The sequence below is a fragment of the Nocardioides sp. Kera G14 genome (genome assembly GCF_020715565.1).
Lineage (GTDB): Bacteria > Actinomycetota > Actinomycetes > Propionibacteriales > Nocardioidaceae > Nocardioides.
Genome location: NZ_CP085839.1, coordinates 3,118,559 through 3,230,299, shown reverse-complemented (window position 1 = coordinate 3,230,299; position 111,741 = coordinate 3,118,559). Strand labels below are relative to the sequence as shown.

General features: G+C 69.7%; 109 protein-coding genes (2 of these 109 only partly in view). 56 read left to right on the top strand and 53 right to left on the bottom strand.

All coding sequences use genetic code 11. The features are described from left to right. Positions 1 to 2,128 carry the 3' portion of a 3-hydroxyacyl-CoA dehydrogenase NAD-binding domain-containing protein gene (locus tag LH076_RS15785; RefSeq protein WP_227781712.1) on the top strand. 50 nt of this gene lie to the left of the window's left edge, so 2,128 of the gene's 2,178 nt are visible here — the last part of the coding sequence; the start codon falls outside the window, past its left edge; it ends in the stop codon at positions 2,126 to 2,128. Positions 2,129 to 2,141: 13 nt separating this feature from the next. Here LH076_RS15785 and dinB read toward each other — a convergent pair whose 3' ends face one another. The 4 genes from dinB to LH076_RS15765 all read right to left on the bottom strand — a co-directional run bounded on the left by dinB (position 2,142) and on the right by LH076_RS15765 (position 7,088). Then, complete coding sequence (gene dinB / locus LH076_RS15780; protein WP_227781711.1) at positions 2,142 to 3,353, bottom strand: DNA polymerase IV; 1,212 nt, start codon at positions 3,351 to 3,353, stop codon at positions 2,142 to 2,144. Positions 3,354 to 3,363: 10 nt separating this feature from the next. Beyond that, the gene (locus LH076_RS15775) at positions 3,364 to 4,809 is read right to left on the bottom strand and encodes an HNH endonuclease signature motif containing protein (protein WP_227781710.1); all 1,446 of its coding nucleotides are present in this window, start codon (positions 4,807 to 4,809) and stop codon (positions 3,364 to 3,366) included. Positions 4,810 to 4,939: 130 nt separating this feature from the next. After that, entirely contained in the window at positions 4,940 to 5,557 is a 618-nt protein-coding gene (locus LH076_RS15770; protein ID WP_227781709.1) for an NADPH-dependent F420 reductase, read from the bottom strand. Between the two features lie 43 nt (positions 5,558 to 5,600). Then, positions 5,601 to 7,088 carry an MFS transporter gene (locus tag LH076_RS15765; RefSeq protein ID WP_227781708.1) on the bottom strand — a complete coding sequence of 496 codons (1,488 nt, stop codon included), beginning with the start codon at positions 7,086 to 7,088 and terminating at the stop codon, positions 5,601 to 5,603. Between the two features lie 129 nt (positions 7,089 to 7,217). Here LH076_RS15765 and LH076_RS15760 point away from each other — a divergent pair, with 129 nt between their 5' ends. Beyond that, entirely contained in the window at positions 7,218 to 7,880 is a 663-nt protein-coding gene (locus LH076_RS15760; protein ID WP_227781707.1) for a TetR/AcrR family transcriptional regulator, read from the top strand. Between the two features lie 20 nt (positions 7,881 to 7,900). Here LH076_RS15760 and LH076_RS15755 read toward each other — a convergent pair whose 3' ends face one another. From LH076_RS15755 to LH076_RS15720, 8 genes are read right to left on the bottom strand one after another with little or no spacing between them, the layout of a single operon-like run. Next, positions 7,901 to 8,644 carry an enoyl-CoA hydratase-related protein gene (locus LH076_RS15755; protein ID WP_227781706.1) on the bottom strand — a complete coding sequence of 248 codons (744 nt, stop codon included), beginning with the start codon at positions 8,642 to 8,644 and terminating at the stop codon, positions 7,901 to 7,903. Then, positions 8,644 to 9,810, bottom strand: coding sequence for an acyl-CoA dehydrogenase family protein (locus LH076_RS15750; protein WP_227781705.1), 1,167 nt, complete (start codon positions 9,808 to 9,810; stop codon positions 8,644 to 8,646). Before LH076_RS15750 ends, LH076_RS15755 begins: the two co-directional genes overlap by 1 nt. Beyond that, positions 9,807 to 11,804: a biotin carboxylase N-terminal domain-containing protein gene (locus LH076_RS15745; RefSeq protein ID WP_227781704.1), complete on the bottom strand. Its 1,998-nt coding sequence runs from the start codon at positions 11,802 to 11,804 to the stop codon at positions 9,807 to 9,809. The genes LH076_RS15750 and LH076_RS15745 overlap by 4 nt, the downstream gene beginning before the upstream one ends. 23 nt (positions 11,805 to 11,827) lie before the next feature. Further along, positions 11,828 to 13,420 (bottom strand): acyl-CoA carboxylase subunit beta, encoded by a 1,593-nt coding sequence (locus LH076_RS15740; protein ID WP_227781703.1) that lies wholly within the window; start codon positions 13,418 to 13,420, stop codon positions 11,828 to 11,830. After that, positions 13,417 to 14,562, bottom strand: a complete 1,146-nt coding sequence (locus LH076_RS15735) for an acyl-CoA dehydrogenase family protein (protein ID WP_227781702.1) — start codon at positions 14,560 to 14,562, stop codon at positions 13,417 to 13,419. Before LH076_RS15735 ends, LH076_RS15740 begins: the two co-directional genes overlap by 4 nt. Further along, the gene (locus LH076_RS15730; protein ID WP_227781701.1) at positions 14,559 to 16,337 is read right to left on the bottom strand and encodes an acyclic terpene utilization AtuA family protein; all 1,779 of its coding nucleotides are present in this window, start codon (positions 16,335 to 16,337) and stop codon (positions 14,559 to 14,561) included. Before LH076_RS15730 ends, LH076_RS15735 begins: the two co-directional genes overlap by 4 nt. Next, on the bottom strand, positions 16,334 to 17,137 hold the full coding sequence (locus LH076_RS15725) for a TIGR03084 family metal-binding protein (RefSeq protein WP_227781700.1): 804 nt from the start codon (positions 17,135 to 17,137) through the stop codon (positions 16,334 to 16,336). Before LH076_RS15725 ends, LH076_RS15730 begins: the two co-directional genes overlap by 4 nt. Continuing rightward, positions 17,134 to 17,781, bottom strand: a complete 648-nt coding sequence (locus tag LH076_RS15720; protein WP_227781699.1) for a TetR/AcrR family transcriptional regulator — start codon at positions 17,779 to 17,781, stop codon at positions 17,134 to 17,136. The genes LH076_RS15725 and LH076_RS15720 overlap by 4 nt, the downstream gene beginning before the upstream one ends. Before the next feature lie 149 nt (positions 17,782 to 17,930). On the opposite strand from LH076_RS15720, the gene LH076_RS15715 reads away from it, so the two are divergent. Together LH076_RS15715 and LH076_RS15710 are read left to right on the top strand one after the other, a co-directional pair. Next, complete coding sequence (locus tag LH076_RS15715) at positions 17,931 to 18,656, top strand: ABC transporter ATP-binding protein (protein WP_227781698.1); 726 nt, start codon at positions 17,931 to 17,933, stop codon at positions 18,654 to 18,656. Next, positions 18,631 to 20,151 carry a hypothetical protein gene (locus tag LH076_RS15710; RefSeq protein WP_227781697.1) on the top strand — a complete coding sequence of 507 codons (1,521 nt, stop codon included), beginning with the start codon at positions 18,631 to 18,633 and terminating at the stop codon, positions 20,149 to 20,151. The genes LH076_RS15715 and LH076_RS15710 overlap by 26 nt, the downstream gene beginning before the upstream one ends. Here LH076_RS15710 and LH076_RS15705 read toward each other — a convergent pair. From LH076_RS15705 to LH076_RS15695, 3 genes are read right to left on the bottom strand one after another with little or no spacing between them, the layout of a single operon-like run. Next, positions 20,132 to 20,668 carry an RDD family protein gene (locus LH076_RS15705; RefSeq protein ID WP_227781696.1) on the bottom strand — a complete coding sequence of 179 codons (537 nt, stop codon included), beginning with the start codon at positions 20,666 to 20,668 and terminating at the stop codon, positions 20,132 to 20,134. The two genes, LH076_RS15710 and LH076_RS15705, sit on opposite strands and share 20 nt — an antisense overlap. Before the next feature lie 11 nt (positions 20,669 to 20,679). Further along, positions 20,680 to 21,717: an FUSC family protein gene (locus tag LH076_RS15700; protein ID WP_227781695.1), complete on the bottom strand. Its 1,038-nt coding sequence runs from the start codon at positions 21,715 to 21,717 to the stop codon at positions 20,680 to 20,682. Further along, positions 21,714 to 22,520: a carbon-nitrogen hydrolase family protein gene (locus LH076_RS15695; protein ID WP_227781694.1), complete on the bottom strand. Its 807-nt coding sequence runs from the start codon at positions 22,518 to 22,520 to the stop codon at positions 21,714 to 21,716. The genes LH076_RS15700 and LH076_RS15695 overlap by 4 nt, the downstream gene beginning before the upstream one ends. A 209-nt stretch (positions 22,521 to 22,729) precedes the next feature. Between LH076_RS15695 and LH076_RS15690 the strand changes: the two genes are divergently transcribed. From LH076_RS15690 to LH076_RS15645, 10 genes are all read left to right on the top strand, one after another. Next, entirely contained in the window at positions 22,730 to 23,548 is an 819-nt protein-coding gene (locus LH076_RS15690) for an ABC transporter ATP-binding protein (protein ID WP_227781693.1), read from the top strand. A gap of 2 nt (positions 23,549 to 23,550) precedes the next feature. After that, positions 23,551 to 24,417, top strand: coding sequence for an ABC transporter permease (locus LH076_RS15685; protein ID WP_227781692.1), 867 nt, complete (start codon positions 23,551 to 23,553; stop codon positions 24,415 to 24,417). A 48-nt stretch (positions 24,418 to 24,465) separates the two neighbouring features. Then, on the top strand, positions 24,466 to 25,581 hold the full coding sequence (locus LH076_RS15680) for an ABC transporter substrate-binding protein (protein WP_227781691.1): 1,116 nt from the start codon (positions 24,466 to 24,468) through the stop codon (positions 25,579 to 25,581). A gap of 4 nt (positions 25,582 to 25,585) precedes the next feature. After that, positions 25,586 to 26,323, top strand: a complete 738-nt coding sequence (locus LH076_RS15675) for a GntR family transcriptional regulator (protein ID WP_227781690.1) — start codon at positions 25,586 to 25,588, stop codon at positions 26,321 to 26,323. A gap of 106 nt (positions 26,324 to 26,429) precedes the next feature. Beyond that, the gene (locus tag LH076_RS15670) at positions 26,430 to 27,347 is read left to right on the top strand and encodes a hypothetical protein (protein WP_227781689.1); all 918 of its coding nucleotides are present in this window, start codon (positions 26,430 to 26,432) and stop codon (positions 27,345 to 27,347) included. A gap of 3 nt (positions 27,348 to 27,350) precedes the next feature. Continuing rightward, a complete protein-coding gene (locus LH076_RS15665; RefSeq protein WP_227781688.1) occupies positions 27,351 to 28,343 on the top strand; it encodes a phosphotriesterase in 993 nt (330 codons plus the stop codon). 10 nt (positions 28,344 to 28,353) lie between these two features. Then, the gene (locus tag LH076_RS15660; RefSeq protein ID WP_227781687.1) at positions 28,354 to 29,496 is read left to right on the top strand and encodes an FAD-dependent oxidoreductase; all 1,143 of its coding nucleotides are present in this window, start codon (positions 28,354 to 28,356) and stop codon (positions 29,494 to 29,496) included. A 5-nt stretch (positions 29,497 to 29,501) separates the two neighbouring features. Further along, positions 29,502 to 30,416: an alpha/beta hydrolase gene (locus LH076_RS15655; protein WP_227781686.1), complete on the top strand. Its 915-nt coding sequence runs from the start codon at positions 29,502 to 29,504 to the stop codon at positions 30,414 to 30,416. After that, positions 30,413 to 31,339, top strand: coding sequence for an MBL fold metallo-hydrolase (locus LH076_RS15650; RefSeq protein WP_227781685.1), 927 nt, complete (start codon positions 30,413 to 30,415; stop codon positions 31,337 to 31,339). Before LH076_RS15655 ends, LH076_RS15650 begins: the two co-directional genes overlap by 4 nt. A 1-nt stretch (position 31,340) precedes the next feature. Beyond that, positions 31,341 to 33,071 (top strand): CocE/NonD family hydrolase, encoded by a 1,731-nt coding sequence (locus LH076_RS15645; RefSeq protein ID WP_227781684.1) that lies wholly within the window; start codon positions 31,341 to 31,343, stop codon positions 33,069 to 33,071. 106 nt (positions 33,072 to 33,177) lie between these two features. On the opposite strand, the gene LH076_RS15640 is transcribed toward LH076_RS15645, so the two are convergent. Genes LH076_RS15640 through LH076_RS15625 form a run of 4 tightly spaced genes read right to left on the bottom strand, consistent with a single transcriptional unit; the run spans position 33,178 to position 37,441 of the window. Next, the gene (locus LH076_RS15640) at positions 33,178 to 34,884 is read right to left on the bottom strand and encodes an MFS transporter (RefSeq protein WP_227781683.1); all 1,707 of its coding nucleotides are present in this window, start codon (positions 34,882 to 34,884) and stop codon (positions 33,178 to 33,180) included. A 33-nt stretch (positions 34,885 to 34,917) separates the two neighbouring features. Further along, complete coding sequence (locus LH076_RS15635) at positions 34,918 to 36,024, bottom strand: NAD(P)/FAD-dependent oxidoreductase (RefSeq protein WP_227781682.1); 1,107 nt, start codon at positions 36,022 to 36,024, stop codon at positions 34,918 to 34,920. Positions 36,025 to 36,026: 2 nt separating this feature from the next. Next, positions 36,027 to 36,233 (bottom strand): ferredoxin, encoded by a 207-nt coding sequence (locus LH076_RS15630; protein ID WP_227781681.1) that lies wholly within the window; start codon positions 36,231 to 36,233, stop codon positions 36,027 to 36,029. Next, a complete protein-coding gene (locus LH076_RS15625) occupies positions 36,230 to 37,441 on the bottom strand; it encodes a cytochrome P450 (RefSeq protein ID WP_227781680.1) in 1,212 nt (403 codons plus the stop codon). Before LH076_RS15625 ends, LH076_RS15630 begins: the two co-directional genes overlap by 4 nt. A 120-nt stretch (positions 37,442 to 37,561) precedes the next feature. On the opposite strand from LH076_RS15625, the gene LH076_RS15620 reads away from it, so the two are divergent. After that, on the top strand, positions 37,562 to 38,173 hold the full coding sequence (locus LH076_RS15620) for a TetR/AcrR family transcriptional regulator (RefSeq protein ID WP_227781679.1): 612 nt from the start codon (positions 37,562 to 37,564) through the stop codon (positions 38,171 to 38,173). A gap of 3 nt (positions 38,174 to 38,176) precedes the next feature. On the opposite strand, the gene LH076_RS15615 is transcribed toward LH076_RS15620, so the two are convergent. Continuing rightward, positions 38,177 to 39,097, bottom strand: coding sequence for a LacI family DNA-binding transcriptional regulator (locus LH076_RS15615; RefSeq protein ID WP_227781678.1), 921 nt, complete (start codon positions 39,095 to 39,097; stop codon positions 38,177 to 38,179). A 141-nt stretch (positions 39,098 to 39,238) separates the two neighbouring features. Here LH076_RS15615 and LH076_RS15610 point away from each other — a divergent pair, with 141 nt between their 5' ends. From LH076_RS15610 to LH076_RS15590, 5 genes are read left to right on the top strand one after another with little or no spacing between them, the layout of a single operon-like run. Next, a complete protein-coding gene (locus LH076_RS15610) occupies positions 39,239 to 40,579 on the top strand; it encodes a hypothetical protein (RefSeq protein ID WP_227781677.1) in 1,341 nt (446 codons plus the stop codon). A gap of 4 nt (positions 40,580 to 40,583) precedes the next feature. Then, positions 40,584 to 41,453: a methylenetetrahydrofolate reductase gene (locus LH076_RS15605; RefSeq protein ID WP_227781676.1), complete on the top strand. Its 870-nt coding sequence runs from the start codon at positions 40,584 to 40,586 to the stop codon at positions 41,451 to 41,453. After that, the gene (purU, locus tag LH076_RS15600) at positions 41,450 to 42,304 is read left to right on the top strand and encodes a formyltetrahydrofolate deformylase (RefSeq protein WP_227781675.1); all 855 of its coding nucleotides are present in this window, start codon (positions 41,450 to 41,452) and stop codon (positions 42,302 to 42,304) included. Before LH076_RS15605 ends, purU begins: the two co-directional genes overlap by 4 nt. Positions 42,305 to 42,314: 10 nt before the next feature. After that, positions 42,315 to 43,169, top strand: a complete 855-nt coding sequence (locus tag LH076_RS15595; RefSeq protein ID WP_227781674.1) for a bifunctional 5,10-methylenetetrahydrofolate dehydrogenase/5,10-methenyltetrahydrofolate cyclohydrolase — start codon at positions 42,315 to 42,317, stop codon at positions 43,167 to 43,169. A gap of 57 nt (positions 43,170 to 43,226) precedes the next feature. Next, on the top strand, positions 43,227 to 44,060 hold the full coding sequence (locus LH076_RS15590) for an alpha/beta hydrolase family protein (protein WP_227781673.1): 834 nt from the start codon (positions 43,227 to 43,229) through the stop codon (positions 44,058 to 44,060). Here the strand turns inward: LH076_RS15590 and LH076_RS15585 are convergent. The 10 genes from LH076_RS15585 to LH076_RS15540 form a co-directional block, all read right to left on the bottom strand. Beyond that, the gene (locus LH076_RS15585; protein ID WP_227781672.1) at positions 43,979 to 44,431 is read right to left on the bottom strand and encodes a MarR family winged helix-turn-helix transcriptional regulator; all 453 of its coding nucleotides are present in this window, start codon (positions 44,429 to 44,431) and stop codon (positions 43,979 to 43,981) included. The genes LH076_RS15590 and LH076_RS15585 overlap by 82 nt on opposite strands. 38 nt (positions 44,432 to 44,469) lie before the next feature. Continuing rightward, positions 44,470 to 45,600, bottom strand: coding sequence for an FAD-dependent oxidoreductase (locus tag LH076_RS15580; RefSeq protein ID WP_227781671.1), 1,131 nt, complete (start codon positions 45,598 to 45,600; stop codon positions 44,470 to 44,472). A gap of 107 nt (positions 45,601 to 45,707) precedes the next feature. Next, on the bottom strand, positions 45,708 to 46,472 hold the full coding sequence (locus LH076_RS15575; protein WP_227781670.1) for an IclR family transcriptional regulator: 765 nt from the start codon (positions 46,470 to 46,472) through the stop codon (positions 45,708 to 45,710). Positions 46,473 to 46,475: 3 nt separating this feature from the next. Continuing rightward, positions 46,476 to 48,236, bottom strand: coding sequence for an FAD-dependent monooxygenase (locus tag LH076_RS15570; protein ID WP_227781669.1), 1,761 nt, complete (start codon positions 48,234 to 48,236; stop codon positions 46,476 to 46,478). Positions 48,237 to 48,240: 4 nt separating this feature from the next. After that, positions 48,241 to 49,047: a siderophore-interacting protein gene (locus LH076_RS15565; RefSeq protein WP_227781668.1), complete on the bottom strand. Its 807-nt coding sequence runs from the start codon at positions 49,045 to 49,047 to the stop codon at positions 48,241 to 48,243. Between the two features lie 11 nt (positions 49,048 to 49,058). After that, the gene (locus LH076_RS15560) at positions 49,059 to 50,792 is read right to left on the bottom strand and encodes an FAD-dependent oxidoreductase (RefSeq protein ID WP_227781667.1); all 1,734 of its coding nucleotides are present in this window, start codon (positions 50,790 to 50,792) and stop codon (positions 49,059 to 49,061) included. Between the two features lie 15 nt (positions 50,793 to 50,807). Continuing rightward, positions 50,808 to 51,617, bottom strand: a complete 810-nt coding sequence (locus LH076_RS15555; RefSeq protein WP_227781666.1) for an HpcH/HpaI aldolase family protein — start codon at positions 51,615 to 51,617, stop codon at positions 50,808 to 50,810. Further along, complete coding sequence (hpaH, locus tag LH076_RS15550) at positions 51,602 to 52,387, bottom strand: 2-oxo-hept-4-ene-1,7-dioate hydratase (protein WP_227781665.1); 786 nt, start codon at positions 52,385 to 52,387, stop codon at positions 51,602 to 51,604. The genes LH076_RS15555 and hpaH overlap by 16 nt, the downstream gene beginning before the upstream one ends. Next, positions 52,374 to 53,090 (bottom strand): GntR family transcriptional regulator, encoded by a 717-nt coding sequence (locus tag LH076_RS15545; protein ID WP_227781664.1) that lies wholly within the window; start codon positions 53,088 to 53,090, stop codon positions 52,374 to 52,376. The genes hpaH and LH076_RS15545 overlap by 14 nt, the downstream gene beginning before the upstream one ends. Then, entirely contained in the window at positions 53,087 to 53,779 is a 693-nt protein-coding gene (locus tag LH076_RS15540; protein WP_227781663.1) for a ribonuclease activity regulator RraA, read from the bottom strand. The genes LH076_RS15545 and LH076_RS15540 overlap by 4 nt, the downstream gene beginning before the upstream one ends. Positions 53,780 to 53,898: 119 nt before the next feature. Here LH076_RS15540 and LH076_RS15535 point away from each other — a divergent pair, with 119 nt between their 5' ends. Further along, the gene (locus LH076_RS15535) at positions 53,899 to 54,561 is read left to right on the top strand and encodes a GntR family transcriptional regulator (protein WP_227781662.1); all 663 of its coding nucleotides are present in this window, start codon (positions 53,899 to 53,901) and stop codon (positions 54,559 to 54,561) included. On the opposite strand, the gene LH076_RS15530 is transcribed toward LH076_RS15535, so the two are convergent. Genes LH076_RS15530 through LH076_RS15510 form a run of 5 tightly spaced genes read right to left on the bottom strand, consistent with a single transcriptional unit; the run spans position 54,552 to position 60,814 of the window. Continuing rightward, on the bottom strand, positions 54,552 to 55,841 hold the full coding sequence (locus tag LH076_RS15530; RefSeq protein ID WP_227781661.1) for a DUF3500 domain-containing protein: 1,290 nt from the start codon (positions 55,839 to 55,841) through the stop codon (positions 54,552 to 54,554). The genes LH076_RS15535 and LH076_RS15530 overlap by 10 nt on opposite strands. Next, on the bottom strand, positions 55,841 to 56,887 hold the full coding sequence (locus LH076_RS15525) for an amidohydrolase family protein (RefSeq protein WP_227781660.1): 1,047 nt from the start codon (positions 56,885 to 56,887) through the stop codon (positions 55,841 to 55,843). Before LH076_RS15525 ends, LH076_RS15530 begins: the two co-directional genes overlap by 1 nt. 45 nt (positions 56,888 to 56,932) lie before the next feature. After that, entirely contained in the window at positions 56,933 to 58,543 is a 1,611-nt protein-coding gene (locus LH076_RS15520; protein ID WP_227781659.1) for a sugar ABC transporter ATP-binding protein, read from the bottom strand. After that, positions 58,540 to 59,727 carry a sugar ABC transporter substrate-binding protein gene (locus LH076_RS15515; protein ID WP_227781658.1) on the bottom strand — a complete coding sequence of 396 codons (1,188 nt, stop codon included), beginning with the start codon at positions 59,725 to 59,727 and terminating at the stop codon, positions 58,540 to 58,542. Before LH076_RS15515 ends, LH076_RS15520 begins: the two co-directional genes overlap by 4 nt. 52 nt (positions 59,728 to 59,779) lie before the next feature. Beyond that, the gene (locus LH076_RS15510; RefSeq protein WP_227781657.1) at positions 59,780 to 60,814 is read right to left on the bottom strand and encodes an ABC transporter permease; all 1,035 of its coding nucleotides are present in this window, start codon (positions 60,812 to 60,814) and stop codon (positions 59,780 to 59,782) included. A 150-nt stretch (positions 60,815 to 60,964) separates the two neighbouring features. Here LH076_RS15510 and LH076_RS15505 point away from each other — a divergent pair, with 150 nt between their 5' ends. From LH076_RS15505 to LH076_RS15450, 12 genes are all read left to right on the top strand, one after another. Next, positions 60,965 to 61,705, top strand: a complete 741-nt coding sequence (locus LH076_RS15505; RefSeq protein WP_227781656.1) for a dienelactone hydrolase family protein — start codon at positions 60,965 to 60,967, stop codon at positions 61,703 to 61,705. 6 nt (positions 61,706 to 61,711) lie between these two features. Beyond that, on the top strand, positions 61,712 to 63,007 hold the full coding sequence (locus LH076_RS15500; protein WP_227781655.1) for an FAD-dependent monooxygenase: 1,296 nt from the start codon (positions 61,712 to 61,714) through the stop codon (positions 63,005 to 63,007). Continuing rightward, positions 63,004 to 63,468: a nuclear transport factor 2 family protein gene (locus tag LH076_RS15495; RefSeq protein ID WP_227781654.1), complete on the top strand. Its 465-nt coding sequence runs from the start codon at positions 63,004 to 63,006 to the stop codon at positions 63,466 to 63,468. Before LH076_RS15500 ends, LH076_RS15495 begins: the two co-directional genes overlap by 4 nt. Next, a complete protein-coding gene (locus tag LH076_RS15490; RefSeq protein ID WP_227781653.1) occupies positions 63,465 to 64,325 on the top strand; it encodes a fumarylacetoacetate hydrolase family protein in 861 nt (286 codons plus the stop codon). The genes LH076_RS15495 and LH076_RS15490 overlap by 4 nt, the downstream gene beginning before the upstream one ends. Before the next feature lie 3 nt (positions 64,326 to 64,328). After that, positions 64,329 to 64,715 (top strand): RidA family protein, encoded by a 387-nt coding sequence (locus LH076_RS15485; protein ID WP_227781652.1) that lies wholly within the window; start codon positions 64,329 to 64,331, stop codon positions 64,713 to 64,715. Between the two features lie 10 nt (positions 64,716 to 64,725). Beyond that, complete coding sequence (locus LH076_RS15480; protein ID WP_227781651.1) at positions 64,726 to 66,201, top strand: NAD-dependent succinate-semialdehyde dehydrogenase; 1,476 nt, start codon at positions 64,726 to 64,728, stop codon at positions 66,199 to 66,201. Positions 66,202 to 66,203: 2 nt separating this feature from the next. Then, positions 66,204 to 67,370: a DUF3500 domain-containing protein gene (locus LH076_RS15475; RefSeq protein ID WP_227781650.1), complete on the top strand. Its 1,167-nt coding sequence runs from the start codon at positions 66,204 to 66,206 to the stop codon at positions 67,368 to 67,370. A 7-nt stretch (positions 67,371 to 67,377) separates the two neighbouring features. Further along, positions 67,378 to 69,270, top strand: a complete 1,893-nt coding sequence (locus tag LH076_RS15470) for an FAD-dependent monooxygenase (protein ID WP_227781649.1) — start codon at positions 67,378 to 67,380, stop codon at positions 69,268 to 69,270. Beyond that, positions 69,267 to 70,481: a Bcr/CflA family efflux MFS transporter gene (locus LH076_RS15465; protein WP_227781648.1), complete on the top strand. Its 1,215-nt coding sequence runs from the start codon at positions 69,267 to 69,269 to the stop codon at positions 70,479 to 70,481. The genes LH076_RS15470 and LH076_RS15465 overlap by 4 nt, the downstream gene beginning before the upstream one ends. 114 nt (positions 70,482 to 70,595) lie before the next feature. Next, positions 70,596 to 70,769 carry a hypothetical protein gene (locus tag LH076_RS15460; protein WP_227781647.1) on the top strand — a complete coding sequence of 58 codons (174 nt, stop codon included), beginning with the start codon at positions 70,596 to 70,598 and terminating at the stop codon, positions 70,767 to 70,769. 186 nt (positions 70,770 to 70,955) lie between these two features. Next, positions 70,956 to 72,218: an HNH endonuclease signature motif containing protein gene (locus LH076_RS15455; protein WP_227781646.1), complete on the top strand. Its 1,263-nt coding sequence runs from the start codon at positions 70,956 to 70,958 to the stop codon at positions 72,216 to 72,218. Between the two features lie 86 nt (positions 72,219 to 72,304). After that, the gene (locus LH076_RS15450) at positions 72,305 to 73,084 is read left to right on the top strand and encodes an alpha/beta hydrolase family protein (RefSeq protein WP_227781645.1); all 780 of its coding nucleotides are present in this window, start codon (positions 72,305 to 72,307) and stop codon (positions 73,082 to 73,084) included. On the opposite strand, the gene LH076_RS15445 is transcribed toward LH076_RS15450, so the two are convergent. The 4 genes from LH076_RS15445 to LH076_RS15430 all read right to left on the bottom strand — a co-directional run bounded on the left by LH076_RS15445 (position 73,074) and on the right by LH076_RS15430 (position 76,777). Next, entirely contained in the window at positions 73,074 to 73,838 is a 765-nt protein-coding gene (locus LH076_RS15445; RefSeq protein ID WP_227781644.1) for an FAD:protein FMN transferase, read from the bottom strand. The genes LH076_RS15450 and LH076_RS15445 overlap by 11 nt on opposite strands. Next, positions 73,835 to 74,371 (bottom strand): FMN-binding protein, encoded by a 537-nt coding sequence (locus LH076_RS15440; RefSeq protein WP_227781643.1) that lies wholly within the window; start codon positions 74,369 to 74,371, stop codon positions 73,835 to 73,837. Before LH076_RS15440 ends, LH076_RS15445 begins: the two co-directional genes overlap by 4 nt. A 7-nt stretch (positions 74,372 to 74,378) precedes the next feature. Next, positions 74,379 to 75,773 (bottom strand): ferric reductase-like transmembrane domain-containing protein, encoded by a 1,395-nt coding sequence (locus LH076_RS15435; protein ID WP_227781642.1) that lies wholly within the window; start codon positions 75,771 to 75,773, stop codon positions 74,379 to 74,381. A gap of 65 nt (positions 75,774 to 75,838) precedes the next feature. Next, a complete protein-coding gene (locus tag LH076_RS15430; protein ID WP_227781641.1) occupies positions 75,839 to 76,777 on the bottom strand; it encodes a LysR family transcriptional regulator in 939 nt (312 codons plus the stop codon). Positions 76,778 to 76,872: 95 nt separating this feature from the next. Here LH076_RS15430 and mdlC point away from each other — a divergent pair, with 95 nt between their 5' ends. Genes mdlC through LH076_RS15415 form a run of 3 tightly spaced genes read left to right on the top strand, consistent with a single transcriptional unit; the run spans position 76,873 to position 81,221 of the window. Further along, the gene (mdlC, locus tag LH076_RS15425; RefSeq protein WP_227781640.1) at positions 76,873 to 78,462 is read left to right on the top strand and encodes a benzoylformate decarboxylase; all 1,590 of its coding nucleotides are present in this window, start codon (positions 76,873 to 76,875) and stop codon (positions 78,460 to 78,462) included. A gap of 33 nt (positions 78,463 to 78,495) precedes the next feature. Continuing rightward, entirely contained in the window at positions 78,496 to 79,950 is a 1,455-nt protein-coding gene (locus tag LH076_RS15420; RefSeq protein ID WP_227781639.1) for a benzaldehyde dehydrogenase, read from the top strand. A gap of 35 nt (positions 79,951 to 79,985) precedes the next feature. After that, positions 79,986 to 81,221, top strand: coding sequence for an MFS transporter (locus LH076_RS15415; RefSeq protein WP_227781638.1), 1,236 nt, complete (start codon positions 79,986 to 79,988; stop codon positions 81,219 to 81,221). 16 nt (positions 81,222 to 81,237) lie between these two features. On the opposite strand, the gene pcaC is transcribed toward LH076_RS15415, so the two are convergent. The 5 genes from pcaC to LH076_RS15390 form a co-directional block, all read right to left on the bottom strand. Continuing rightward, positions 81,238 to 81,597 carry a 4-carboxymuconolactone decarboxylase gene (gene pcaC, locus LH076_RS17030; RefSeq protein WP_415753359.1) on the bottom strand — a complete coding sequence of 120 codons (360 nt, stop codon included), beginning with the start codon at positions 81,595 to 81,597 and terminating at the stop codon, positions 81,238 to 81,240. Between the two features lie 842 nt (positions 81,598 to 82,439). Further along, entirely contained in the window at positions 82,440 to 83,744 is a 1,305-nt protein-coding gene (locus tag LH076_RS15405) for a lyase family protein (protein WP_227781636.1), read from the bottom strand. Positions 83,745 to 83,770: 26 nt separating this feature from the next. Continuing rightward, entirely contained in the window at positions 83,771 to 84,346 is a 576-nt protein-coding gene (pcaG, locus tag LH076_RS15400; RefSeq protein WP_227781635.1) for a protocatechuate 3,4-dioxygenase subunit alpha, read from the bottom strand. Further along, positions 84,346 to 85,137: a protocatechuate 3,4-dioxygenase subunit beta gene (gene pcaH / locus LH076_RS15395; protein ID WP_227781634.1), complete on the bottom strand. Its 792-nt coding sequence runs from the start codon at positions 85,135 to 85,137 to the stop codon at positions 84,346 to 84,348. The genes pcaG and pcaH overlap by 1 nt, the downstream gene beginning before the upstream one ends. Positions 85,138 to 85,161: 24 nt before the next feature. Further along, on the bottom strand, positions 85,162 to 86,352 hold the full coding sequence (locus LH076_RS15390; protein ID WP_227781633.1) for a 4-hydroxybenzoate 3-monooxygenase: 1,191 nt from the start codon (positions 86,350 to 86,352) through the stop codon (positions 85,162 to 85,164). A gap of 114 nt (positions 86,353 to 86,466) precedes the next feature. On the opposite strand from LH076_RS15390, the gene LH076_RS15385 reads away from it, so the two are divergent. From LH076_RS15385 to LH076_RS15370, 4 genes are all read left to right on the top strand, one after another. Further along, entirely contained in the window at positions 86,467 to 87,177 is a 711-nt protein-coding gene (locus LH076_RS15385) for an IclR family transcriptional regulator (protein WP_227781632.1), read from the top strand. Positions 87,178 to 87,270: 93 nt separating this feature from the next. Next, a complete protein-coding gene (locus LH076_RS15380; RefSeq protein WP_227781631.1) occupies positions 87,271 to 87,957 on the top strand; it encodes a hypothetical protein in 687 nt (228 codons plus the stop codon). Between the two features lie 36 nt (positions 87,958 to 87,993). Further along, complete coding sequence (locus tag LH076_RS15375) at positions 87,994 to 88,395, top strand: phage holin family protein (RefSeq protein ID WP_227781630.1); 402 nt, start codon at positions 87,994 to 87,996, stop codon at positions 88,393 to 88,395. Further along, positions 88,371 to 88,979 carry a DUF3618 domain-containing protein gene (locus tag LH076_RS15370; protein ID WP_227781629.1) on the top strand — a complete coding sequence of 203 codons (609 nt, stop codon included), beginning with the start codon at positions 88,371 to 88,373 and terminating at the stop codon, positions 88,977 to 88,979. The genes LH076_RS15375 and LH076_RS15370 overlap by 25 nt, the downstream gene beginning before the upstream one ends. A 30-nt stretch (positions 88,980 to 89,009) precedes the next feature. Here LH076_RS15370 and LH076_RS15365 read toward each other — a convergent pair whose 3' ends face one another. Continuing rightward, on the bottom strand, positions 89,010 to 89,918 hold the full coding sequence (locus LH076_RS15365; protein ID WP_227781628.1) for an HpcH/HpaI aldolase/citrate lyase family protein: 909 nt from the start codon (positions 89,916 to 89,918) through the stop codon (positions 89,010 to 89,012). Between the two features lie 100 nt (positions 89,919 to 90,018). Then, the gene (locus LH076_RS15360; protein ID WP_227781627.1) at positions 90,019 to 90,900 is read right to left on the bottom strand and encodes a LysR substrate-binding domain-containing protein; all 882 of its coding nucleotides are present in this window, start codon (positions 90,898 to 90,900) and stop codon (positions 90,019 to 90,021) included. Positions 90,901 to 90,971: 71 nt separating this feature from the next. Here LH076_RS15360 and LH076_RS15355 point away from each other — a divergent pair, with 71 nt between their 5' ends. Genes LH076_RS15355 through LH076_RS15345 form a run of 3 tightly spaced genes read left to right on the top strand, consistent with a single transcriptional unit; the run spans position 90,972 to position 93,504 of the window. Beyond that, positions 90,972 to 92,156 (top strand): thiolase family protein, encoded by a 1,185-nt coding sequence (locus tag LH076_RS15355; protein ID WP_227781626.1) that lies wholly within the window; start codon positions 90,972 to 90,974, stop codon positions 92,154 to 92,156. Beyond that, entirely contained in the window at positions 92,156 to 92,851 is a 696-nt protein-coding gene (locus LH076_RS15350; protein WP_227781625.1) for a 3-oxoacid CoA-transferase subunit A, read from the top strand. Before LH076_RS15355 ends, LH076_RS15350 begins: the two co-directional genes overlap by 1 nt. Beyond that, positions 92,848 to 93,504 carry a CoA-transferase gene (locus LH076_RS15345; protein WP_227781624.1) on the top strand — a complete coding sequence of 219 codons (657 nt, stop codon included), beginning with the start codon at positions 92,848 to 92,850 and terminating at the stop codon, positions 93,502 to 93,504. Before LH076_RS15350 ends, LH076_RS15345 begins: the two co-directional genes overlap by 4 nt. Positions 93,505 to 93,623: 119 nt before the next feature. Here the strand turns inward: LH076_RS15345 and LH076_RS15340 are convergent, their stop codons facing one another. Beyond that, positions 93,624 to 94,412, bottom strand: a complete 789-nt coding sequence (locus LH076_RS15340; protein WP_227781623.1) for an IclR family transcriptional regulator — start codon at positions 94,410 to 94,412, stop codon at positions 93,624 to 93,626. Positions 94,413 to 94,561: 149 nt separating this feature from the next. On the opposite strand from LH076_RS15340, the gene LH076_RS15335 reads away from it, so the two are divergent. From LH076_RS15335 to LH076_RS15300, 8 genes are all read left to right on the top strand, one after another. Beyond that, positions 94,562 to 95,815 carry a DUF3500 domain-containing protein gene (locus tag LH076_RS15335; protein WP_227781622.1) on the top strand — a complete coding sequence of 418 codons (1,254 nt, stop codon included), beginning with the start codon at positions 94,562 to 94,564 and terminating at the stop codon, positions 95,813 to 95,815. Between the two features lie 82 nt (positions 95,816 to 95,897). Beyond that, a complete protein-coding gene (locus LH076_RS15330; RefSeq protein ID WP_227781621.1) occupies positions 95,898 to 96,146 on the top strand; it encodes a tautomerase family protein in 249 nt (82 codons plus the stop codon). After that, complete coding sequence (locus LH076_RS15325) at positions 96,143 to 96,946, top strand: 2-keto-4-pentenoate hydratase (protein ID WP_227781620.1); 804 nt, start codon at positions 96,143 to 96,145, stop codon at positions 96,944 to 96,946. The genes LH076_RS15330 and LH076_RS15325 overlap by 4 nt, the downstream gene beginning before the upstream one ends. A gap of 137 nt (positions 96,947 to 97,083) precedes the next feature. Continuing rightward, positions 97,084 to 98,370, top strand: a complete 1,287-nt coding sequence (locus tag LH076_RS15320) for an ABC transporter substrate-binding protein (protein WP_227781619.1) — start codon at positions 97,084 to 97,086, stop codon at positions 98,368 to 98,370. 31 nt (positions 98,371 to 98,401) lie between these two features. Beyond that, complete coding sequence (locus LH076_RS15315; protein ID WP_227781618.1) at positions 98,402 to 99,142, top strand: ABC transporter ATP-binding protein; 741 nt, start codon at positions 98,402 to 98,404, stop codon at positions 99,140 to 99,142. Next, complete coding sequence (locus LH076_RS15310; protein ID WP_227781617.1) at positions 99,139 to 99,855, top strand: ABC transporter ATP-binding protein; 717 nt, start codon at positions 99,139 to 99,141, stop codon at positions 99,853 to 99,855. Before LH076_RS15315 ends, LH076_RS15310 begins: the two co-directional genes overlap by 4 nt. After that, the gene (locus LH076_RS15305) at positions 99,855 to 100,724 is read left to right on the top strand and encodes a branched-chain amino acid ABC transporter permease (RefSeq protein WP_227781616.1); all 870 of its coding nucleotides are present in this window, start codon (positions 99,855 to 99,857) and stop codon (positions 100,722 to 100,724) included. Before LH076_RS15310 ends, LH076_RS15305 begins: the two co-directional genes overlap by 1 nt. Further along, positions 100,724 to 101,749, top strand: coding sequence for a branched-chain amino acid ABC transporter permease (locus LH076_RS15300; protein ID WP_227781615.1), 1,026 nt, complete (start codon positions 100,724 to 100,726; stop codon positions 101,747 to 101,749). Before LH076_RS15305 ends, LH076_RS15300 begins: the two co-directional genes overlap by 1 nt. A gap of 58 nt (positions 101,750 to 101,807) precedes the next feature. On the opposite strand, the gene LH076_RS15295 is transcribed toward LH076_RS15300, so the two are convergent. Together LH076_RS15295 and LH076_RS15290 are read right to left on the bottom strand one after the other, a co-directional pair. Next, a complete protein-coding gene (locus LH076_RS15295) occupies positions 101,808 to 102,182 on the bottom strand; it encodes a nuclear transport factor 2 family protein (RefSeq protein WP_227781614.1) in 375 nt (124 codons plus the stop codon). Beyond that, positions 102,179 to 103,804, bottom strand: coding sequence for a bifunctional 3-(3-hydroxy-phenyl)propionate/3-hydroxycinnamic acid hydroxylase (locus tag LH076_RS15290; RefSeq protein ID WP_227781613.1), 1,626 nt, complete (start codon positions 103,802 to 103,804; stop codon positions 102,179 to 102,181). The genes LH076_RS15295 and LH076_RS15290 overlap by 4 nt, the downstream gene beginning before the upstream one ends. 132 nt (positions 103,805 to 103,936) lie before the next feature. Between LH076_RS15290 and LH076_RS15285 the strand changes: the two genes are divergently transcribed. The 5 genes from LH076_RS15285 (at position 103,937) to LH076_RS15265 (ending at position 109,501) form a co-directional block, all read left to right on the top strand. Beyond that, entirely contained in the window at positions 103,937 to 104,572 is a 636-nt protein-coding gene (locus tag LH076_RS15285) for a TetR/AcrR family transcriptional regulator (RefSeq protein ID WP_227783653.1), read from the top strand. Next, positions 104,569 to 105,507 carry a helix-turn-helix domain-containing protein gene (locus LH076_RS15280; protein ID WP_227781612.1) on the top strand — a complete coding sequence of 313 codons (939 nt, stop codon included), beginning with the start codon at positions 104,569 to 104,571 and terminating at the stop codon, positions 105,505 to 105,507. Before LH076_RS15285 ends, LH076_RS15280 begins: the two co-directional genes overlap by 4 nt. Positions 105,508 to 105,624: 117 nt before the next feature. Next, complete coding sequence (locus tag LH076_RS15275) at positions 105,625 to 107,415, top strand: FAD-dependent oxidoreductase (RefSeq protein WP_227781611.1); 1,791 nt, start codon at positions 105,625 to 105,627, stop codon at positions 107,413 to 107,415. Between the two features lie 11 nt (positions 107,416 to 107,426). After that, a complete protein-coding gene (locus LH076_RS15270; protein ID WP_227781610.1) occupies positions 107,427 to 108,515 on the top strand; it encodes a maleylacetate reductase in 1,089 nt (362 codons plus the stop codon). After that, positions 108,512 to 109,501, top strand: a complete 990-nt coding sequence (locus LH076_RS15265) for a dioxygenase (protein ID WP_227781609.1) — start codon at positions 108,512 to 108,514, stop codon at positions 109,499 to 109,501. Before LH076_RS15270 ends, LH076_RS15265 begins: the two co-directional genes overlap by 4 nt. Before the next feature lie 14 nt (positions 109,502 to 109,515). Here the strand turns inward: LH076_RS15265 and LH076_RS15260 are convergent, their stop codons facing one another. The 4 genes in view from LH076_RS15260 to LH076_RS15245 are tightly spaced (each overlapping or abutting the next) and all read right to left on the bottom strand, a layout consistent with a single transcriptional unit that may run on beyond the window. Next, complete coding sequence (locus LH076_RS15260) at positions 109,516 to 110,505, bottom strand: hypothetical protein (RefSeq protein ID WP_227781608.1); 990 nt, start codon at positions 110,503 to 110,505, stop codon at positions 109,516 to 109,518. Next, a complete protein-coding gene (locus tag LH076_RS15255; RefSeq protein WP_227781607.1) occupies positions 110,502 to 111,380 on the bottom strand; it encodes an alpha/beta fold hydrolase in 879 nt (292 codons plus the stop codon). Before LH076_RS15255 ends, LH076_RS15260 begins: the two co-directional genes overlap by 4 nt. Then, a complete protein-coding gene (locus LH076_RS15250) occupies positions 111,377 to 111,631 on the bottom strand; it encodes a hypothetical protein (RefSeq protein ID WP_227781606.1) in 255 nt (84 codons plus the stop codon). Before LH076_RS15250 ends, LH076_RS15255 begins: the two co-directional genes overlap by 4 nt. Further along, a protein-coding gene (locus tag LH076_RS15245; RefSeq protein ID WP_227781605.1) for a hypothetical protein crosses the window boundary here: on the bottom strand, positions 111,628 to 111,741 show its final stretch. 714 nt of this gene lie beyond the right edge of the window; 114 of the gene's 828 nt are visible here — the last part of the coding sequence; the start codon falls outside the window, past its right edge — the gene reads right to left on this strand; it ends in the stop codon at positions 111,628 to 111,630. The genes LH076_RS15250 and LH076_RS15245 overlap by 4 nt, the downstream gene beginning before the upstream one ends.

Genomic DNA, 111,741 nt, shown 5'->3' with positions numbered 1-111,741 from the left:
GACCCTCGACGACCCGACCCAGTCGGCCAACACGATGAACGAGGCCTACAAGGCCGGTTTCGCCGCGGCCGTCGAGAAGCTGTACGCCGACCAGGACTCCATCAAGGGTGTCATCGTGACGTCCGCGAAGAAGACCTTCTTCGCCGGCGGTGACCTCAAGCGGATGCTCCCGCTGCGTCGTGAGCACGCCTCGCAGATCTTCGCCGAGGTCGAGGACGTCAAGGCGTCCCTGCGGAAGCTCGAGCTCTTCCCGAAGCCGGTCGTCGCCGCGATCAACGGCGCCGCACTCGGTGGCGGCCTCGAGATCGCGCTCGCCTGCAACCACCGCATCGCGGCTGAGGGTCGCTTCGACATCGGCCTGCCCGAGGTCTCCCTCGGCCTGCTCCCCGGCGGCGGTGGCGTCACCCGCACCGTCCGCATGTTCGGCATCGTCACCGCGCTGACCGAGATCCTGGGCACCGGCGCGCGCTTCAAGCCCGAGGCCGCGCAGGGCAAGGGCCTGGTCGACGAGCTCGTCCCCGCCGACCAGCTCATCGCGCGGGCCACTGCGTGGATCAATGAGAACGCCGACGTCGAGGACTCCGGCCTGCAGCCGTGGGACAAGCCGGGCTTCAAGATCCCCGGTGGCACCCCGTCGTCCCCGTCGCTCGCCGCGTTCCTCCCGGCGCTCGGCCCGATCCTGCGCAAGCAGCTCAAGCAGGCCGACATGCGCGCCCCCAAGGCGATCCTCTCGGCCGCCGTCGAGGGCGCCCAGGTCGACTTCGACACCGCCTCGCGGATCGAGTCGCGCTACTTCGTCCAGCTGGTCACCAGCCAGCAGGCGAAGAACATGATCCAGGCGTTCTTCTTCGACCTCGGCTCGATCAACTCCGGCACCCTGCGTCCGGACGGCGTGCCGACGTACAGGCCGACGAAGGCGGTCGTGCTCGGCGCCGGGATGATGGGCGCGGGCATCGCGTACGTCCTCGCCCGCGCCGGTGTCGAGGTCGTGCTCAAGGACGTCACGATCGAGGCGGCCGAGAAGGGCAAGGCCTACACGGCCGGGCTCAACGAGAAGGGCGTCTCCCGCGGCAAGCTGACGCAGGAGAAGTCCGACGAGATCCTCGGTCGCATCACGCCGACGATCGACCCGGCCGACGCTGCCGGCGCCGACCTCGTCGTCGAGGCCGTCTTCGAGAACGTCGAGCTCAAGCAGAAGGTCTTCAACGAGGTCATCCCGCACCTGGCTCCGGGTGCGCTGCTCGCGTCGAACACCTCCACGCTGCCGATCTCGGAGCTCGCCAAGGGCGTCGAGGGCACGGACGCCGCGTCGCGCTTCATCGGCCTGCACTTCTTCTCGCCGGTCGACAAGATGCCGCTCGTCGAGATCATCCCGGGGAACGAGACCGGCGACGAGGCTCTCGCCAAGGCGTACGACGTCACCCTGCTGATCAAGAAGACCCCGATGATCGCCCACGACTCGCGGGGCTTCTACACCTCGCGCGTCATCGGCACCTTCATCGAGGAGGGGCTGCAGCTGCTGGCCGAGGGCGTGGCGCCGTACACGATCGACCGCGCCTCCACCCAGGCCGGCTTCCCGACCGGGGTGCTCCAGCTCGCCGACGAGCTCAACCTCGAGCTCATGGTGAAGATCGCCAAGACGACCCGTGAGGCCGCGGGCGTCTCCGAGCTGACGGTGACCGAGAAGGTCGCCGGTGCGCTCATCGACGCCGGTCGCAAGGGCAAGCTCGGCGGTGCCGGCTTCTACGAGTACGTCGACGGCAAGCGCACCTCGATCTGGTCGGGTCTCGCGGACCTCTTCCCGGTTGCTGCTGAGCAGCCGGCGATCGAGGACATCCGGGACCGCCTCACCTTCATCGAGGCGATCGAGACGGCCAAGACGTTCGAGGAGGGTGTGGTCACCTCGGCCGCGCACGCCAACATCGGCTCGGTCTTCGGCATCGGCTTCCCGCCGTTCACCGGTGGCGCCGCGCAGTACATCTTCGGCTACGACGCCGCCGATGGTTCCTACGGTGTGGACGCGTTCATCGCTCGGGCCAACGAGCTGGCCGACACGTACGGCGACCGGTTCCGCCCGACGCCGTACCTGCTCGACCTGGTGGCGAAGGGGGAGACCTTCCCGGCATAGCTTGGGACGACGCTCATCTCGACGCTTCCCGGTTCTCCTCGTGAGGATCGGGGAGCGTCGGCATTTCGTGCCCGAGTCGTGTGGTGAGCAGGGTGGCGCGGGTGACGGCCTGCTTGCCGAACCTCTCCCGTACGGCGTCCAGGGCTGTGTCGGCGCGCGACTCTGCTGTGGCGTGGTCGAAGAGCGGGAGCTCGAGCTGCTCGTCGTCGTGGCCGCTGAGGTTGCTGATCGAGATGCCGAGGAGGGTGCAACCCCGCTCCTGGATCATCGGCATGTTCTGGCGCAGAAGTCTTCGGCCGGTCTCGAGCCAGGCGGCGGTGGCGCCGGTGCTGTGCGGGATCGTGGCACTGCGGGTGGCGCGGGTGTAGTCGTCGAAGCGCAGCCGAAGTGTGAAGGTGCGGCCGATCCGGTCACCCTTGCGCAGCCTGCGACTCACGCGGTCGACGAGGCCGGCGAGGATCGCCTCGAGCTCCTCGGGGCTTCGTCGTCGCCGGCCGAGAGCTGACTGTGAGCCGATCGAGCCGCGCCTCCTGTCGGTCTGCACCGGTCGCGGGTCGCGGAGGTTGGCGAGTGCGTGGAGATGGCGGCCGCTCGCGACACCGACAGCAAGCTCGAGCTCGGAGGTCTGGCGCTTCGCGAGGTCGCCGACCGTGCGGATGCCTTCCGCGTGGAGCCGCTTGGTCGTCACCGGACCGACGCCCCAGAGCCGTTCGACCGGAAGCGGGTGGAGGAAGTGCTCCTCGCCGTGTGCCGGGATGAGGAGGAGGCCGTCGGGCTTGCTGACGGCGCTGGCGACCTTGGCGAGATACTTCGTGCGCGCACCGCCGACGCTGATCGGGAGACCCACCTCCTCCTTCACCCGCTGCCGCAGCGTGGTGGCGATCTGCTCCGGTGGCCCGACGAGGCGCCTCAGGCCCGTGACGTCGAGGAAGGCCTCATCGATCGAGATCCCCTCGACCAGCGGGGTGGTGTCATGGAAGATCTCGAAGACGCGGCGGCTGGCCTCGACGTACGCCTCCAACCTCGGTGGCACCACGATCGCGCTCGGACAGCGTGCGAGTGCCTGGCGGCCACCCATCGCCGACTTCACGCCGTAGGCCTTGGCCTCGTAGCTCGCCGCCAGCACCACCCCGCCGCCGACGATCACCGGCCTGCCTCGGAGTGAGGGGTCGTCGCGCTGCTCGACGGACGCGAAGAACGAGTCGAGGTCGGCGTGCAGGATCACGGCACTCGCCTCAGGCTGCGGGTTGGAGTGGTCGGCTGCCCGGTGGGAGCCAGGTGTAGCGCTCCCGATCGTCGACTCTGGGTGGCGGTTGCCAGACGGGTTGTCGGGTCTCGGGGTCGATCGACACGGTCCATGAGGTCTGATGCGTCATGGTGTGGTGCCTGCGGCAGAGCAGGACGAGGTTGTCGAGGCTGGTGGCCCCGCCATCGGCCCAGTGGACGATGTGGTGCGCGTCGCAGGCGATCGGAAGACGGTCGCAGCCGGGGAAGGCGCAGTGCCGGTCGCGGAGGACGAGGGCGAGCCAGATCGCGGTGGTGACGAGGCGCTGGGCGCGCCCGACGTCGAGGACCTGGCCGTTGCTGCCCAGGACACCGGGGATGATCTCCGCGTCACACGCGAGACGCCTGACGGCAGTGGCCGAGAGGGGGATGCCGTCGGCCATGGTCGCTGTGGGCGGTCGCTCTGAGGCCGGTGTCGGTTGCCGGAACCCGGCGGCTGCTGGCTGGTCGGCGAGCTGGCGACGCAGGGTGTCGAGGTCGGTGGTGACGAAGATGCGTGCGTCAGAGCCGTGGGCGTGGGGGAGTGAGTCGGTGGCACGGAGGCGGGTGCAGGCCTCGACCAGGGCGTCCCACATCCGGGCGCCGGAGTCGCGTGGGTCCTTCCCCGTGTGGGCGCAGCCGGGGTCGGGGCAGCCGCCGGCGTGCTCGAGACGGTGGCCCTCGGCATCCCGTTTCCCGACGAGGGCAGGGTCGCCACCGCAGGCGCCGGGTTCGGTGGTGACGGGGGCGGCCAAGGGCATGAGGGCGGCCTTGATGAGCTCGGCCTCCTCGGCGCTTCCGTAGCCCTTGATCTTCACGCCGCCGAAGCGGTCGGTGGCCAAGGAGAGGAAGCGTGCCAGGTGTGCACTGCGTTCGCGGATGGGGAGGTCCAGGTCGTAGGCGTGCAACGTGTTGTCGGGGTCGATCTCGGTGAGGACGTCGTCGAACTGCTTCTCCAGGTCCGAGGCGTCGAACCCGGCCGCCCGGGCCAGCATCGCCTCGACCGCCGCAGCCCGCAGATCCTCGGCGGGTCGCGGGAGCTTCGCCACGGACTGGGCGATCACCCGTGCCTGGGAGAGCGACACCTCACCGGCGCTGAGTGCCTCGCGGAGTCGGGGGAGGAGCTTCGTCTGTTCGGCGAGCCGGACCAGCCCGCCGCCGGAGCCCTTGTAGCCACCGAGCTGTGCGGTGAGGAAGTCCTTCGCGGACGCCCACCCGTGCTTCGCCGCGGCGTCGGTCACCTCGAGCTCATGCGCGACCGCGACCAGTGCACCCTCGATGAGGGCCTTCGCCTGCGCGAGAGCAGCTGCAGCCACCGGCAGGTCGGCCTCCTCCACGTCACTCCATCGCACGCGCGACAGCGCCTCGACCCCGCTCAGGGCCGAGAGCGCTGCGCTCGATGGAGTTCCGGATTCCACGCCCTGAGCTTATCAAGAGATCGAACGTACGTTCGAATAATTCACATAGAATCTTGAGAAATTTCTAGCGCAAGCTTCCTGAGCCGGACGGCGGAGCCCGAACCGACAGCGGCTCGGGCCCCGCCGATCGTCAGCCCAAGCGGGCGCTGAGAGCGACGTCCCACCCCGCGCCGTTGCGGGCGAGGCCCATCAGGACGATGGCGGCCCACTCGAGGGCGTACGTCGACTCCAGCCCTCCCGCGTCGAGCGGCCGCATCTCCAAGCTTTCCACGAACGCTGCGAAGCGGGCCCTCGCCTCCGCGTCGCCTCCGGCGAAGAGCGCATCCAGAGGCAGGGCCTCGGCCAACACGTTGCGGAAGATCGTGTTGAAGGCCTTGATCACGTGGGTGCCCGCAGGAGCGACCGACGCGATCTGCTGGGCGATCGAGTTGCCCACCATCGTCACGATGCCGGTCCCGTCGGCGTTGAAGGGGTTGGTGATGTCCACGAGGATCTTCCCCGACAACGCCTGGCCGTAGGAGGCGACCGCGTCGACTGCGCCCTGATAGAGGACCGCCAGGACGACGATCTCACCCGTGGGTGGGGCGCCGTACGTGCCGACGGTGGCTCCTGGGCCGATGTAGTCGGCGGCCGCCTGGGCCTTGGCCTGGTTGCGTCCGAGGATCTCGACCGTGTGGCCGTGCTTGGCGGCACGACTGCCGATGGCGGTGGCCATGTTGCCGGTGCCGATGATGCTGATGGTGGTCATGATGGTGTCCTGTCGGTGGTGGTTGGAGTTGGGTTGGTGCAGGTCAGACCAGTCCGCCGACGAACTCGTCGAGCGGCTCCGGCTGACCGGGTTCGTGGTGGAGGCGGGTGCCGCCGCGGATCAGAGCTCCGGAGATGAGGGCGCCGGCCCAGAAGGCGCCGGCGGCCCACCAGAACCCCACGGAGAAGCCGTGCACGGTGGCGTCGATGACGGCGGTTGAGCCGTGATCGGCCAGGTAGTCATTGCTGGCGGTGGCGACGAACGTGCTGATGATGGCGATGCCGAGCGCCGCGCCGAGCTGCTGGAAGACGTTGTTGACCGCGCCGGCAGCGCCCGCGTCGCGCCCCTCGACGCCCATCTGGGCGAGGGCGACAGCGGAGACGATGGCGGAGCCGATGCCGACTCCGGCGAGGATCAGCCCGGGTAGCACCCAGGAGGCATAGTGCGTGCTCGCGTCGGCCCGGGTGAGCAGCGCAGCCCCGACCCCACCGACGATCAGGCCGCCGGCCACGACGGCCCTCAGGGTGAGGTGCTTCGTCAGCAGGCTCTGCGTGAGCGTGGCGACCACGACGACCGTCAGCATCATCGGCAGGAAGGCCACGCCGGTCCGGAGGGGCGAGTAGCCCAGCACCTCTTGGAAGTAGTAGGTGAGGAACAGGAAGAGGGCGAACACGGCCGCCTGTCCGAGCAGGAGCGTCACGAGGCCGGCAGCGCGGTTGCGGTCGGCCAGGATCCGCAGCGGGACGAGAGGGTTGCGGTCGACCTTCTGGAGGACGACGAAGCCGACGAGCAGCACCGCCCCGAGGATCAGCGAGGTCAGCGTGAGGGCCGCACCCCAGCCGTCGGTCTCGGCCTTGGCGGCACCGAAGACCAGGCCGAAGACGCCTGCCGAGCCCAGGACCGTGCTCGGCACCGAGAGCTTGGGCTTGTCGGCGTCGGCAGAGTTGTGCAGCAGGGCCAGGCCGCCGAGGATCCCGACGATCGCGAAGGCGATGTTGACGTACATGGTCCAGCGCCAGTCGACATAGTCGGTCAGGAGGCCGCCGAGCATCAGGCCGAGTGCCGAGGAGCTGCCGGCGACCGCGCCGAAGATCGCGAAGGCCTTGTTGAGCTCTTTCGGGTCGGTGAAGATCACGGTGATCAGCGACAGGGCCGCGGGCGCCATGGCCGCCGCAAAGCCACCCTGCACCGCCCGGGCGGTGATCAGCGTCTCGATGTTCGGGGCCGCGCCGGCGACCGCGGAGGCGATCGCGAAGCCTGCCAGCCCGGCGATGAAGGTCGTCTTGCGGCCGAAGGCGTCGGCGAGTCGGCCGCCGAGGAGGAGCAGGCTGCCGAAGCTCAGCAGGTAGGCGGTGACGACCCACCCGCGACTTGCGTCGGAGAAGCCGAGGTCCTCCTGCATCGACGGCAGCGCGACGTTCACGATCGTGGCGTCGAGAAGCAGCATCATCTGCGCAATGAGGATGACGCCGAGCGCCAGCCATCGGCGGGCGTGGTGCGGGTCGGGCGGGGCCAGTTGGTCGGTACTCATGGTCACTCCTGCTGGGTCGTGTCGGAGTGCCAAGGTGAGGCACCCCTCCGGTATCGGATGATCACCTAACCGGAGGGGTGCCTCATTCTATTCCGGAGGGGTGCCTCAGGATCTGGATAGAATCATGTGGTGAGCGCGAGCCGAGTCGACGAGGTGCCGAAGCCGATGCGGCGCGACGCCCAAGAGCGGCGTGCGAAGTTGATCTCCGCCGCGCAAGCCGAGTTCGCGGCGCAGGGCGTGGATGCCTCTCTCGAGAAGATCGCGCGCGATGCCGGCGTCGCGATCGGCACCCTGTATCGCCACTTTCCGACCCGCCTGGACCTGCTCATGGCCGCCTTCCGCCCGCGGGTCCAGGAGTTCCTGGAGGGAGCGACGAAGGCGTTGGCGAAGGAGGACCCCTGGGAGGGCTTCGTCCACTACTTGGAGAATCTGTTCGCGATGCAGGTGGGCGACCGCGGGTTCAACGACTTCCTCTCGCGCCGTTTCACCGACAGCGCGGAGACCGAACGCATCCACGACGAGATGTGTCAGCAGATCGAGGACGTCCTCACCCGCGCCCAGGAGGCTGGGGCAGCGCGTGCCGACATCACCCAGGCCGACATCGTCAACCTGATCTGGTCGAACGGCCGGATCATCGACGCGACGAGCGCCACTGCTCCGATGGCCTGGCGGCGCTATCTCTACCTCATGCTCGACGCCTACCGTGCCGAGCGGGCGCACCCGATCCCGGAGCCACCCATGACCGACGGGCAGCTCTATGACGCCATGGTCCACCTGAGCCAGGTCAAGTAAGGCGCCCGGCCGCGCGCCGGTCAGCGACCGCGGGAGAGGAAGGCCGTCATCGCCTCGTGAGCCTCCGGGCTGTCGAAGAGTCGCGCCGACAACGCGGCGATCTCCTCGCCGCGGGCGTCGATGTCGGCGATGATCGCGGCGTTGAGCAGCCTCTTGGTCTCCCGCAGGCCTTGGGCCGAACCCGTGACGATCTCTGCCGCGGCGGCCTCGACGATCGAGTCCAGCTCAGCGGCCGCGACGGCCTTCGTCACCAACCCGGCGGAGGCGGCGTAGTCGGCGCCGAACTTCTGGCCGGCGAGGAAGGTGTACGCCGCCTGACGGCTGCCGAGTCGAGGCAGGAGCGTCAGCGAGATGGCCGCCGGGGCCAGGCCGAGCTTGACCTCGGTGAGCTGGAAGTTCGTCTGGTCGGAGGCGATCACGATGTCGGCAGCAGCGACGATGCCGGTGCCTCCGGCGCGCACCGGCCCCCGCAGGGCGACGATCACCGGCTTCGGGAGGGCGAGGATGGCGCGCTGCAGGCCGATGATCGCGCGGGCGCCCTCGATCATCGGCGTGGTCGAGGCCTCCGACAGGTCGGCGCCGCTGCAGAAGACCCGGTCGGCACTGGTCAGGACGACCACCTTCACGGAAGCATCCTCAGCAGCCGCGTCCAAGGAGGAGAGCAGCTCCGTGACGAGCTGCCGCGAGAGCGCATTCCGGTTCGCCGGCGAATCCAGCGTGATCGTCGCGACCGAGTCGGCGACGGCGTACGAGACCAGCGACATCAGTACGACTTCGGGAGGCCGAGGGAGTGCATGGCGACGAAGTTGAGGATCATCTCCTTGCTGACGGGGGCGATCCGCATGACGCGGGCGCCGCCGACGAGGGCGCCCATGCCGTACTCCTGCGTGAGGCCGTTGCCGCCGAACGTGTGGACCGACGTGTCGACCGCGAAGACGGAGGCCTCGGCGGCGGCGTACTTGGCCATGTTGGCGGCCTCGCCCGCGGCCATGTCGTCGCCGGCGTCGACCAGGGCGGCGGCCTTCTGGGTCATCAGGCGCGCGAGCTCGACCTGGATGTGGGCCTGCGCCAGCGGGTGCGCGATCGCCTGGTGGGCACCGATCGGCGTCGTGAAGACGGTGCGGTCCGAGGCGTAGGCGGTCGCCTTGGAGAGGGCGAAGCGGGCCATGCCGGTGGCGTACGCCGACGCCATGATCCGCTCGGGGTTGAGACCGGCGAAGAGCTGGAAGAGGCCGCCGTCCTCGTCGCCGATGAGGGCGTCGGCAGGCAGGCGGACGTCGTCGATGAAGACCTGGAACTGCGTCTCCGGGCTCACGAAGTCCATCGGGATGGGCGTGAACTCGAATCCGGGCGCGTCCGTGGAGACGATGAAGAGGCAGGGCTTGAGTTTGCCCGTCTTGGAGTCCTCGGTTCGCGCGACGACGAGCACGTTCTTGGACTCGTCGAGGCCGGAGATGAAGACCTTGCGGCCGTTGAGCACCCACTCGTCACCGTCCTTGCGGGCGGCGGTGATGATGTTGTGGCTGTTGGTGCCGGCGTCGGGCTCCGTGATCGCGAAGGCCATCGTCTCGGTGCCGTCGGCGATGCCCGGCAGCCAACGCTGCTTCTGCTCCTCGGTGCCGAACTTCGTGATGACCGTGCCGCAGATCGCCGGGCTGACGACCATCATGAGCATCGGGGCGCCGGCCGCGCCGAGCTCCTCGAGGACGGCCATCACGTCTCCGATGCCGCCGCCACCGCCGCCGTACTCCTCAGGGAGGTTCACGCCGAGGTAGCCGTTCTTGCCGAGCTCGAGCCAGAGCTCGGTGGTCTTCTCGCCCTTGCGGGCCTTGTCCAGGAAGTACTCCTGGCCGTACTTGCTGGCCAGCTTGAAGACCTGCTTGCGGAGCTCGAGGCGCTCCTCGGACTCAGTGAAGGCGGTGGTGCTCATGCGGACTGCTCCTCGGTTGCTGCTGTCTCGGAATCTGGGTTGTGTACGACGGCGAGGACTGTCCCGCCGGTGACCTGGTCGCCGACGGCGACATCAAGCTCTGTGACCTGGCCGGCGTGGGGGGCCGTGATCGTGTGCTGCATCTTCATGGCCTCGAGGACGAGCAGGGGCTGGCCCTCCGCGACCTCGTCGCCGACCTTGGCGTGGACGGCCACGACGGCGCCCGGCATCGGGGCGAGCAGGCTGCCCTCCTCCACCCGGTCGGCGGGGTCGGTGAACCGCGGCTCTCTCGTGAGGGCGGTGTGACCGTGGATCGAGTCCACGTCGACCGTCTCGTGGTCGGGCAGGCCCCTCACGGTGGTGGTGAAGGGAGTGCGGACACCGTCGACCTCGAGCACCACCTTCTCTGCGGTGGCGGAGATGACCGTGACGCCCTCTGCTGCGAAGCCTGTGCGAGTGCCGTAGAACTCTGCGCTGCTGCCATCGGTGAAGGTGACCCGTTGGGACTGCGACGGGACATTGCGCCAGGAGGTCGCCATGTGGGGCACGACCACACGTGCGCCGGCGGCGCGAGCCGTGAGTGCGAGAGCCGCGGCGAGCCGCTCGCAAACGGTCACCGTGACCGTTCGCGCCGTGGGTGACCCTTCTGAGCGGTCACTCTCACCGCCAACGGTCACCGTGACGTTTTGGTCGCGAGCGCCGGTGTGCGGGTCGTCGGCGAGGAACTTGGTCGAGACGTCCTCGGCGAGGAAGCGCTCGTCCTCCAGGATCGAGATGAGCTGCTCGCGGTTGGTCGTCAGTCCATGGATCCGCGCGTCGCGGAGGGCAGCGACCAGCTGGCCGGCCGCCTCCCGGCGAGTGCCGGCCGTGCTGATGACCTTGGCCAGCATGGCGTCGTAGAACGTGCTGACCTGGTTGCCGCTGGCGAAGCCTGTCTCGAGGCGAATCCCTTCCCTGCTGGGGAATTCGAAGGCAGTGAGGAGTCCGGTCTGGGGCTGGTAGTCGGCTGCCGGGTCCTCGGCGTAGACGCGGACCTCGATGGAGTGGCCCTCCTGCGTGACCGGTCTGAGGCCGACGGCACCACCGGCAGTGAGGAGCTGCAGCTCGACCAGGTCCAGGCCGGTGACCTCTTCCGTGACGCAGTGCTCCACCTGGAGTCGGGTGTTCATCTCGAGGAAGAAGAACCGCTCAGCGGAGGGGTCGTAGAGGAACTCGACCGTCCCGGCGCCGCGGTAGTCGATCGCCTCGACGGCCTTGCGGGCGGCGTCGTGCAGTGCCTCACGGACGTGGTCGGGCAGCGCGGGTGCGGGCGCCTCCTCGACGACCTTCTGGTGGCGGCGCTGGATGGAGCAGTCGCGGTCGCCGACGACGGTCGTCGACATGACCTGCACCTCGACGTGACGGCCCTCCTCGACGTACGGCTCGACGAAGACGGTGCCGTCGCCGAACGCCGACTCGGCCTCGGCGCGGGCCTTGTCGATCTCAGGGCCCAGCTCTGCAAGGGATCTGACGACCCGCATGCCGCGGCCGCCACCACCGGCGGACGCCTTCACGAGGAGAGGGAGGTCGGCGTCGGTCGGGTGCTCGGGAGCCTCCAGGACGGGTACGCCGGCGGCCCGCATGATCTCCTTGGAGCCGACCTTCGAGCCCATCTTCGTGATGGAGTCAGGAGTCGGGCCGATCCAGGTCAGCCCGGCTGCCTCGACGGCGGCCGCGAAGTCGGCGTTCTCGGAGAGGAAGCCGTAACCGGGGTGGATGGCGTCGGCTCCGGCCCTGCGTGCGGCCTCGATGATCAGGTCGCCGCGGAGGTAGGTCTCCGTCGGTGAGTTGCCGGGCAGGTGGACCGCGAGGTCGGCGTGGCCGACGTACGGCAGGTGCTCGTCGACGTCGGAGAAGACGGCGACGGTGGAGATGCCGAGGCGACGGCACGTGCGGAAGACGCGCGAGGCGATCTCGGCGCGGTTGGCCACGAGGACCCTGGTGATGGTGGTCATGGGGCTGCCTTTCATAGCTGCAGTCACATCCGGAAGACGCCGAAGTTGAGGGTTCCCTCGATCGGCTGGTTCTCGATGACGGACAGGCAGAGGCCGAGGATGTCGCGGGTGTCACGCGGATCGATGATCCCGTCGTCGTACACCATTCCGGAGAGGAAGTAGGGCAGTGACTGGGCCTCGATCATCTCCTCGACGAAGGCTCGCGTGGCGGCGCCGGCCTCCTCGTCGTACGCGACCCCCTTCGACGCGGCGGAGGCCCGGGCGACGATGTCCATGACGCCGGCGAGCTGCTGCGGACCCATGACCGCGGACTTCGCGTTGGGCCAGGTGAAGAGGAACCGCGGGTCGTAGGCGCGGCCGTTCATGCCGTAGTTGCCGGCGCCGTACGACGCCCCGATGAGGATGGAGATCGACGGGACCTTCGAGTTGGAGACGGCGTTCACCATCATCGCGCCGTGCTTGATGATGCCGCCCTGCTCGTACTCCTTGCCGACCATGTATCCGGTGGTGTTGTGCAGGAAGAGCAGGGGGGTGTCGGAGGCGTTGGCGAGCTGGATGAACTGCGTCGCCTTCTGTGCCTCCTTGCTGAAGAGGATGCCCTGCGCGTTGGCGAGGATGCCGATCGGGCGACCGTGGATCCGGGCCCACCCGGTCACCAGCGAGGAGCCGTAGAGCGGCTTGAACTCGTCGAAGGCCGCCTCGTTGGTGGCCGACGGGCCGTCGACGAGGCGGAGGATCACCTCGCGCGGATCGAACGGCTCCTTGAGATCCGTCGGGATGATGTCGAGCAGCCCCTCGGGATCGAGCAGCGGCTCGGCGTACTCACCGGTGAACCTCGCGCCGCGCTTCGGGACGTTGAGCCGCGCGACGATGCGTCGACCCAGGCGGATCGCGTCCTGCTCGTCGACGGCGAGGTAGTCGGCGAGGCCCGACGTCGTCGCGTGCATGCGCGCACCACCGAGCTCCTCGTCGTTGCTCTCCTCACCGGTCGCCATCTTCACCAGCGGCGGGCCGCCGAGGAAGACCTTCGCGCCACCGTCGACCATCACGATGTAGTCGCTCATGCCGGGGATGTAGGCCCCACCGGCGGTGGAGTTGCCGAAGACCAGGGCCACCGTGGGCTGCTTGCGTGCGCTGGCACGGGTGATGTCGCGGAAGCCCTTGCCCGCGGGGATGAAGATGTCCTTCTGGTGCGGGAGGTCGGCGCCGCCGGACTCGACGAGCGTCACCGTCGGAAGCATGTTCTCCTCGGCGATCTGCATCGCGCGTCCGGTCTTGCGCATGGAGACCGGGTTGATCGAGCCACCCTTCACCGTCGGGTCGTGCGCGATCACCATGCACTCGACACCGCTGACGACGCCGATGCCCGTGACGGTCGAGCCGCCGACGGTGAACTCGGTGCCCCAGCCCGCGAGCGTCATCAGCTCCAGGAACGGGCTGCCCTCGTCGAGGAGCAGCTCGATCCGCTCGCGGGCGGTGAGCTTGCCACGCGCGTGGTGGCGCTCGATGTACTTCCCGCCGGCGGTGACCGCCTTGAGGTGCTCGGCGTCGAGGTCGGCGAGCTTGGCGAGCATCGCCTCTCGATTCGCGGACACGGTCGGGGTCGACGTACTCATGCGGTCAGTCCTAGGAGTTTGGCGGCGAGATCGGTCATCACTTCGGTGGCTCCTCCTCCGATGGGCAGGATGCGGGTGTCGCGGTAGTGGCGCTCGACCTCGGTGCCGTGCATGTAGCCGGCGCCTCCGTGGAGCTGGACGGCCTCGTTGCAGACGGTCTGGCTGGCGTCGACCGCGGTCTGCTTGGCCAGTACGGCGGCGGCGATCGTCTCGGCGGTGGTGCCGCTCCGGTCGTACTGGTCGATGACCTGGTGCGTGTACGCCTTCGCCACCTCGACGAGGCGGTGCATCTCGACGAGCTTGTGCTGCACGACCTGCCGGGCGATCAGTGGCTTGCCGAAGGTGGCGCGCTCCCTCGCGTACGCCGTGGTCAGCTGCAGGGACCGCGCGGCGATGCCGTAGGCCTGCACCGCCAGGGCGATCCGCTCGGTGACGAAGGCCTCCGCGATGTAGCCGAATCCCTTGTTCTCCTGGCCTACGAGGTTCTCGAGTGGCACGCGTACGTCGACGAACCCCAGCTCCGCTGTGTCGCTGCAGTGCCAGCCCATCTTCGCCAGCTTGCGGTCGACCGTGACTCCCTCGGTGTCCTTGTCGACAACGATCAGGCTGACGCCACCGGCACCGGGGCCGCCGGTGCGGACCGCGAGGGTGATGAAGTCTGCCCGGACCCCACTGGTGATGAAGGTCTTCGAGCCGTTGATGACCCAGTGGTCACCGTCGCGCTCGGCCCGTGTGGTGAGGTGCGCGACGTCGGAACCCCCGCCGGGCTCGGTGATCCCGAGCGCGCCGATCTTCTCTCCCGCGAGGGTGGGGCGGACGTATCGGTCGATCAGGTCGGCGCTGCCGTGCGCGGCGATGTGGGGGAGGGCGATGCCGTGGGTGAAGAGGCCGGCGAGAAGTCCGCTGCTCGTGCCCTCGGAGATCAGGCCCTCGGTGAGGGCCACGGTGTCGCCCAACGTGCCGCCCTCGCCGCCCACCTCCTCGCGGAAGCCGACGCCCAGAAGCCCTTGTTTTGCTGCGGATTCGTGCAGGGACCGTGGGATCTCCTGCGCGTCCTCCCAGTCCTGGAGGTGGGGGGCGATCTGACGCCGGGCGAACTCCGCGCCGAGCTCGAACAGGTCTGCTGCGTGCGCACTCGTCATCGCAGGAACTCCTCGGGGATGTCGACGACCCGGCTGCGCAGCCATTCGCCGATGGCCTTCGCCTGCGGGTCGAAGCGGACGCCCTCAGCCACCCCGGCACCGAGGATGTCCTTCACGATGACGTTCACGCCACGGAGGTTCGGGAGCGGGACGATCTCGACGTCGAGCTCCTTGGCCTCGGGCATGAGGTGGCGGATCCACTCCGCGGTCACCGTGTCGAGAAGCCATTCCACTGCAGCATCCGGACGACCTGCTGGGATCCAGAGGCCGATATTCGCGTTGCCGCCCTTGTCTCCCGATCGGGCGTAGGCCAGGTCGCCCAGCGGGGTCCGGCGGGTGGGCCCGGCCCGGCCCGGCCCGCCCGGATCTGGCTCCGCCGCGACGCGACCAACTCCCTCGTGAGCGCCTTCGGCGCTCTCTCGGGACCCAGTCGCGGCGGAGCCCGTCCGTTCGGTCCGGTCCGGGCCCGGGATGCTCTCGACGTCCCCGTCGGGCAGGTGGACGGTCTCAGTCACCTCGGACCGATCCACGTACTGGGGGCGGTAGACCCCATAAGCACTGGGCTTGCCGGGGGGTGCCGTGACGTGGAAGCCGGGGATCGAGGCGAGGACGAGCTCGATGGCGGGGGCGGTGAAGGCGCGGCCGACGGCGTCGGCGTCCTTCGACCAGGCGGTGAGGCGGAGGAGGGTGGCGGCGCCTTCCTCGGTGGAGGAGTCGGCGGCGGGGGTGCGGTAGGAGGACCAGGAGTGCTTGAGCTCCGGGGGCAGCGCGGCATCGACCTGGGCGCGGAGCAGCTCGGCCTTCTGCTCGATATTGAGGCCGGTCAGGACGAACTCCACCTGGTTGCGCCAGCCGCCGAGCTCGTTGACGGCGACCTTGAGCTGCGCCGGCGGGAACAGGCCCTTCGTGCCGGCGACGCGGACCCGGTCGTCGCCGAGGTCCTCGATGGCGATGGTGGTGAGGTCGGCGCTCACGTCGGGATTGAGGTACGTCGACCCCTGGATCTCGTAGAAGAGCTGGGCGGAGACCGTGTCGGCGGTGACGAGGCCCCCGGTGCCGGGGTGCTTGGTGACCACGAAGGAGCCGTCGGACGCGATCTCGGCGATCGGGAAGCCGAACGGCTTGACAGGGTCCTTGAGGCGGCCGTCGCGGAGGGCGTCGAAGAGCCCGGCGAAGTTGCCGCCGGTGGCCTGGGTGCCGCACTCGATGACGTGGCCGGCGATCAGTGCGCCGGCGAGCTCGTCGAGCGAGTCGCGGGTCCAGCCGTGGTGGTGGATCGCCGGCCCCATCACGATCGAGGCGTCGGTGACGCGGCCGGTGATGACCACATCCGCACCCGCCTCGAGAGCTCGAGCGATGCCGAAGGCACCGAGGTAGGCGTTGGCGGTGAGTGCGCCGGGGAACAGCCCGGACGCGCGGAGGTCGTCGCCGTCGACGTACGCGACCCGCGGCTTTCGACCCGAGCCGGTGTCGATCTCGCCGATCGCGGCAACGAGGCCGGACGGGTTGAGCCCGCCGGCATTGCTGACGATCTTGACCCCCTTCTCGAGCGCGAGCCCGAGACAGTCGCGGAGCTGGGCGAGGAACGTCTTGGCGTAGCCGAGGTTCTCGCCGCCGGTGCGCATCTGGTCCTTGCCGAGGATGAGCATGGTGAGCTCGGCCAGCCAGTCACCCGTGATCACGTCGACCTGGCCGCCTTCGAGCTGCTCGCGCATGGCGGAGAGGCGGTCGCCGTAGAAGCCGGAGACGTTTGCGACGATGAGGGGCCCGGTCATGAGGCATCCCTTCCGTGGGGTGCGCGACCGGCACCGGGAGGGCCGGCGAAGGCCTGGGCGATCTCCAACCACTGCGAGGCGTCGGGGCCGGAGGCGACGAGATCGGTGTCGTCGCGGTGGACGCGCTGGGTGACCAGGCGGGCGAAGTCCCACGCGGAGCCGGTGATCGTCTGCGCGGCGTCGTCGGGGCCGAAGCTGATGACCTCCTCCGACGGCAGCACGAGGGTCACCTGGATCTCCGCATCGGGAGCGGAGCGGCCGCGCGCGGCGTAGGCGAATCCGCGGGTGCGTACGCCGAGGTGGGCGACGTGACGGACCGCGTCGGTCTGCTCCGGGACGAGGCCGAGGGCGTCGAAGACGTCGAGGCTGTGCGCCCAGGTCTCCATCAGCCGCGCGGTCGCCATGGATGCAGGCGACATCGCCGGACCGAACCAGGGCAGCTTGCCGGTCGCGGCGAGCAGGGCCGGGGGCAGGGCGGTGCGGGCGGCGTCCCATCGCTCGAGGATCTGCGCGGCCGTCGCCGTCGCTCCCGCCCGGGCCTCGGCGTCGACGAACCCCTCGGGATCCTGGATCGCCTCGAGGACGAGCTCGTCCCACTCCTCCGTGTCGCCGGCCGCGGCACGGGTCGCGAGCAGGGAGGCCTCGTCGGTCCACGCGAGATGGACGATCGTCGTGGCGATGTCCCAGCCCTCGGCCGGCGTCGGCGTACGCCACTGGTCCTCGGTGAGGAGTCCGACCGCTTCGCGCAGGCGGTCACCCTCGGCGGTCAGGGCGGTGAGGAGGTCGTCGAGAATGGTCATGAGTCACCTTTCGCGGGGCCAGAAGCCGGATTTCGAGGGGCCGAAACCCGGATCTCGGCGTCGAGGACGGTGGCCCAGTGGTCGAGGATCCGGTTACGGCGCCGGGTGTCGGCGCTGATGGTGGAGGCGAGCCCGAGCCCGCGGATCAGGTCGAGGGTGGCCTGGACGAGCTCGCGCTGGCCCGGGACGGACTCGTCGACCTCGAGCAGCCTGACGGCCAGCCGGTGGGCCGACCGGCCCATCTGCTGCTCCAGCGGGCCCACCAGCGCCAGCAGCGACGGGTCCGTCCGGGCCCCGACCCAGAGCTCGAGGGCCGCCGTGAACATCGGCGAGGTGAAGTGGTCGGCGAAGAGCTGCAGCACCGCCCGGGTACGCGACGACCCGGTCGGCAGCGCCTCGGCCGCGGCGGCGAGCTCCGCTCCCCGTGTGGTCATGACGTGCTCGACCGCCGCGAAGACCAGGTCGTTGCGGGTGGGGAAGTGGTGGAGCTGGGCGCCGCGCGAGACGCCGGCGCGCTCGGAGACGAGGGTGGTCGTCGTATTGGCGAAGCCACGCTCGACGAGGACCTCGACCGCCGCCTCCAGCAGACGGGCCCGCATGAGGCGGGTGCGCTCCTCCTGCGGAACTCGCGTGGCCTGGGTCACGTCTGCCAGTCTCGGCGGTCACAAACAAACAGTCAAGACTGACTTTTTATTCATCCTCCGTTCGGCCGCCGGCACTAGTCACCATGGCCAGGTGAAGCCAGCCGTGCGACCGTGGTCCCGACACACCGCACCCCGGGAGAATCGTTGTAGTGAGTGAGCAAGTCCCAGCTCTTCCAGCGGTGGTCGTGGAGGGTCTCCACGTCCGCTTCGGTGAGGTCGAGGCCGTCAGCGGCGTCGACCTGATCGCTGCCGCCGGCCAGAGCACCGCGCTCCTGGGGAGGAACGGCGCGGGCAAGTCGACCACGATGCGGGTCATCGCCGGGGTGGTTCCACCCACCGAGGGGCGAGTCGTGGTCGCAGGTTTCGACGTACGTCGCCAGCCCCTGGCGGTCAAGCAGTCGGTCGGCTACTGCCCCGACGTCGGTGGGCTGGTGCCGCGCGCGACCCCGTGGGAGCACCTCCAGCTCTCCGCGCGCCTGCGCCGCATGGAGCCGGGGTGGGAGGAGAGCGCCCGCGACCTGCTCGAGCGCTTCGGCCTCGGCGACGTCGCGCACCGCGTGACCTCCGGATTCAGCCACGGCATGGGCCGACGCCTCTCGGTCGCCCTCGCCGCCTTCCACCGGCCCGGAGTGCTCCTGCTCGACGAACCCTTCGACGGCGTGGACCCCATCGGCGTCGAGGCGACGCTCGAGACGATCAGTGACGCCCGCGCCCGCGGTGCCTGCGTGCTCGTCTCCACCCACCTGCGTGAGCTCGCGATCGAGGCCTGCTCCTCGGTGCTGGTGCTACGCAGCGGGGCCCAGGTCGCCACCCTCGACGCCGCAGCCATGGCCGGTGAGGAGGGGGCGCGTGCCTATCGCGGCCTCCTGGACTAGCGCCTGGACCAGGGCCGCCGCTGACCTCGGCCACCTGCTCCGCTTCCGTACGGCGACACGGGGCCGTCGGCGCTTCTGGACCGGCCTCGGAGTGTTCACGACGATCACCATCGCCGCAGCTGTGATCCCGGCCTTCTCTCCCGGTGCCGGGGGCGACGGTTACGCGTTCAACCTGCTGATCCTCCTTCCGAGCGCCATGGCCGGCTTCCTGCTGCTCGCGATCGGCTCCGCGATCGCCAGCGGTGGTGGGCGCGAGCTGGTCGCACGTGACCAGGTCGTCGCCTTCCCGATCAGCCCGACGACCGACCATCTCGGCGCCCTCCTGCTCGCGCCGCTCAACATCGCCTGGCTGATCCAGTCCTGGCTGCTCCTCGGAAGTGCCTCCTACGCCCTCGGCCGCCACGACTTCGTCCCCGTCGTGATCGGCCTGCTTCCCTGGATCGCCGCCTCGACGGCGATCGGTCAGGTCGTGGCCTGGACCTTCGAATGGCTCCGCCGCCTGCCGGGCGGCCTCATCGCCGCCCGCGTGATCGGGCTGGCGGTCGTGCTCGCCGTCGCGGTCCTCCAGGTCACCCACCACCTGGCCCCCGTCCTCGACCGACTCCCCACCAGCCGGCTCGTCGCGCTCATGGTCGGCGGCTGGAGCTGGGGCTGGGCAGTCGCCGTCGTGATCATGGTGGCCCTCTTCGTCGCTGCCACGGTGCTCGGCGCGGTGCCGGCCACCCTCGCCGCGCACCGTGTCCCGCGCGAGGAGACGTCGGTCGAGTCGGGCCACTTCCGCGCCCGGCCGACGCTGCGTTCCGACCTCGCGATGATGATCCGGATCGACCGGGCCTCCGTGTGGCGGGCCGTACCGATGCGGCGCGGCGTGACGGTCCTGGCGATCGGGCCGGGCCTGGTCGCGATCGCCGGCGGCCTCGCCTGGCACCAGCTGATGATCCTCCCGGGCCTGGTCGCCTCCGGCGGTGCGCTCCTCTTCGGCGTCAACGCCTGGACCCTCGAGGGCCGGGGCATCCTCTGGCGCGAGAGCCTCCCCGTCGAGCCGCGCACGGTCTTCGCCGCCCGTGCCTGGGTGCTCTTCGAGTTCCTGTGGGCGGCGTCCGCAGTCACGCTGCTGCTCGCCGCGCTCCGCGCCGGCCCGCCGACCTCCTCGCAGCTCGCGGCGCTGCTCTGCACCTGGATCGTCGTGCTCGGGCAGGTCGTCTCCGCCGGCCTGCGGTGGAGTGCGAGGTCGCCGTACAGCGTCGACCTGCGCTCGGCGCGCTCGACTCCGGCGCCCCCGCTGGCGATGGTGGGCTATTCCTCGAAGCTCGCGCTGACGACGACGCTGACCAGCCTGATCTTCACCGGGCTGGCTCAGGTCGACGCATGGCCGCTGTCGGTCCTCGTCGCCGCGCCGTTCGTCGGCTGGTCGGCCTGGCGGCTGCTCACCGTGCGCGACCGCTGGCTGGAGCCGGCCGAGCGGGCGCGGATCGTCATGACCGTTGCTGGATGACCACCGACGAGACGCACTTGTCGGCGAACGTCTGCTTCTTGTCGTCCCAGATCGGCCACAGGTAGCCGATGTAGCAGAAGCTGTCGAGGATGTGGCAGAGCTGGCGCAGGAACGACATGCCCGCGCCGACCGGCTTGCCGGTCTCCTCCTTCACCAGCAGCAGGCCGAGCGCACTCTTGCCGAGCGAGGCGCCGCTGCTGCCCTGGCGGAAGACGATGTTCCAGATGGTGAAGGCGATCATGAAGATCACGCCGAGGACGATCACGATGATGCCGACCACGCCGAGGCCGTTGAGGGAGGCGTCGTCGATGACCGTCGTGCCGTCGAGGTCCGTGTGGGTCGTCGCGTCGCTGCCCGCGATGAGCAGCACGATCCCGATCAGCACCGGGATGCCGGCGAGCAGCGCCACGAGCTGGTCGATCACGTAGGCACCGACGCGCTGCCACCAGCCCGCATAGGCGTACGTCGGCACCAGGACGGGTGGGACGGGCGGGAAGCCGGGGGACTGGTAGCTCATGCCGTCGCACCCTAGGGCATGCCCTGCCGCATCCGGCGCGTCCGCGCCAGCGTCACGACACCTCCGAGCACCAGGGCGATCAGCACGCCGGTGAGGGTCTCGAGGCCACGCTCGGTGACCAGCGTGTGCGCCGGGATAGGTGCGGCCAGGTTTCCCATCAGGAGTGCGAGTGGCGTGACCGCGATCAGTGCCAGGGCGTAGTTCCGTCCGATCAGCAGCTCGGCGAGCGCCTGGAGGCACACGACCACGACGATGAGCACGAGACCGCGCGGGTCCAGGGCGAGCAGCGCGACAGCGGCGGCCAGTCCGAGGGCCGTGCCGATCAGTCGCTGCAACCCGCGGGTCAGCTGGGCGTTCCAGTCACGGGCGGCCAGGGGGACCGCGGCGGCGACCATCGCCCAGTAGGGGCGGCCGATCCCGCTGCCGGTCGCGACCAGTCCGGCGACAAGCACGCCGACTGCGGACAGGACGGCGTAGGGGATCCGGCCGCCGGCACGTCCCCCGATCGGAGGCTCCCGCGGGTCGATCCAGTCATGGCGCCACAGCGATCCGACGGCACCGACCACAAGGGCGAAGGCCGCGGCGGAGGCCGAGCAGGCGGCCGCCGTACCGACGTCGGAGAGGTGGCCCGGGACGGAGGCGACGGCGGCGAAGCCGAAGACCTGGAAGAGTGCTCCGGGCGGATGCCACCCCATCCGCGCGGATTCCCATGCGGCGCCGCCGGCGATGAACGCGGCGATCGGCACCGCCCACCATGCCCGCGCGCTGCTCGCGCCGACGAGGGCGCCGAGCGTCACGCAGGCCGTCTGGGTGAGGGCGATGACGAGCTGGAGTCGGGTGCGCTGCCAGCCTCCGCGCTCGCGGCCGTAGAGGGACGCGAAGGCACCGAACGCGGCATAGAGCGACCACTCCGGATGACCGATCCCGGAGAGCACGACCAGCGGCACTCCGAGGGAGACCGAGGCTCGGGCCGCGATCAGGTGGGCGTTGTTGTGCGGCCCGACCTGGACGAGCCGCCTGTGCAGGGGGAGTCGAGGGCTCGAGGTCACGGGTGGTAGAGCTCGGCCCGGCGATCCCGGAGGTAGTCCGCGCCGAGCTTCGAGCCGAGCGGGAGATCGGCGACCAGCAGCTCCTCGTCCTCGGCCGAGGCCTGGGCGACGATGGTCCCGTCGGGCGCCACGATGGTGCTGCGGCCGTTGTAACTGAGTTGGCCGTCGGAGCCGGCGTAGTTGGCGTAGACGATCCCCACGCCGCTCTCCACGGCGCGGGCGCGCAGCAGGACGTCCTGCACCTCGTCGGCGCCCTGTGGGTTCGCCGTCGGCACGAGTACGGCGACAGCCCCCTGCACCGCGAGATGCCGGACGGCCTCGGGGAACTCCACGTCGTAACAGATCAGTGCGCCGAGCTTCCGGCCCTCGACCGGGAAGGTCGCCGGAGCCTCCGTGCCGGGGACGAACTGGGCCCGGTCGAGGTCGCCCCACAGGTGGATCTTGCGATGGATCGCGACCATCGATCCGTGGCGGTCGAGGAAGGCCGCGGAGTTGTAGACCGCCTCGTCCTGATCCTCGGGCCAACCGACGAGCAGCGCGATGTCGTGGCGACGGGCGATCTCGGCGATCGGCAACGCGGCAGGCTCGAGGGCGAGGCGCCGCACCTCGTCGGCCCCGATGGCGTAGCCGGTCAGGAACATCTCCGGCGTGACCAGTACGGACGCGCCCTGGGCAGCGGCCTCGGCCGCCACGGCGTCGAGGCGTTCGAGGTTGCCCTCGACGTCGAGAGGGCCGGGCACCGCCTGCCAGGCGGCGACGCGGACTGAGTCGGGTGCTTCGGCGGAAGGGTCGGGCGCAGTCATCAGGTCAGTCCCCCAGGTCGGTCGGATCGTCGGAGGCAGAGTGCCCGCCGATGCCCGTCATCACACCCCACGCGGCCCGGAGACCGTGCGGGACCCCGGCAATTCGTCGCGAAGGGTTGCAATTGGCATAACAAACCAACAATATGTCGTGACGCAGGTCACGTGACGGTCGTCACAGGTCGATCTGAGGGCTCTATCGAGGAGAAGCGATGCAGTTGTCGGTCAGCGACACAGGGAACGGACGGCGTCCGTCGGAGGCGGAGGCGTTCATCGACATCCGCGGGGTCAGCCAGGTGTTCAGCTCGAAGTCGGGCGGCGAGGTCCGCGCCCTGCAGGACGTGGACCTGCAGATCGCCGACGGCGAGTTCATCTCGGTGCTCGGACCCTCGGGGTGTGGGAAGAGCACGTTGATGCGGATCCTCGGAGGCCTGGCCACGGCCACGGGCGGCGAGGTGCGGATCGACGGCCGGGTCAGCGACGGCCCCAGCCCCCTCGTCGGGATGGTCTTCCAGCAGCCGGCGCTCTTCCCGTGGCGCACGGTGCTCGACAATGTCGTGCTGCCGGCCGAGGTGCTGAAGCTTCCCCGGAAGCCAGCCCGGCAGCGCGCCCTGGAGCTGCTCGAGATCGTCGGTCTCGGTCACGCGGCCGGCCTCTACCCCTATGAGCTCTCGGGCGGCATGCAGCAGCGCGTGAGCATCGCCCGCGCCCTGCTCCACGACCCCAAGATCCTGCTGATGGACGAGCCCTTCGGCGCTCTGGACGCCCAGACGCGGGAGAACATGGGCCTCGAACTGCTCCGCGTGTGGGAGGCCACGGGCAAGACCGTCGTCTTCGTGACCCACAGCGTGAACGAGGCCCTCTTCCTCGCCGACCGCGTCGTCGTCATGGCCGCGCGGCCCGGCCGCATCGCGGAGATCCACGACGTCGACCTGCCTCGACCCCGCGACCTCTCCGTGATGGCCACCACCGGCTTCAACGAGGCCGCCGACCACCTGCGCCGCCTGCTCGGCGCCAAGACGGGAGACTGATCATGGCCCTCGACGTCCAGCAGCCGGAGGCGCCCAGCGCCGTGGCGAGCGCCCTCGTGCCCACGAGGCGGACGAGCTGGCGGGAACGCCTCCCCGAGCTCATCGGAGTGCCCGTCTTCGTCGCCCTCATCATCGTGGCGTGGTGGGGCTACATCGAGCTCTTCGACGTGCGCCCCGTCATCCTGCCGACACCGAAGGCGGTGTGGGACGCGCTGGTCGACGGGCTCAGCACCAGCCCGAGCGACCCTGCCGGCTACTGGTACCACGCCCGGGTCACGATGGTGGAGATCCTGGCCGGCTTCGGGCTCGGCGCCGTCGTCGGCCTGCTCCTCGCACTGCTCCTGTCGCAGGTGCGGATCGTCGAGCGGATCGTCAACCCGGTGATCGTCGCCTTCCAGTCGGTGCCGAAGATCGCGTTCGCACCGCTCTTCATCATCTGGTTCGGCTTCGGCTCGGAGTCGAAGATCATGCTGGTCTCGCTGGTGACCTTCTTCCCTGTGTTGGTGGCCGGCATGGCGGGCTTCAAGTCGGTCGAGCCCGAGCGGCTCGACGTGATGCGGTCGCTGGGCGCCTCGACCTGGCAGCGCTTCACCAAGCTCGTCCTGCCGAACTCGCTGCCGTTCCTCTTCACGGGGCTCGAGATCTCACTGGTGCAGGCGATCACCGCAACGATCGTCGCCGAGTTCCTCGCCGGTACCGCCGGCCTCGGTGTGCTCACCGTGCAGATGCAGCAGGTGCTCGACACCGCCAGCATCTTCGCCGTCATGGTCCTGCTCGGGGTCATCGGCTGGCTGCTCGTCCTCGTCCTCGTCGCGATCCGCAAGCGGCTGACCTTCTGGTCCGCCGAGAGCCGCCGCGGCGGCCGCTGACCGCCGCCCCAACCTCTCTCTCCTCCACCTCTCATGAAAGGCACCACCATGACCACTTCCTCACCGATGCGGAAGCGACTGATCCGCGGCGCAGCAGCCGGTGTCGCCGTACTGTCCGTCGCGCTGACCGCAGCGTGCGGCGGTTCGGACTCGGGCACCGCTGCGGACGGCAGCAAGCTCACCACGATCACGCTGGCGACGCCGTTCCCCGACGGCACGCCCGGCGCGATCCCGAACTGGCTCGGCGAGAAGCTCGGCTACTTCAAGGACGAGGGCCTGAACGTCAAGGTCGTCTCCCTCGCCGGGCAGCCGGCGCAGGCGGTCGGCCTCGTCTCGGCCGGCAAGGCGGACCTGGTGAACTCGGTCCCCGACACGATCATCGTCCCGAGCGCGAAGGGCCAGGACCTCGGCCTGAAGTGGGTCTTCACGCCCTACCAGGCGCCGAGCACCAGCATCGTCGTCGCCGAGGACTCGCCCATCCAGTCGGCGAAGGACCTTGCCGGCAAGAAGGTCAGCATGAGCGCGCTCGGCGCGCCGTTCGAGACCTTCGCCCGCGCCAACGTGAAGGCCGACGGCGCGGACGGCGACTCGATCAAGCCGGTCGCCATGCCGGTCGCCGCCGCCATGGCGCAGCTCCAGAACGGTGCGGTCGACGCCATCGTGGCCAACAACTCCGAGATCGCCGTCTCGGCCCCGGCCGCCGGCGTCAAGGTGCGCACGCTCCCGCTTCCGACCTCGGTCGCCCAGACCTTCGCCGCCGGCTTCCTGGTCCGTGACGACGCGAGCAAGGCGCAGATGGACGCGTACGGCAAGTACCTCAAGGCCTACATGGAGGCCGCGGTCTTCGCGCAGACCAACCCCGAGGCAGCCGTCAGGATGAACTGGGAGAAGTACCCGGCCAGCAAGCCGAAGAACGTCTCCGAGGACGCCGCCCTGGCGCAGGGCAAGGCTGCCCTGCTCGCCACGGTCAGCCAGTTCAAGAAGGGCACCAACGGGCAGTGGGGGTACCTCGCTCCCGAGCGCTGGGACGCCGACATCGCCTACCTCGGTCTCACGGGGAAGATCGCCGACCCGTCGAAGCTCTACGACAACTCGCTGCTCGCCGCCGCGAACGACTTCGACGAGGCCGCAGTTGTGAAGCAGGCGCAGGAGTGGAAGAACTGACGCCATGATCGATCGCTCGTCGGGTGTCCCTCTCTATCGCCAGATCAAGACGATCCTGCGCGATGAGATCGTCACCGAGGTGACGCCCGTCGACCGACCGATGACGGAGGAGGACCTGATCCGCCGTTTCGGCGTCAGTCGTGCCCCCATCCGTCAGGCGCTCAAGGAGCTCTCCGACGAGGGCTACGTGTACCGGGAGCGTGCCAAGGGGACGTTCCCGGTCCACGGCGCAGGGCGGCCCGTACGTCGTCCCGACAGCCTTCGCCTGGGTGGACTGCTCGGCTTCCTCCGCAGCGAGGGCCTCGAGCCGGTCTCACGGGTCTGGGACCTCGACCTCGTCGAGCCGACGGCCGAGCAGATGGAGCGGATCGGGCTCCGCGACGACGCGAAGCTGCTGCACTTCCGACGGCTGATCGCCGTCGACGGCGAGCCGCTGGCCGTCGGTCAGATCTGGCTCGACGCCCCTGCCGGTTTCCGCCCCTCGGTCGCGGAGCTGGAGGAGAGCGGATCGGCCTTCGTGCTGCTCGAGCAGCAGTTCGGCGTCGTGGTCGCCCGAGTCGAGCACGAGGCCTGGGCCACTGCCGCCTCATCGGAGGCGGCAGAGCTCTTGGCCCTTCCGGAGGGGTCGCCCGTGCTGGAGGTCGAGTCGCGCTTCCACACCCGCGCGGGCCGCCTCGTCGGCTGGCGCGCGAACACCCACCTGCCCGACCAGTTCAAGTACCGGTTCAGTACCAACAACTGATTCGGCATTCTCAGTGTCTGTTTAGTTGACACTGTGTAAATCGTTCGCCTACTGTGACCGGTACCACAGGTGCCCTGCGCCACATTCACGACGCCGTGAGGATCCAATGACCGCCACCAGCAACACCGCGAACACCGTTCTCGGTCCTGTCCCCGCTGCCGAACTCGGCCTCGTCGCCGTCGGCGAGCGACTTCTCTCGGTGCTTCCGGGAGCGCAGTACGCCTACGACATCGAGCTCGACCGGTCCGTGATCTTCCGGGCCATCGCCGACAAGCTGACCGCCTTCAAGGCGGCCGGTGGCGGCACCGTCGTCGACGCCGGCGGCATGTTCGCCGGCCGCGACGTCCCGCTGCTCGAGGCGCTCTCCCGCGCCACGGGCGTCCACATCGTCGCCTCCGCGGGCCAGATGGAGGAGGGCATGCTGGGCGGCTACTTCCTCACCCCGCAGACCAACCCGCCCACCCCGTGGCCGGCCGAGAAGTTCGACGTCCTCTACGGCAACGAGGTGACCGAGGGCATGGTCGTGCCGCGCGTCGAGCGCCGCGGCTCCGCCGGCCTGGTCTCCACGGCCGTCACCGCGGCCGGCATGACGCCGACCGACGAGAGCCAGCTCCGGGGCTCCGCCCGCGCCGCTCTCCGCACCGGCGTCCCGCTCACCTTCCGTGCCGGCACCGACCCGGTCGCCGAGCTCGCGGTCGCGCTCTCCGAGGGCCTCGACGCCGCGCGCGTCGCGGTGTCCGACGCCGGTGATGCCGCCGCCGCGATCGCCGAGCAGGGCGCCTACGTGGTCTTCGCCGGTCTCGACCAGCTCGCCGCGGCCGTCTCGTTCGCCGGGGCCGGCAACGCGGAGCGCACGCTCGTCGCGACCGGCGGCGCCGCACTCGCCTTCGGCTACGACGAGGGTGAGATGCCGGAGACGACGTACGACGTCCTGATCACGTCCCTGCCGGAGGAGCTGCGCGAGCAGATCCTCGTGACCAACCCCGCCGCGCTGCTCTCCGTCAGCGCCGTGAAGGGAGCCTGACCCATGACGACCATCGAGCGGATCAACACCGTCCTCGGCCCGATCGCGCCGGAGGAGCTCGGCTTCACCGCCATCCACGAGCACATCGGCTACGGCATGCCCGGCTCCGAGCTCGACACGACCTGGTGGAAGACCCCGGAGGTCCGCTACGAGGAGACCGTCCCGAAGCTGCGCGCCTTCCACGAGCACATCCGCGACTACGGCGGCGGTGCGGGCGGCTACGTCGACGCGACGGGAATCTGCAACGGCCGCGACCTCGACTACTACAAGTCGCTGAGCGCGAAGACCGGCCTGCACATCATCGCCTGCACCGGCTTCGTCGGCGGCGACACGGCGCTGCCGTTCTTCGAGCGTGCCTCGGTGGACTACCTCTACCGCCAGTTCCTGCACGAGATCACCGTCGGCATCGGCGGCGACACCACCGCCAAGGCCGGCATCATCAAGGTCGGGGTGAGCCGCGGCTTCAGGATGAAGGAGCTCGACCTCCGCATCTACCGCGCCGCCGCGCGTGCGGCTGTCGAGACCGGCGTGCCGATCTTCACCCACCTCGCGGTCGACACGGACCCGGCGCTCGAGGTCTTCGCGGAGGAGGGCCTCCCGCTCGACCGCGTCCTCTTCGGCCACGCCGACGACGGCGTCAGCCAGGGCAAGGTCAAGCAGGACCTGCTCACGGAGAAGGGCGGCCGGATCGGCTTCGACACCTTCGGCTACGACCTCGAGCTGCCCGACCCGCCCTTCTGGGGCCGTCACCGCCAGGACCGCCTCGACCACCTGCTCGGCTTCCTCGCCGACGGCCACATCAAGCAGGTCCTTGCGGGCGCCGACGCCAACTGCAGCCCGCTGGGCTGGCCGGGCGTCAAGGGCCACACCGTCAACTACATCTTCGACACGCTCATCCCCGACCTGCGCAACGCCGGGGTCAGCGAGGACGACATCCACACCATCTTCGTCACGAACCCGACCGAGTTCCTGACCCTCACGCCCGGAAAGAACTGAAGGAATCCTGATGGACATCTCGAACCTCAACGTCGCCATCATCGGTGCCGGCTACGGCGGCGCCGCTGCGGCCAAGGCCCTCAGCCTCGCGGGCGCCCATGTCACCGTCTACGAGCAGGCCTCCGCCATCCGTGAGGTCGGCGCCGGCATCGGCCTGCGCCCGTCCACGATGGGTCTCTTCCGCGACCTCGGCATCTTCGACGCCATCGCGGCCGTCTCCAACCCGAGCGAGGCGTTCCAGATCCTGACCGGCGAGGGCCACCCGATCATGGAGGAGGAGTGGCCGGAGAAGGACGTCTACGAGACCACCACCCACCTGATCCACCGCGGCGACTTCATCGACGCGCTCGTCGGCGTCCTGCCGGAGGGCATGGTCAAGGTCGGCCACAAGCTGGAGAAGATCATTGACCACACGGCCAACGGCGACGCGTCAGGTGGGGTGACCCTGACCTTCGCCAACGGCGAGACGGTCACGGCCGACCTCGTGATCGGTGCCGACGGCATCAAGTCGACCGTCCGCGAGCAGCTCTTCAGCGACCAGCAGCCGGTCTTCGCCGGCGAGCACGCCTACCGGGCGGTCATCGACATCGCCGAGACCCCCGGCATGGTCGACGACGGCAAGCTGCGGATGTACATCGGCCGTGGCACCAAGGTCTACCTGCTCCCGCTGCTCTCGCGCGGCCAGCTCTCCTTCGACATCACGGCGCTCAACCCGGACTCCACCTGGGCGCCCACCGTCACCAAGGAGGACATCCTCAGGACCGTCGAGGGCTTCGACGAGCGCATCGTGGCGGCGACCCGCAACCTCGACATGAACACCGTCAACATCCGCGCCGTCTACGACATCGACCCCGTCGACGTATGGCACTCCGACGCCGTCACCCTCATCGGTGACGCCGCCCACGCCATGTGCCACCACCAGGGCCAGGGCGCCAACTCGGCGATCATGGACGCCGGTGCGCTCACCAAGGCGCTCCGTGAGGCGGACACGCTCCCCGAGGCCCTCGCCGCCTTCCAGGCCGCCCGGAAGCCGGTCACCGACGAGCTCCAGCGGCTCTCGCGCAACGGCTGGTCCGAGGACGAGGTCAACGACGTCTTCCCCGGCCAGAAGCCGGGCGAGATCGGCGCCACCACCTCCGCGGCCGGGGCCTGATCGCCATGCCGCTCCACCCCGAGATCGCGAAGGTCCTCGCGAGCCTGCCGGCTCCTCCGGCCGAGCTCGACCCGGTCGCCATGCGGGCCTTCGACGAGTCACACGTGACCCCGCTGGCCGAGCGCCTGCCGCTCCACTCCGTCGAGGACCTTGTCGCGAAGACCCCCGCCGGTGAGGTGCCGGTGCGGATCTACGCGGCCGAGGAGCGGTCGACGTACGGCGTGCTCGTCTATCTCCACGGCGGCGCCTTCTTCCTCGGCAGCCTCGAGACGCACGACCACATCGCCCGTGCGCTCGCCAAGGAGACGGGCCTCAAGGTCGTCTCGGTGGGCTACCGCCTCGCTCCGGAGAATGCCTTCCCGGCCGGCCTGGAGGACTGCTACGGCGTCGTCCGCTGGGTCGCCGACCAGGGTGCGATCCTCGGCTGGGACGGTGAGACCCTTGCCCTGGCTGGGGATTCGTCGGGTGGCACCTTCGTCGCCGCCGTCGCGGGCATGGCCAAGGACGACGGTTTCGACGTCATCACGCAGCAGGTGCTCTTCTACCCGTCGCTCGACCTGGACTTCGACATCGACCGTTACCCGTCGCTGCGCGAGAACGCCGTCGGATACGGCCTCGAGACCGCCGGCCTGAAGCCGTTCAACGCCTTCTACCTCAACTCCGGAGCCAACCCCGCCGACCCCAAGGTCTCGCCGATCAAGCGGGAGGACCTCACCGGTCTCCCGCCGGCGCTGATCATCACCGGCGAGTTCGACCCGCTCCGCGACGAGGCCGAGCTCTACGGCGAGCGCCTCCGCGAGGCCGGCGTCGAGGCGAAGGTGTCGCGCTACGAGGGCGCCGGTCACGGCTTCGTCCAGCACTTCTTCTGGATCCCGGAGTACTACCGCGCGTTCGCCGAGACCGCCGAGTTCCTCTCATGACGGACGTCCTTCCGATTGCGGCGCCGTGGGGCCGCTTCGCGCTCTTCTCCTACCTGATCGACTGCACAGAGACAGGGGGAGGCCTGGCCCTGGTCGACACCGGCGTGACGGCGTCCGCGGCCAACGTGCCGGCCGAGCTCGAGAAGCTGGGCAGGCGCATCGAGGACGTGACGTGGATCCTCCTCACGCACGGCCACATCGACCACGTCGGTGGGGCCTTCGCCCTCTGGGAGGCGACGGGCCGCCAGGCCAAGGTCGTCATCTCCGAGGTCGACGCCCACTTCCTCAGCTCGCGCCAGGCGCACGTCGAGGAGGCACTGTCGCTCCGCGGTGAGTACGTCGACACCGACGCGCTCCGCGCCAAGAAGGTGTGCGAGGTGCTGGATGCCATCTCGGGCGAGATGGAACCCTCCCTCACGGTCAAGGACGGTGACGTCCTCGACTTGGGTGGTGTCTCCGTGCGGGTCGTCGCGATCCCGGGTCACACGCCAGGCGCCGTCGCCTATGTCGTCGAGTCTGGGGACGGAGCAGCTGAGCACGTCTTCGTCGGCGATGCCGCCCAGTGCTACGGCGCGGCCAGCGGCTTCCCGGGCTACGAGGACCCCGACGCCTACCGGGCCTCGCTCGAGTGCGTCGTCGCGCTGGAGCCGCAGCACCTCTACCTCGGCCATCCCTACCGTCGCGCCGACCAGACGCCGTTCGACGTCGCGCTCGACGCCGACGGTGCCCGCGAGGCGCTCCGGGCGAGTCTCGCCCGTGAGGCCGAGATCCGCGACGCTGTGGGTCGGATCCCCAGCGGGGCAAGCGATTCCGTCTACTCACCCTTCGAGAAGCTGGCGTCCGAGCTCGGTTACACAGGTGACCCGACTCTCGAGCCGTCGCCCTTCTTCACCACCCTCCACGGCTACACGCAGGAGCACTGACATGCGCGAGACCACCAGTAAGACCATCGTCGCCGGGACGCAGAAGATCGCCGCACTCAAGGACCTCGTCGTCCCGATGCGTGACGGCATCAACCTTGCGGCCGACGCCTACACCGACTCGTTCGACGAGCCGCGGCCGGCGCTCATCGCCCTGTCGCCGTACGGCAAGGAGCTCCAGGCCCTCGCCCTCACGATGCCTCCGCAGAAGCGGCCGTCGCCGATGTGGGACGGCTGCATCGAGGCAGGCGACACCGCGCGTGTCGTCTCCGAGGGCTACGTGCACGTGATCGGCGACCTGCGCGGCTCGGGCTACTCCGAAGGTGACCACGTCGGCAACTACAACGCCGGCGGGGTGCCGCTCGGCCAGGACGCCTACGACCTGATCGAGTGGGTGGCGGCGCAGCCGTGGTGCGACGGCAACGTCGGCATGATCGGCACCTCCTACTTCGGATCGATGCAGGTGCTTGCGGCCGCTGAGCGTCCGCCGAGCCTCAAGGCGATCTTCGTCCCCGGCGGTCACTTCGACTTCTACGAGACGACCTATCACGGCGGCGTGATGTGGCTGATGCCCCGCGCGGCCCGCGAGGGTCGCGGCGGCGACTCCGGGTGGGCCTTCACCGACCGGATCACGTCGCGGATGCTCGAGACCTACAGCGTGGAGGAGATCGAGGCCAAGGTCGCCGAGCGGCTCCAGGACCCCGACGTCCAGGCGTGGCCGAACCTCGTCCACACGCTGCACTACCCGAAGAACCACGAGGCCTGGTTCGACATCGTGATGAACGACGTCGATGGCGAGTGGTACGAGGAGCGCAACCCGGTCAACCTCGCCGAGAACATCGACATCCCGGTCTGGGTGCAGATCAACCAGGGCCGTGGTTGGACGATGGACGGCACCATCGAGCTCTTCAACCGGATCCCCTCGGCCCACAAGAAGCTGTCGATCGACCCCTACCCCCCGATGACGTCACGTCCGTTCATCGAGGAGCAGGACAAGATGTTCCGCTGGTACGACAAGTGGATCAAGGGCATCGACAACGGCGTCGACACCGAGCCGGCTGTGTCGGTCTTCATCGAGGGCTCGAAGAAGTTCTCCGTCGGCGACGCGTTCCCGACGAAACCGGTCGAGTACCGCGACCTCTTCCTCCGGCCCCGACGCAAGCTCTCCTACGAGCCCGAGATCATGGGCTCCGAGTACGCCGCCCCCGACGGCTTCTACCAGGCGCCGCTCACCGTGACCGGCAAGGTGGAGATCCTCTCGTGGTCCACCGATCCGCTGCTCGAGCCGATCGAGCTGATGGGCACCGGGGCGTTCCACCTGTTCGCCTCCATCGACGCGACGGACACCAACTGGATCATGCGGATGTGGGACGTGGCGCCGGGTGGCAAGCGTCAGCTGCTGACGACGGCGTACCTCAAGGCCTCGATGCGCGAGCTGGATGCCGAGGAGTCCACCGTCGGCAGCCCGATCCACCCGCTCACCCGCAAGGTGCCGGTCGAGCCGGGCGCGATCGAGGAGTACGTGCTGCGGGTCTACCCGTTCGCCGCCACGATCCTGCCGGGCCACCAGGTCGTCGTGGAGCTCTCCTGCAACGAGCCGCTGGTCGACGACCACAACTCGATGCTGCCCCCGGACGCCTTCCACCTCCCGGTCGGCCACCCGGTCACGCACAAGATCTACCGCGACGCCGAGCACCCGACGCGTCTCGTCCTGCCGTTCGTCGTCAACGACTGAGTCGTCGACGCGGCGCTGCCGGTCTGAGTCACGTCTGATCGCAGCGCCACACAAGGAAGGCCCCCGCCAACGGCGGGGGCCTTCTCTGTGTCCGGGACTGGATGCGTCAGTGCGCGCCGGTGACCTCGTGGATCACGTCGGTGCCCATCTCGGCGGCGAACTCACGGTCGGAGTCGGAGCCGGACTTGGCGCCGATCAGGCCGACGGCAGTGAGGACGGCCGACACGAGCGCGCAGAGCGCGGCCACGAGGAACGTCGTGTTGAACGCGTTGCTCAGCGACGTGAACGCCAGGTCGTGCAGCGCGAACGGCATGTCCACGAACGGCTTACCGCTCGCGGGGTCCGTCAGCGTCTGCACCGAGTTGACGGCCAGCGGGCCGGCTCCGCTGATGCCGTGCAGGGCGCCCATGACGGCGTCGGTCGGGACGTGCGGGTCGAGCGGTTGGTGGAGGACGGTGAAGCCCTGCTTGGCCGACTCGCCGAACGCGGCGTCGAGGCCGTCGTTGAACCTGCCCTTGGCGATCGAGTTGTAGAGTGCGCCGCCGAGCACCGGACCGAGCGCGAAGCCGAAGTCACGCAGCAGGTTGGTGGTGGCGGACGCCATGCCGGCGAGGCGCAGCGGCACGGAGTTGATCGCGACGGCGGTGATCGAGCCGACGGTCAGCGCGAAGCCGATGCCGTTGAGGATCATCGGGCCGATGAACCGGACCCACTGCGAGTTGTCCGGGGCGCCCTGCGACGTCACGAAGTCATGCGCATCGAAGGTCGAGGACCAGAAGGCCGCGACGCCGATGAAGGCGAAGCCGGCCGTGAGGACCCACTGCGGGCTGACCGAGTGGATCAGCTTGGCGACGAGCGGCACGAGGAGCAACGCCGGGACCTGGATGACCAGGAAGAGGATGCCGATCCAGACCGCGCCGATGTGGGCAACGGAACCGAGGAACATCGTCATCGAGAAGCAGGTCGCGAGGTAGGCGAACATGCCCACGACCGCGGTGATGCCGGTGATCGCGAAGGCGCGGTTCGTGAAGAGCGACAGATGGATCAGCGGCGAGGCCGAGCGGAGCTCGACGATCACGAAGGCCACGAGGAACACCGCGGCGAAGAGGAGGCCGACGATGATCCGGCCCTCGCCGTAGCCGATCTCCGAGCCCTGGGTGAGCGCCCAGATGAGGGAGACGAGACCGATGATCAGCGTGGCCTGGCCGGGCAGGTCCAGCTTGCGACCCTCCGGGGCCGAGGAGTTCGACGCGGCGAAGGAGATCACGAAGGCGACGGCCGCGAGAGCGAGCGGGATCCAGAAGCTGGACTTCCAGTGGCCGTTCTCGGCGAGCGCGCCGGCGGTGATCGGCGAGACGGCCGCACCGACGGAGAGGAACCCGGCCCACAGGGCGATCGCGTTGGCACGGGCCTTCGCGTCCGGCGCGGCGGCGGCGATCATCGTGAGCGAGATCGGGTAGAGCGCACCCGCGCCGATGCCGGCGACGGCCTGGCCGATCCACAGCGTGTGCACGTGCGAGGCGCCGAGGATGGTGATGAGCTCACCGGCGGCGAGGAGCGCGAGGCCGCCGAGCAGGAGCTGCTTGCGGCCGAAGATGTCACCGACGACGCCGAAGGTCAGCTCGAAGATGACCATCGCGGCGGCGAAGGCGGCGCTGACCCAGGTGAGATCGGCGCCCGAGATGCCGAGGTCCTGCTGGATGGTGCCGAGGATGGATGCGGGCAGCGAGTACGCCACCTGCGCGACGAAGACGCCGAGACAGCCGGCGATCAGGGTCGGTACGAAGCGGCTCGGGGCCTGTGCTCCGCTCATGGGTGTTTCTCCTTGCATTTCGGGCATGGTGCCTCAGGTGAACGCCGGCTCGGTGAGCCGCCGCAGTTTGGGGATGGGGATTCGGACGTTGAGCGCCGCCGCGGCACCGGGCCACTGCAGCAGGACGCCCGCCGCCGGATCGGCGGGGTCGCCGTCGACGTACGTCGGCTCGGAGGCAGGGATGTCGCCGACGGCCTTGAGGTTGAGGCCGAATCCCTCGGTCCAGAAGTAGGACTGGAAGGCCAGCTCGGGCGCCTCCTCGCCGAGGACCAGGGCGCGCGCGGCGACCTTGGCCTGCTCGATCGCGCTGCTCCACAGGGGCACCCGCCGCATCCCGTACGCCGACGGGAACGCGGCCAGGTCACCCACCGCTGCGACGCCGGGGCCGACGAGGCCACGCGTGTCGACCGTGATCGGGCCACCGGCGCACAGGCCCGACGACGCGAGCCATTCAGTGTTGGGCACGTCGCCGACGGCGCTGACGACCAGCTCCGCGCCGATGACACTGCCCTCCGCGAGCACCGCAACGGTCACGCCGTCACGTTCCTCGAGACGCGCGCCGGCGCTCTCGACGATGGTCAGCCCATGGGCGCGGGCGGCCGCGACGAAGACGTCGGCAAGGTGAGGACCCAACTGCGCGACGAGCGGCATCCCCTGTGACACCAGGGTGACGGCGCATCCGGCCTCGAGGCAGCCGGAGGCGACCTCCATGCCGAGCGGGCCGCCGCCGATGACGAGCACGCTCGGCCTCTCCGCCACCCGGTCCCGGAGGGCGAGGGCGTCGGAGAGGCCGCGCAGGGTGAGCTCGCCCGGCAGGTCGGAGAGGCGGCGGGCGCGCGAGCCGGTCGCGATCACCAGGCCGTCGAAGGGCAGCAGCTCGCCGTCGTCGAGCGTGACCTCACGCGACTCGACGGAGAGCGCCGTCGCACGCACGCCGATGAGCTCAGTCGCTCCGTGCGTCGTCGGCGGGAGCTCGTGTGCGGTGAGGTCGTTGCGCAGCAGCGCCTTGGAGAGCGCGGGACGGCTGTAGGCCGGCTCGTCGCCGACGATCGTGAGCTCGCCGTCGAAGCCGGCGTCGCGCAGCGTGTCGGCGGCGGTCAGCCCGGCGATGCCGTTGCCGACGACGACGATCCGACGCATCCTCAGGCCAGCTTCAGCGCCGCGACCGGGCAGACGCGCACGGCCGCAGCAGCGGCGCGGGCCTCAGGAGTGTCCTCCTCGACCTGCGCCACGTCGAGGACGAGGTCGCCCTCGTCGTCGAGGTGCATCAGGTCGGGTGCGGCCTCCTCGCAGAGGCCGTGGCCCTCACAGCGCGGGACGTCGAGCTCGATCGTGAGAAGAGTGCTCATGCGGGGACGACCTCCAGGACGGGGAGCGAGTCGATGCTCCGGGTGATGTTGTGCGGGACGCGGAGCTCGTCGCCGACGACGAAGCGCTCGACCCGACGGGCGAGCGCGTCGATCAGCGCGTGCGCCTCGAGGCGGGCGAGTCCCTGGCCGGCACAGCCGTGGACGCCGTACCCGAGGGAGAGGTGGTCGGTCGGGTTGCGGGTGATGTCGAACGTGTCGGCGTTCTCGTAGTGCCGCTCGTCGCGGTTGCCCGAGCCGAGCAGGAGGGCGACGCGGGCGCCGGCGGGGATGGTGATCCCGGTGTCGTCACCGCGGGCGATGGTGACCTCGCGGGTCGTCTCGCGGCCCCACGCGTTGATCGGCGCCCAGAAGCGGAGCACCTCGTTGAACGCTGCGGGGATGAGCGACGGGTCCTCGCGGATCTGGGCCAGCTGGTCGGGGTGCGCGGTGAGCAGCGACAGGATGTTGCCGAGGGCGCTGACGGTGTTCTCGACGCCCGCGGCGAGGTACTGGTGGATGATCGGGCCCGACGCGTCGGCGGGGATGTCGCCACGCTTCTCGGCCTCGAAGATGCCGTAGCCGATGGAGTCGGGAGCGAGGTCCTCCTGCTTCACGCCCGCACACCAGGCGTAGAGCTCGCCGGCGATGGGGAAGGACTCGATCGTGCGCGGGTTCATCGGGCCGATCACCTGGTTGGCGGCCTTCCCCCAGGTGAGCATGTGGTCGCGGACCTCGCCGGTGAAGCCGATCAGGTCGGCCACGACCTCGAGCGGGAACTGGCGGGCGATGGCGTCGATCGCGTCGAAGCTGCCCTGCTCGACGAGCGAGGCGACGAGCGCGTCCGCCTTCGCGTCGATCTGGCCCTTGAGGCCGCGCAGTGCGCGGGGCGAGAGGTTCTCGGTGAGTGCGGCGCGCAGCGCGGTGTGCTGTGGCGGGTCGCTCGCCAGGGAGGTCCCGGCCAGTGCCTCGTTGACGCCCGGGTTGAAGCCGACGCCGTGGGCCGAGGAGAAGGTCTCCCAGTCAGCGAGTGCGTCACGCACGGCGTCGTAGGAGGTGAGCGCGTAGACGTCGTTCGTGGTCAGGTGGACGACCGGGCCGAGGGCGCGGAGTGCGGCGTACGTCGGATAGGGGTCCGTCAGGACGGCGTCGGCGAAGAGGTCGAGATCGGAGGTCGGCGCTGCGGCGCCGGTCGACGTGGTCGAGGTCATCGTTGCTCCTTGAGTGGCCGGGGGCACATCGCGTGTGACTGCTGTCACGCGAACGCTGTGCACTGTGTCACGTGTCTTGACACACTGTCAATGATCTGAGCAAAGAGGTAGGGTTCTTGCATGGCCTCCCTCCGCGAGCAGCAGAAGCAGATGACGCGACGCCTGCTCCTGGACTCGGGGCTCCGTCTCTTCACCGAGCAGGGCTATGCGGCCACCACGGTCGACGACATCGCGAAGGCGGCCGGCACGACCCGGGTCACCTTCTACGCGTACTTCCCCTCGCGCGCCGACCTGATGAAGGCGCTGATCGACGAGCAGCTCAACGAGACCCTCCAGCGCAGCCGCTCACCGCGGCATGGCTCGACGGCGCGGGAGCTCGTCGAGGTCGTGGCCGAGGGCACCCCGGAGGCGATCGGGGCCTGGATGCGGCGCACGTCCGAGCGCTGGCCGGACATCCGGCCGCTCATCCGCATCGGACGGGAGGCCGCCGCGGTCGACCGCGACCTGGGCAACCTGGTCGAGCGCTGGATGGAGGAGGCCATCAGCGACGTCGAGGACGGCCTCACCGAGGCGAACCGCTTCGACGTCGGCGTACGGCACTTCAAGGGCGTGCTCGCGATGGCGGAGCTCGACTTCATCGCGCAGAACTACGAGGACGGCGCCTGGAAGGTGGACCGCGAGACCATGCTCGCCGAGCTCACGGCGAGCTGGGTCCGTCTCCTCGGCAGCTGACGCTCACGTCGACTCGCGCTGGATCACGTGCGCGGTCTGGGTGACGAGGTCGTCGACCGCGAGGCCGAGGACACTCCGCGCCGTGTGGCGGCCGTGGGCCTCGGCGTCGATGTGCACCGTGCTCAGGGCGGGCGTGGCGAGCTCGCCGTACGGCGTCGCGTCGTACCCGATCACGGCGAGGTCCTCGGGCACACGCAGGCCGAGGTCGAGGGCCGCCTTGACGGTCCGAAGCGCCGTCTCGTCGACGAAGCCGGCGACGGCGGTGATGCTCCCGTTCTCGGCGAGCAGCTCCTCGAGTGCTCGAGCGGCGTCACGCCGCGAGGCGGGGATGAAGAACGGCTGGAGGGGAGCCAGGCCAAGGTTCCGAGCGGTCTCCTCGGCGAAGTGGAGCCTGACCGTGCTCAGCGGCGGTCGGTCCTCGGGGATCGCCATGGCGATGCGGGTGTGACCGCGCTCGGCCAGGTGGCCGATCTGCGCGGCCGTGTGTGACGCCAGGCCGGACTGCCAGCCGCCGTCGTCGAGCTCGTGCCCGGTGAGGTAGCGCTGCGCGAATCGAATGACCGCGCGCGGTGAGACGGCATCCTGGATCTGCTTGAGCGAGTCGTCGGTCAGCTCCTGGTGCTGCACGAGGAGGACGTGCTCGTGGCGGGCCAGCTCGTCGCCGAGGCCGCGGACGTAGGTCTGGGAGTAGTTGCCCTCGAGGTTCTGGCCGATGTTGAGCACGACGATGCGCGAGGAGCCCTCCCGCAGGGCGCGGGCGATCCCGTGGGGCACGTAGCCGAGTGACCGCGCCGCCTCTTCGACACGCTTCCGCGTGGTGGGGGAGATCGTCTGGCCGGCGACGTTGTTGAGCACGAAACTCACCGTCGCCGGCGAGACACCGCTCGCGGCAGCGACATCGCGCATGCTCACCCGACCCGCCATCTCTTCTCTCCTCTCGACGGCGTCACACCCTACGGCGGAATCCGCGGTGTGAGCCTTGCCACCACATCATCGCCGACATATGATCCGGTTACTAATTCGATTTAGTGACGTGGACCACGTCGCCCTTCAGAGGAGAAGCAGATGGCAACACCCAGCGTTCAGGACGGACTCGACAGGGCCGGATCCGCGGTCAACCTGCTCTGGAAGCCCAACGCCGCACCGTGGTTCCCGGACGTGGTGCTGCCGGAGTACGCGGGCTGGAAGATCGAGCAGCACGCCTGGTACGACCGCGTGACGCTCGCCGACCTCTCGTTCCACATGTCCGACACCTTCATCAGTGGGCCCGACGCCACCAAGGCGCTCTCCCTCACCAGTGCCAACAACTACGAGAAGTTCGCCATCGGGCAGGCCAAGCAGTTCGTCCCGGTCGCCGAGGACGGCAACATCATCACCGACGGCATCCTGCTCCGGACCGGCGACGAGGAGTACACGCTCAGCGGCCCGCCGCCCGCCCAGAACTGGGTGATGTACCACGCCGAGCGTGAGGGCCTCGACGTCGAGTTCAGGGTCAACCGCGAGACCGGGGCCCGCCGCGACGGCCGTGACCCGGCCCTGTTCCGCTACCAGATCCAGGGCCCGCTGGCCGCCCGGCTCATCGAGGACGTCCTCGGTGGTCCGTTCCCGGACATCAAGTTCTTCCACTCCGCCATGGTCACGATCGCGGGACGCCCCGTCCGTGCGCTCCGCCACGGCATGGCCGGCCAGGCGGGCGCCGAGTTCATCGGCGACTGGAAGGACGCGGCCGCCGTCAAGGAGGCCCTCCTCGACGCCGGACAGCAGTACGGCCTGGTCCACCAGGGCGCCATGTCCTACCCGACCGCCAGCCAGGGCAGCGGGTGGATCCCGTCGCCGACGCCGGCGATCTACACCGACCCGACACTCAAGGACTACCGCCAGTGGGTCTCGCTCTTCTCCTACGAGGGCCAGAAGCCGCTCCAGGGCAGCTTCTACTCCGAGAACATCGAGGACTTCTACTGCTCGCCGTACGAGCTGGACTACGGCCGCTCGATCAACCTCGACCACGACTTCATCGGCCGTGACGCGCTGGCGAAGGCGAAGACGGACGCCCCGCGCACGAAGGTCACGCTGGTCTTCGACCTCGACGACGTGAAGCGCGTCCTCGGCGAGGACCCCGGCTACGTCCACCACTACTGGCGCAACCGGGTCGAGACGGCGAGCGGCGAACTCGTCGGCGTGACCTTCCAGACCGACTGGCTGGACCCGGTCGGCACCGTGATGGCGCTGACCCTCGTCGACAAGGAGTACGCAGCGCCCGGCACGCAGGTCGAGGTCGTCTGGGGCCTTCACCCCGGCGCCGGAACCGCGCCCGACGCCGACCTCGGCTTCCCGCGGCTCCGTGCGACCGTCGAGCCGGCTCCGTACGACGTCACGGCCCGCACCGCGTACCGCGACAAGGCGTGACCGCGTGAAGTCCACCCAGACGGCCACCACCGAGGCGGTGTGCACGCTTCTCGCCGACTTCTCCCTGGAGATGACCGGCAAGGACGTCGACCACCTCCGTGAGGCGGCGCCCTCGATCCCGCAGGGCACTCGGATCAACGTCACCTATCTCGAGCACGAGGACCTGGACACGCGCCTCGTCGCGGCGCGGACTGCACGGGACCTCGGGTTCGTCCCGGTCCCGCACGTCTCAGCCCGTCGTCTCGCGTCGGTCTCGCAGTTGGAGGAGTTCCTCGCCGGCCTCGAGAGCGTCGGCGCGAACGACAGCATCTTCGTCGTCGCCGGCGACCCGTCGGTCTCGCACGGACCGTTCAACGACTCACTCGACGTGATCCGCAGCGGCGCCCTCGCGAGCCACGGCGTGCGCCACATCAGCGTCGCGGGCTACCCGGAAGGTCACCCCGAGATCACCGCGGACGTGCTGTGGTCCTCCCTCGAGGCGAAGGCCGCGGCCCTGCGCGAGGCACAGATCCCGGGCGACGTCATCACGCAGTTCGGTTTCGACGTCGACGCCGTCCTGGAGTGGATCGCCGAAGCTCGTCGACGCGGTGTCGAGATGCCCATCCGTGTCGGTGTGCCCGGGCCTGCCGGCGTACGACGACTGCTGCGCTACGCGACCCGGTTCGGCATCGGGACGAGTGCCGGGATCGCCAAGAAGTACGGGCTCTCCATCACGAACCTGATGGGCACGGCCGGCCCCGACCGCTTCATCCATGCGCTGGCCGAGCAGCTCCGTCCGGAGGTGCACGGTGAGGTGAAGCTGCACTTCTACACGTTCGGTGGCCTCCAGGCCACCTCGGCGTGGATCGACGAGTTCAAGGAGAACCTGCAGTGAACCATGCCTCCCTGATCGTCAAGGGACGCGACCGCACGGGCATCGTGGCCACGGTCGCCAACGTACTGAGCAAGCGGGACGCCAACATCATCTCGCTCGACCAGTACTCCGACGACCCCGAAGGCGGAACCTTCTTCCAACGGACCGTCTTCGGGGTCGAGCACCTCGCGGCAGTGCTTCCTGACATCGAGGCCGACCTGACGGAGGCACTGCGCGCCGGCTTCGAGCTCGAGTTCGCACTGCGCGACATGTCGGTGCGCAAGCGTGTGGCGATCTTCGCCTCCAAGTCGGACCACTGTCTCCTGGACCTCCTCTGGCGCCACCGCCGCGGTGAGCTGCCGATCGACGTGGCGATGGTGATCTCCAACCACACCGACACGGCCGAGGAGGTCCGGTCCTTCGGGATCCCGTTCTTCCACGTGCCTTCCTCCGGGCCGGACAAGTCCGCCGCCGAGGCGGAACACCTCCGACTCCTGAAGGGCAACGTCGACTTCATCGTGCTGGCCCGGTACATGCAGATCATCTCGGGCAGCTTCATCACCGAGGTCGGCGTCCCGATCATCAACATCCACCACTCCTTCCTGCCCGCCTTCATCGGGGCCGGACCGTACGCGAAGGCCAAGGAGCGGGGCGTGAAGCTGATCGGAGCCACGGCTCACTACGTCACCGAGGACCTCGACGAGGGCCCGATCATCGAGCAGGACGTCGTCCGGGTGACCCACGCCGACACGGCCGCCGACCTGCAGCGGCGCGGCGCGGACGTCGAGCGGGCCGTGCTCTCGCGTGCCGTGGCCTGGCACAGCGAGGACCGCGTCGTACGTCACCAGAACCACACCATCGTCTTCGCGTGAGGAGGCCGTTGTGACCAGGAGGATCGACGGAACGGCGGTGGCTCGCCGCATCCGTGCGGAGGTCGCCTCGGAGGTGGCTCGCCTCCATCCCGACCCGTCCACGGCGCCCGGGCTGGCCACCATCCTCGTCGGAGACGATCCGGCCAGCGCCGTCTACGTGGCCGCGAAGCGGAAGGCGGTGCGTGAGGCGGGCATGCAGGACCTGCATGTCTCGCTTCCTGCCGAGGCGACGCAGGCGGAGGTCGCCGGGGTCATCGACCGCCTGGCTCAGGATCCGGTGGTCTCCGGCATCCTGCTGCAGCTTCCGCTGCCGGCGGGACTGGAGAGCGGTGCCCTGATCAATCGGATCCCGCCGAGCAAGGACGTGGACGGGCTGACGACGGCGAGCGCCGGCCTGCTCGCCCGGGACCAGCCGGGGCTGCGACCCTGCACCCCGGCGGGAGTGATCGAGCTCCTCGACTCCGAGGGCGTCACCATCGAGGGCGCCAAGGCGTGTGTGGTCGGCCGTTCCGACCTCGTCGGGCGACCGATGGGGCAGATGCTCCTCAACCGCGACGCGACGGTCACCGTCGCGCACAAGGAGACCCGTGACCTGATCTCGGCGACCCGGGAGGCCGACATCCTCGTGGTCGCCACGGGAGTGCAGGGACTGATCGGGCGGGAGCACGTCAAGCCGGGTGCCACGGTCATCGACGTCGGGATCCATCGCACGCCGACCGGGCTCACCGGCGACGTGAGGGCCGAGGAGCTGGAGGGCTTCGCGAAGTGCCTCACGCCGGTGCCCGGCGGGGTCGGGCCCATGACCATCGCCATGCTGATGGTCAACACACTGCGGGCAGCGCAGTGGGCGGTGGCAGTTCCGTAGGTTCGACCACGCAGAACAGGGCGACCGCGGGGGCACTCGCACGTCATAATCGCGGCCGTGAGCACCACGTCCGAGCGGATCCGCTTCGCCAGTTCGACCGGCCCGTCGCTGGCCGGGATCATCGACCTTCCCCAGGGCGAGGTCCGTGGATGGGGCGTCTTCGCACACGGCTTCACGTTGGGCAAGGACTGCCCGGCCGCCTCGCGGATCTCTCGGCAGCTGGCGGCCGAGGGGATCGGCATGCTGCGCTTCGACAACCTGGGGTTGGGCGACTCCGAGGGCGACTGGGGTGATGGTTCCTTCACGGTGAAGGTGGCGGACACCCTGCGCGCCATCGATGCCATGACGGAGCGCGGCACGACCGCCGATCTCGTCGTCGGGCACTCGTGGGGCGGGGCGGCGGCGATCGCGGCCGCGAGCGTCCACCCGACCGTGCGGGCCGTGGCCAGCATCGCGGCGCCCAGCGACCCGAGTCACGTCGAGCACCACTACGACGCGCTCGTCTCCCGGGTGCTGGCCGAGGGTGACGCCGAGTGGCTGATCGGCGGTAAGGCGCTCACCCTCAAGCGCGACTTCGTCGAGGACGTACGCCGTGCCCATCTGCTCGACCGCGTGGCTGCTCTGGGCCGACCCCTGCTGGTCATGCACTCCCCGACCGACGACACCGTCGGCGTCGACAACGCCGCTGACATCTTCAACGCGGCGCGGCATCCGCGCAGCTTCGTCTCCCTGGAGGGTTCCGACCATCTGCTGACGCTGCCCGGTCGGGCACAGCGCGCGGCACGGATCATCAGCGCCTGGGCCGACCCCTACCTCGGCAGCTCGTCGCTGCCGCGCAGGGCGGCGTACAGGGCCGTCAGCGCCTCCTCGGCGGCGCCGAGCGTGCGCTGATGCTTCTCGCTCAGTGAGGAGAGGGCGGCCTCGATCGGCTCCGACCAGCCGGCGGTGATCGCCTCGTGCTCGGAGCGTCCGAGGTCGGTCGCACGCACGTGGGTGATCCGCCGGTCGGTCGGGCTCGACTCCTTGGTGACCAGGCCCTGCGCGCAGAGCGTCGCAACCGCCCGGCTGACGTTGGGCTGTCGCAGCCCCAACGCCTGGGCGAGCTCGCCGACCGTGGCGCCGGGGTTCTCGACGACCTGCTTGAGCAACGCCACCTCGGTCGTGGGGATCGGGCCGACGCCCGCGCGCTCGGGGGCCCGTCGGTGGATGGTCCACCCGAGCTCGCGCAGGACGTCGGCGAGATCGCGTCGTGGTTCGCTCACCGGCGAATCGTAGCGACGCACGATCCCGGCATGGCTCGTCAGAGCGGCTGCGCCATCACCTCGAGGACGTGCTCGGTGGCCGCGACGTTGTCGTAGCCCGGCTTGCGTCCCATCTCCCACTCGGCGATGTCGAGCGAGGTGTCGACGACGAGTTTGCAGCGCTCGAAGCGGCGGTCGGTGTACTCGGCGAAGGCGTCCTCGAGGTTGTCGTGCTTCGAGAGTGAGTCGGCGAGCACGACGCCGTCCTCGATCGCCTGCGCGGCGCCCTGGCCGAGGTGCGGGGTGATGGCGTGGACGGCGTCGCCCATCAGGACGATCCTGCCCTTGTGCCACGGGGCGTCGACGATGAGGGACTCCTCGGGGCGCAGCACGATGTCGCACTCGTCGGTGATGAACTCGTCGCGGATCGTACCCATGAAGCCGCCGAACGGGGCGAGGTACTCGCGGAGCTTCTCCGCGCTGTCCATGCCGGAGTCGGGAGCCTGCTTCTCCATCTGCGCGTTGTAGAAGAGGTAGGCGAGGTCCTTGCCGATCGGCACGAGACCGGCCATGCCGGCCGGACTGGCCTGCAGGATGATCGAGTCGATCTCCGGCAGGAGCGGGATGTTGACCCGGTACGCCGACTGGCCGATGTAGTAGGGCGCGACCTCGCCCTCCACGACGTACTCACGGGTCTTGGAGTAGACGCCGTCGGCACCGACGACGAGGTCGTAGCGGCCGGTGCTGCCGTCGGTGAACGTGACGTCGACGCCGTCACCGTCGTCCTTGAGCTCGGTGAAGGTCGTCGCGTAGCGGATGGTGACGCCGGCCTCGAGGGCGTGACGGGTCAGGATCTCGTGGAGCTTCGGGCGGGTGAGGCCGTTCATCGGGGGGAGGTCGACACCGGGGACCGGGGTGCCGGGCATCTCCTTGATGAAGTGACCGTCGGTGGAGTAGAGGCCGCCCCACCGCTTGGCCGCATAGCCCTCGGCGATGCAGTCCTGGGCACAGCCGATGATGTCGAGCGCGCGGAGCGCGTTCATCGGCTGGATGATGCCGACGCCGAAGACCGACGAGTGCACATCGGACTGGCGCTCGACGACGGTGGTGTCGATGCCCTTCTGCTGGAATGCGAGGGCGGCGGAGAGACCGCCGATGCCGCCGCCGACGACGAGCGCGCTGCTGACCATGGGTGAACCTCTTTCAGAGTCTGGGAACGGGAGTGAGCCCCGTCACAGAGAAGATATGCGGTGATATATATCACCGTCAATAGGTTCGTGTACGAAATCGGATGTGATCACTGGGCGGGGCGGAGGTCCGCCTCGAGCGCGCCCGCAGTGCGGTGAAGGACGGAGACCAGCGCGGGCACCCGCTCGACCCGGAAGCGACTCGTCGGGAGCGAGATCGAGACGCCCCCGACGAGCAGGCCGTCGGCGGAGCGCACCGGCACGCCGACGCAGGAGACGCCCTGCGCGCTGAGCCCGTGACCGATCGCGAAGCCCCGGTCGCGGACGCGGAGCAGCTCGCGGCGCAGCCGCGGGAAGTCCGGCTGCACCTCGGGCTCGGCCGAGAAGCCGTCGACATAGTCGGCGAGCTTCTCGGCCGGGAGCGAGGCGAGGGCGAAGAGGCCGGCGCAGGCCCGGTGCGCCGGCACGACACGGCCCTCGTGCGACTCGATCCGCGGCGTTCGCGAGCACTCCGCCGACGCGACGAAACGCGTGCGCAGTCCCGTCGCCACCGCCAGGTGCGCCGACTCGCCGACCGCCCCCGCGAGCACCGTGAGGTGTGGCCGCGAGAGCTCGCGCAGGGCGGCGTGCGGCTCGGCCGGCTCGGCGCCCGTGAGGGCCGAGCCCGCACGGTAGGCACGCGCCTCGTCCTGCCTCGCGAAGTTGCGGTAGACGAGCATCCGGAGCAGGCGATGGGCCGTCGATCGGGCCACCCCCAGCTCGTGTGCCGCAGCCGTCACCGTGACCGGATCGCCGGCCTGGAGCAGGACGATCAGCCGCAGCGCGTGGTCGACGCTGGCGATGGCATAGGCCGGTCGGCGTACGTCGTCGAGCACGGCTCAGCCTTCGGGGGACCGTCGGCCGAGGGCGGTCTCGACAGCCCGGCGCAGCGTGGTCTCGGGGTCGTCCGCGAGACTCGCCGCCCGGAAGGCGGTGTAGCGGTCGGGACGCACGAGCAGGCAGCCGTCCGCCGACGTCCCGCGGAGCTGCGCCCAGTCGCCGTACGGGTCCTCGACCTCGAGGCCCGGGCCGATGGCGACGCAGTCGAGGTCGACGCCGAGGTCGGCCGCGACCTTGCCTGCGGCCTCGAGCCACCGCTCGCCGCCGATCCCGGTCAGCAGGGTGAAGCGGCCGCGGCCGACGACGTCGTGCGAGGAGAGCAGCTCCCGGCCGCGGGTGAGCCATGCGTGCGGGAGGGGCGAGCCCGGGACGGACGAGGGCGTGTAGGAGAGCGCCTCGTCGGGCTCGGTGGGAAACGCTGAGCCGTCACTCACGATGGTCGCGGAGACGTAGCGCTGGCCGAGTTCGACGCCGAGGGCGTTGAAGTTCTCGTCCTGCAGCACCAGCGCCTCGGCCAGGGCCGCGCGGCGGGCGGCGCCGTCGGGTCCGGCCGAGAAACGCGAGGCGAGTGCGGCCTCGGCCTCGTCGACCGCCTGTCCCGGCCGCAGGCCGATCGCACCCGGGATCGCCATCAGGGCGGCGAACGAGGCGTTGGCCCGCTCGACGATCTGACGGGCGACGGGAGCGCGTTCGTCGGTGTAGGAGCCGAGCAGCGTCTCGCGGTCCGTGCCGGCCTCGTCGTCGAGGAGCAGCTGCAGCTTCCACGCCAGGTTGAAGGCGTCCTGGACGCAGGTGTTGGCGCCGAGCCCGCCGGCCGGGGGATGGCGGTGGGCGGCGTTGCCCGCGATCACGACGCGGCCGCGGTGCATCAGCGGGGCGAAGACCTGGTTGACCGTCCAGGTCGAGGCGCCGATCAGCCGCAGCTCGAGGGAGTCGTCGCCGACGTACCTCCGGGCGAGGCGGGTGGCCTCGGCCTCGCTGCGGTCGAGCTCGCCGGCCTCGGGGTCGTAGGGGATCGACATGACCCACTCGTGCCAGGGCCGGACGTTGACGAAGACGGCGTTGTCGACCATCGGGCCACCCGGACGGAAGACGACGTAGAGGGCGCCGGGGCGGTGCTCGGCGTACGCCGTGAGGTCGGCCTCGATCCAGTAGTTGACCATGTGGCCGAGCCCGCTCGCGCCCTCGACCTCGAAGCCGAGCTCGCGGCAGACGACCGAGTTGTCCCCGTCGGCGCCGACGGCGTAGCGGGAGACGACCTCGACCTCCTCGCCGGTGATCCGGTCGCGGCACTGCGAGACGACCCGGTCGCCGTCGTCGCGCATGGAGACGAGCTCGAGGTTGAAGATCACCTCACCGCCGAACTCCCGGACGGCGTCGGCCAGGATCGGCTCGAGCACTTGCTGCGGGATGTTCGTCGGCACACAGGGGCTGGCGGCGGCGTAGTCGGAGAGCCGGTCGGCGCCGGCTCCCCAGCCGCGCCGGCGGGCGATCTCCGGGCCGGCGAAGCTCTCCATCCAGACGACCTGTCCCATGAGGGACGCCGGCATCGCGGCGTCGGCCACGCGCTGCTCGAGGCCGAGGTCGCGGAAGACCTCCATCGTGCGCTGGTTGATGATGTGGGCGCGCGGCGAGTTCGCCAGGCCGGCGTAGCGGGTGATGGCCGCGACCGTCGCACCGCTACGGGCGAGGAGGGCGGCGGTCGAGAGCCCGGTCGGGCCGGCGCCGACGACGAAGACGTCGAGTTCCAGGGTGCGCATCGGCTCAGTCCTCTCCGTAGTCGTGGTCGGGGTGGTTGGCCGCGCCGATGCGCCAGTAACCGCGGGTGGTCACGTGGTCGCGCGGGAGGCCGAGCTCCCCGAGCGCGTGGGCGCGGATCCGGCGTACGGCGGCCGCCTCGCAGCCCGCCCAGAGGTGGGTGCCGGGGGAGACGTCGGCGGAGGTGACGGCCTCGAGGAGCGTCTCGCCGGGCGTCTGGCCCTCGGCGCGGACGTGCCAGGTCACGGTGGCTCCCGCATGGTCCGGCAGGGTGATCTGGTCGTCGGCGCTGTCGACCTCGAGGTGGATCTCGGCCGTGGCGTCGGAGGGGAGTGCCTCGATCAGCGTCGCGACGGCCGGGACGGCGCTGGTGTCGCCTGCGATCCACCACTGCGTGGCGTCGGGCTCGATGCTGAAGCGACCACCGGGGCCGCCGATCGCGGCACGGTCACCGACCGTGGCCCGGGCCGCCCACTGCGCGGCGGGGCCGTCACCGTGGAGGACGAACCACACCTCGATCGTCTTCGACTCGGGATCGAAACGGCGCGGCGTGTAGGTGCGCATCGTCGGGCGGCCGTCAGGCCACTCGACCATGCCGTCCGCACCGGCGACGCCGACCCGCATGCTGCCGTCGGCCTCCGGCAGGAAGACCTTGAGGTGGCCGGTCGGCACCGGCTCGGCGAAGGTCGCCAGCGACTCCCCGCCGAACGTGATCGCGAGCAGGTTCGGGGTCAGCCGACGCGTGGCGACGACCTCCACCTGACGGGGCGGGGGCCGACGCGGGCCGCCGGGGCGACGAGGGGTCTCGGTCATGGTCTTCTCCGTCATCGGGTGGGTCGGTCGAGGATCGTGGCGAGTACGTCGCCCAAGGTGCGTGCCGGGTCGTCCGGCAGCCCGCGGCTGCGCCAGGCGACGTGCTGGTCCGGCCGGACGAGGAGGCAGCCGTCCTCCTCGATCTCCGAGAGTCGGGCGAAGTCGCCATAGAGGTCGGCGACGTCGGCGCCGGGCCCGATCCGGACCGCCTCGATCGGAATGCCCAGCTCTGCGGCGACCGCGGTCGCGGCGTCGGCCCACGCCGCTCCCCGGACGCGCGTGAGCAGCGTGAACCGCTCGGGCGAGGTGAGGTCGAGGGTCGAGACCGTACGACGTGCGGAGCCGACCCAGCAGTGCGGGAGACGGGCGCCGGGGGTGCTCGTCTGCTGGGCGACCAGCTCGGGATCACGGTCGAAGGTGAACGGCGTGCCGTCGCCGACGATCGCGGAGGAGGCGTAGCGCTGGTTCATCTCCACGCCGTGTGCCTCGAAGATGTAGGCCTTCTCGGCCAGCACGGTCGCGAGGGCCTCACGACGCTTCTCGCCCTCCTCGCTCGGCTCGGAGAGCAGCCCGTAGGCCGCCTCGCGCTCGGCCACCGGCGCGGTCGGGTCGAGCCCGAGCGCGGGCAGCAGGTCGCGGCCCTGGTGCCAGCTGGTGATGGCACGGTCGACGATCTGCTCGCCGACCGGGCGACGCTCGGCGGTGTAGGAGTCGAGCAGGCCCGTTCCGGCCCTGCCCTGGAGGACGTAGGCCAGCTTCCACGCGAGGTTGTAGGCGTCTTGGATGCACGTGTTCGCGCCGAGGCCGTTCATCGGAGGGTGGCGGTGGACGGCGTCGCCGGCGAGGAGGACCCGGCCGACGGCGTACGTGTCGGCGACGACGTGGTTGACCCGCCAGGGGAAGAGGCCCGTGATGGTGACGTCGATGGAGTCGTCACCGATCAGTCGGCGGACCTCGACCAGGGCCTCCTCGGCGGTCAGCTTGGAGTTCGCCTCACCGAGGTGGACGAAGCCCGCGATCCAGTCGTGCCACGGCTGCACCATCCGCACCATGCCGTGGCCGAGCCGGTCGGGACGGTCGGGCTGGATCACCTCGAAGAGCGAGCCCGGCCGGTGGGCGACCAGGCCGGACAGGTCGGCGGTGAACCGGACGTTCATCGCGTTGCCGACCCCGGCCTTGCCGGTGAAGGTCACGCCGACCGCCTCGGCGACCGGGCTCTGGCCGCCGTCGGCGCCGACGACGTACGACGCGCGAAGCGTCTCGGTGCGACCGGTGAGCTGGTCGAGCACCTCGACCGCGACACCGTCGTCGTCCTGGGTGAGGTCGAGGAACGTCGTCTGGAACCGGATCCGCGCGCCCAGACGGGCCGCTTCGCCGATGAGGATCGGCTCGAGCCGGTCCTGCGGGAGGTCGCAGCCGACGCCGGGGCTGGAGGTGAGGTAGTCGCCCATCCGTCCGGGGTCGTTGCCCCACGACCAGACCCGCCCGAACTCCTCGCCGGCCAGCGAGGTGCACAACACCTGGTTGGCCATGGACCCGAGCGGGGAGGCCTGTGCGCGGCACTGCGCCTCGAGCCCGACGGCGCGCAGCACCTCCATGGTGCGCTGGTTGGTGATGTGGGCCCGCGGTGAGTCGGCCGCCCACGTGGCCCGGCTGACCAGCGTCACCGAGAGGCCGTGGCGGGCGAGGAGCAGCGCGGTCGCGGCGCCGGTCGGCCCGCTCCCGACCACGAGGACGTCATTCATACGGAGTCCTCCTTCTCAGTAGCCGGCGCGGCCGGCGTCGTCGACGCCGACCCATCGGGCGGCCAGTCCCTCGGTACCGCGCGCGAGCATCGCGACGTCGGCGGCGACGAGGATGAAGTCCGCACCGGAGGCGAGGTAGTCCTCGGCGGCGGTCGGGTCGAAGGCGTTGACGCCGACCGGCTTCCCGGCGGCCTTGACCGCGGCGAAGGCACGCTTCACCGAGGAGACGACGTCGGGGTGCGTCTGCTGGCCGATCAGGCCCATCGACGCGGCGAGGTCCGAGGGGCCGACGAAGACGCCGTCGACGCCGTCGACCGCGGCGATCTCGGCGGCGTTCTCGACACCGGTGGCCGACTCGATCTGCACGAAGAGCGAGACGTACTCGCCCGCATTCGTGAGGTAGTCGTCGATCCGGTTCCACCGGGCCGAGCGCGCGAGCGCGGAGCCGACCCCGCGGATCCCATCCGGCGGATAGCGGACCGAGCGGACGGCGGCCTCGGCCTGCTCGGCGGTGTCGATCATCGGCATCAGGATGTTCTGTGCACCGAGGTCGAGGACCTGCTTGATCATCACCGGTAGGTAGCCGGGCACCCGCACCACCGGGGTGATCGGATAGGCCGCCACCGCCTGGAGCTGGGCGAGCACCGACTCGAAGTGGATCGGCGCGTGCTCCATGTCGATCAGCAGCCAGTCCAGGCCGCTGCCGGCGCAGATCTCGGCGACGACGGGACTTCCGCTGCAGACCCACATCCCGGCGAGCGGGCGGCCCTGGCGTCCGGCGTCGCCGAGGCGATGACGCAGTGTCGGAGTCACTGGAACCGGCATGAGATCGTCCCCATCGGTCCGAAGTCGCAGAGCACCGAGTCACCGCGCTCGACCCACATCGGGCGGGTGAACGACCCGGCGAGGATCACCTCGCCGGCCTCGAGCCGGTCACCGTGCTGGTGGAGCTTGTTGGCCAGCCAGGCGACGCCGGTCGCCGGGTGGTTGAGTACGCCGGCGGCGACTCCGGTCTCCTCGATCGTCTCGTTGCGGTAGAGCAGCGCCGAGATCCACCGGACATCGACCGCGTCGGGCGGCGTCGGATTCCCGCCGAGCACCAGGCCGCCGTACGCGGCGTTGTCGGCGATCGTGTCGACGATGGTGCGACCCTCAAGCTCGAGGTGGGAGTTGAGGATCTCCAGCGCCGGCACGACGTACTCGGTGGCACGCAGGACGTCGAAGACCGAGCAGTGCGGGCCCTCCAGCGTGGACTTGAGCACGAAAGCGAGCTCGACCTCGATCCTGACGTTCGAGAAGTTGTGATGAGGCACCACAGCGCCGTTCTCCCACACCGTGTCGTCGAACATCACGCCGTAGTCCGGCTCGGTGATTCCCGTGGAGGCCTGCATCGCCTTGGACGTGAGCCCGATCTTGCGACCGATCAGGCGTCGGCCCGCTTTGAGCTGCTGGTCACGCCACGCCCGCTGGATCGCGTAGGAGTCCTCGACCGTCGCCTCGGGGTGGCGCGCGGTGATCCGCGGGATCACCGTCCGCGTCCGGTCGGCCTCGGCCAGCTCGGCCGCGAGGCTGTCGAGAGTCTCAGGGGGCAACATGAAGGGCTCCTTCGGGACGCGCAGGCGGCGCGTCGTGGGTGGTGAGGAATGCGGACAGCGAACCGGTCCGGTGTCGGCGTACGGCCTGCTCGATCTCGTCGGCGGAGGCACCGCCCTCGATCAGGCCGAGCATCGCGTCGTGCTCGGCGACCGACTCGGGTGCGCGACCCGGCACGAACGTCGAGACCGAGTCGCGCAGATGGCCCAGCCGGGCCCACTCGCCCTCGACGATCTCGAGCAGTCGCGGGTTGGGGCACCGGGAGTAGAGGATGTGGTGGAACTCCTGGTTGAGGCTGCTGAACAGCCGTGCGTCGAGGTGGTCCACGCGCTCGCGCATCAGGTCGTTGATCTCGTGGGCGCGGCGCAGGTCCTCGGCGGTGAGGTGGGCGGCCGACAGTGCGGTCGCCGCGCTCTCCACGACGCTGATCGCCTGCATGGCGTGCTGGTACTGCGCCGGATCGACCATCGTGACGCGGGCGCCGACGTTGCGTTCGAACGTCACGAGCCCCTCGGCGGTCAGCTCGCGGATGGCCTCGCGCACCGGGACGACGCTCATCGAGAGCTCGGCGGCGAGCGAGGTGAGGACGAGGCGGTAGCCGGGCCCGTAGGCACCGCTGGTGATCCGCTCCCGGATCCAGGCGTGGGCGCGGCGGGACTTGCTGATCTCGACCGGCTCGCCGTGGGCAGGCTCGGCGAGGCTCATGGCGTCGACTGTTCGGCGTCGTACTTCGCGCGCCACTCGGCGTTCATGGGGAAGAGTCCCTGGATCGGGTGGCCCTCCGCCACACGTGCGGCGATCCAGCCGTCCTCGTCCTCCTGCGCGAGGGCGTCGTCAGCGACCTCCTCGGCCAGCGCCGGAGGGATCACGATGACGCCGTCGGCATCACCGACAAGGATGTCGCCGGGCTGCACGGTCGCGCCGCCGCAGGCGATGGCGAGGTCCGCGTCCCAGGGGACGTGCTTGCGGCCGAGGACGGCGGGGTGGGCGCCGGCGCTGAAGACGGGGATGCCGACCGCGGCGACAGCCTCGGCGTCACGGACCCCGCCGTCGGTGACGATCGCGGCAGCCCCGCGGGCGTGGGCACGGATCGCGAGTACGTCGCCCAGCGTGGCCGAGCCCTTCTCTCCCCGGGCCTCGATCACGAGCACCTCGCCCTCCTCGACGGCGTCGAAGGTGCGCTTCTGGGCGTTGTAGCCACCGCCGTACTCCGTGAAGAGGTCTTCACGCAGGGGGAGGAAGCGCAGTGTCCTGGCGGTTCCCACGAAGCTCTGGCCGGGGGCCAGGGGGCGGACGCCGTCGATGAAGACGCCCTCGAGCCCACGCTTGCGCAACTGGGCCGAGAGTCCGGCCACGGGCGCCGTCGTCAGCTTCTCGCGGAGAGCGGGATTCATTGGGGGTTCCTTCCGATGATTCGTATACGAAGTCAGATATGTGATGGCACAAGGATTTGTGCGCGGTGCTGCCGTACGATGTGGCCTTCACACGACCGGCGTACACGCGAGGGGGTTCGATGCCGAGCAAGGCCGACCAGGCGTTCGAGATCCTCAAGGCGCGGATCATGGACGGCACCTACGGTCCCGGCCACCGCCTCGTGATCGACCAGCTGGTCCGGGAGCACGGCATCAGCTCCGTGCCCTGGCGGGAGTCCCTGCGCCGGCTGGAGGCAGAAGGCTGGATCGAGATGGTGCCCAACGTCGGCGCGCTCGTCCGCACCTTCGACACCGACGCTTGGCAGCGCGGCCTGAGCCTCGTGGCGCGCTTGGGTGGCTACGCCACGGCCCTCTCCGCGCCGAACCTCACGCCGGTGGACATCGAGGGCGCCCGCGCCCTCAACCGCCAGATGGCCGAGGCACTCTCGGCGTTCGACCCGGCCCGGTTCGGTCGGCTCAACCGCGAGTTCCACCAGGTGCTCGCCTCGCGGTGCGGCGACAGCCGCCTCGCGGACATGGTCGAGAACGAGTGGGCGCGGCTCGAGCTGATCCGCAAGGCGGCCTTCTGGTACGCCCCCGGCCGCGCGCAGGCCGCCCTCGCCGAGCACGACGGCATCCTCGAGCTGATCGAGTCCGGCGCCTCGCCCGAGGCGATCGAGGCCGCGACCAAGCAGCACGAGCTCAACACCGTCGAGGCCGTCACGAAGTACGAGGCCCAGCTCGCGGCCGAAGGTCACCACTGAGCGATCAACGCCTTGCCGTAGTCGTTGCCGTTCGGGTGGCGCAGCGTCGTGTGGACGTGGAAGCGCGCCGGCAGCCGGTTGCTGAGCCAGACACCCGCGTGGTGGTCCAGTTCCGCGATGATCACGGGGCTCTGGATCCGGAAGTAGAACGGCTGGCTGCCGTCAGTGGCGCCGTACCAGCTGAACCAGGTGTCGGAGAGCTGGGCGTCGTACTCGGCGAGCGTGAGCGCCCGCTGCTCCTCGGTCAACAGCAGGAGGAAGTCCTCGGCGATCCGGCGGACCAGCTGCTGCTGGGCGTCGTCGAGCTCGGCGACGCGGATGCCCTCATAGGGCACGACGCGGTTGTCCCGGAAGGCACCCGCCACGTGCCGCTCATCGGCCGGGTGGAGCCGGCCCTCGGGCATCGCCGGGTCGAGCACGGAGTCGAAGACGACCGCTTGGGCGCGCTGCGCCTCGGTCCACGACGAGGCCAGCTCGAGGGCGACCTGCTCGCGGGCGGCGAAGAGCGGCGGGTGGGCGCCGTCGTCGGTGAGGGCCGGCTCGCCGCCGATGAAGACGGGGGCGATCACGTGGCGACCGCCGACGGAGACGAAGTTCAGGGCCACGTGATGACCGAAGAGCTGCCAGCCCCACGGCTCCAGCGGATCGGGCGTGCCGAACAGGGAGAACCAGTAGCTGCGGTCGTTCATCACCGTCGGAAGGTCGCAGAGCTTGCCGAGGTAACCGTTGAGGGCCATCGCCTCGGTGACGCGGTCGAAGCCCTCCGTGCTGAGGCTGGCGCGCAGGATCTCGAGGATGGCGTCGACCTTGTTGTCGGTCAGCACCTCCATTCGCAGGCCGACGCGGTAGACCTCGAACTCCGGGTTGCTCCACGCGCGCCACTGGGGGGCGTCGATCGGGTGGCAGAGCTCGTCGGTCTCACCCGGCGTCAGCAGTGAGACGAGCTGCTCCGCGGCTCGCGCCGGGCCGTCGTACGACGTCGGCTCGGTCGGGAGCGAGTAGAGACCCTCGAGCACCACACCGTCCGAGGTCAGGCCGACGAACGGCTCTCGGTAGAGGCCGTCCCAGTAGGAGAGCAGGTCGCGCAGGAACGGCGCCTGGTATCGGTCCTGCGCGAACTCCTCGTAGGTCATCCCACGGACGTCGGCCAGCTTCGGGTCGTCGGTCGGGTAGAGATGATCGCGGTAGGAGTCGTCGGCAAGCTCGACCGCCTCCTCCCGGCCCGCGGTGCGGGCCGTGGAGAAGAAGCCGTCGATGTCCTCGTCAGGTGCGGTGCTCATCAGATCGGAAGGTTGAACATCTTCTTGGCGTTGCCGTAGAGCACGGCCTCGCGGTCGGCGTCGCTGATCTCGAGCTCGTTCTTCACGAACTCGACGCCCTGGCTCATCCACGAGCGGAAGACTGGGAACGAGGAGCCGAACATGTAGTGGTCGGCACCGTTGATCTTCAGCGCGGCCTCGACCTGGACCTTGCCCCACGAGTGCGGGTGGGTGAGGTCGAAGAAGATGTTGTTCTCGAGGTACTGCTTGATCTTGTCGCCGCCGGTCGTCGACAGGCGCTGCATCGCCTCGCCGGCCTTGGGGGCGTGCGGGGTGAGGAGGGCGGTGGCCGCGAACCAGTTGCCGCCGAGCATGGTGTGGGTGAACTTCAGGTCGGGGAACTCGTCGAACATGCCGCTGAAGACCTCGCGGCCGACGGCGATGCCCTGGTCGATGATGCGGCCGTACTCACGACGGAAGTTCTGGTAGTCGATGACCGACTTCCACTCCACCGGCAGCGGCGTGTGGTGGACGATGACCGGGACCTTCTTGTCGTTCAGCACCTTGAGGTAGGGCTTGAAGACGTCGTCGTCGAGGTAGAGCTCGCCGTAGTGGCACGCGAGCTGGACGCCGACGGCGCCGTTGTCGAGGCAGCGCTCGAGCTCGTAGATGTTCTCCTTGCCGCCCCACGGCGGGACGCAGGCCGTGGAGAAGAGGCGGCCGTTGGACTCGGCGACGATCTTGGCGGCGTTGTCATTGACCTCCTGGCAGGTCTCGAGGCCGAGCCACTCCTGCCAGACCGGCACGCGCATGACGCCGTAGTCGACGCCGGCGTCGTCCATCGCCTTGAGCTTGGCCTCGGTGGAGTAGTCACCCTCGACGTAGTTGAGGTTCGGGTAGCCCTTCGGCTTCTCGAGGACGAGCTGCTTCTTGCCGTCCTCCATCGTGATGACGCTGGCGATCTCGCCGAAGCCGCGGGGAGCGCTGTTGAGGAAGCCGTTGAGGATCTTCTCGTTGGTGAAGAGGTCCTCGGGCAGGTGGTGGATGTTGATGTCGACGACAGTCATCGGAATCTCTCGTGTGTAGGGAGGTCAGGTGTGGTCATGCCATGGTCATGCAGTGGGCTGGCGCTGGCGGAGCTTGGTGCGCTCGCCGCCGGTGTAGATCGCGTCGACGATCTCCTTCGGGGTGATGTCCCCGGTGAGCTCGCGCTCGACGACGCCGTTGTTGAACACGAGCACGCGGTCACACAGCAGTGCGAGCTCGTTCTCGTCGGATCCGGCCACCAGGACGGCCCGACCCTGGGCGGCGGCCTCGCGGACCGCCTCGACGATGGTCTTGCGGGCACCGACGTCGACCGCCTGGGTCGGCTCGTGCAGCACCAACAGCGTCGGGTCGGTCGCCAGCCACTTGGCCAGAAGCACCTTCTGCTGGTTGCCGCCGCTCATGTTCTGTACGACGGCGTGCGGCCACGGCGGACGTACGTCGAGCCGGCCGATCCAGTCGGCGGCGAGCGCCTTCTCAGCGCCGGACTTCAGCGGCCGCACCTTCCCGGAGCTGGACACGGAGCAGGTCTGCGGGAAGGAGATGTTCTCCGTCACCGTCATGTCGCCCACCAGTCCCGCGGACTCACGGCCCTCGGGCACCAGCGCGATGCCGCTGCTGATCGCCTTCGCGGGGGAGAGGTCCTTGAGCGGCACGGTCCGGTCGGGCAGCGTGACGGTCCCACCCTGGGCGCGGCTGACACCGCTGATCAGGTAGGGGACGTCGTCGTGGCCCGAGCCGCTGAGACCGGTGAGCCCGACGACCTCACCCGGACGCACGCTGAGGGAGAGGTCGCGGACCTCGAGGCCCTTCAGGGAGTCGACGACGACCGGCGCGGCGCCCGTGTCGGCGGAGGCCGGCGTACGGTGCTCCAGGCCCTCGACCTCGCGGCCGAGCATGAGGTGGGCGAGCTCGGACTTGGTCATCCCCTCCACCTCCTTGCCGGCCACGACGATCTCGCCGTCGCGCAGCACCGTCACCCGGTCGGCCGCCTCGACGACCTCCTCGAGGCGGTGGGTGATGAGGAGGGCCGCGGTGCCCGTGGAGACGATCTTGTCGAGCAGGCCGAAGAAGCGCTCGAGCGACTCACGCCCGAGGGCACGGGTCGACTCGTCGAAGATGATGAGGCCGCCGCCCTCGGTCAGGTCCTGGACGGCGCGGGCGATGGCGACGACCGCCTTCTCGTCCTCGCGCAGGTCCTTGACCTTGAGGTCGAGCGGGATCTGCCGCGGGCCGAGGCGCTCGAAGACGGCTCGCGTCGCGGCGGCCTCGGCCTTCCAGTCGATCCGGCGCAGGAATCGGGAGCCCGTGAGCCGGCCGAGCCGGGTGTTCTCCAGGACGGTGGAGTCCTGGACCAGGCCCAGGCTCTGGTGGACGACCGCGACGCCGGCCGCGCGGGCCTCGTCGGGCCGGATCGGCAGCTGGAGGTCGACGCCGTCGACCGTGACACGGCTGCCGGCGTCGGGGCGGTAGAGACCGGTGAGGATCTTCGCGAGCGTCGACTTGCCGGACCCGTTCTGCCCGATCAGGGCATGAATCTCACCGGGGCGCACGTCCATCGAGACGTTGCGCAGGACCCGGGCGCTGCCGAAGGTCATGTTGATGCCCTCGACCGCGAGCCGGGGGCCCGGCGGGAGGCTTGCGCCTCCCGCCGGGACCCGGTTGTGGAGCTCGCTCACGCGACGCCCCAAAGCTTCGCGAAGTCGTCCGTGAAGGTGGTCGGACCGAACCACTCACCGGAGTCCTGAGCGGCCTCGGTCACCTTGGTGTCACCCAAGGTGTCCTTGGTGAAGAGGCGGACCGGGATGGTGTAGTCCGGGACGGCCGAGCCGGCGGTGAGGCGGGCGACAGCGTCCAGGTAGACCCAGCCCTGGTAGGTCGAGGCCTGACCGGCGGTGGCGACGAGGGTGCCGGCCTCGACAGCCTTGACGCTCGCGATGCCCGCGGCGCCGTCGAGGACCTTGATCCCGGTGCGGGAGGCCTGCTGGATCGCCGTCTGGGTCGGCTGGAGGAACTGCTCGTACTGCGACTGGACGTAGGTGATGTTCGGGTCCTTGAGCAGGGCCGAGCTGGTCGACGGCACGACGAGGTTGAAGTTGGCCGACGAGACGTTGTTGGTGGCGACCTTGCAGTCGGGGCACTCGTCGTCGAAGATCTGCTGGCCCTCCTTGACCCACGCGAGCGGCGACGGGCCGTCGGTGTCGGCGTTGATCAGCAGGTTCGCCTTGCCGTCGGAGTCCGCGATGACGAACCGGGCCAGAGCCTTCTCCATGTCGCCACCGGCTTCGGGGCCGACGTACGCGAGCGTCTTGCTGGCCGGGTGGGCCTCGTCGGGGATGTTGTTGCCCACGATGACCGGGATGCCGGCCTTCTGTGCGGCATCGAGGCCGTTGGCGGCGAGGCCATACGGGATCGCGTCCACGATGATGGCGGCGGCCTTCGCCGACGTGGCCTGGCCGACGCAGGCGCCGATGTCGGTCGGCGTGCCCTTGCCGTCACACACCTGGACCTTGGCACCCACCTTGGCCGCTGCCGCGGTCAGGCCCTTCGCGGTGATGGAGAACTGCGGCGCCTGCTGACTGATCGGGATGTAGTAGATCGTCTTGCCGGACAGGGCCTTGGCGTCCACGGCGTCGGTCGGGACGGGGTAGGCGTCCAGCGGCTTCGTCAGGTCGGCCAGCGCGTCGGAGCCGGTCGAGGTGTCGGTGCTCGACGAGGCGGCCGCCGTCGTCGAGGAGTCGGAGCCGGCGTCGTCGGAGCTGCTGCCGCAGGCGGACAGCGCGACGCCCGAGAGGGCGAGACCGGTGGCGAAGGCCCAGTTGCGCATGCGCTTCCAGGCGACAGGGGTGGTGGTGCTGGTCATCGTTGACTCTTTCTGTGGGCGGTGTTCTGAGGTGGAGTGCTGCGGGGACATGTCAGTGCGCCTTTCTGTTGAGCAGGGTCGACAGCGTCACCGCGACGACGAGTACGCCGCCGTAGAAGACGTTGGAGACCCACGCCGTGGCGCCGAGGAGCTGGAGTCCGAGCACTCCGGTGGCGAGGAAGTAGACGGCGATCAGGGTGCCGAGCGGGTTGAACCGTCCGGGCTGGAGGATCGCGGTGCCGAGGAACGTCGCCGCGAAGATGGGCAGCAGGTAGCTCTGCGAGACGTTGGGGTCGAAGCCTCCGGTGGCGGCGGCGGACAGGACGCCACCGATGCCGGCCAGCAGTCCGCCGGTCGTGAACGCGCCCCAGCGGACCCGGGTCACGCGCACACCGGCGAGCCGGCTGACCTCGCGGTTCTCGCCGACGAAGCGCATGTTGCGGCCCAGCGGCGTGAAGTGCAGGAGGTAGGCGAACCCGAGCATCAGTGCCAGGCCGTAGAAGAAGCTGACCGGAAGGCCGAGCACCGGTTGTGAGGCGATCTTCTGGAAGTCCGGGGCGAGGCCGCTCACGGGCATCAGGTTGGTGAGGTAGAGCGCGAAGCCCAACAGCAGGGTGCTCATGCCGAGGGTGACGACGATGGTGTTGACCCCCATCTTCACGACCAACCACCCGTTGACGAAGCCGACGAACGCGGCGAGCGCGAGGGCCACGAGCGACGCGACCCAGACGTTCCACCCGTGGTTGACGTTCATCACCGCGACGAAGACCGCGGAGAGGCCGAAGTTCGAGGCACCGGACATGTCGACGAACTCGCCGACGACGATCGTGCACAGCAGCGAGGCAGTCAGGAAGACGAGCGCGGACTGGCTTCCGAAGATCACCTTGAAGCTGCCGGAGGTCATGAACGTGTCCGGGCGAAGAGCCGAGAACAGGACGGCGAGGGCGATCCAGACGCCGATGACGGCGAAGCGCGACAGGAACCACACCGCGTCGCGACGGGGGCGGCTGGGGCGGGGGGCGTCGGGCGTGCTCCCCGAGCCGCTGGTGGCGGCGTCGACCGGCGCGAGGGAGACAGCTTCGGACATGAGAAAGGACTCCTGAAGGGTTGTGACTGGGGTCACTCGATGGGATCGTGTACGAAACGATATACGCTTTTCGATGTGACGCAAGTCCCAAAATCTAAGCTGTCAAATCATGCTTGAAATCGTACACGATCCTGATCTAGGCTCCTCGGCATGCTGATCCGCGACCTCCCCTACGCCTACGACGGCACCCCGATGCTCGGGTGTGTCGTGGCTCCGGACGCCTCGGATCCCTCTGCCGACGACGTACGTCGGGCGGGAGTGCTCCTCATCCACGACGCCTTCGGGATCAGCGACGAGATGCGCGACAAGGCCCAGCGCCTCGCCGACCTCGGTCACCCGGTCCTCCTCGCCGACGTGTGGGGCGAGCGGCTGCTCCCGCACGGCAACGACGAGATCGGTCCGCTCATCGGGGGGATGGTGGCCGATCGCCCGACCTGGCTCGGTCGCCTGCACGCGGCGTTGGCGGCGCTCGCCGGCGAGCCGGAGTTCGCCGGGCGACCGCTGGCGCTGCTGGGTTACTGCTTCGGTGGCTCCTCGGCACTCGAGCTGCTCCGCACCGGCACCCGGGTCGACGGCGTGATCGCCATCCACGCCGGACTCGACCTGCTCGAGGACGACTGGTCGGCGCCGGGATCGGCACAGGTGCTGATCTGCACCGGTGCCGACGACCCGATGGCCACCGGTGAGCAGCGGGGCGCGCTCCATCGCAGCCTCGACGCCGCCGGCCTGGACTGGGAGCTCCAGATCTACAGCGGCACGACGCACGCCTTCACCAGCCCCAAGGCGGCCGACTCACCCGTGCCGCACCTCTTCAAGTACCACCCCCGCAGCGCAGCCCGCGCGTGGGACGCAACTGTCCGCTTCCTCGCGGATCTCACCGAGAACAGGTAACTCCTCATGACCGACACCGCCCTCGACATCGCCATCATCGGAGCTGGCCCGGCGGGGCTGCTCACGGCTCTGCGCATGCACCAGGCGGGCCTCCGTCCGACGGTCTACGAGGTCGTCCCGGAGCTCAAGCCGCTCGGTGTGGGCGTCGACATCAAGACGGTCGGCACCGCGGAGCTCGACGACCTCGGCCTGCTCGAGGAGTTCCGCGCGATCTCCGTCGACGCCGAGGACTCGATCTTCTACAACCACTTCGGCCAGGAGATCTACGCCGAGAAGTGCGGCACCCACATGGGCTACCTGCACGAGCAGCGCTTCGTGCACCGCGGCACGCTCCAGATGCTGCTCTACAAGGTCGCGGTCGAGCGTCTCGGCGCGGACGCGTTCCACCTCGGTGCCGGGGTCAACGGTTACTCGCAGGACGAGACCGGCGTGACCCTCGAGCTGCAGCTGGCCGACGGCAGCACCGCCACGGCGCGCCACGGGGCGGTCATCGCCGCGGACGGCATCAAGTCCGCGATCCGCAAGCAGATGTTCCCTGAGCTGTCGGCCCCGCACTTCTCCGGCATCACGATGTGGCGCGGCACGACGCTCATGGAGCCCTTCCGCGGCGGCCACACGATCCTCCACATCGGCGACCCGAACATCTCCTCCCTCATCGTCTACCCCATCGCGGACAACTTCGAGGGCACCGGCAAGACGCTCGTCAACTGGGTCGCGGAGACCAACGGCGAGGAGACCATCGAGGACTGGAACCAGGTCGGCGACATCAGCGAGGTCATCCCGCTCTTCGACACCGTCAGGCTCCCGTTCCTCGACGTCCAGGAGATGATGCGCAACGCCCGCGAGGTCTACCTCTTCCCGCTGATCCGGCACGACCCGCTCGACAACTGGGTCGACGGCCGCGTGGTCCTCCTCGGTGACGCCGCGCACGCGATGTACCCGCGCGGCGGCAACGGCATCACGCAGGCCATGCTCGACGCCCGGGTCATCGTCAACAAGCTCGTCGAGAACCCGGACGACCCGCACGCCGCCTTCGTCGCGTACGACGCCGCCCGCCGTGAGGGCGTCAACCGGATCGTCATGAACATGCGGGGCGAGGGCTACGAGGTCATCCGTCGCATGGTGGCCGAGCGCACCGAGGGCAAGCCGTTCGAGGACGTCGAGGAGGTACTGCCGCTCGCCGAGGCCGACGAGATCTTCAGCAAGTACCACGCCCTCGTCGGTGCCCCGCGTCCCGGCTTCGAGGCCGGCGAAGCCACGGGCTTCCGCACCGAGCACGCGCAGACCAAGGCCAAGGCATGAGCGCTGTCGTCCTCGCGGACGAGGCCACCCGCGCGGAGATCCTCGCGGTGGAGGAGCGCCGTCAGCAGGCGCTGCTCGACCTGGACCTCGACACCCTGAGCGACCTCTACGACGACTCACTGATCCACACGCACGCGCCCGGCCTGACCCACACGAAGGCGCAGTTGCTCGAACATGTGGCCACCCGGGCGCCGTACAAGGGCGCGACCCGCGGCGAGCTGACCATCCGCCTCATCGGAGACGTCGCGATCATGACCGGCCGGCTCACCAACCGGCTCGGCAGTCCTGACGGCTCCGAGCGCACGGTCGCCGGGCAGGTCATCCAGGTCCTTCGCCGCTGCGAGGACGGGAAGTGGCGCTTCGTCAGCTTCCAGATGACGCCCGACGGCGAGCACGTGTGGAAGCCCATTGCCGGCGAGGCCGAGGATCTCGCCCGCCGTACCGAGGAGAATCAGTCATGAAGATCGCACGCTTCCACATCGGCGACAGCCCGACCCGGATCGGCCGCGTCGACGAGACCGCCGACGGTGTGAGGATCACCGACGTCTCCGACATCCTGGGCACGTCGCTGCGCACCATCCTGCCGATCCTGCCGGGGCTCACCGACCAGGTGCTCGGTGCCAAGGGCACGACGTACGCCCTGGCCGACGTCGTCCTCGAGGCGCCGATCGACAACCCGCAGAAGTACCTGGGCATCGGGATGAACTACAAGGAGCACGCCGAGGAGGCGCGCCAGGCCGGCATCCCGATCCCGGAGAACCAGATGTGGTTCAACAAGCAGGTCTCCTGCATCGTCGGTCCCTACGACAGCATCGTGAAGCCGAACATCTCCGACGCCCTCGACTACGAGATCGAGCTCGGCGTGGTGATCGGCCAACGCTGCAAGAACGTCTCGGTCGAGGACGCCCGGTCGGTCATCGCGGGCTACCTCGTCACCAACGACGTCTCGGTGCGCGACTGGCTCCAGAAGCGCTCGCCCACCTTCACCCTCGGCAAGTCGTTCGACACCCACGGTCCCATCGGACCGTGGCTGACCACGGACGACGAGATCGCCGACCCGCTCGACCTGCAGATGACGCTCACCGTCAACGGCGAGGTCCGCCAGGACTGGCCGACCAACGACATGATCTACAACATCTACGAGCAGATCGCGTATCTCACGCAGGTGTTCACGCTCATGCCCGGCGACATCCTGGCCACGGGTACGCCGTCCGGGATCGGTGCGCCCACCGGCAACTTCCTCAAGGTGGGCGACGTCGTCCGCGCCGAGATCCAGGGCCTGGGGGCGATCGAGAACCGCGTCGTCTCCGAGGGCTGAGCGATGGCCGAACGCACCAGCATCCATCTCGCCGGGTTCTCCCACGTGAACCCGATCCCGGCGGCCAGCCGGATCGGTCCCTTCCTCGCGACCGGCGCCCTCACCGGGCGCGACCCGGAGACCGGCGAGATGCCGGCCGACGCGGACACCCAGTTCGCGAACGTGTTCGGGCACGTCCGTGCACTGATGGCCGAGGTCGGCGGCAGCACCGACGACATCCTCAAGATGACGTTCCACCTCACCGACCCCGACGATCGCGAGGCGCTCAACCGCGAGTGGCTCGCGACCTTCCCCGATCCCGAGAGCCGGCCCGCGCGCCAGGCGATCGCGGCGCGCCTCGACCGCGGCGCCGTCGTGCACTGCGACCTGCTCGCCGTGCTCAGCAACTGAAGAAGGACCCATGAACGCACAGCGAGAGGCGACCCTGCTCGCCTCGGTCAACGACGGCCTCTACATCGGCGGTCAGTGGCGGGCGGCGTCCGACGGCGCGACCCTGGAGGTCCAGAACCCTGCGACCGGCGCCGTCATCCGCACCGTCGCCTCGGCCTCCGTCGACGACGGCCTGGCAGCACTGACCGCGGCCGACGAGGCCTTCCCCGCCTGGGCCGCGACGCCGGCCCGCGAGCGCGCGGAGATCCTGCGGCGCGCCTTCGACCTCCTCATGGAGCGGGCCGACGACGTGGCCCTGCTGATGACCCTCGAGATGGGCAAGCCGCTGGCCGAGGCGAGGGGCGAGGTGGCGTACGGCGGCGAGTTCCTGCGCTGGTTCAGCGAGCAGACCGCCCATGTCTCAGGGCGCTACGGCGCCAACCCGGAGAACTCCGGCCGGATGATCGTCACGCAGCACCCCGTCGGGCCCTGTTACCTGATCACGCCGTGGAACTTCCCGCTGGCGATGGCCACCCGGAAGATCGCGCCGGCACTGGCCGCCGGCTGCACGGTCGTCATCAAGCCCGCCGCGCTCACGCCGCTGACCACGACCTACTTCGTGCAGCTGCTCGAGGAGGCCGGCCTGCCCGCCGGTGTGGTCAACGTCGTCACCACGGAACTGCCCGGCCCGATGTCGGAGGCGATCATCGCCGACCCGCGGCTGCGCAAGCTCTCCTTCACCGGCTCCACGCCTGTCGGGCAGCAGCTCCTCACACAGGCCGCTCGGGGCGTGCTCCGGACTTCGATGGAGCTCGGCGGCAACGCTCCCTTCGTCGTCTTCGACGACGCCGACCTGGACAAGGCCGTCGACGGCGCGATGCTCGCCAAGTTCCGCAACATCGGCCAGGCCTGCACCGCGGCCAACCGCCTGCTCGTCCACGCCGACGTCGTCGAGGAGTTCACCGACCGGCTCACCGACCGGGTGAAGAACCTCGTCATGGGCCCGGGCACCGAGCCGGGCGTGGCGATCGGCCCCCTCATCGACGAGCGTGCCGTCGCCAAGACCGACGAGCTCGTCCAGGACGCCGTCACGCATGGCGCCACGGTGCGGACCGGTGGCGCACCGGCCGGGGGTGCGGGGTTCTTCTATCCCGCAACGGTCCTGGCCGACGTACAGGCTGGAAGCGCGCTGCTCACCGAGGAGATCTTCGGCCCGGTGGCGGCGATCGTGCCGTTCGCCGACGAGGACGAGGCCGTCGCGCTCGCGAACGCCACCGAGTACGGCCTGGTCTCCTACGTCTTCACCGAGTCCCTCGCCCGCGGCCAGCGCATGATCGAGCGCCTCGAGACCGGGATGATGGGGCTCAACGTCGGCGCCGTCTCCAACGCGGCCGCGCCCTTCGGCGGCTGGAAGATGTCCGGACTCGGCCGCGAGGGCGGCGACGAGGGCATCCACGAGTACCTGCAGACGAAGTACACCCTCACCGCCAACCCGTTCCAGGAGTGACCATGCACTACGAGGCCCCGCAGACCATCAAGCGCATGCTCTTCACCACCTGGGCACTGCTCGACTCCCTGGCTCCCGACCTGCGCGGCCAGATGCACATCCCCGCGATGGACGACCCGCGTCGCCTCGACTGGGACTTCATCCCGAAGCCCGACCGCACCGGCGTCGCCCTCAACAAGCTCGACCACCACCAGCGGATCCTGGCCCACGCCCTGATCAAGTCCGGCCTCTCCATGCGCGGCTACAGCCAGGTGCTCTCGGTCATGGCGACCGAGAACCTGCTGCGGGAGATGGAGGTCATCGAGCGCGGTTTCGGCGTCATCGCCGGCGAGTTCCGTGACCCCGAGAACTACTGGATCACGATCTTCGGTCGCCCCGGGTTCGAGGACACCTGGGGCTGGCGGATCATCGGCCACCACCTCTCGCTCTCATTCACGATCGTCGCCCAGCGCTACCTGACGATCACGCCGTTCGCGATGGGTGCGATGCCGATCCCGGCCGGCGTGCTCAACCCGCTGGGGCAGAGCGAGGAGATGGCCTTCGAGATCCTCGACGGCCTCTCGACCGACCTGCGCGAGGAGGCCGTCATCCACGACGTGGCCCCGGCCGACTTCGTCACCCGGCAGGTGCCGTACGTCGGCGCGGAGGAGTGGTCCGACCCGGTTGACCTGGGCATCGTCGGCTACGAGATCACCGACGCCGACCGTGAGGCGGTCCGCTTCGTGAAGGCCGCGCCGTCCGGGGTGAGCGGTGCCGACCTCGACGGTGCGCAGCTCGAGGCCGTGCGCAACCTGCTCCTGCGCTTCGTGGAGACCGGTCCCGAGGAGATCAGCGCGCAGTACCGCGAGCAGGTGCTGGCCGAGGACCCGAAGCTGCTCCACTTCGCCTGGGCCGGCGGCACGCGGCCCGACACCGCGCACTACTACCGGGTCTCCACCTCGGGCCTGCTCGTCGAGGCGGACAACGCGGTCGCGGCCGGCCAGCACGTCCACACGGTCTGGCGCGACCTGCACAACGACCTCGGCCAGGACCTGCTGCTCGACCACTACCGCCAGCACGGCGCCAACGGCGAGCACCTCCAGCGCCGCCTCGTCTCCCACCGCGCCACCGAGGACGCCGCACTCAACACCGAGGCATGGTATGTCCCGCAGGTCTACAAGAGGCCGTGACGCGACGATGCAGTTCCACCACCACGGCTACGTCACCACGGACCCGCGGATCCAGCCCGCGGCCGGGCTCGGGCTCGACCGACCCGACGAGCTGCCCGACGAGATGGATCTGCTCATCGTCGGCGCCGGCCCAGCCGGCATCCTGCTCGCTGCACAGATGTCTCAGTACCCGACGATCAACACCCGGATCATCGAGCGTCGCGGCGGCCGGCTCGAGATGGGACAGGCCGACGGCATCCAGGCCCGCAGCGTCGAGACCTTCCAGGCGTTCGGCTTCGCCGAGCGCGTCATCGCGGAGGCCTTCCACCTCACCGCGATGAACTTCTGGTCGACCGATCCCGATGATCCGTCCCGCATCGTCCGCACCCAGCGGACCGTCGACGACCCGGACGGCTTCAGCGAGTTCCCACACCTGATCATCAACCAGGCGAGGGTGATCGACTACTTCGCCGAGGCAGCGCGCTTCGGGCCGGGGCGGATCGCACCGGACTACGGCTGGGAGCTGATCGACCTCAAGGTGCTGCCCGAGGGCGAGCGGCCGGTCGAGGTCACCCTGCGTCGGACCGCCGGCGAAGGAGCGGGGGAGGAGAGGACCGTGCGGGCGGTGTACGTCGTCGGCGCGGACGGCGCGCGCAGTGCGGTCCGCGAGGCGCTCGGCATGCGACTCGAGGGCACCCAGGCCATGCACGCCTGGGCCGTTCTGGATGCGCTCGCCGTCACCGACTTCCCGGACATCCGCACCAAGTGCCAGGTCCAGACGCCGAAGGGCGGCATCCAGCTCATCCCGCGCGAGGGCGGCCACCTCTTCCGGATGTACGTCGACCTCGGCGAGGTCGACGAGAGCGACCGTGGCGCGGTGCGATCCACGAGCCTCGACGCCGCGATCGCCAAGGCCAACGAGATCCTCGCGCCCTACACGCTCGATGTCCGGCACGTGCCGTGGCACAGCGTCTACGAGGTCGGCCACCGTCTGACGTCGCGCTTCGACGACGTGCCGGCCGACGAGGTGGGGACGCGTGCGCCGCGGGTCTTCATCGCCGGCGACGCCTGCCACACGCACAGCGCCAAGGCCGGGCAGGGCATGAACGTCTCGATGCAGGACACCTTCAACCTCGGCTGGAAGCTCGGCCAGGTGATCAGCGAGCTCAGCCCGGCCTCGCTGCTCGACACCTACGCCGCCGAGCGGCAGGTGGTCGCCAAGAATTTGATCGACTTCGACCGCGAGTGGTCGACGATGCTCACCAAGGACCCGGCCGAGATCCCGCCGGACGAGTTGGCGGAGTTCTACGTCAAGACCGCCGAGTTCCCCGCGGGCTTCCGCACGCACTACGCCCCGTCGATCATCACGGGCAGGGACCAGCATCAGGCACTGGCCACGGGGTTCCCCCTCGGCAAGCGGTTCCATTCCGCCGGCGTCGTACGCGTGGCCGACGCCAACCCGATGGAGCTCGGCCATCACGCGCGTGCCGACGGCCGTTGGCGGATCTACGCCTTCGCCGACGGTGCCCGCCCCGCCGACTCCCCGGCGCTGCAGGAGTGGGCCGAGTGGATGCTCGATGCGGGCGACTCGCCGCTGGGCAGCTTCAACCCGGCCGACGCTGAGCTCGACGCGCTCTTCGACGTGAAGGTCGTCTTCCAGGGCCGGCACGACGAGGTCGACCTGCGCGCAGTGCCGACGCTCTTCCTCCCCCGCGTCGGGCCGTTCGACCTGATCGACTACGAGAAGGTCCACGCGACGGACCCGGCTCGCGACATCTTCTCCGAGCGAGGAGTGGCGCGGACCGGTGCGCTCGTCGTCGTCCGCCCGGACATGTACGTCGCCCACGTGCTGCCCCTCGCCGCGCGCGATGAGCTCACCGCCTTCTTCGCGCTGAGCATGCGGTCGACCGGCGGATCGTGAGTGCGACCCCGCCGGAGAAGGCGCTGCCGCTCCGCCTGATCCTCGTCCTGGCGCTCCTCTCGGCGACCGGGCCGATCGCGACCGACATCTACCTCGCCTCCTTCCCTGAGATCAGCCACGGCCTCCGGACGGACGCGCCCCACGTCCAGCTGACGCTCACCGCTTTCCTGCTGGGCATCGGGGTCGGACAGCTCTTGTGGGGGCCGCTGTCCGACCGCGTGGGTCGGTGGCGACCGATGGTCGTCGGCTCGGCGATCGCCACCGTCGCCTCGGTCGTCGTGATGTTCTCGCCGAACGTCGAGGTCATGATCGGCGCCCGTTTCGTGCAGGCCGTCTGTGCCGCCGCGACGATGGTGCTCGCCAGGGCGGTCATCTCCGACCTCTCCCGCGGTTTCGCCGCCGCCCACTCGATCTCGCTGATGATGGCGGTGCAGGCGATCGCGCCGATCGCGGCGCCGGTCGTCGGCGGCCTCCTCTCCGGACACGTGCCGTGGCGTGGCGTGCTCGGCGTCGTCACGCTCTGCATGGCCGCCCAGCTCGTCGGTGCGGTCACGGTCGTGCGGGAGACCCTCCCGGCCTCACGTCGAACCGCGACGCTGAGCTATCGGCCCCTCGGCGTCGTACTCCGCCGTCCGGCGTTCGTCCTGCAGGCCCTCACGCAGGCGCTGTCGATGGGCGCGATCATGTCCTTCATCTCCTCCTCGTCGTTCATCTACCAGGGAGTGCTCGGCCTGCCGGGGTGGGTCTTCGGCCTCGGGTTCGCGCTCAACTCGGCAGGCGTCTTCTGGGCGGGTACTCGCTCGGCGGCGCGCGCTCGCGCCCGGATCCACCCGGCACGGACCATCTCCCTCGCCCTCCCCGTGGCCGCAACGGCCGCGCTGCTCGTGCTGGGTGCGGCGGCCTCGCCGCATCCGATCCTTCTGTTGGTCCCGTTGTGGGTGGTGATCGCCTCGCTCGGCTTCGTCACCGGCAACGCGGTCAGCCTCGCGATGGAGCAGGTGCGCGACCGCGCCGGCGCCGGCTCGGCTGTCGTCGGCGGCCTGATGTTCCTGACGATGTCGCTCTGCTCGGTCCTCTCCGGGCTGGGTGGCGAGGACACCGCCGTCCCGATGGCCCTCACCACACTCGGCGCAGTCCTGCTCTGCGCAACCGTCTTCGTCGTGGCCCGCCGGGTGGTCGAGCCCGGCAGCGAGGCGGCGTTCGTTTCCTGAGGCGGGTCCGTGCGGGCGTACGACGCCGGGCACCTGCGCTGGTGGAGAAGCTCAGCGGCCTTGGTCTCGGGGTGTTTCGTTGGTTCTGTTTCAACGTCGACCCAAGGAGAAGCAATGAGCGATCAGAGCGGCCCGCGGAACGAGAAGAACGACCCCACGGAGGAGGACGGCCGCGACGGGATCCGCGCGGACCCCGCCGACCTTGACGACGTCCGCCCCACAGAGAACACCAAGGACGGTCTTGTGGTCGATGGGATTCCTACGGATCCCAACGGCGGAACTTCCTGACGCAGTCCGGTCGCTCGCGGAACGCTCATCGCTCGTTGAGCGCCGACGCGAACGCGCGGTGCGGAGTCCTTCATAGCGGTGACCGCGGCTCTCCACTGGGCGTGATCGCTGCCATGTCGCCTGAATTCAGTCGATCTCGGCGTCGAAACGCTTGCGTTCGATTGTTCGAACAGATAGGATCGGCGCATGTCGCTAGCTGTAGACGCCGGATCCACCGAGAACATTCTCGGCCCCAGCGTCGGCATGCCCATCGACAACCCCCTCGCCATGATCGCGCTCACGAAGCAGAGCGCGAACATGGCTGAGATCGCCTCGCTGTTGCACACCATCGACTGGGCCCAGCAGCACCAGACCAACGACCCGGCACACGCAGCCTCCGGCGACAAGGTCCACGACATCCCCCTGGCCGGCGAGGGCACGCCCTGGATCGACGAATCCGCCCTCATGGACCTCGCCGCCGAGACCGGGATGAACGACCACCAGACACGCCTCTGGATCGGCGACGCCCTCGAACTCCACCACCGCCTCCCCCAACTCTTCTTCCGGCTCTACGACGAACAACTCCCCGTCTGGAAAGCACGCCTCGTCGCCCAAGCCTCCCGCGTGCTCACCGCGGAGGGTGCGGCGTGGCTCGACAAAGAACTGCACATGCGGTTCGAGAAGATCGGCCCCACCGCACTCAAACGCTTCATCGCCCACGCCATCGACCGCTTCGACCCCGCAGAGGCAGCCCGACGCGCTGAAGCAGCCGCCGAGGCCCGCAAGGTTGACCTCCGCCCCCAGGACGACGGCACCGACGACCTCTACGGCAAGACCGACCACGCCGACGGCCTCGACCTCGAAGCAGCAATCCAGAAGGCCGCCGCCGAGTTGAAGGAGCAAGGCTCAGAAGAGTCCCTCGACATCCGGCGATCACAGGCACTCGGCGTCATCGCCCGCCACTACCTCGCCGGTACGTCGGCCGGTGCCGTCACACGGACCGTGAACCTCTACGTCCACGCCGACAACGAGGGGCAGTTCACCACCGAAGGCGCCACCGGCCTCACCACGCTCACCCAGGTCCGTGAGTGGTGCGAGACGTCGAACACCAAGATCGTGGCCCGTCCCGTGATCGACCTCAACCGCAACCTCAAGCGGAACGGCTACGTCCCCTCAGTCGAGATGCGGGAACAAGCCATCCTGACCGACAAGACCTGCGTCGCACCGAACTGCGAACGCACCGCCCGCACCGCGGACCTCGACCACATCGAGGCCTACGACAAAGAGCACCCCGACCGCGGCGGACCCACCAGTAGCGAGAACCTCGCCTGCCTGTGCCGGTACCACCACCGGATGAAGACCTTCACCGACTGGACCTACACCAAACTCGAACCCGGCTACTACCTCTGGCGCAGCCCCGCCGGCAAGCACTACCTCCGCACACCGGCGGGGACGATCAAGCTCAGCTGAGCCGAGCCACTTGTGAAAGACCGCACAAGTGCGCTCGTGAGAATTGCTTAAAGCGGTTCACATCCAGACCTGTGCAGGCTTGGCGCGTGACCACTGAACGCGTCTGGTTCGAGAGCTCCAGCGGCCCCGCCCTGGCCGGACTGATCGACCACCCCGAGGGGCAGGTGCGCGGCTGGGGCGTCTTCGTCCACGGCTTCACGCTCGGCAAGGACCACCCGTCGGTGGCGCGCACCTGCCGGCAGCTCGCGGCCAAAGGGATCGGCATGCTCCGCTTCGACGCCCTCGGCCTCGGTGACTCCGAGGGGGAATGGGGAGAGGGCGGCTTCTCGGTGAAGGTGGCCGACACCGTGCGTGCCGTCGCGTTGATGGCCGAGCGCGGCGCGCCGGCCGGTCTCCTCGTCGGACACTCGTGGGGAGGCTCCGCGGCGATCGCGGCGGCCGCCCGCATCCCGGAGGTCACGGCGGTGGCGACGATCAACGCCCCGGCCGACCCGACCCACGTCCAGCACCACTTCAGCAGCGTGATCGACCAGGTGATGGCCGAGGGGTCGGCGCCGTGGACGGTCGCCGGCCGCACTCTGACGCTGACGCGCTCCTACGTCGAGGACGTGCGCCGGGCGTCGATCCTCCCGGAGGTGTCTGCGCTCGGCCGTCCCCTGCTGGTGGTGCACTCACCCTGCGACGCGACGGTCTCGATCGACCATGCGACCGAGCTCTTCATGGCCGCTCGGCACCCGCGCAGCTTCGTCTCCCTGGAGGAGGCCGACCACCTGCTCACCAAGGCGGGGCGTGCCCAGCGCGCCGCCAAGGTGATCAGCGCCTGGGCTGGCCCGTACCTCCGTCAGACCCTGGCGCTCAGCGCCTGACCTCCGCCACGCGGCCGTCGCGGTGGACGACGACGGCACTCCGGCCGCGGCTCTGCAGCCAGTGCTCACCGACGCTGGCAAGCACGAAGGCGGCCGTCGCGTCGACATCGGCGGTGGTGAGGTCTTCGGCGATCACGGTGACACTGGCGAGGGCGGTGGGGGTCGAGCCAGTGCGGGGGTCGGTGAGGTGGGCGCCGCGGCGGGCGAGTCCACTGGTGGCGACGGCACCGTCGCGCACCGGGACCGTCGCGACGACGCGGGCGAGCTCGTGCGGATCCTCGATCCCGATCCGCCATGCCGGCCGGTCGTCGGCTGCCACGTACGCGACCAGGTCGCCCCCGGCGCTCAGGCAGAAGTCGGTGTCCCCGAGATGACGCAGCGGTCGTGCCGCACGGTCGACGGCCCATCCCTTGACGATGCCGCAGGGGTCGAGGCGTCCGTGGCGACGTACGTCGAAGGCGCCGTGGGACTCGATCCGGGCCTGTTCGGCGAGACCGAGGACCTCGGCGACCTCGGGAGGGGCGTCCATGAGATCGATCTCGCCGCGGTCGAGTCGGGAGATGACGGAGTCGGTCCGGAACGGGCTGAAGACCCGGTCGACGTCGCGGAGCGTCGCCATCGTCTCGGCCCACGCCGCCTCGCCCTCGAAGGTCCCCGCGGCGCGGCCCCGCAGCGCGAGGCTGATCGGCATTCCCATCACATGCGCCACGCGCCGTACGACGCCGGGCCGGCGCTGCGCCACGGCGGTGGTCACAGGCCCGCCTCGTCGAGCGCGCTCTGCAGGGAGCCGATGTAGCCGTCGCTGGTCACGGTCGCGCCGCTGACCATGTCGATGTCGGCGCTCTGGGCGTCGAGCGTCTCCTGGATCAGCTGCGGCAGGGCGTAGGAGTTGATCTCCTGGTCCTTGCCGTTGTTGCTCGGGTAGACCGGCACCTGGACGTCGGTGATCTTGCCGTCGCTCACGGTGATCGCGACCTGGACCGGGCCCCACTGGGTGTCCACCGAGTCACCGGTGACGGTGCCGTCGCTACTGGAGTCGTCGGTCGACGGCGTCGGGGTGGCGTCGAGCGTGCCGTTGCCCTCGGGTGCCTGCCAGGTGTCGGTCGAATCGGAGTCATCGGACCCGTCGGATCCGCTCGACCCACTGGCGGCACTCGAGCCCGTCGTGCCGGCGCTGATCGCAGCAGGGGCCGCGGTGGAGACGGCGCCCTCGGTCGAGGTGCGGTAGCCGAAGAGGAGGACGACCGTGGTGACGGTGCCGAGTCCCCAGAGGACGATGCGTTTCATTGTTCACTCACCATTCGAAGGTCTCGACGTGGAACTGGTCGGAAGGGAGGCCGGCGGCGAGTGCCGCGGCCCGGAGTCGCGCGACCCACGCGGGGGGTCCACAGACGAAGAGGTCGCGCTGGGTGAGATCGGGGACGTAGCCGAGCAGGGCCCGGGTGTCGTCGGGCGCGTCATGGTCGGCCAGCCAGGAGTCGTCGCTGCGACGGTGTCCCGGAAGCCATGCCAGCCGCAGCGGTCGGAGCCCGGCGAGGGTCGTGAGCTCGGTCGTGAAGAGCGGCTGGTCGCGGTAGCGGTGGAGCAGCACGGCGTCCTCGTACGGGAGGCCCTCAGCGAGTGCTCGCAGGGGTGCGAGGCCGAGGCCGGCCCCGATGAAGGCCACCTTCGGACGGGTCTGGCTCCGCTCACCCAGCCGGCCGAACGGCCCCTCGATGAGGACCCGCGATCCCGGACGGAGGTGGGCGAGGGCTCGGGATCCGTCGCCCACCTCCTGGACGGTGATCCGCACGTGGTCACGTTGGGGGACCGCGGACACCGAATAGGGGTTGGCGCGTGTCCAGCCGCGCCGACCGAGGAAGCGCCAGGTCAGGAACTGACCGGCACGGATGTCGAGGTGCTCGATCGCGCGGCCCTGCATCCAGACGGACACGACCCCGGGGGCCTCGGGCACCACGGCGACGACGCGCAGTGAGTGGCGCAGGCTGCGGCCGAGAGGAAGGGCGATCCGCCAGATCAGGACGGCCGCGGCCGCGGCGGCCCAGAGGGTCCACCAGAAGACGGTGCGCGACGTCGAGCCGAGGAAGTCGGTGCCGGTCCACAGCTGGTGGGGAAGGGCGAGGCCGACGCCGAGGTAGGCGTAGAGGTGCATCAGGTGCCAGGACTCATAGCGCAGCCGGCGGCGTGCGGCCTTCACCGAGGTGACGACCACCATGACGAGGCAGGCGGTGCCGGCGACGGCGAGCAGCATGCCGGGGTAGTTGACGCTGAGATCCCACGCCGTCGGCACGAGCTCGGAGACGCGAGCATCGGCGTAGCCGATCGTGATGAGGACGATGTGGGCGAGCATCAGGTTGAACGAGGTGAAGCCGGTCAACCGGTGGCGGTGCGCGAGACGGTCCTGGCCGAAAGCCCTTTCCAGCAAGGGGATCCGGGCCATCAGGATCACCTGGGCGAGCAGGAGGACCGAGGCCCAGAGTCCGGTCAGGCGACCGACGCTGTCGAAGCCGTCGGCGACGGTGTGGATGTCGGCCACGCCTCCGCCGACGATCCACCAGTACGTCGGCAGCAGCATCGCCAGCCAGAGCGCTGCGGCCGCGGCAAGTCGGAGGGAGGCGTCACGCCGTGCGAGGAGACCCCAGCCCGGAGCCGTCGTGGTGGTCGGCTCGGTCGCCGCGATCACTGCCATGACGACAAGCCTGCGGCTCCTGGCTGAGATTGCCCTGACTGCTGGTCAGACAATTGATGAGGAGTTCAGGCCGGATCGCGGGTCACCGGCAGTTGCGCCGGCGAGACCTGCTCACGGAGCACCTCGACGAGGAAGGAGACCAGCCACCGCTGGGCTGCTGTGCGCGAGGCGTCATGACGTGCGTAGACCGCCACCTCGAGGGGCTCGGTCTCGAACGGCAGCTGGACGATGCGGAGCCGGTGCGACTCGATGAAGGCCTCGGCGACGTACTCGGGGAGGATCGCCACGAGGTCGGTGGTCTCGAGGAGGTAGGGCAGTGCCGAGAACCGGCTGACCTCCACGGTGACGCGGTCGAGCAGGTCGTGAGCGGCCAGCGCGTCGCGGGGCCCGCGGTGGCCACTGGGTCCGACCACGCTGGCATGGTGCTCGCGGCGCAGTTGGGCCATGGTGACCGCCCCGGAGCGGATCCGTGGGTGGTCGTCGGCCACCATGCCGACGTACCGCTCCCGGAAGAGCGGCACCCGGACGGTGCGGTGGGAGGTGAGGACGGGAGTGGCGACGAAGGCATCGACCTCACCTCGGCCGAGCTGGCGTTCCACGTCGTCGACGTCGAGCGGGCTGACGGTGAACGACACATGCGGTGCGGACTCTCGCGCCGCCGCGACCAAGCGCGGCAGGAGGGTGACCTCGCCGAGGTCGGAGAGGGCGATCGCGAACCGCGCGGAGGTGGTCGCGGGGTCGAAGTCACCGACCTGCTGCAGCACTCCGTCGATCTCACTGACCGCTCGGTGGAGCGGCTCGTAGAGACGCTGCGCCACTGCGGTCGGTGCGAGACCGCGGCCGGTACGGCGGAACAGCTCGTCGCCGAAATGCCGGCGCAGCTTGCCCAGGCTGTAGCTCACCGTGGGCTGGGTGACGTGGAGCGCCTCTGCAGTCACCGTGACACTGCCGGTCTCGTACAGCAGGACGAAGACCCGCGCGAGGTTGAGGTCGAAATCCGCCATAGATCCAGTCTATGTCGTCGTGTCGTGACATCTATTGGATTACAGATCTCGCCGTACGTAGTGTGACTGCGGTCACTACCGGGGAAAGGAACCTTGTGCCGTCCGTACGCCACCTCGTCCACGAGCTCCTGGAGCGCCGTGGGCTCACGACGATCTTCGGGAACCCCGGCTCCAACGAGCTTCCGTTCCTCGCCGAGCTGCCCGCGGGCTTCCGCTACGTCCTCGGCCTCCACGAGGGTGCGGTGGTCTCCATGGCCGACGGCTACGCCCAGGCGACGGGGCGTCCCGTGCTGGTCAACCTGCACGCCGCCTCGGGCTCGGGCAACGGCCTGGGTGCGCTCACCAACGCGGTGGCCGCGCGCACGCCCCTGGTCGTCATGGCGGGGCAGCAGGTGCGCCCGGCGATCGGGCTGGAGGCCAACCTCGCCAACGTCGACCCCGGCGCCCTGATGCGGCCGCTCGTCGGCTGGGCCGGTGAGCCGGCCTGCGCCGAGGACGTCCCGCGGGCCATGGCGCAGGCGCTCTTCGAGGCCGAGCTGCAGCGCCGCCCGACGTACCTCTCGGTGCCGTACGACGACTGGGCGGTCGACGCCGGCGACAACGCCGCGGCCGTCGTGGGCCGGAGCGTCCGGCGCGCCGGCGTGCCCGACGACGAGCAGGCGCACTGGCTGGTCGAGCAGGTCGCCGCTGCCGAGAACCCGCTGCTGGTGCTCGGCGGAGACGTCGACACCCAGGGCCTCTTCGACCGCGCGGTCGACCTCGCCGAGCTGCTCGCGGCCCCGGTCTGGGCGGCGCCTTCCCAGTTCCGCCTGCCCTTCCCCAACCGTCACCCGCTGTTCCGCGGCGTCCTCCCCGCCGGGATCGCGCCGGTCTCGGCCGCCTTCGAGGGGCACGACCTCGTGCTCGTCCTCGGGGCCCCGGTGTTCCGCTACCACGAGCACCAGCCCGGCCCCTTCCTCCCGGCCGGCACCCGGCTCATCCAGGTCACGGATGACGCCTCGGCGGCGGCCCGCGCACCGATGGGCGAGGCGCTGGTCGCCGAACCGGGCGCAGCCATCGACCTGCTCCTCAAGCAGCTCGACCCGCGCAACTCCGACATCGCGGGTGCGGGTCACACCGCACCCCCGTCACCCCGCACGGGCGAGGGCGGTCGCCTGCACCCGGAGGAGGTCTTCGCGGCGCTGCGCGACCAGCAGCCCGCCGACACGGCATACGTCGTCGAGTCCACCTCCACGACGTCGTCGTGGTGGCGACAGATGGATCTGCGGCGTCCCGGCTCCTACTACTTCCCCGCGGCCGGTGGCCTGGGCTACGGCCTCCCTGCGAGCGTCGGCGTCGCGCTGGGCCACCCCGACCGACCGGTCGTCGGCGTGATCGGCGATGGCTCGGCGAACTACGGCATCACCGCCCTCTGGACCGCCGCCCAGGAGCGCGTGCCGGTCACGATCGTCCTGCTGCGTAACGGCACCTACGGCGCCCTGCGCTGGTTCAGCGACCTGCTCGGCACGCCGGACGTGCCCGGCCTGGACGTGCCCGGGCTCGACTTCACCCGCATCGCCGAGGGGTACGGCGTGCCTGCCGTCCACGCGGCCTCGGCCGAGGAGCTCCGGTCCATCCTCGCCACGCCGACCGACGGGCCGCGATTGGTGCAGGTCGACACCACCGTCACCGCCCCCAACGCCTGACCCACCCGAACGAAGCACGAGAGAGGAACCGACATGACCCTGTTGGACTCCACCATCTGGAGCAAGCGATTCTTCAGCGACGGCTGGCAGGACTCTCCGACGGAGTACGCCGTCGTCGAGCCGGCCACCGGCGACCAGCTCGGCGTCGTCGGCCAGGCCACCGCCGCCGATGTCACCCGTGCGGCGACCCGGGCTGCCGAGGCGCAGCGCGAGTGGGCGGCACGCACGCCGGCCGAGAGGGCCGCGGTCCTCCGCCGTGCCGGCGACCTCTTCGCCCAGCACTCCGCCGAGGTGGAGGAGTGGCTCGTCCGTGAGGCCGGCTCGGTCCGTGCGAAGGCCGCCTTCGAGGCCGGCCTGGCGGTCGGCGAGTGCTACGAGTGCGCCGGCCTGCCCTCGCACCCGCAGGGCGAGGTGCTGACCTCCGACGAGGCGCGCTGGTCCTTCGCCCGCCGCCGCCCGGCCGGCGTGGTCAGCGTGATCGCACCCTTCAACTTCCCCCTCATCCTGGGCCTGCGCTCGGCCGCCCCCGCGCTCGCGCTGGGCAACGCGGTCCTGCTCAAGCCCGACCCGCGCACCGCCATCAGCGGTGGCGTCGTCATCGCCCGGATCTTCGAGGAGGCCGGGCTGCCCGACGGTGTCCTGCACCTGCTGCCGGGTGACGCGTCCGTCGGCCAGGCGGTCGTCGAGGCGCCCGAGGTGCGGGTCATCTCCTTCACCGGCTCCACCCCCGTCGGCCGCATGATCGGCGAGCAGGCCGGACGCCTGCTCAAGCGCGCCCACCTGGAGCTCGGCGGCAACAACGCCCTCGTCGTCCTGCCCGGAGCCGACGTCGCCAAGGCCGCCTCGGCCGGTGCGTTCGGCTCCTACCTCCACCAGGGCCAGATCTGCATGACCACCGGCCGGCACATCGTCCACGAGTCCCTCGTCGAGGAGTACGTCGCCACGCTGGCCGGCAAGGCGAAGGCGCTGCCCGTCGGCGACCCGGCCCGTGAGGAGGTCGCGCTCGGCCCGATCATCGACCACCGCCAGCTCGAGCGCATCCACGGCATCGTCACCGCCAGCGTCGAGGCCGGTGCGACGGTCGCAGCCGGCGGCGAGACCAAGGGGCCGGCGTACCTCCCGACCGTGCTCACCGGCGTCACGACCGCCATGCCCGCCTGGCGGGAGGAGGTCTTCGGCCCGGTCGCACCGGTGCTCTCCTTCTCGACGCTGGAGGAGGCGGCCGCGATCGTCAACGACTGCGAGTACGGGCTGTCCGTCGGGATCCTCGGCGACGTCGGCACCGCGATGAAGCTCGCCGACCAGGTCGACTCCGGCAAGGTGCACATCAACGAGCAGACCGTCAGCGACGAGCCCAACGCCCCCTTCGGCGGCATGAAGGCGTCGGGCACCGGGTCCCGGTTCGGTGGCGGTGCCGCCAACCTCGAGGCGTTCACCGAGACGCAGTGGCTCACCGTCCGCCCGGACATTGCCGACTACCCCTTCTGATCCGCCCGTCCCACCCCGACAGAGAGAGAACGACCATGGCTACCGCCACTCCCGGCCCCCGACCCGCGGGCGCATGGACCATCGCGCTGTGCTGGATCACGGTGATGCTCGAGGGCTACGACCTCGTCGTCCTCGGCGCGATCATCCCGACCCTGATCAAGACCCAGCACGTCGGCATCACCACCGGTGACGCCACCACGATCGCCACCCTCTCGCTCGTGGGTGTCGCCATCGGCGCGATCAGTGTCGGCCCGCTCGCGGACCTCCTCGGTCGCCGCCGGCTCCTGATCAGCTCCGTCGTGCTCTTCTCGGTCTTCACCCTCCTGGTGCCGATGGCCGGCTCGGTCGCGATGTTCGCGGCGCTTCGCCTCATCGCGGGTCTTGGCCTCGGTGCCTGCATGCCGGTCTCCCTCACGATGATGGCCGAGAACCTCCGCGCCACGCAGCGCGCCCGTGCCAGCACCCTCACCATGACCGGGTACCACACCGGTGCCGTCATCACCTCGCTGCTCGCGCTGCACTACGCCGAGCACTGGCAGGTCCTCTTCTACGTCCTCGGTGTCGCCGGCCTGGTCATCGCCGCGATCCAGTGGTGGAAGCTTCCCGAGTCGGCCGCATTCCTCAAGGCCAAGGAGTCGGAGACCGAGCGGGTTCCCTTCACGGAGCTGCTCAAGCCGGCGTACCTCCGTGCCGGCATCGGCATCTGGGTGGCGTCCTTCATGGGCCTGCTCCTCGTCTACGGCCTCAACACCTGGCTGCCCAAGCTGATGGTCGAGGCCGGGTACGCCGTCCCGGCCGCCGTCACCCAGCTGCTGATCCTCAACATCGGCGGAGTGGTCGGCCTCATCGTCGGCGGTGTCATCGCCGACAGGCGGGGCATCAAGTGGACCGCCCTGATCTGGTTCGCCGTCGCCGCCGTGATGCTGGCGCTGCTCAGCGTGAGGATGGACAGCACCCTGCTGCTTGACGTGGTCGTCTTCCTCACCGGTGTCTTCGTCTTCTCCGCGCAGGTGCTGGTCTACGCCTACGTGACGCACTTCTACCCGGCGAGCGTCCGTGGCACGGCGCTCGGCTCTGCCTCGGGCATCGGCCGGATCGGCTCCATCGTCGGTCCGTCGATCACGGGTGCGCTCCTCACCGCCGGCTGGGGCCACCCTTGGGGCTTCTACTTCTTCGCAGCCGTCGGGGTGTTGGGACTCGCGGCGGTCGCGACGCTGCCGAAGCGGAGCGCGGCCACGGAGGCCGCGGACGCCGTCCCCCAGCCGGTCTGACCCCGCTCCGGATCGCTCAGCCCTCGTCGAGGACCCGCTGGGCGATCCGGAACGCGGTGTTCGCGTCGGGCACGCCGCAGTAGATCGCCGACTGGAGGATGACCTCCTTGATCTCCTCGACGGTGAGCCCGTTCGTCCGGGCAGCGCGGATGTGCATCGCCAGCTCCTCGTGGTGGCCACGGGCGATCATCGCGGTGAGGACGGCGATGGAGCGGTCACGGCGCGCGAGGCCGGGCCGGGTCCAGATGCTGCCCCACGCGTACTGCGTGATGAGCTCCTGGAACTCCGCCGTCAGCGGCGTGATCGCGGCTGTGGCACGGTCGACGTGGGCGTCGCCCAGCACCGCGCGACGCACCGTCATGCCGGCGTCGTACACCTGCTGGAGGGTGGGCGAAGCGGGAGAGGCCGGGGAGCCGGTGCCGACGTGGTCGCGCAGCAGGTCGGCCACGCGGGTCGGGTCCTCGGCAGGCGCGAGATGGGCCACGCCGTCCAGGACGACGACCTGCCCACGCTGGACGCCGGCGGCGATCTCCTCGAGGCCGGCCGGCGGGGCGGGGACGTCCTCCGCCCCGGCGATCGCGAGCACCGGCGCGCTGATCTCACCGAGCCGGTCGCGCACGTCGAAGCCGGCCAGCGCCTCGCAGACCTGGGCATAGCCCTCGGCGTCGGTCATCTGCAGCACCCCGAGCAGCGCGGTCGCCGTCTGCGGTTCCCGCTCGAGGAAGCCGGGCGCGAACCAGCGCTGGGCCGATCCGCTCACCTGGGTGGGCGTGCCCGAGGTCCGGACGACGCCGGCACGCTCGTGCCACGCGTCGGGCTCTCCGATCTTCGCGCCCGTGCACAGCAGCACCGCGGCGCTGACGTCATCGGCCGCGTCGAGGAGGAGCTGCAACCCGACCGCCCCACCGACCGAGTCCCCCGCATACGCGAATCCGGGCTTTCCTGCCGCCGAGTCGGGGCTTTCCTGCCCGCGAGCGGTCCGGACACCGTCCACATAGGCGAGTACGCCGGCGGCGAGCTCGGCCATCGTGAACGGCTCGCCCACCGGGGCGCCGTCGTGTCCCGGGAGGTTCCAGCCCACGACGTGGAAGCTGTCGGAGAGCCGGGCGGCGACCTCACCCCACAGCGTGGTGGCGGAGGTGCCGAGCGACGGCCCGACGACGAGGAGCGGCCTGGTGGCGTCCCCTCCGAGCTCGACGCCGGTGATCTTGGGGATGCTCACTCGTGCTCCTTGATAACTGCTGGTGGATCGGCCTGGGAGGGTGCGCCGGCCGCGCGTTGACCAGCAGTTAACGCGTCGGCGCGGGCGAGGACCGCGTCGATGATGCGGTCGGTCTCACCCAGGTAGTCGGGGTCGCTGGCCGGCTCGGCGCCGGCGAAGGCGGTGATCGAGTCCTGCTCGGCCAGCAGGTCGTCATGGTGGGCAGCGACGGTGGCGGCCATCCGGTCGGCGTGGACCACGAGACCGGTGAGCAGTTCCGCGGTCTGGCTCGCCGCCACGGCCGTACGTCGACCGAGGTCGCGCAACGTCGCCCACTCGGCGTGCCAGGCGCCGTCGGGACGTTCGTCGTTGCTAAGTGCCGCCGCGAGGTGGAGCGTCGAGTTCAGCCCCGGGCTCGTCAGGGCGGCGCGACGGATCAGCACCGACAGTGCCGGGTTCCGCTTGTGCGGCATGGTGCTCGACCCACCCCGGCCGGCCGGCTCGGACAGCTCGCCGATCTCGGTCCGGCTCAGGGTGATCACGTCGGCGGCGATCCGTCCGCACGCGTCGGTCGTGGCCGTCAGCGCGTCACCGACGGCCGTGATCGGGCGCCGCGAGGTGTGCCAGGGAGGACGGGCCTCGAGGCCCAGCGCGGTGGCGGCGCGCTCGGCAAGGCCCAGCGCTGGCGTAACTGCTGGTGAACCAGCAGGCGTCCCACCCGATCGGCCTGCTTCACCAGCAGTTGTCTCGCCGCCCAAGGCTGCGGCGGCAGCGAGGGTGCCGGCGGCGCCGCCGATCTGGGCGGGAAACCTCAGTGCAGCAAGGGATTCGCGCGCATCGAGCACGGCGGTGAGCCAGGTCGCGGCCTTGAGCCCGAAGGTGATCGGCACGGCATGCTGGGCCAGCGTGCGGCCGGCCATCAGCGTGCGACGGTGGGCCTCGATGTGGGAGACGAGCGCCTCGACCTGGGCATCGAGGTGGCGACGTACGGTTTCGACGGTGTCGCGCAGGCAGAGCATCAACGCGGAGTCGACGACGTCCTGACTGGTCAGGCCACGGTGGATCCAGTCGTTCCCCGAGCGGGCACGGAGCAGTTTCGCCAGGTCGAGGACCGGGTTTCCGCCGGCCTCCGCCCCTCGGGCCAGCTCCTTGACGTCAGAGTGGCCGACCACCCCGGACAGCCAGGCCGACGAGGGCGCCACCCCGGACTCGGCCAGGGCGTCGAGCCAGGCCTGCTCGACCGCCACCATCGCGGCCAGCCAGGCGGATTCGGTCAGCAGGTCCCCGGCGCGCTCGTCGCCGGGCCAGAAGAGGTCGCTCACCCTGCCAGTCTGCCCAGTCGGTCCGCTCACTGACCGGGGTAGCGCAGGAAGACGGTCTCGGCCCCGCCGTCGGGACTGCCCTGCAGCCGGATGTCGAAGACGTAGCCCTGCGCGTCACGGCTCGTCATCAGGGTCGCCTGACGATCGGACGGCAGCGCGGAGAGCAGCGCATCGGCCTCGAGTGCCCCGGCCGGCTGCTCCTCGGCAGGCAGGTAGGCCCGGGTGAAGAGCCGGTTGAGCAGCCCGCGGGCGAAGACGGTGACGGCGAAGAACGCGGCTGCGCCCTCCTCCGTCGGGCCGGGCGTCAGCGTCGAGAAGGTGTACCGCCCGTCGCGCCCCGACGAGGAGCGGCCGAAGCCGGTGAAGGTCCAGCCGTCGCGGCGGATCGAGCCGGCGACCTGGGGAATCGTGCCGTCGGGCGCCGCCTGCCAGATCTCGACGAGTGCGTCGGGAATGGGGTTGCCGGCGCCGTCGTACACCCGGCCGTGCAGGAGGACGGAGCCCGGCGAGCCGGCGGGCACGAGGTCGCGGTCGCCCTCATAGGGCAGGCCGTAGTGGAAGAAGGGGCCGACGGTCTGGCCGGGGGTGGGGGCGAAGCTCATCAGAGGGTGCCTTCCGTCTCGGACTCGAGGAGCGTGCGGTTGCTGCCGGTCAGGACGATGTCCCAGCGGTAGCCGGTGGCCCACTCGTGCGTGGTGAGGCCGTGGTCGTACGTCGCCACCAGGCGCTCGCGGGCCTTCGGGTCGGTGATCGACTGGTAGATCGGGTCGAGCGCGAAGAGCGGGTCGCCCGGGAAGTACATCTGCGTCACCAAGCGCTGAGTGAACTCGGTGCCGAAGAGCGAGAAGTGGATGTGCGCCGGCCGCCAGGCGTTGAAGTGGTTGCGCCACGGGTAGGGGCCGGGCTTGATCGTGGTGAACCGGTAGTTGCCCTCGTCGTCGGTGAGGCAGCGTCCGGCGCCGGTGAAGTTGGGGTCGAGCGGAGCGGGGTGCTGGTCGCGCTTGTGCACGTAGCGCCCGCCGGCGTTGGCCTGCCAGATCTCGACCAGCTGGTTGCGCACCGGCCGGCCCTCACCGTCGGTGACCCTGCCGCTCAGGACGATGCGCTCGCCGATCGCCTCGCCGGCCGCACCGATGGTCAGGTCCGCCTCGAGTACGTCGACGTCCCAGTGCCCGAAGCAGGGGGCGTAGAGCTCGATCGTCTCGGGGTCCGTGTGGTGCAGGTCCTTCGTCGGGTGACGCAGGATGCTCGAGCGGTACGGGCGGTAGTCGATCCGCGGCTGCGGGACGCTCTCGAAGCCGGACTGTTCGGCCTCGGCGGCGATCGCGGCGATCTCGTCGCTGATCTGTGCCTGCGGGTCCAGCTCCGGAGGGGGGATGGGAGCACTGCTCATGATCGGGTCCTTCGTCTCGGTGGTTCAGTGCGTGGTGGTCTGTGGCCAGCCGGTGTAGCCCTCGGCCAGGTAGGCCGAGCCGGCGCGGGAGTCGACGATGCTGGTGAGCTCGCCGAGCTGGCGGCGCTCGTCGAAGTCGCTGGCGCCGTCGAGTCGGTGCAGCATCGTGGTCATCCAGTAGGAGAAGTGCTGGGCCTTCCAGACCCGGTGCAGTGCCCGGTCGGTGTACTCCTCGAGCGCCGCCTCGTCGTCCTTCCTCAGCGCGCGTTCGATCGCCTCGGCCAGCACCCGTACGTCGGCCAGCGCGAGGTTCAGCCCCTTGGCTCCGGTCGGCGGGACGGTGTGGGCGGCGTCGCCCGCCAGCAGCAGACGGCCGTGCCGCATCGGCGTCTGCACGAAGCTGCGGAACGGCAGCACGGACTTCTCGATGACCGGGCCCTCGTTGAGCCGGAAGCCGTCCTCGCCGGCGAGGCGGGCCTGCAGCTCCGCCCAGATCCGGTCGTCGGACCAGTCGGCTGGGTTCTCGGCCGGGTCGCACTGGAAGTAGAGCCGCTGGATGGCCTCGGTGCGCTGGCTGACGAGGGCGAAGCCGCGCTCGGAGCGGGTGTAGATCAGCTCCGGTGCGCTCGCCGGTGCCTCGACGAGGACGCCGAACCAGGCGAAGGGGTACTCCCGGTGGAAGCGAGTCGGGTCCGGCACGAGGCTGCGGCAGTAGCTGCGCGACCCGTCCGCGCCGACCACGAGGTCGGCGGTGATCTCATGGCGCGTGCCGTCGGCGTCGGTGCAGCGCACGCGGGGCTGGTCGAGGACGTCGTCGATCCCCGAGACCTCGGTATCGGAGATGCCGTAGCGCAGGTCGGCACCCGTCGACGTACGCAGGCGGTGGAGGTCGACGAAGACGTCGGTCTGCGGGTAGAGCCAGCAGGAGGCTCCGACGAGGTCCTCGAAGTCGAGGCGGTGGCTCACGCCGCCGAAACGCAGCGAGATGCCCTCGTGCCGGTGTCCGTCGTGCAGCACGCGGTCGGTGCCGACGTCGACGAGGAGCCGCACGCTGTCGCGCTCGAGGATGCCGGCGCGGTGGGTGGTCTCGATCGTCTCCACCGTGCGGTTGTCGACGACGACGCTCTCGATGCCGGCGAGGTGCAGGAGCTGGGAGAGCATCAGCCCCGCCGGGCCGCCGCCGACGACGGCGACCTGGGTGCGGGTGGAGGACATGACGTCCACCGTAGAGACGGGTGTCACATCCGGCCTACCATGGAGTTTCACTCAGTGAAAGCGGCGCGACAGGGGGCACGGATGGCGGGAGGGTCGGCACCCGGTGCGTCACTGGTGGCGCGGTCGCTGGACGTACTCGGCGCCTTCGACGAGCAGCACCGGGCCCTGACCCTCTCCGAGCTCGCGGAGCGTGCCGGGCTGTCCACTGCAACGGCCCTGCGGATCGTGCGGCAGCTGGTCGACGGGAACGCGTTGACCCGTGGCGAGGACCGCCGCTACCGGATCGGACGGCGGATCTGGGACCTCGGTCTGCTCGCGCCGGTGGAGACCGACCTCCGCGAGGTGGCCGCGCCGTTCCTGAGCGACCTGCATGCGGCCACGCGCGCGACCATCCACCTCGCCGTGCGCGAGGGGGAGGAGACCCTCTACATCGACAGTGTCGCCGGGCATGCGTCGGTGCCGGTGGTCAGCCGGGTCGGCAGCCGGCTCACCCTCTACGCCACCGGGGTGGGAAAGGTCCTGCTCGCGGCCGCCCCTGACGACGTGGTGCGCAACGTCCTCGGCTCCTTGCGGCCGATCACGCCGTACACCATCACCGCACCGGGGATCCTCGCGCGGCAGCTCGACCGGATCCGGACGGAGGGGTACGCGACCACCCGGGAGGAGATGACCCTGGGCGCGTGCTCGGTGGCCGTACCGATCACGGTCGACGGTCAGGTGGTCGCCGCCCTCGGAGTGGTCCTCCCCGACTTCCGGCGGGACCGTGAACGACTCACCACGGCACTTCAGGTGGCGGCGCGGGGGATCGGCCGGCAACTCGGGTAGGACACGCCGGCGTTGCTCGTATGCCTGGAAACCGCCCGGGTACGCGCCTTGGGTCAGTCACCTTTCGGACACAACGCACCAAGGAGACACCGCATGACCACCAACCCCACGGCCACGGAGAGGGCGCAGGAAGCTGCAAGCACTGCGTCCGACGAAGGCCGACATCTGACCGGCGTCGCGCAGGAGGAGGCGGCCAACGTCGCCTCCGAGGCGGCGAACCAGGCCCGGCACGTCATGGACGAGGCGGTGACTCAGCTCAACGCCCAGACGAACGAGCAGAAGGACCGGCTCGCCGACACCCTGCGCAGCGTCGGCGACGACCTCGGCTCGATGGCGTCGCAGGCGTCGCCCGGACTTGCCGCCGATCTGTCCCGGCAGGCCTCCGACTACGCCCGGACGATCAGTAACCACCTGCAGAGCCGCGAACCGGGCGAGCTGCTCGACGACGTACGCCAGTTCGCTCGGAAGCGCCCCGGCACCTTTCTCTTCGGGGCCTTGGCCGCGGGAGTCGTCGTGGGCCGACTGGTCCGCGGCACCGCGGACGGGATCGCCGGCGCGAAGTACGTCCAACAGCAGCAACCGCCCAGCACGCCGCCGCCTTCACCGGCCGCGCCGGCCCTGCCCGTTGCCGATCCTGTCGGGGAGGCGACCCAGCAGATCCAGCCCGTGCAGCCGGTCGACACCGTGCTGCGGCCCCAGGAACCGGCGGGCGTCAACCCGGTGACCGGCTACCCGGCCGGACATGTGACCGGCGACAGCACGGGAGCGCTGGACCGATGACCGTCCATCCCACCCCCGACTCCGGGATGGGGGCACATGCCAGCCCCCCCCGGATCATCCGACGAGCGCTCGCTCGGCGAGATCTTCAGCGACGTCGCGAACGACCTCTCCACGCTGATCAAGCAGGAGATGGACCTTGCCAAGACCGAGATGAAGGAAGAGGCCAAGAAGGCCGGGAAGGGCGCCGGCCTGCTCGGCGGCGCGGGACTGGCGGGCTACATGGTCCTCCTGTTCGTCTCCCTCACCGCCGTCTTCGCCCTCGACGAGGGGATGCCGCTCTGGCTGGCAGCCCTCATCGTGACCGTCATCTGGGGCGTCATCGCGGCGGTCCTCGCCGTGACCGGCCGGTCGGCACTCAAGCGAAGCAACCCGCAGCTGCCCCAGACGCAGCAGACACTCAAGGAGGACGCAGCATGGGCTCGAGCACAGAAGAACTGACCACCGACATCGCCCACACCCGCAACCGGATGGCTTCGGACATCGACGCCCTCCAGGACCGGGTCTCGCCGCATGCCATCGTCGAGCGGCGCAAGGAGGCCGTCCGGGGTCGCCTGCAGGGTGTCCGCGACAAGGTCATGGGCACCGCCCACGACGTCCGATCCACGGCGTCGTCGACGACCTCGAACGCGGCGAACAACGTCACCGGCTCCGTTTCGGACGCCGCCCACGGCGTGGCGGACCGGGCTCAGGGCGCCGTAGACACCGCACAGAGCCAGGTCCAGGGCAGCCCTCTCGCCGCGGGACTGGTGGCGTTCGGGGCCGGTGTGGTGATCGCCGGGCTGTTCCCCGCCTCCCAGAAGGAGGCTCAGCTGGCCTCCACCGTGGTGGACACCGCCAAGGAGCAGGGTGCGCCGCTCGTCGAGGAGGCCAAGCAGGCCGGCCAGGACATGGCGCAGGAGCTCAAGCAGACCGCCACCGAGGCGGCCTCTGAGGTCAAGGACACCGCGACCCAGTCGGTCGCACATGTCAAGGACGAGGGCCAGTCGGCCGCGGAACACGTCCGCAGCGACGCCCAGGTCTGACTTGGCCTGAACCGCCTCGCCGGCGGGGGCCTAGTACGTGAAGCCCTCGCCGGCAGCGGTGGCCGGCTGGATCCGGTAGATCTCGCCGCGCTCGACGATCTTGCTGGCACGTGCGAGGCGCGGCTTGTCGGAGCCGTCGCGGATCACGCGACCGTCCTCCTCGAACTTGCGCAGGAACTCGATCGCCCACGCGACGTCGGCCGGGGTCGGTGCCATCGACTCGTTGATCACGGCCGGGGCGTCGAGGTTGAGGCAGAGCTTGCCGGTCATGCCCATCGCGACCGCGTCGGCCGCGCCCTCACGCAGCGTCGCGTGCTGGGTCGTGACGGTCGGGCCGTCGATCGGTGCCGGCAGATTGCCGATCCGCGAGGCGAGCACGAGGCGCGTGCGGGGGTAGGACATCGCGAGCGCGTTGTTCTCCGCGCCGGTGTCCTTGCGGTAGTCACCGGAGCCGAACGCGAGCCGGAAGACACCGCGGGCGCGGGCGATGGAGACGGCGTCCTCGATGCCGAGCGCCGACTCGAGCAGCGCGATCACCGGCGTGCGGCCGCCGAGGCGCTGGAAGGTGTCGGTGACCTGCTCGGCCGCTTCCACCTTCGCGAGCATCACGCCCGCCAGGCCGGGTGTGCCTGCGAGCTCCCGGACGTCGTCCTCCCAGGACGGCGTGGTGATGTCGTTGATCCGCACCCAGGCGCGGCCGCCGCCACGGAGCCACTCGATGACGTTGCTGCGGGCCTGGTCCTTGAGTGCGTCGTCGACCGCGTCCTCGAGGTCGAGGATGATCTGGTCGGCACGGCCGAGGTGAGCGGCGTCGAAGAGGTCGGTACGCAGCGCATTGACCAGCTGCCAGGAGCGCGAGTTGGCGTCGTCGACACGGATCGCCTCCCGGTGCGCGCGCTTCGCGTCCAGCTCGTTCAGTCCCTCGGTCAGCACGCTCATGTCGTTTCTCTTCTCCCTCGTCAGCCCGTCCCTCAGCCGTTCGACGTTAACACCGGGCGGCCCGAAACGAGGGATCGGTTCCGCTCTCCCGAATGACCGATCAGACCACCGCCCGGATCGTCTCGACCGTCCGGAGGAGGTGCGGCTCGCCGCGGTCGGCGCGGTGTGCGACGGCGAGGTCGACGGTGGTGACGGGCCGGGTCAGGGGCCGGTAGACCACGCCGTCCAGCGCCAGCGCGGTCACCGGCTCGGGCACGATCGCCACGCCGAGGCCTCCCGCCACCAGCGTGATGAGCGTCGACGTCTCGCCGACCTCGTGCCGGATCCGCGGCTCGACGCCGGCGTCGTGGGCGAGGCGGAGGACGACGTCGTACATCATCGAACGGCGGTCGGCGGAATGGACGATCAGGTCGACGCCGCGCAGCGCGGCGGGACTGATCTGACGTCGCCCGGCGAGGGGATGCTCGGTCGGCAGGGCGACCACGAGCCGGTCGTGCCGGAGGGTCGAGATGGCCAGCGACGCGTCGGGGATCGGTGGTCGCAGCAGCGCGACGTCGATCTCGCCGGTGCGCAGCGCCTCGACCTGGTCGGGCACGAGCATCTCGCCGCGGAAGGAGAAGTCGACGCCCGGCAGTTCGGCGGCCAGCCGCCGGGAGAGGGCCGGCAGGACGGAGTACGTCGCCGACCCGACGCAGCCGATGGCGAGATGTCCGATCGCGCCGGCCGCGACGAGCCTCGCCTCCTGTGCCGCCGCGTCGACCGACGCGAGGATCGCACGGGCCCGCTGGAGGTAGGCGCGGCCGGCGTCGGTCAGCTCGACCCTGCGTGTGGTGCGGTGCAGGAGAGGTGTGCCGAGGTCGGCCTCGAGGCTCCGGATCGCTTGGGAGAGCGGCGGCTGCGCCATGTGGAGCCGCTCGGCGGCACGGCCGAAGTGGAGCTCCTCCGCAACGGCGACGAAGTAGCCGAGTTGGCGAAGATCCATATCGCCAGCCTCTCAATCGCGACAGATATTGATACTTCAGCGTATCGAAGTGGCGGCGTACTGTCGTGGGTATGGCCTATGTCTTTGCCGCCACCCGTACGCCCTTCGGGAAGTTCAACGGCTCGCTCGCCGACCAGCGCCCCGATGACCTCGCCGCGACCGTCATCTCCTCCCTCGTGGGGAAGACCGGTCTCGACGCGAGCCTGATCGAGGACACCGTCTGGGGCTGTGCCAACCAGGCCGGCGAGGACAACCGCAACGTCGGCCGGATGGGGCTCCTGCTGGCCGGCCTGCCGACCTCCGTCCCCGCGACGACGGTCAACCGCCTCTGTGGTTCCTCCCTCGACGCCGCCATCATCGGCTCCCGTGCCATCGACACCGGTGACGCTGACCTCGTGCTCACCGGCGGGGTCGAGTCCATGACCCGCGCCCCGTGGGTCCTTCCCAAGCCGTCGCGTGCCTTCCCGGCCGGTAACGAGACGCTGGTCTCCACCACCCTCGGCTGGCGCCTCGTGAACGAGCGGATGCCGAAGGAGTGGACCGTCTCCCTGGGCGAGGCGAATGAGCAGCTCCAGGAGCGCTTCGGCATCAGCCGCGAGCGCCAGGACGCCTTCGCGGCCCGCTCCCACCAGCTCGCGGCCGCCGCCTGGGAGAGCGGCTTCTACGACGACCTCGTCACTCCGGTGGGTGACTTGACCCGCGACGAGGGCATCCGCGCCAACTCGACCACCGAGACCCTCGGTGGACTCAAGCCCGTCTTCCGCAAGGACGGCACCATCACCGCCGGCAACGCCAGCCCGCTCAACGACGGCGCCTCGGCCGTGCTGCTCGGTTCGGAGAAGGCTGCCGCGAGCATCGGCAGCGACCCGATCGCCCGCATCGCCGGGCGCGGCGTCTTCGCCCTCGACCCGCAGGACTTCGGCTTCGCCCCGGTGGAGGCGGCCAACCGCGCCCTCGCCAGTGCCGGGATCGCGTGGGGTGATGTCGGTGCCGTCGAGCTCAACGAGGCCTTCGCCGTCCAGTCCCTGGCCTGCGTCGACGCCTGGAAGATCGACCCGGAGATCGTCAACGTCAAGGGTGGCGCGATCGCGATCGGTCACCCGCTGGGTGCCTCCGGTGGACGCCTGATCGGTACCCTCGCCGCCGTACTCAAGGAGAAGAAGCAGCGGTACGGCGTCGCCGCGATCTGCATCGGCGTCGGCCAGGCCCTCGCGCTGGTCCTGGAGAACACCGAGCTCGAGGGCGGGGCCCACTGATGGGCCGGACCAGCATCCTCGAGACCACCGACGAGGCCGTCGCCGGAATCGAGGACGGATCCACCATCCTCGTCGGCGGCTTCGGCCTGGCCGGCATGCCGTTCGACCTGATCGACGCGCTGATCCGCCAGGGCGCCAAGGACCTCACGATCGTCGCCAACAACGCCGGCAATGCCGAGGTCGGCCTCGCTGCACTGCTCAAGGCCGGGCGGGTACGGAAGATCCTCTGCTCCTTCCCGCGCCAGGTCGACTCCTACGTCTTCGACGAGCTCTACCGCGCGGGGAAGATCGAGCTCGAGGTGGTCCCGCAGGGCAACCTCGCCGAGCGGATGCGGGCCGCCGGCGCCGGCATCGGTGCGTTCTTCTGCCCGACCGCTGTCGGCACGCCGCTGGCCGAGGGCAAGGAGGAGCGCGAGATCGACGGCAGGCGCTACATCCTCGAATACCCGATCAAGGGCGACTACGCGCTCCTCTCCGCCCACAGGGCAGACCAGATGGGCAACCTCGTCTACCGCAAGACCGCCCGCAACTTCGGTCCCGTCATGGCGACCGCGGCCGCGACGACGATCGTCCAGGTCAACGAGGTGGTGCCCACCGGCACGCTCGATCCCGAGGCCGTTGTCACGCCATCGATCTACGTCGACCGGGTCGTCCAGGTCGAGGCCCGTCACTACACCGTCGAGGGAGCACGATGAACACGACGACCGACCAGCCGCTGACCATGGACGAGCTCGCGGCCGTCATCGCCCGCGACATCCCCGAAGGGTCCTTCGTGAACCTCGGCATCGGCCAGCCGACGAAGATCGCCGACCATCTGCCCAAGGACGAGCAGGGCAACGTCAACGTCGTCCTGCATACCGAGAACGGCATGCTCGGAATGGGCCGCAAGGCGGACGGTGACGAGGTCGATGCCGACCTCACCAACGCCGGCAAGGTCCCCGTCATCGAGACGCCCGGCTGCTCCTACTTCCACCACGCCGACTCCTTCGCGATGATGCGCGGCGGCCACCTCGACGTCTGCGTCCTCGGCGCCTTCCAGGTCGCCGCCAACGGTGACCTCGCCAACTGGTCGACGGGCAAGCCGGGCGACATCCCCGCCGTCGGTGGTGCGATGGATCTGGCCATCGGCGCCAAGGACGTCTACGTGATGATGAGCCTCTTCGCGAAGGACGGCAGCTCCAAGCTGGTCGAGGCCTGCACGATGCCGCTCACCGGCGTCGGCTGTGTCAGCCGGGTCTACACCGACTACGGCGTCTTCGACGTCGGTCCCGACGGTGTGAGCGTCCGCGAGACCTTCGGTATCACGCTCGAGGAACTGCAGCAGAAGCTCCCGGTCGCTCTGCGTTGATGTCAGGACGCGTGCCACCTCTTCGGCTTGAAGCGCATCGCCGTGGGGCCAGCCGCCACGCCGGGAAGCTATCTGGCACCTCCATCACTGCCGGTTCGACCGGGATCGACGGTGCGGAGTCAGGCGATGAGGTCGTTCCTGAGCCGATCGCCCGCGGCCGTTACGGCGCTGGCCGTGGACGCCAGTGCCTCGCCCTGGAAGTCTGCTTCGAGCCCTGCGACGGAGAGAGCACAGAGTGGTGACCCTGCCGCGTCACTGACGGCCACGCCCAGCGAGGCGACCCCTGCGGTGAGCCCCTCACGGTTCAGCGCCCAGCCCTGTTCGCGCGTGCGCGCGACCGATCGGCGGACGTCCTCCCCAGTCAGCGTGCCTTGACGGGTGAGCCGCTCGCCCCCGTTGCTCAGGTACCGGTCGACCTCGGCGTCGTCCAAGGCGGCGAGGATGGCCTGGGGTCCGGCGCCCACATGGAACGGGAGCCACTGACCGCTCTTCCATGCCAGTACGTCGACATGGCGACCCGGCAGGCGCTCGACGCAGGTGGCGCCCCATCCAGAGCGGACCGAGAGATAGACCGTCTGCCGCAGTTGCTCTTCCAGGGCCCACATCGTCGGCTCGGCAACGCGGATGATCCCGATTCCGCTGCGCACCGACTCGGCGTAACGGAGCATCTTCATGCCGAGCCGATACCGGCCGCTGCCTGCGTCGCGCTGGAGCAGTCCGGCCTGCTCCAGCGACGTGAGCAGGCGGAAGGCGGTGCTCCTGTTGATCTTGAGCAGCTCACCGACCTCGCTGGGTGTCGACCCTCGCGGTCGCTCGGCGAGGACGTCCAGCACGCGGGCACTCTTGGCGATCACGGCGATCCGCGAGCCCGGCGACTGCTCGCCGTCCGACTGCTCGAGAGCGGTCATCTCTGCCTCCATCCGTCGCCACGGGCTTGTCTCATGGCGTGGCAGTCATTACAGTCCGTTCGCATTACGACTTCTCGATCTCGCAATGCGAAACGCAAGTTACATCGTTGTGCTCGCCGCCGGCAAGGCTCGCAGATAGGGAGGCGTCAGTGACCACCTCGATCAGCTCCACCGAAGCCGGCGGATCGGCCGAGACGGGCAGCGGGTTTCGCGTACGTCCGAAGGGGTTCTATCCGTTCATCGACGGACATCTCCACCCAGAGCTCCTCGGACCGGTGGCCGCCTATGAGTTGACGGCCGCGGAGCGGAACTACCTCGATCCCTACATAGGGGTCACCGCCGACGGCACCCCGCAACAGGGGTTATACACCCTCGCTGAAACCGGCATCCCGGTCTCGATGGCCGAGGAAGCGGCCCGCACCTACCTCGCGACGCTTCGGCCGCACTTCCGCACCGTGTCGTCCCATCCGATGGACTCGCCGAATTGGCGGCGATGGACGAACGCCTTCACCAGCTGGGTGCCCAAAGGGGTCCAGCTCGCGCGGCTGAGCGAGAAGGAGCGCGACGCCGCCCTCGCGCTGATCGAAGCGAGCTTGAGTCCGGAGGGATACCGCACCGTACGAGACGCGATGCGTCTCAACGGCGCCTTGGGCGAGATCGTCGACGACTACGCGGAGACGCTCACGGAGTTCACCTACTGGATGACGATCTTCGGCGAGCCGTCGACCGACGCTCCGTGGGGGTGGCAGTTGATGGGACATCACCTCGACCTCAACTTTGTCTTCGTCGGCACGCAGGTGGTGCTCGCCCCTGTGTTCGTCGGTGCAGAGCCCTCGTTCTCCGAACAGGGGACGTACGCCGGAACGCGTCTGTTCGAGTGGGAGACCGGTCGAGCGCTCGCGCTTCGACGGACGTTCACGGATGCTCAGGCCGACAAGGCGGTCCTCTTCCCTTCGATCCTCAATGCCGACCTGCCCGAGGAGCTGTCCGGGCCCTTCAACGGCCGTCATCTGGCAGGCGCAGGACAGGACAACCGCGTCATTCCGTACGAGGGTGTGAACGCCTCGGAGCTCAGCGGCGCCCAGCAGGATCAGCTGCTCGAGCTGGTCGAGCTGTACGTACGACGTCTGCCGGAGGGCCATGCGCGACTGAAGATGGAGCAGGTGCAGCGCCACCTCGACGACACCCACGTGGCGTGGATGGGCGGACACGACGACGTCTCCGCCTTCTACTACCGGATCCATTCTCCCGTGCTGCTGGTCGAGTACGACAGCCACCCGGGGATCTTCCTGGACTACGACGAGCCGATGCGCGATCACATCCACACCATCGTGCGTGAGCCCAACGGCAACGACTACGGAAAGAGTCTGCTGGCACAGCACTACGCGTTGCGGCACTCCTGACCGAGGGCGGCGGCCCGCCATCCCTCCCGGCCCCCCGATGGGCTGTTGAGCGCTCCTACAACTGACTCTGATCGGAGTTCCCATGCCCCACGTCCACGTGACCATCCGAGAGGGCCGCGGCGAACACGCGGTGCGCACCCTCATCCACAACCTCACTCGCGCGGTGGTCGAGGCACTGGATGCCGCCCCGGAGACGGTACGCGTCGTCGTCACCGAGGTCCCCGCCACCCACTGGGCCAACGGCGACGTGACGCTGGCTGAGAAGCTCGCGGCCGTGGACGGATCGACACAGAGTCCGAGTCGCCAGAGTGTCGAGGGGAATCGCGCGTGAACCTGCCATCTGCTGATCTTGCTGCCATCGCCGCCAAGCTCGGGCAGGCCGAGCTCTCGGCGACCCCTGTCGAGCAGGTCGCCGAAGCCGCCGGCCTGTCGCTGTCCGAGGCCTATGCGATCCAGTTGCTCGGTGTGCAGCTGCGTCGGAAGCGCGGCGAGCGGGTCACCGGGCTCAAGCTGGGATTCACGAGCAGGGAGAAGGCGCTCCAGATGGGCGTCTCCGATGTCATTCTCGGCTTCCTCACCGACCGCATGGAGCTGGCCCCCGGCGCTGTGCTCGAGCTCGAGGGGCTGCTTCATCCCCGCGTCGAGCCGGAAGTTGCCTTCCTGATCGATCCCCGGGCCGGTGAGATCGACCCGACGGACATAGGTGTCGATCTCCTCGAGCATGTCACCCACGTCGCGCCCGCCATGGAGGTCATCGACAGTCGCTTCCGGAACTTCTCCTTCAGCTTGGAGGACGTGGTTGCGGACAACACCTCGGCCTGTCGTTACGTCGTGGGCCAGTGGCGGCCGCTGGCGGAGCTGTGTCGACACTCTGACCTCGCGGCGCTGGACGTGCAGCTCAAGATCGACGGAGCGATTGCGACGAGCGGCTCGACCGGAGCGATCCTGGGTGACCCGCTCCATGCGCCGTCCGCGGTGCGACGCCTTGCGGCGGTCCACGGTCATCCCCTCACCGGGGGCGCGATCCTGCTCGCGGGCGCCGCCACTCCAGACGTTGCCCTCGAGCCCGGAACCACCGTCGTGGCGGAGATCGAGCAGCTCGGCGAGGTGTCTCTGCAGACTGCGCCGTGAGCACCCGAAGCGCTTTCGCTGAGTCATTTCTTCCGATTTCCGCCACCCTTCGCCGCGGCGGGCACCGGGTGACGCCGGTCACACCATGCTGTGAGCCACATCACGCGCGTTCGGCGCGTTCACAGCAGGGAGATGAGATGAAGTTCGTTCGTCCTATCGGGGTAACGGCGGTCGCGACGGCCTCCACACTCGCACTGGCCGCCTGCGGAGGCGGCGTCGGCGGCGGTGCCGCCGGCGGCGGTGACTCGGACACCTTCACCATCGGTTTCGTCACCACGGACACCGGCTCACTGGCGGACTTCAGCACGCCGAACAACTACGTGGTCGACAAGATGAAGGCGTACTTCCAGGACCACCCGATCAAGGCGGGTGACAAGGAGTTCAAGGTCAAGATCGTCACGGCCGACTCGCAGTCGGACACCTCCCGTGCCGGCGAGGTCGCGGCCGACCTCATCAACAACGATGGTGCCGACCTCCTCTTCGCCGACGGTACGCCGACGATCGACAACCCCGTCTCGGAGCAGTGCGAGGCCAACTCGATCCCGTGCCTGACGAGCGTGAGCCCGTGGCAGCCGTTCGCGATCCGCAGTGGTGACAAGCCCGCCGACCTGAAGTACAGCCACCACTTCTTCTGGGGCCTGGAGGACGTCGCGAAGGTCTACTCGAATATCTGGAAGGCGATTCCCAACAACGGCAAGGCCGCAGGGCTGTTCCCCAATGACGCCGACGGCTCGGCATGGGCAGCGAACTTCCCCGCCCTGACCAAGGACTCGGGCGTCACGATCAACAACCCGGGCGCCTACACCGACGGCACGAAAGACTTCTCGGCGCAGATCGCCAAGTTCAAGGGCAACGACGTGATGGTCGGCCTCCCGATCCCGCCCGACTTCACCACGTTCTGGAAGCAGGCCGCCCAGCAGGGCTTCAAGCCCAAGGTCGCAACCATCGGCAAGGCGATGCTCTTCCCGAGCGTCGTGGAGTCGGTCGGCAAGATCGGCAACAACGTCGCCACCGAGGTCTGGTGGCACCCGACCTCGGCGTTCACCAGCTCGCTGACCGGCCAGACGTCACAGGCGCTGGCCGACGACTACGAGTCGACGACAGGCAAGCAGTGGAGCCAGCCGCTCGGCTTCGCCGAGGCGCTCTTCGAGGTCGCCACGGCGGCGCTCCAGAAGGCCGGCTCGACCGACCCGGACGCCCTCAACAAGGCCTTCGACGGTCTCTCCGTCGACACCATCGTCGGCAAGGTCAGCTGGGGCACGGACAGCAGCGTGCCGTCGTACGTCGCGAAGACGCCGGTCGCCGGTGGTCAGTGGCGGCTCAACAAGTCGGGCAGCAAGTACCAGTTCGACCTGGTCGTCGTGGAGAACTCGCTCGACCCCGAGACGCCTCTGGGCGGCAAGCCCGAAGCGCTCACGTGGTGACCGCCGACCTTCGGACCCTCGGAGCGCTGACATGACCCCACTCCTCCGCGTCGACGGCCTTTCCAAGAGGTTCGGCGCCGTGGTGACCGCGGACGGCATCTCTTTCGAGGTGCCGTCCGGCGGTGCGCTCGCGGTGCTCGGGCCCAACGGCGCCGGCAAATCCACCCTGCTGTCCATGATCAGCGGCGCCCTCAAGGCGGACGCCGGCACGATCACCTATGACGGCCATGACCTCACGCATGTCCCTGCCGCCCGTCGGAGCGCCATGGGGATCGCCCGGACCTTCCAGGTTCCTCGGCCGTTCTCCGGCATGACCGTCTTCGAGAACGTCCTCGTCGCCGCCAGCTTCGGCGGAGGCCAGCGCGGTCACCATGCCTACGAGCGTGCGGCCTCGGCCATCGAGACGGCCGGAATGGGCCGCCATGTCAACGAGAAGGCCGGCGCGCTGCGGCTGTTGGACCGCAAGCGGCTGGAGCTCGCCCGTGCCCTGGCTACGGAGCCGAAGCTCATCCTTCTCGACGAGATCGCCGGTGGCCTCTCCGAGCACGAGCTGCCGGAACTCATCCAGGTGCTCAAGACACTCAAGGCCGAGGGCGTCACCATCGTCTGGATCGAGCACGTCGTCCATGCCCTCAACGACATCGCTGATTCCGCGATATGTCTCGCGGGCGGCGAGATCATCGCCCGTGGCGGGGTCGCCGAGGTGATGGCCCACCCCAAGGTCGTCGAGGTCTACCTCGGCGCGGTCGCGGGGGCGGGTGACCTCGCATGAGCACCCTGCTCCAACTGGAGGGCGTCAGCACCCACTACGGCGACTTCCGCGCTCTCTACGGCATCGACCTGACCCTCACCGAGGGTGAGACCCTCGCCGTCATCGGCGCCAACGGCGCCGGCAAGTCGACCCTGCTCAAGACCATCGCCGGCCTGATGCCGGCCACCGACGGCGCGATCTGGTACGACGGCGAGGACATCGCCGTCCTACCGACCTATCGGCGGGTCGAGGCCGGCATCGCGCTCACGCCGGAGGGCCGCAAGATCTTCCCGAGCCTCACCATCGAGGAGAACCTCCTCGTCGGCGCCTATCGCAAGCGGCCGGGACCGTGGGACCTGAAGCGGATCTACGAGACCTTCCCGCTCGTCGCCGATCGCCGTGCCCGGTACGGCGCCCACCTCTCGGGCGGCGAGCAGCAGGCCGCGGCCATCGCGCGCGCCTTGATGAGCAACCCACGGCTGCTGCTCCTGGACGAGGTCTCCCTCGGCCTGGCCCCCGTCGTCGTCAAGGAGATCTACGCCGCCATGCCCGCGATCACCGCCCAGGGCACGACGGTCCTAGTCGTCGAGCAGGACCTCAGTCAGGCGCTCTCGGTCGCCGATCGCGTGCAGTGCCTGCTCGAGGGCCGCACGGTCCTGGAGGGGCGCGCCGACGAGTTCAGCCGCGACCAGATGGCGGCGGCCTACTTCGGTCTGGACAGGGAGGCCAGCTGATGGAGTGGATCAACGCAGTCGTCCAAGGAGCCCTGCTCGGCGGCCAGTACGCGCTGCTGGCCTGCGGCCTCTCACTGATGTTCGGCGTGATGCGGATCGTCAACCTCGCCCACGGTACGATCGCCGTCGCGGCGGCCTACGGCGCCCTCTGGTGCGTCGAGACGCTCGGCCTGCCGGTCTGGCTCTCGCTGGTTGTGACGGTGATCGTCTTCGCCGGTGTCGGCTACCTGCTCCAGCGCGGGCTCTTCAACCGCGCCCTGCGGGCAGGTGAGCTGGAGCCGCTGTTGGTCTCCTTCGGCCTCAGCATCGTCGTGGTCAACCTGCTCCAGGAGAAGTTCAGCGCCGACTCCCGCCACCTCTCGGCGGGCTCGCTCGAGACCGCTTCGCTCAAGGTCACCGACGACATCTCGGTCGGGTGGTTCTCCCTGCTGGTGCTGATCCTCGCCGCCCTTGTCTTCGCCGGCATCGAGCTCTTCCTCGGTCGCACCACGCAGGGCCGCGCGATGCGCGCGACGAGCGACGACCCGGACACCGCACGGATCATGGGCATCAACAACGCCCATGTGTACGGCCTCGCGACGGGGATCGCCGTGGCCACGGTCGCCCTCGCCGGCGTCGTGATCGGGATGAGCACCGTCTTCAGCCCCGGGTACGGCGACCTCGTGCTGATCTTCGCCTTCGAGGCGGTCATCATCGGCGGTCTCGGATCCTTGTGGGGCACCTTCGTCGGCGCCATGGTCCTCGGCGTGGCCCAGACCGTCGGGGCCCAGATCGACCCGGCGTGGGGAATCCTCGCCGGCCACCTCGTCTTCCTCGCCGTCCTGCTGCTCCGGCCGCAGGGCCTGATGTCGAAAGTGAAGGTCGCCTGATGAGCGCCGCCACAAGCCCCGCCGTCAGCACGGCCGCGCCCGCGGCGGTGAGGGTCGCGCGCGGGGACCTCAAGGGCGGGATCGCCTTCGCCGTCCTCGCCGTGGCGGTGGTCCTCCTGGCCGCCGTGGTCCCCTACGTGGTGACGCTCGGCCAGCTCACCGACCTCGTCGGCCTCTTCACGCTTGTTATCCTGGGTACCACGTGGAACCTGCTGGCCGGGTACGGCGGCATGGTCTCGGTCGGCCAGCAGGCCTACATCGGGGTCGGTGGCTACGGCACGTTCTACATCGCCGACACCCTCGGTGTCCCCTTGGTGCTGTCGGTCGTGCTCGCGGCTGTGGTCTGTGTCGTGATCGCCTTCCTTGCCTCGTTCCTCGTGTTCCGGCTCGTTGGCGGCTACTTCGCGATCGGCACGTGGGTGATCGCGGAGGTCATCAAGCTCCTCACCACCCAGTTCGACGCACTCGGTGGGGGCACCGGGCTGTCCCTCGGCGCGTTCCGTGGCGTGGACCGGGTCAGCCGGGTCGCCACCGTCTACTGGCTTTCGCTCGCCGTCACGGTCGTGGTCGTTCTCGGCACGTATCTCCTGATGCGGAGCAAGGTCGGTCTTGGCCTCACCGCCATCCGTGACGAGCGCGTCGCGGCCGCCAACGTGGGCGTCCGGGTCGACCGCGGCCGGCGCATCGTCTACCTCGCTGCAGCGGCGGGAGCCGGCCTGGCGGGGGCGCTGATCGCGATCAACAACCTGCGGGTGGCGCCCGACTCCAACTACTCGGTGAACTACACCGCCGCGATGATCTTCATCGTCATCATCGGTGGCATCGGCACCATCGAGGGGCCGGTCGTCGGGGCGGTCGTCTACTGGGTCCTGCAGAACCAGCTCGCCGACCTCGGGACCTGGTACATGGTCGTCCTCGGCGTGGTCGCGATTGTGATCGTCCTGCTTGCCCCTCAGGGCCTGTGGGGCCTGGTGACGCGCGGGAAGCTGCAGGTCTTCCCGGTCCACTACCGGGTCAGGGCCTGATCCCGACGCAGCAGAAGGGGCACGGTCCGATCGGACCGTGCCCCTTCTTACTGGCGGGTCAGGAACGTGGCGTGGGCTGGAAGGCGGCGTAGCGCCAGGTGCCCTCCTCGTTGAGCCAGACCGACAGCGTCGCGTTGTCGAGCCGACTCACGACGCCACCCTTGTCCAGGGTCGCGACCATGGCTCCGCTCACCAGCGCCACATGGTCGTCGGCGACGAGCTCCCGGACCGGGTGGTCGATCTCCACGTAGGGCCCGCCTCCGGCGAGGGTGGCGAGGTAGGACTCCTTGGTGTCGACCCGGCCGTCCGTGTGGGTGTACATCAGCCGTTCCGAGAGCAGCTCGCGCAGCGTCTCGACGTCGCCGTCCAGCATCGCCCGGAAGCGGCGATCCTCCAGCGCGCGGATCTCGGCCTCGACCGACGCCGCGCTCATGCGACCACCTTCAACGCGACGGCCTCGGCCAGCCGGCGTACGACGTCGTTGACGTCCTCTCCCGCCACGGCCGCCGCCACGTAGTAGTCGGGACGGATGACGAGATGGTCAGCGCCGGTGTCGGCGAACCACTGCGCATAGGTCCCTTCCACATCCAGTACGTCGGCGCCCGAACCTTCCGGGCCGACGGTGACCGCCACGCCCTCGAGTTCTTTGAGCAGGGACTTGGTGTCCTCGGTGACGGTCGCCGCCGCAGGGGCCGAGGTCAGCAGCGCCCACGAGGCACCGACGATGTCATCCCACGGGCCGGTGCGGCCTTGGAAGGTGACCGTCCCCTGACGCCCGGGCAGGCCGCCGTACTCTCCGAGCCAGGCGCCCGGACCGAGCGGGTTGTCCGCGGGCCAGAGCGGGCCGTTCTCCTTGATCGCGTCCCACTCGGCGATCATCCGGGCGTTGCGCTCGGCTGCCTTCTCCGGGTCGGTCACACAGATGACCTCGCCCATCCCGACGGAGAACTCGATGAACCCCTTGGCGTGCGGCTGCCGCTCGGCGCCGTAGCCGTCCAGGATCGCATCGTCGGCCTTGCCTTCCAGAGCGAGGGAGAGGCGCCAGCTGAGGTTCATGACGTCACGGAGGCCCGCGCACATGCCCTCTCCCGCGAAGGGTGGCATCAGGTGTGCGGCGTCACCGGCGATCATCCACCGGCCCTTCCGCCACGTCTCGGCGTACTTCGCCTGGAAGCGCCAGACCACCGACCGGTGGATCTCGGCGTTCTGGGGTGTCACGTCGAACTCGGCGAGCAGCGGCCACACCGACTCAGGGTCGGCCCACTGCCCGGGCGTCTCCCCAGGGAGCAGCATGAACTCCCAGCGGCGTCGGTCGGGTGCACCGCCGGGGACCACGGTCGTCGGTCTTGCGGGGTCGCAGATCTGGTAGTGCACCGGGTCGAACGTGCGTTCCTCATGCATGATCATGTCGGTGACGATCCAGTCGTAGTAGAACTGCAGGTCCGTCATCTCCAGGCCCAGTGAGGTGCGCACGAAGCTGTTGGCGCCGTCCGAGCCCAAGCCATAGCGGGCCGTCACGAACAGGGCCTCGGATCCGTCGAGGATCCGCTCGCCGGTCTCGTCCTTCTTGGACTTGTGGAACTCCGCAGTGACGCCCAAGTCGGACTCGCCGATCTCGACGGCCTGGTATCCCGCGAGCAGGGTCACCCCGGGCGTCGCGGCGGCGATCTGGCGGAGCCGGTCCTCCAGCAGCGGTTGGTAGAACCAGTACCGGTTGCGGAAGCCGTCAGGATTGCGGCTGATCCAGTCGACCTCCTGGAGCGTCTGGCCGTCAGCAGTGATCATCGGGTAGCGGTCCTCGTACCAGACGATCGCCGGGTCGGTCTCCGGATCGATGCCGATGCCCTTGAGGATGCGCGCGATCTCATGGTCGAACGTGACCGCACGTGGCAGCGGATACGGCTTCGAGTGCCGCTCGACGCCCACAACGGTGTGACCGGCCCGGCCCAGCTTGATGGCGGCAAGGAGTCCGACCGGGCCCAGGCCGACGACGACGACATCGGCCTCCAGCCGGCTGGCGTTGCGGACCTCTTCCTCGGTGGCATGTGCAGTCATGGGACAGGCGCTCCCTCGCTCAGGAATGAAAAAATGAACTTCACGTCAAGGATGAATCGTGATTCACTTTATGATGTGGCTCACATCCTGAACCGTCAATCAGTTTTGTGCAACCATCCGTCCGTGGACGTGATGGCCAGCGACCGGCGCTCGCGCAAGGCCGAGGCGACGCGCACTCGGCTGATCGGTGCTGCGCGCCGCCTTGTTGCCGAGCTCGGCCCCGACGCGGTGACCATCGCGCAGATCACCTCGGCCGCCGATCTGGGCACCGGCACCTTCTACAACTACTTCGCCACGCGGGACGACATCGTCACCGCGGTCATCCAGGACACGGTCGAGAGCATGGGGCAGAGGCTCGACGCCATGACGGCCGACATGAGTGACCCCGCGGAGGTCTTTGCGGCGTCGCTGCGCCAGCTGATGGGCACGGCCGTGTCCGAGCCTGTGTGGGCATGGTTCGTCGTGCGGATCGGGGCGGCGCATCCCGCGCTGATCGACATCCTTGGGCCACGTGCCACCCGGGATCTCAAGCGCGGCATCGATGAAGGTCGGTTCCAGATCGAGAACCTCCCCATGACGGCGGACGTCGTCTTCGGGTCGCTCCTCGCCGCGATCCACTCCTATCTCAGCTCGGACCGGCAGGGCGACCAGCCTGCGCAGTACGCCGAGCTCAACCTTCGCATGGTCGGACTCTCCCGGGCGGACGCCGCGGAGGTCTGCCGCCGTCCGCTTCCCCACCTCCCCGAGCTGAAAGAGGCCGCCCGATGAGCGTTGACAGCGCGCACGTCTTCACCACCCGGTCGTTGCCCGAGGACAAGCGTGTCGAGCTGTGGGAGGACCACAACCTGCACGAGCTGATCACCCTGCGTTGCCGGACACTGGGTGGCGGTGCGCTCGAGGCCTCGATGGTCAACCTGCACCTGGACCATCTGCATCTTGCGCGGGTCGAGGGGAACGCGCACGTCATCGAGCGCACACCCGAACTGGTCCGCGCGCAGCCCTCGGACGCAATCGCGGTCTACCTCACGCTGATGGGGGAGGCCTTCTTCTATCACGAGGACGCTGTGCGCACGGTTCGCCCGGGCCAGCTCCTCATCTGTGATGTCGACCGCCCGTTCATGCGCGGGTTCTCCCAAGGACTCGAGGAGCTTGCGATCAAGGTCCCCCGCGAGACCTTCCGGGATCTGACCGGTCGTGCGACTGTCGACACCCCGCAGGTCATGGACTTCTCCCAAGGCAGCAGCGAGGCGCGCACGCTCGCCCGACTGGTCGGGCGAGCGGTTCGGCCCGAGGATGCCCGGCCTGTCGAGGAGCATGTCGTCCTCCAACTGATGGCCGACCTCCTCACCGGGCGGCCCGGTGACACCGGCACGGTCCACCTCGTCACTGCACGTGCCTTCATCGACGAGCACGCCCATGACCCCGGGCTCACCGCTGCGCGGGTCGCGGACGCCATCGGCATCTCGGAGCGCCACCTCTCCCGCGTCTTCGCGGCGTCGGGGAGCAGCGTGCCGCAGTACATCCTCAGCCGTCGTCTCGAGCGGGCGCACGCCCTGTTGGCGGCGGAGCCGTGCCTGACCGTCGCCGAGGTTGCCGCCCGGGCCGGCTTCGGGTCGGCGACGTACTTCTCGCACGCCTTCCGTGACCGCTACGGCGAACGGGCCACCGACGTACGCCGACAGGCGCGGGCCAGAAAGGCCTGACCGCCGAATCTGCGGATTTCCGCCACGTCCTGCGCTCAGCGTGCCGGCGGGCGTGACGGGTGTCACATACTCGCGACGAGAGGGCGACGATGCCCGCAGGCGCAGAGGAGTGACCCCATGGCTGTCTTCAATGACGGGATCGCGGAGACTGAGGTCCCCACGACGGAGGATGTTGTCGAGACCGACGTGCTGATCGTCGGCTCCGGTCCCGCGGGGTCGGCGGCCGCGCTGTTCCTCTCCGAACTCGGCGTCGCCAACATCATGGTGACGAAGTACCGCTGGACCGCCAACACCCCGCGCGCCCACATCACCAACCAGCGCGCGATGGAGATCTTCCGCGACATGGGGATCGAGGAGCAGGTGCTGGCCGACGCCACCGACCACGAGCTGATCGGTGACACGGTCTTCTGCACCTCGATCGCCGGCGAGGAGATTGGACGCATCCTCACCTGGGGCACGAGTCCGCGGCGCGAGGCCGACTACCAGGAGGCCAGCCCCTGTACGACGGTGGACATCCCCCAGACCTACCTGGAGCCGATCCTCGTGCGGAACGCCACGGTCCGCGGGACGCAGTCGCGCTTCTCCACCGAGTACCTCTCCCACACCCAGGACGCCGACGGCGTCACCGCGACCGTGTGTGACCGGCTTACCGGCCACGAGTACAGGATCCGGGCGAAGTACCTCATCGGCGCCGACGGTGCCCGCTCCAAGGTCGCCCAGGAGCTGGAGCTGCCCTACGAGGGACAGATGGACATCGCCGGGTCGATGAACATCACCTTCAAGGCCGACATCTCCGCGCTCGTCGACCACCGTCCCTCCGTCCTCTACTGGGTCATCCAGCCCGGCTCCAACGTCGGCGGCATCGGCACCGGCCTCGTCCGGATGGTCCGGCCGTGGGACGAGTGGCTGATCGTGTGGGGCTACGACATCAACGGCCCGGCCCCCGAGCTCGACGACGAGATGGCGAAGGGCATCGTCCGTGACCTGCTCGGCATGCCCGACCTCGAGCCGGAGATCACCGGCTACTCCCTGTGGGGCGTCAACGAGATGTACGCGACCCACTTGCAGAAGGGCCGGGTCTTCATCGCCGGCGATGCCGCCCACCGACACCCGCCGAGCAACGGCCTCGGCTCCAACACGAGCGTGCAGGACTCCTACAACCTGGCGTGGAAGATCGCCGCCGTCCTGCGCGGCCAGGCCGCCCCCTCACTGCTGGAGTCCTACTCCGCCGAGCGCGCTCCCGTTGCCAAGCGGATCGTCACGCGGGCCAACCGGTCCGCCCGCGAGTTCGGCGACCTCTTCGAGGCACTCGGCGTGGTCGGCCTCTCCGGCGACGAGATGGCCGCCGCTATCGAGGAGCGGAAGGCCAACACCCCGGAGGGAGCCGCCAAGCGCGCCGCCCTGGTGAAGGCGATGGAGACGAAGAACTACGAGTTCAACGCCCACGGCGTCGAGCTCGGCCAGTTCTACGAGTCCACCGCGATCGTCTCGGACGGGACGCGACCCGCAGCCACGGGCGACGCAGACCTCTACTTCCAGCAGTCGACGTCGCCGGGCTCGCACCTCCCGCACGCCTGGGTCGGTGACAACGTCACCAAGTTGGCCCTGATCGACCTCGCGCCGTACTCGCAGTGGACGATCCTCACCGGCATCGCCGGCGAGGCCTGGGAGACCGCTGCGGTGAAGGTCGCCGCCGAGTTCGGAATCCCGCTCGCCACGGTCGTGATCGGCCCCGGCCGCGAGGTCACCGACCTCTACTACGACTGGGCCAAGCGCCGCGAGATCGAGGAGTCCGGCGCCCTGCTGGTCCGCCCCGACAAGCACGTCGCGTGGCGCGCGATGAGCCTGCCCGAGGACCCGGAGTCCACCCTGCGGAGCGCGGTCGCGCAACTCCTCGGACGGGCGTGAAGGGTCGAGGCGTGAAGTTCACCCACGAGTCCCTGCCGCAGCGGATCGTCTTCGCCGCCGGGGAGGCCGCCGCTGGAGTGGTCGCCGAGGTCCGGGCGCTCGGCGCCGGCACGGCGTTCCTGATCGCGTCGGAGCGGGAGGCGGAGCTGGCCGAGCCGGTCCACGCGGCGCTCAACGCCGCCGGGGTGGCGGTGACGCGCCATGACGAAGTGGTCATGCACGTGCCCGTCGAGGTCGCCGAGCGGGCTCGCGCCGCTGCGGCCGCTGCCGCTGCCGAGGTCGTCGTGTCGGTCGGCGGGGGATCGACAACGGGCCTCGGCAAGGCGGTGGTCATGGACGGCTCGCCGCTGGCCGGCCTGCCGTTGGTCGCCGTACCGACGACGTACGCCGGCAGTGAGGCCACCAACGTGTGGGGCCTGACCGAGGGCGAGACCAAGACGACAGGCGTCGACCCTCGCGTCCTGCCGGCGAGCATCGTCTACGACGCCACCCTCCTGACGTCGCTGCCCGGGGAGATGACCGTCGCGTCCGGGCTCAACGCCCTGGCCCACAGCGTCGATGCGATGTGGGGGCCGCGGGTCGACCCGATCGACCAGGCGCTCGCGCAGGAGGGGATCCGCGGGCTCGCGGCCGGCCTCCCTCTCGTCGCCGACGACGCGGCGAGCATCGAGGGGATCGAGCAGACGCTCTACGGCGCCTACCTCTCGGCCGTCGCGTTCGCGTCGGCCGGCTCGGCGATGCACCACAAGATCTGTCACGTGCTCGGTGGGATGTTCAACCTCCCGCACGCCCAGACCCATGCCGCCGTGCTGCCGCACGTGCTGGCCTTCAACGCCCCGAACGCCCCCGAGGCTGAGCGGAGGATCGCCGCCGCGTTCGGCAGCGCGACGGCGACCGAGGGCCTGCGCAGCCTGCGCGAGACGCTCGGTGTCCACGTCGAGGTGCCGCGGGCGCTCAAGGACTACGAGATGCCGCGCGACGGGATCGCGAAGGCCCTCGACGCGATCAAGGCCGCGATCCCCGCGAACAACCCGACCCCGATCACCGATGAGAACCTGACCGCCCTGCTGGAGGCGGCGTGGAACGGAGACCTGCCATGACCACCGAGCACACGCACCCCGAGACCCACCTCGACGTCGCGCCGCATGAGGCGGAGGAACTCGAACCGGGATCGACGTCGGCCGGTGCGCACGGGCCGATCTATCGCGACGTGACGCCGGAGCAGGAGGTCGTGGAGCAGGCCCTGGTCGACACGGTCATCGCGTCCTTCGACGCGTGTGAGGACCCGCGGCTCAAGGAGCTCATGGTCTCGCTCGTCAGGCACCTGCACTCCTTCATCCGCGAGGTGCGCCTCACCGAGGAAGAGTGGGGCACAGCGATCGAGTTCCTCACGAAGGCCGGTCACATCACCGACGACGTCCGGCAGGAGTTCATCCTGCTCTCGGACACCCTCGGGGCCAGCATGCAGACGATCAATGTCAACAACGTGGCCTACAGGGGCGCGACGGAGGCGACGGTCTTCGGGCCCTTCTTCGTCGAGGACGCCCCCGAGATCGAGCTCGGCGACGACATGGCGTTCGGCGCGCCCGGCGAGCCCTGCTGGGTCGAGGGCACGGTCACGGACACCGACGGCAATCCCCTGTCAGGTGCGCGGATCGAGGTCTGGGAGGCCGACGAGGACGGCCTCTACGACGTGCAGTACGACGCTGGCAAGCGTGCCGCCCGTGCTCACCTGTTCTCCGACGCCGAGGGCGGCTACCGGTTCTGGGGTCTCACGCCGACTCCGTACCCCATCCCCGACGACGGGCCCGTCGGCAAGATGCTCGACGCGGTCGGGCGCTCGCCGCTGCGCGCCAGCCATCTGCACTTCATGGTGTCGCACGAGGGAATGCGGACACTCGTGACGCACATCTTTCCCACGGGCGACCCCATCGGGCGGAAGGACACCGTCTTCGGGGTCAAGGACTCCCTGATCAAGGAGTTCCCCCAGCAGCCGGCCGGCACCCCGACCCCCGACGGCCGGGCACTCGACGGCACCTGGTCGCGGGTCCGCTTCGACATCGTCCTGGCCCCCGCGGGGGTCTGAGCCGCGGCGACAGCTCAGACGAGCGTCGCCTCCAGCGTCTCGGGTGCGAAGAGCTCCTCGGCGGTGATCGGTCGGGCGGCGATGCCCTGGTCGAGGGCGTAGCCGAGGAACGTGTCGAGGACGTGCCGGTTGGACTCCAGGCCGTACGCCCAGAAGTCGTCGCCCATCAACTCCCGCGTGGCGGCGGCCTCGTCGAGGAACCAGGGCAGCATGACGCGCAGCGCAGCGGTCTCCTCAAAGTTCTCCTCCGCGAGGCGCTTCGCCTCCGTGAAGGCCTCGAAGAGCGACCGGGCCAGCCAGCGGTTCTTCTCGTACACCTCGCGGCGCAGTACGACGACGTGCATGGTCGGGAAGATCCCCGTGCGGGCGAAGTAGTCGCGCTCGGCAGCCCGTGAGTCGGCGAAGAGTCGCCGGATCGGAGCGCCCTCGCCGCCGAACCCGTGCGGCGCACGCGGCGAGTAGATCGCATCGATCTCGCCGTCGGCGAGCATCTGCGAGAGGGTCTGGTCGGCGCCGATGGGCGAGACCTTGATGTTCTCCGGCAGTTCGACCTTGAGCTTCTCCGGCCGTCCGGCCTCGAGCAGGCCACCGGTGCGGTAGGAGACCGCGTCGACGGGCAGGCCGTACTGGTCGGCGAGGATGCCGCGGATCCAGACGTTGGCGGTCAGCTGCCACTCGGCGATGCCGACCGCGCCGCCGGCCAGCTCGCGGGGCTCGGTGAAGGCCGAGTCGCTGCGGACGTAGATCCCGCTGTGCCGGAAGAAGCGCGACGGGAAGACCGGGATCGCCACGAACGGCGGGTTCTCGCGGGTCAGCCCGAGCACGTACGACGACAGCGACATCTCGGCCGCGTCGAACTCCTGGAAACGGGCCATCCGGAAGAAGGTCTCCTCCACCTGCTGTGGCAGGTAGGTGAGGTCGACACCGGCCACTCGGATCCGGCCGTCGCGAAGGGCCTCGGTGCGGTCGTAGCGCTCGCAGGCGAGCGTGATCGGAACGCTCACGCCGCACCGCCCGCGAGGAAGGCGCCGACGGTCTTGTTGAAGGCCTCGGGCTGCTCGAACATGGGCCAGTGGCCGGCGTCGTGGATCATGTCGAAGGTCGCGTTCGGCATGATCTCGCTCGCGCGCTCGCCGACCTCGGGTGGCGTGGTCGGGTTGTGGTCGGACCACAGGATGAGGGTCTCGTGTGGCAGGGCGGCGAGGTCGGCCTCGGTGAGCATGTAGGGCCGGTTGGCCTCGCCGGGTGCCTGGGCGACGAGCTTCGGCATCGCCGCCTGCGAGTCCGGCAGGCAGTAGATCTGATAGCGGGTCTCGACCAGCTCGTCGGTGACGGTCTCGGGCCGGTACATCAGCCACTCCAACCGCTTGCGGACGGTCTCGCGGCTCGGCGCCTCGAGGGCCTTGGTGGTGACCGTCGCCACCGCGTCGCCGACCTTGGCGGCCTCCTGTGCGCGCGCCTCGTCGTCGAGGAGGATGCCTGCGCCGGTGACGTGGACCATCCTGCCGACGCGGTCGGGATACTCCTTGGCGACGTACAGCATGATCCAGCCGCCGAGCGACTGACCGACGAAGTCGGCACGCTCGATGCCTGCGGCGTCCATGAAGGCGATCACGTGCTTGGCGAAGTTGGGCGCGATGTAGTCGATGTCGGTCGGCTTGTCGGTGAAGCCATGGCCGAGCGCGTCGATCGCGTGGACGTGCAGCCCCTGCTCGGCGAGCGGGATGACGTTGCGGCTCCAGCCCTCGACGTGACCGGTGATGCCCGAGAGGAGGATGACGTGGTGGTCGCCCGAGCCCGCCTCGAGGGCGCGGGTCCGCCACGGGCCGGCCTGGTGGAAGCGCACCTCGGCGCCGAGGGTGTCGGTCCAGATGGTCATGTCAGTCTCCTGGTGTGTGAGTAGAGGTCGCGGGGCCCGACTCCGGCGGCGCCGAGGATGTTCCACATGAGCATCGGGTTGAGGCCGAGGTCGACGAGACGCTGGGCGTCGAGGTCGAGAACCGCGGACCGCTCGGTCTCGGTCAGGTCGTAGCCCGCGAGGAACCCGACCGGGTCGGTCGCGAGCTGCTGCGGAGCGTCGGGCTGCCGGTCGAGGTCGTGGGCGAGGTGGCCCAGAGCGACGAGGCTCACGGTGACACCCCCGCTGCCACCTCGAGCTCGACGATGCCGATGCCCGTGACCCAGTTGAACATCGGGGCGTAGGCCAGCGTGCGACCTCCGCCACCGGCACAGGCGGCGGC

Excerpts from the sequence above, each read along its gene's own strand:
- LH076_RS15495 (WP_227781654.1), top strand. The coding sequence starts at position 63,004 with ATGAGCGCTGTCGTCCTCGCGGACGAGGCCACCCGCGCGGAGATCCTC.
- LH076_RS15555 (WP_227781666.1), bottom strand. The coding sequence starts at position 51,617 with ATGCCGGTTCCAGTGACTCCGACACTGCGTCATCGCCTCGGCGACGCC.
- LH076_RS15690 (WP_227781693.1), top strand. The coding sequence starts at position 22,730 with ATGCAGTTGTCGGTCAGCGACACAGGGAACGGACGGCGTCCGTCGGAG.
- LH076_RS15355 (WP_227781626.1), top strand. The coding sequence starts at position 90,972 with ATGGCCTATGTCTTTGCCGCCACCCGTACGCCCTTCGGGAAGTTCAAC.
- LH076_RS15420 (WP_227781639.1), top strand. The coding sequence starts at position 78,496 with ATGACCCTGTTGGACTCCACCATCTGGAGCAAGCGATTCTTCAGCGAC.
- LH076_RS15705 (WP_227781696.1), bottom strand. The coding sequence starts at position 20,668 with ATGAGCTACCAGTCCCCCGGCTTCCCGCCCGTCCCACCCGTCCTGGTG.
- LH076_RS15485 (WP_227781652.1), top strand. The coding sequence starts at position 64,329 with ATGGCCGAACGCACCAGCATCCATCTCGCCGGGTTCTCCCACGTGAAC.
- LH076_RS15375 (WP_227781630.1), top strand. The coding sequence starts at position 87,994 with ATGCCAGCCCCCCCCGGATCATCCGACGAGCGCTCGCTCGGCGAGATC.
- LH076_RS15430 (WP_227781641.1), bottom strand. The coding sequence starts at position 76,777 with ATGGCGGATTTCGACCTCAACCTCGCGCGGGTCTTCGTCCTGCTGTAC.
- LH076_RS15330 (WP_227781621.1), top strand. The coding sequence starts at position 95,898 with ATGCCCCACGTCCACGTGACCATCCGAGAGGGCCGCGGCGAACACGCG.
- LH076_RS15340 (WP_227781623.1), bottom strand. The coding sequence starts at position 94,412 with ATGACCGCTCTCGAGCAGTCGGACGGCGAGCAGTCGCCGGGCTCGCGG.
- LH076_RS15685 (WP_227781692.1), top strand. The coding sequence starts at position 23,551 with ATGGCCCTCGACGTCCAGCAGCCGGAGGCGCCCAGCGCCGTGGCGAGC.
- LH076_RS15365 (WP_227781628.1), bottom strand. The coding sequence starts at position 89,918 with ATGAGCGTGCTGACCGAGGGACTGAACGAGCTGGACGCGAAGCGCGCG.
- LH076_RS15620 (WP_227781679.1), top strand. The coding sequence starts at position 37,562 with ATGGCCTCCCTCCGCGAGCAGCAGAAGCAGATGACGCGACGCCTGCTC.
- LH076_RS15525 (WP_227781660.1), bottom strand. The coding sequence starts at position 56,887 with ATGACTGTCGTCGACATCAACATCCACCACCTGCCCGAGGACCTCTTC.
- LH076_RS15680 (WP_227781691.1), top strand. The coding sequence starts at position 24,466 with ATGACCACTTCCTCACCGATGCGGAAGCGACTGATCCGCGGCGCAGCA.
- LH076_RS15770 (WP_227781709.1), bottom strand. The coding sequence starts at position 5,557 with ATGACCACCATCAGCATCATCGGCACCGGCAACATGGCCACCGCCATC.
- pcaG (WP_227781635.1), bottom strand. The coding sequence starts at position 84,346 with ATGAGCTTCGCCCCCACCCCCGGCCAGACCGTCGGCCCCTTCTTCCAC.
- LH076_RS15510 (WP_227781657.1), bottom strand. The coding sequence starts at position 60,814 with ATGTCCGAAGCTGTCTCCCTCGCGCCGGTCGACGCCGCCACCAGCGGC.
- LH076_RS15765 (WP_227781708.1), bottom strand. The coding sequence starts at position 7,088 with ATGAGTACCGACCAACTGGCCCCGCCCGACCCGCACCACGCCCGCCGA.
- LH076_RS15460 (WP_227781647.1), top strand. The coding sequence starts at position 70,596 with ATGAGCGATCAGAGCGGCCCGCGGAACGAGAAGAACGACCCCACGGAG.
- LH076_RS15415 (WP_227781638.1), top strand. The coding sequence starts at position 79,986 with ATGGCTACCGCCACTCCCGGCCCCCGACCCGCGGGCGCATGGACCATC.
- LH076_RS15280 (WP_227781612.1), top strand. The coding sequence starts at position 104,569 with ATGAGCGTTGACAGCGCGCACGTCTTCACCACCCGGTCGTTGCCCGAG.
- LH076_RS15615 (WP_227781678.1), bottom strand. The coding sequence starts at position 39,097 with ATGGCGGGTCGGGTGAGCATGCGCGATGTCGCTGCCGCGAGCGGTGTC.
- LH076_RS15630 (WP_227781681.1), bottom strand. The coding sequence starts at position 36,233 with ATGAGCACTCTTCTCACGATCGAGCTCGACGTCCCGCGCTGTGAGGGC.
- LH076_RS15530 (WP_227781661.1), bottom strand. The coding sequence starts at position 55,841 with ATGAGCACCGCACCTGACGAGGACATCGACGGCTTCTTCTCCACGGCC.
- LH076_RS15730 (WP_227781701.1), bottom strand. The coding sequence starts at position 16,337 with ATGACCGGGCCCCTCATCGTCGCAAACGTCTCCGGCTTCTACGGCGAC.
- LH076_RS15370 (WP_227781629.1), top strand. The coding sequence starts at position 88,371 with ATGGGCTCGAGCACAGAAGAACTGACCACCGACATCGCCCACACCCGC.
- LH076_RS15490 (WP_227781653.1), top strand. The coding sequence starts at position 63,465 with ATGAAGATCGCACGCTTCCACATCGGCGACAGCCCGACCCGGATCGGC.
- LH076_RS15655 (WP_227781686.1), top strand. The coding sequence starts at position 29,502 with ATGCCGCTCCACCCCGAGATCGCGAAGGTCCTCGCGAGCCTGCCGGCT.
- LH076_RS15310 (WP_227781617.1), top strand. The coding sequence starts at position 99,139 with ATGAGCACCCTGCTCCAACTGGAGGGCGTCAGCACCCACTACGGCGAC.
- LH076_RS15755 (WP_227781706.1), bottom strand. The coding sequence starts at position 8,644 with ATGTCGCTGGTCTCGTACGCCGTCGCCGACTCGGTCGCGACGATCACG.
- LH076_RS15750 (WP_227781705.1), bottom strand. The coding sequence starts at position 9,810 with ATGAGCACCACCGCCTTCACTGAGTCCGAGGAGCGCCTCGAGCTCCGC.
- LH076_RS15285 (WP_227783653.1), top strand. The coding sequence starts at position 103,937 with ATGGCCAGCGACCGGCGCTCGCGCAAGGCCGAGGCGACGCGCACTCGG.
- hpaH (WP_227781665.1), bottom strand. The coding sequence starts at position 52,387 with ATGTTGCCCCCTGAGACTCTCGACAGCCTCGCGGCCGAGCTGGCCGAG.
- LH076_RS15505 (WP_227781656.1), top strand. The coding sequence starts at position 60,965 with ATGCTGATCCGCGACCTCCCCTACGCCTACGACGGCACCCCGATGCTC.
- pcaH (WP_227781634.1), bottom strand. The coding sequence starts at position 85,137 with ATGAGCAGTGCTCCCATCCCCCCTCCGGAGCTGGACCCGCAGGCACAG.
- LH076_RS15515 (WP_227781658.1), bottom strand. The coding sequence starts at position 59,727 with ATGACCAGCACCACCACCCCTGTCGCCTGGAAGCGCATGCGCAACTGG.
- LH076_RS15735 (WP_227781702.1), bottom strand. The coding sequence starts at position 14,562 with ATGACGAGTGCGCACGCAGCAGACCTGTTCGAGCTCGGCGCGGAGTTC.
- LH076_RS15440 (WP_227781643.1), bottom strand. The coding sequence starts at position 74,371 with ATGAAACGCATCGTCCTCTGGGGACTCGGCACCGTCACCACGGTCGTC.
- LH076_RS15610 (WP_227781677.1), top strand. The coding sequence starts at position 39,239 with ATGGCAACACCCAGCGTTCAGGACGGACTCGACAGGGCCGGATCCGCG.
- LH076_RS15675 (WP_227781690.1), top strand. The coding sequence starts at position 25,586 with ATGATCGATCGCTCGTCGGGTGTCCCTCTCTATCGCCAGATCAAGACG.
- LH076_RS15275 (WP_227781611.1), top strand. The coding sequence starts at position 105,625 with ATGGCTGTCTTCAATGACGGGATCGCGGAGACTGAGGTCCCCACGACG.
- LH076_RS15565 (WP_227781668.1), bottom strand. The coding sequence starts at position 49,047 with ATGACCGAGACCCCTCGTCGCCCCGGCGGCCCGCGTCGGCCCCCGCCC.
- LH076_RS15545 (WP_227781664.1), bottom strand. The coding sequence starts at position 53,090 with ATGAGCCTCGCCGAGCCTGCCCACGGCGAGCCGGTCGAGATCAGCAAG.
- LH076_RS15320 (WP_227781619.1), top strand. The coding sequence starts at position 97,084 with ATGAAGTTCGTTCGTCCTATCGGGGTAACGGCGGTCGCGACGGCCTCC.
- LH076_RS15360 (WP_227781627.1), bottom strand. The coding sequence starts at position 90,900 with ATGGATCTTCGCCAACTCGGCTACTTCGTCGCCGTTGCGGAGGAGCTC.
- LH076_RS15295 (WP_227781614.1), bottom strand. The coding sequence starts at position 102,182 with ATGAGCGCGGCGTCGGTCGAGGCCGAGATCCGCGCGCTGGAGGATCGC.
- LH076_RS15470 (WP_227781649.1), top strand. The coding sequence starts at position 67,378 with ATGCAGTTCCACCACCACGGCTACGTCACCACGGACCCGCGGATCCAG.
- LH076_RS15725 (WP_227781700.1), bottom strand. The coding sequence starts at position 17,137 with ATGACCATTCTCGACGACCTCCTCACCGCCCTGACCGCCGAGGGTGAC.
- LH076_RS15290 (WP_227781613.1), bottom strand. The coding sequence starts at position 103,804 with ATGACTGCACATGCCACCGAGGAAGAGGTCCGCAACGCCAGCCGGCTG.
- LH076_RS15580 (WP_227781671.1), bottom strand. The coding sequence starts at position 45,600 with ATGGTCAGCAGCGCGCTCGTCGTCGGCGGCGGCATCGGCGGTCTCTCC.
- LH076_RS15480 (WP_227781651.1), top strand. The coding sequence starts at position 64,726 with ATGAACGCACAGCGAGAGGCGACCCTGCTCGCCTCGGTCAACGACGGC.
- LH076_RS15380 (WP_227781631.1), top strand. The coding sequence starts at position 87,271 with ATGACCACCAACCCCACGGCCACGGAGAGGGCGCAGGAAGCTGCAAGC.
- LH076_RS15500 (WP_227781655.1), top strand. The coding sequence starts at position 61,712 with ATGACCGACACCGCCCTCGACATCGCCATCATCGGAGCTGGCCCGGCG.
- LH076_RS15625 (WP_227781680.1), bottom strand. The coding sequence starts at position 37,441 with ATGACCTCGACCACGTCGACCGGCGCCGCAGCGCCGACCTCCGATCTC.
- LH076_RS15475 (WP_227781650.1), top strand. The coding sequence starts at position 66,204 with ATGCACTACGAGGCCCCGCAGACCATCAAGCGCATGCTCTTCACCACC.
- LH076_RS15435 (WP_227781642.1), bottom strand. The coding sequence starts at position 75,773 with ATGGCAGTGATCGCGGCGACCGAGCCGACCACCACGACGGCTCCGGGC.
- LH076_RS15635 (WP_227781682.1), bottom strand. The coding sequence starts at position 36,024 with ATGCGTCGGATCGTCGTCGTCGGCAACGGCATCGCCGGGCTGACCGCC.
- LH076_RS15695 (WP_227781694.1), bottom strand. The coding sequence starts at position 22,520 with ATGACTGCGCCCGACCCTTCCGCCGAAGCACCCGACTCAGTCCGCGTC.
- LH076_RS15305 (WP_227781616.1), top strand. The coding sequence starts at position 99,855 with ATGGAGTGGATCAACGCAGTCGTCCAAGGAGCCCTGCTCGGCGGCCAG.
- LH076_RS15535 (WP_227781662.1), top strand. The coding sequence starts at position 53,899 with ATGCCGAGCAAGGCCGACCAGGCGTTCGAGATCCTCAAGGCGCGGATC.
- LH076_RS15660 (WP_227781687.1), top strand. The coding sequence starts at position 28,354 with ATGGACATCTCGAACCTCAACGTCGCCATCATCGGTGCCGGCTACGGC.
- LH076_RS15390 (WP_227781633.1), bottom strand. The coding sequence starts at position 86,352 with ATGTCCTCCACCCGCACCCAGGTCGCCGTCGTCGGCGGCGGCCCGGCG.
- LH076_RS15745 (WP_227781704.1), bottom strand. The coding sequence starts at position 11,804 with ATGACCACCATCACCAGGGTCCTCGTGGCCAACCGCGCCGAGATCGCC.
- LH076_RS15540 (WP_227781663.1), bottom strand. The coding sequence starts at position 53,779 with ATGAATCCCGCTCTCCGCGAGAAGCTGACGACGGCGCCCGTGGCCGGA.
- LH076_RS15640 (WP_227781683.1), bottom strand. The coding sequence starts at position 34,884 with ATGAGCGGAGCACAGGCCCCGAGCCGCTTCGTACCGACCCTGATCGCC.
- LH076_RS15560 (WP_227781667.1), bottom strand. The coding sequence starts at position 50,792 with ATGAATGACGTCCTCGTGGTCGGGAGCGGGCCGACCGGCGCCGCGACC.
- LH076_RS15345 (WP_227781624.1), top strand. The coding sequence starts at position 92,848 with ATGAACACGACGACCGACCAGCCGCTGACCATGGACGAGCTCGCGGCC.
- LH076_RS15740 (WP_227781703.1), bottom strand. The coding sequence starts at position 13,420 with ATGAGTACGTCGACCCCGACCGTGTCCGCGAATCGAGAGGCGATGCTC.
- LH076_RS15265 (WP_227781609.1), top strand. The coding sequence starts at position 108,512 with ATGACCACCGAGCACACGCACCCCGAGACCCACCTCGACGTCGCGCCG.
- LH076_RS15570 (WP_227781669.1), bottom strand. The coding sequence starts at position 48,236 with ATGCGCACCCTGGAACTCGACGTCTTCGTCGTCGGCGCCGGCCCGACC.
- LH076_RS15300 (WP_227781615.1), top strand. The coding sequence starts at position 100,724 with ATGAGCGCCGCCACAAGCCCCGCCGTCAGCACGGCCGCGCCCGCGGCG.
- LH076_RS15645 (WP_227781684.1), top strand. The coding sequence starts at position 31,341 with ATGCGCGAGACCACCAGTAAGACCATCGTCGCCGGGACGCAGAAGATC.
- LH076_RS15670 (WP_227781689.1), top strand. The coding sequence starts at position 26,430 with ATGACCGCCACCAGCAACACCGCGAACACCGTTCTCGGTCCTGTCCCC.
- LH076_RS15455 (WP_227781646.1), top strand. The coding sequence starts at position 70,956 with ATGTCGCTAGCTGTAGACGCCGGATCCACCGAGAACATTCTCGGCCCC.
- LH076_RS15255 (WP_227781607.1), bottom strand. The coding sequence starts at position 111,380 with ATGACCATCTGGACCGACACCCTCGGCGCCGAGGTGCGCTTCCACCAG.
- LH076_RS15650 (WP_227781685.1), top strand. The coding sequence starts at position 30,413 with ATGACGGACGTCCTTCCGATTGCGGCGCCGTGGGGCCGCTTCGCGCTC.
- LH076_RS15350 (WP_227781625.1), top strand. The coding sequence starts at position 92,156 with ATGGGCCGGACCAGCATCCTCGAGACCACCGACGAGGCCGTCGCCGGA.
- LH076_RS15315 (WP_227781618.1), top strand. The coding sequence starts at position 98,402 with ATGACCCCACTCCTCCGCGTCGACGGCCTTTCCAAGAGGTTCGGCGCC.
- LH076_RS15665 (WP_227781688.1), top strand. The coding sequence starts at position 27,351 with ATGACGACCATCGAGCGGATCAACACCGTCCTCGGCCCGATCGCGCCG.